The sequence below is a fragment of the Streptomyces catenulae genome (assembly GCF_000718015.1).
In the GTDB taxonomy this organism is placed as follows: Bacteria; Actinomycetota; Actinomycetes; order Streptomycetales; family Streptomycetaceae; genus Streptomyces; species Streptomyces catenulae.
This window is the reverse complement of the sequence record NZ_JODY01000016.1, coordinates 1-109,362: the sequence shown is the minus strand read 5'-3', so window position 1 is coordinate 109,362 and position 109,362 is coordinate 1. Positions and strand designations below refer to the sequence as shown.

At 72.5% G+C, this 109,362-nt stretch carries 96 protein-coding genes, 1 tRNA gene and 1 pseudogene; 45 read left to right on the top strand and 53 right to left on the bottom strand.

Translation table 11 applies throughout. The features are described 5' to 3' along the window. Positions 1 to 566, bottom strand: a pseudogene (locus tag IF23_RS34620) (hypothetical protein); the annotation flags it as partial. A gap of 1,394 nt (positions 567 to 1,960) precedes the next feature. On the opposite strand from IF23_RS34620, the gene IF23_RS0116300 reads away from it, so the two are divergent. After that, positions 1,961 to 3,178, top strand: coding sequence for an amino acid deaminase/aldolase (locus IF23_RS0116300; protein WP_030284242.1), 1,218 nt, complete (start codon positions 1,961 to 1,963; stop codon positions 3,176 to 3,178). 118 nt (positions 3,179 to 3,296) lie between these two features. On the opposite strand, the gene IF23_RS0116295 is transcribed toward IF23_RS0116300, so the two are convergent. From IF23_RS0116295 to IF23_RS0116280, 4 genes are all read right to left on the bottom strand, one after another. Next, a complete protein-coding gene (locus tag IF23_RS0116295; RefSeq protein WP_030284241.1) occupies positions 3,297 to 4,592 on the bottom strand; it encodes an HAD family hydrolase in 1,296 nt (431 codons plus the stop codon). A gap of 94 nt (positions 4,593 to 4,686) precedes the next feature. Continuing rightward, the gene (locus IF23_RS0116290) at positions 4,687 to 5,487 is read right to left on the bottom strand and encodes a 3-oxoacyl-ACP reductase (protein ID WP_030284240.1); all 801 of its coding nucleotides are present in this window, start codon (positions 5,485 to 5,487) and stop codon (positions 4,687 to 4,689) included. Next, entirely contained in the window at positions 5,484 to 6,854 is a 1,371-nt protein-coding gene (locus IF23_RS0116285) for an aldehyde dehydrogenase family protein (RefSeq protein WP_107126947.1), read from the bottom strand. The genes IF23_RS0116290 and IF23_RS0116285 overlap by 4 nt, the downstream gene beginning before the upstream one ends. A gap of 9 nt (positions 6,855 to 6,863) precedes the next feature. Next, complete coding sequence (locus IF23_RS0116280) at positions 6,864 to 8,231, bottom strand: glutamine synthetase family protein (RefSeq protein WP_030284236.1); 1,368 nt, start codon at positions 8,229 to 8,231, stop codon at positions 6,864 to 6,866. Positions 8,232 to 8,333: 102 nt separating this feature from the next. Here IF23_RS0116280 and IF23_RS0116275 point away from each other — a divergent pair, with 102 nt between their 5' ends. The 3 genes from IF23_RS0116275 (at position 8,334) to IF23_RS0116265 (ending at position 11,415) form a co-directional block, all read left to right on the top strand. After that, on the top strand, positions 8,334 to 9,065 hold the full coding sequence (locus IF23_RS0116275) for a FadR/GntR family transcriptional regulator (protein WP_030284235.1): 732 nt from the start codon (positions 8,334 to 8,336) through the stop codon (positions 9,063 to 9,065). 155 nt (positions 9,066 to 9,220) lie between these two features. Continuing rightward, entirely contained in the window at positions 9,221 to 10,690 is a 1,470-nt protein-coding gene (gene eat, locus IF23_RS0116270; protein ID WP_030284233.1) for an ethanolamine permease, read from the top strand. Between the two features lie 38 nt (positions 10,691 to 10,728). Further along, positions 10,729 to 11,415: a gamma-glutamyl-gamma-aminobutyrate hydrolase family protein gene (locus tag IF23_RS0116265; protein WP_030284232.1), complete on the top strand. Its 687-nt coding sequence runs from the start codon at positions 10,729 to 10,731 to the stop codon at positions 11,413 to 11,415. A 94-nt stretch (positions 11,416 to 11,509) separates the two neighbouring features. Here IF23_RS0116265 and IF23_RS0116260 read toward each other — a convergent pair whose 3' ends face one another. Further along, positions 11,510 to 14,119 carry an ABC transporter permease/substrate binding protein gene (locus IF23_RS0116260; RefSeq protein WP_030284230.1) on the bottom strand — a complete coding sequence of 870 codons (2,610 nt, stop codon included), beginning with the start codon at positions 14,117 to 14,119 and terminating at the stop codon, positions 11,510 to 11,512. Then, positions 14,112 to 15,323, bottom strand: a complete 1,212-nt coding sequence (locus IF23_RS0116255) for a quaternary amine ABC transporter ATP-binding protein (RefSeq protein ID WP_030284228.1) — start codon at positions 15,321 to 15,323, stop codon at positions 14,112 to 14,114. Before IF23_RS0116255 ends, IF23_RS0116260 begins: the two co-directional genes overlap by 8 nt. Before the next feature lie 249 nt (positions 15,324 to 15,572). Between IF23_RS0116255 and IF23_RS0116250 the strand changes: the two genes are divergently transcribed. Both IF23_RS0116250 and IF23_RS0116245 read left to right on the top strand, forming a co-directional pair. Beyond that, positions 15,573 to 16,487 (top strand): 5'-3' exonuclease, encoded by a 915-nt coding sequence (locus IF23_RS0116250; protein ID WP_030284226.1) that lies wholly within the window; start codon positions 15,573 to 15,575, stop codon positions 16,485 to 16,487. 51 nt (positions 16,488 to 16,538) lie between these two features. After that, positions 16,539 to 17,387: a siderophore-interacting protein gene (locus IF23_RS0116245; RefSeq protein WP_030284223.1), complete on the top strand. Its 849-nt coding sequence runs from the start codon at positions 16,539 to 16,541 to the stop codon at positions 17,385 to 17,387. A 97-nt stretch (positions 17,388 to 17,484) separates the two neighbouring features. On the opposite strand, the gene IF23_RS0116240 is transcribed toward IF23_RS0116245, so the two are convergent. The 11 genes from IF23_RS0116240 to IF23_RS0116190 all read right to left on the bottom strand — a co-directional run bounded on the left by IF23_RS0116240 (position 17,485) and on the right by IF23_RS0116190 (position 28,848). Beyond that, positions 17,485 to 20,301, bottom strand: coding sequence for a DEAD/DEAH box helicase (locus IF23_RS0116240; RefSeq protein WP_030284221.1), 2,817 nt, complete (start codon positions 20,299 to 20,301; stop codon positions 17,485 to 17,487). A gap of 167 nt (positions 20,302 to 20,468) precedes the next feature. Then, positions 20,469 to 21,383, bottom strand: coding sequence for a twin-arginine translocase subunit TatC (gene tatC / locus IF23_RS0116235; RefSeq protein ID WP_051739606.1), 915 nt, complete (start codon positions 21,381 to 21,383; stop codon positions 20,469 to 20,471). A 121-nt stretch (positions 21,384 to 21,504) separates the two neighbouring features. Beyond that, positions 21,505 to 21,786, bottom strand: coding sequence for a Sec-independent protein translocase subunit TatA (gene tatA, locus IF23_RS0116230; RefSeq protein WP_030284218.1), 282 nt, complete (start codon positions 21,784 to 21,786; stop codon positions 21,505 to 21,507). A 203-nt stretch (positions 21,787 to 21,989) separates the two neighbouring features. Continuing rightward, on the bottom strand, positions 21,990 to 22,220 hold the full coding sequence (locus tag IF23_RS33545; RefSeq protein ID WP_030284216.1) for a hypothetical protein: 231 nt from the start codon (positions 22,218 to 22,220) through the stop codon (positions 21,990 to 21,992). A 50-nt stretch (positions 22,221 to 22,270) separates the two neighbouring features. Further along, positions 22,271 to 22,528, bottom strand: coding sequence for a hypothetical protein (locus tag IF23_RS0116220; RefSeq protein WP_030284213.1), 258 nt, complete (start codon positions 22,526 to 22,528; stop codon positions 22,271 to 22,273). Between the two features lie 36 nt (positions 22,529 to 22,564). Continuing rightward, a complete protein-coding gene (locus IF23_RS0116215; RefSeq protein WP_030284212.1) occupies positions 22,565 to 23,515 on the bottom strand; it encodes a helix-turn-helix transcriptional regulator in 951 nt (316 codons plus the stop codon). A 13-nt stretch (positions 23,516 to 23,528) separates the two neighbouring features. Next, positions 23,529 to 24,512 carry a helix-turn-helix transcriptional regulator gene (locus tag IF23_RS0116210; RefSeq protein ID WP_030284211.1) on the bottom strand — a complete coding sequence of 328 codons (984 nt, stop codon included), beginning with the start codon at positions 24,510 to 24,512 and terminating at the stop codon, positions 23,529 to 23,531. 113 nt (positions 24,513 to 24,625) lie between these two features. Next, on the bottom strand, positions 24,626 to 25,000 hold the full coding sequence (locus IF23_RS0116205) for an FKBP-type peptidyl-prolyl cis-trans isomerase (RefSeq protein WP_030284210.1): 375 nt from the start codon (positions 24,998 to 25,000) through the stop codon (positions 24,626 to 24,628). Positions 25,001 to 25,057: 57 nt separating this feature from the next. Then, a complete protein-coding gene (locus tag IF23_RS0116200) occupies positions 25,058 to 26,083 on the bottom strand; it encodes an FKBP-type peptidyl-prolyl cis-trans isomerase (protein WP_030284209.1) in 1,026 nt (341 codons plus the stop codon). Between the two features lie 134 nt (positions 26,084 to 26,217). Continuing rightward, entirely contained in the window at positions 26,218 to 27,579 is a 1,362-nt protein-coding gene (pafA, locus tag IF23_RS0116195) for a Pup--protein ligase (protein WP_030284208.1), read from the bottom strand. A gap of 9 nt (positions 27,580 to 27,588) precedes the next feature. Further along, positions 27,589 to 28,848, bottom strand: a complete 1,260-nt coding sequence (locus tag IF23_RS0116190) for an MFS transporter (protein ID WP_030284207.1) — start codon at positions 28,846 to 28,848, stop codon at positions 27,589 to 27,591. A gap of 123 nt (positions 28,849 to 28,971) precedes the next feature. Here IF23_RS0116190 and IF23_RS0116185 point away from each other — a divergent pair, with 123 nt between their 5' ends. Continuing rightward, positions 28,972 to 30,027 carry a LacI family DNA-binding transcriptional regulator gene (locus IF23_RS0116185; RefSeq protein ID WP_051739603.1) on the top strand — a complete coding sequence of 352 codons (1,056 nt, stop codon included), beginning with the start codon at positions 28,972 to 28,974 and terminating at the stop codon, positions 30,025 to 30,027. Between the two features lie 154 nt (positions 30,028 to 30,181). Here IF23_RS0116185 and prcA read toward each other — a convergent pair whose 3' ends face one another. The 5 genes from prcA to arc form a co-directional block, all read right to left on the bottom strand. Then, positions 30,182 to 30,994, bottom strand: a complete 813-nt coding sequence (prcA, locus tag IF23_RS0116180) for a proteasome subunit alpha (protein WP_030284200.1) — start codon at positions 30,992 to 30,994, stop codon at positions 30,182 to 30,184. Between the two features lie 66 nt (positions 30,995 to 31,060). Beyond that, positions 31,061 to 31,906, bottom strand: coding sequence for a proteasome subunit beta (gene prcB, locus IF23_RS0116175; protein ID WP_037678325.1), 846 nt, complete (start codon positions 31,904 to 31,906; stop codon positions 31,061 to 31,063). A gap of 285 nt (positions 31,907 to 32,191) precedes the next feature. Beyond that, entirely contained in the window at positions 32,192 to 32,410 is a 219-nt protein-coding gene (locus IF23_RS0116170; RefSeq protein ID WP_030284198.1) for a ubiquitin-like protein Pup, read from the bottom strand. Positions 32,411 to 32,578: 168 nt separating this feature from the next. Continuing rightward, a complete protein-coding gene (dop, locus tag IF23_RS0116165; RefSeq protein WP_030284197.1) occupies positions 32,579 to 34,090 on the bottom strand; it encodes a depupylase/deamidase Dop in 1,512 nt (503 codons plus the stop codon). Positions 34,091 to 34,357: 267 nt separating this feature from the next. Next, positions 34,358 to 36,124, bottom strand: coding sequence for a proteasome ATPase (gene arc, locus IF23_RS0116160; protein WP_030284192.1), 1,767 nt, complete (start codon positions 36,122 to 36,124; stop codon positions 34,358 to 34,360). A 252-nt stretch (positions 36,125 to 36,376) separates the two neighbouring features. On the opposite strand from arc, the gene IF23_RS0116155 reads away from it, so the two are divergent. Beyond that, positions 36,377 to 36,673 carry a ferredoxin gene (locus IF23_RS0116155; RefSeq protein WP_030284190.1) on the top strand — a complete coding sequence of 99 codons (297 nt, stop codon included), beginning with the start codon at positions 36,377 to 36,379 and terminating at the stop codon, positions 36,671 to 36,673. Positions 36,674 to 36,786: 113 nt separating this feature from the next. Here IF23_RS0116155 and IF23_RS0116150 read toward each other — a convergent pair whose 3' ends face one another. The 3 genes from IF23_RS0116150 to IF23_RS0116140 form a co-directional block, all read right to left on the bottom strand. Beyond that, positions 36,787 to 37,365, bottom strand: coding sequence for a hypothetical protein (locus IF23_RS0116150; protein ID WP_030284189.1), 579 nt, complete (start codon positions 37,363 to 37,365; stop codon positions 36,787 to 36,789). A gap of 192 nt (positions 37,366 to 37,557) precedes the next feature. Then, positions 37,558 to 38,493 (bottom strand): tRNA (adenine-N1)-methyltransferase, encoded by a 936-nt coding sequence (locus tag IF23_RS0116145; protein WP_030284188.1) that lies wholly within the window; start codon positions 38,491 to 38,493, stop codon positions 37,558 to 37,560. A 99-nt stretch (positions 38,494 to 38,592) separates the two neighbouring features. Continuing rightward, complete coding sequence (locus IF23_RS0116140; RefSeq protein ID WP_030284181.1) at positions 38,593 to 39,891, bottom strand: site-2 protease family protein; 1,299 nt, start codon at positions 39,889 to 39,891, stop codon at positions 38,593 to 38,595. 202 nt (positions 39,892 to 40,093) lie between these two features. On the opposite strand from IF23_RS0116140, the gene IF23_RS0116135 reads away from it, so the two are divergent. Both IF23_RS0116135 and IF23_RS0116130 read left to right on the top strand, forming a co-directional pair. Further along, positions 40,094 to 41,125 carry a RecB family exonuclease gene (locus IF23_RS0116135; RefSeq protein ID WP_030284180.1) on the top strand — a complete coding sequence of 344 codons (1,032 nt, stop codon included), beginning with the start codon at positions 40,094 to 40,096 and terminating at the stop codon, positions 41,123 to 41,125. A 43-nt stretch (positions 41,126 to 41,168) separates the two neighbouring features. Beyond that, complete coding sequence (locus IF23_RS0116130) at positions 41,169 to 41,840, top strand: response regulator (protein WP_030284178.1); 672 nt, start codon at positions 41,169 to 41,171, stop codon at positions 41,838 to 41,840. Between the two features lie 93 nt (positions 41,841 to 41,933). On the opposite strand, the gene IF23_RS0116125 is transcribed toward IF23_RS0116130, so the two are convergent. The 3 genes from IF23_RS0116125 to metH form a co-directional block, all read right to left on the bottom strand. Further along, positions 41,934 to 43,541 carry an ABC transporter substrate-binding protein gene (locus IF23_RS0116125; protein WP_030284177.1) on the bottom strand — a complete coding sequence of 536 codons (1,608 nt, stop codon included), beginning with the start codon at positions 43,539 to 43,541 and terminating at the stop codon, positions 41,934 to 41,936. A 374-nt stretch (positions 43,542 to 43,915) separates the two neighbouring features. Continuing rightward, complete coding sequence (locus tag IF23_RS0116120; RefSeq protein ID WP_030284175.1) at positions 43,916 to 44,617, bottom strand: HAD family hydrolase; 702 nt, start codon at positions 44,615 to 44,617, stop codon at positions 43,916 to 43,918. A 173-nt stretch (positions 44,618 to 44,790) separates the two neighbouring features. Next, a complete protein-coding gene (gene metH / locus IF23_RS0116115; protein WP_030284174.1) occupies positions 44,791 to 48,303 on the bottom strand; it encodes a methionine synthase in 3,513 nt (1,170 codons plus the stop codon). A gap of 235 nt (positions 48,304 to 48,538) precedes the next feature. On the opposite strand from metH, the gene IF23_RS0116110 reads away from it, so the two are divergent. The 6 genes from IF23_RS0116110 to IF23_RS0116085 all read left to right on the top strand — a co-directional run bounded on the left by IF23_RS0116110 (position 48,539) and on the right by IF23_RS0116085 (position 55,520). Next, on the top strand, positions 48,539 to 49,303 hold the full coding sequence (locus tag IF23_RS0116110) for an IclR family transcriptional regulator (RefSeq protein ID WP_030284172.1): 765 nt from the start codon (positions 48,539 to 48,541) through the stop codon (positions 49,301 to 49,303). A gap of 227 nt (positions 49,304 to 49,530) precedes the next feature. Further along, a complete protein-coding gene (locus IF23_RS0116105) occupies positions 49,531 to 50,319 on the top strand; it encodes an MIP/aquaporin family protein (protein WP_030284171.1) in 789 nt (262 codons plus the stop codon). 49 nt (positions 50,320 to 50,368) lie between these two features. Next, entirely contained in the window at positions 50,369 to 51,919 is a 1,551-nt protein-coding gene (gene glpK / locus IF23_RS0116100; protein ID WP_030284169.1) for a glycerol kinase GlpK, read from the top strand. Between the two features lie 3 nt (positions 51,920 to 51,922). Beyond that, complete coding sequence (locus IF23_RS0116095; RefSeq protein ID WP_030284168.1) at positions 51,923 to 53,527, top strand: glycerol-3-phosphate dehydrogenase/oxidase; 1,605 nt, start codon at positions 51,923 to 51,925, stop codon at positions 53,525 to 53,527. A 176-nt stretch (positions 53,528 to 53,703) separates the two neighbouring features. Further along, entirely contained in the window at positions 53,704 to 54,369 is a 666-nt protein-coding gene (locus IF23_RS0116090; RefSeq protein WP_030284166.1) for a FadR/GntR family transcriptional regulator, read from the top strand. A gap of 191 nt (positions 54,370 to 54,560) precedes the next feature. Further along, positions 54,561 to 55,520 (top strand): PAC2 family protein, encoded by a 960-nt coding sequence (locus tag IF23_RS0116085; protein ID WP_051739602.1) that lies wholly within the window; start codon positions 54,561 to 54,563, stop codon positions 55,518 to 55,520. Between the two features lie 151 nt (positions 55,521 to 55,671). Here IF23_RS0116085 and mshC read toward each other — a convergent pair whose 3' ends face one another. From mshC to IF23_RS0116065, 4 genes are all read right to left on the bottom strand, one after another. Continuing rightward, positions 55,672 to 56,901 carry a cysteine--1-D-myo-inosityl 2-amino-2-deoxy-alpha-D-glucopyranoside ligase gene (mshC, locus tag IF23_RS0116080; RefSeq protein WP_030284163.1) on the bottom strand — a complete coding sequence of 410 codons (1,230 nt, stop codon included), beginning with the start codon at positions 56,899 to 56,901 and terminating at the stop codon, positions 55,672 to 55,674. Positions 56,902 to 57,062: 161 nt separating this feature from the next. After that, a complete protein-coding gene (locus IF23_RS0116075; protein WP_078654013.1) occupies positions 57,063 to 58,010 on the bottom strand; it encodes an SCO1664 family protein in 948 nt (315 codons plus the stop codon). Positions 58,011 to 58,015: 5 nt separating this feature from the next. Beyond that, positions 58,016 to 58,606, bottom strand: coding sequence for a DUF3090 domain-containing protein (locus IF23_RS0116070; protein WP_078654012.1), 591 nt, complete (start codon positions 58,604 to 58,606; stop codon positions 58,016 to 58,018). 138 nt (positions 58,607 to 58,744) lie between these two features. Continuing rightward, positions 58,745 to 59,443 carry a histidine phosphatase family protein gene (locus IF23_RS0116065; RefSeq protein WP_030284157.1) on the bottom strand — a complete coding sequence of 233 codons (699 nt, stop codon included), beginning with the start codon at positions 59,441 to 59,443 and terminating at the stop codon, positions 58,745 to 58,747. An 84-nt stretch (positions 59,444 to 59,527) separates the two neighbouring features. Here IF23_RS0116065 and IF23_RS0116060 point away from each other — a divergent pair, with 84 nt between their 5' ends. Next, a complete protein-coding gene (locus tag IF23_RS0116060; RefSeq protein ID WP_030284155.1) occupies positions 59,528 to 60,526 on the top strand; it encodes a magnesium and cobalt transport protein CorA in 999 nt (332 codons plus the stop codon). A gap of 24 nt (positions 60,527 to 60,550) precedes the next feature. Here the strand turns inward: IF23_RS0116060 and IF23_RS0116055 are convergent, their stop codons facing one another. Together IF23_RS0116055 and IF23_RS0116050 are read right to left on the bottom strand one after the other, a co-directional pair. Next, entirely contained in the window at positions 60,551 to 61,330 is a 780-nt protein-coding gene (locus IF23_RS0116055) for a hypothetical protein (protein WP_030284154.1), read from the bottom strand. A gap of 225 nt (positions 61,331 to 61,555) precedes the next feature. Further along, positions 61,556 to 62,605, bottom strand: a complete 1,050-nt coding sequence (locus IF23_RS0116050) for an LLM class F420-dependent oxidoreductase (RefSeq protein WP_030284152.1) — start codon at positions 62,603 to 62,605, stop codon at positions 61,556 to 61,558. A 125-nt stretch (positions 62,606 to 62,730) separates the two neighbouring features. Between IF23_RS0116050 and IF23_RS0116045 the strand changes: the two genes are divergently transcribed. After that, positions 62,731 to 63,714 (top strand): aldo/keto reductase, encoded by a 984-nt coding sequence (locus tag IF23_RS0116045; RefSeq protein ID WP_037678323.1) that lies wholly within the window; start codon positions 62,731 to 62,733, stop codon positions 63,712 to 63,714. Continuing rightward, entirely contained in the window at positions 63,711 to 66,152 is a 2,442-nt protein-coding gene (locus IF23_RS0116040) for a helix-hairpin-helix domain-containing protein (protein WP_051739601.1), read from the top strand. The genes IF23_RS0116045 and IF23_RS0116040 overlap by 4 nt, the downstream gene beginning before the upstream one ends. Before the next feature lie 240 nt (positions 66,153 to 66,392). On the opposite strand, the gene IF23_RS0116035 is transcribed toward IF23_RS0116040, so the two are convergent. Next, positions 66,393 to 67,070 (bottom strand): hypothetical protein, encoded by a 678-nt coding sequence (locus IF23_RS0116035; RefSeq protein WP_030284147.1) that lies wholly within the window; start codon positions 67,068 to 67,070, stop codon positions 66,393 to 66,395. Positions 67,071 to 67,117: 47 nt separating this feature from the next. On the opposite strand from IF23_RS0116035, the gene IF23_RS0116030 reads away from it, so the two are divergent. Further along, a complete protein-coding gene (locus IF23_RS0116030; protein ID WP_018537156.1) occupies positions 67,118 to 67,306 on the top strand; it encodes a DUF5703 family protein in 189 nt (62 codons plus the stop codon). 201 nt (positions 67,307 to 67,507) lie between these two features. Here the strand turns inward: IF23_RS0116030 and IF23_RS0116025 are convergent, their stop codons facing one another. The 3 genes from IF23_RS0116025 to IF23_RS0116015 all read right to left on the bottom strand — a co-directional run bounded on the left by IF23_RS0116025 (position 67,508) and on the right by IF23_RS0116015 (position 70,117). Beyond that, the gene (locus IF23_RS0116025) at positions 67,508 to 68,269 is read right to left on the bottom strand and encodes a chaplin (protein ID WP_030284146.1); all 762 of its coding nucleotides are present in this window, start codon (positions 68,267 to 68,269) and stop codon (positions 67,508 to 67,510) included. A gap of 136 nt (positions 68,270 to 68,405) precedes the next feature. Further along, positions 68,406 to 68,639, bottom strand: a complete 234-nt coding sequence (locus IF23_RS0116020) for a chaplin (protein WP_030284145.1) — start codon at positions 68,637 to 68,639, stop codon at positions 68,406 to 68,408. Positions 68,640 to 68,791: 152 nt separating this feature from the next. Then, a complete protein-coding gene (locus IF23_RS0116015) occupies positions 68,792 to 70,117 on the bottom strand; it encodes a M20/M25/M40 family metallo-hydrolase (protein ID WP_030284144.1) in 1,326 nt (441 codons plus the stop codon). Between the two features lie 228 nt (positions 70,118 to 70,345). Between IF23_RS0116015 and IF23_RS0116010 the strand changes: the two genes are divergently transcribed. From IF23_RS0116010 to IF23_RS0116000, 3 genes are all read left to right on the top strand, one after another. After that, positions 70,346 to 70,433: transfer RNA gene (locus tag IF23_RS0116010), tRNA-Leu, on the top strand. A 153-nt stretch (positions 70,434 to 70,586) separates the two neighbouring features. Next, the gene (locus IF23_RS0116005; protein WP_078654015.1) at positions 70,587 to 71,261 is read left to right on the top strand and encodes an HAD family hydrolase; all 675 of its coding nucleotides are present in this window, start codon (positions 70,587 to 70,589) and stop codon (positions 71,259 to 71,261) included. Between the two features lie 177 nt (positions 71,262 to 71,438). Further along, on the top strand, positions 71,439 to 71,840 hold the full coding sequence (locus tag IF23_RS0116000) for a hypothetical protein (protein ID WP_030284141.1): 402 nt from the start codon (positions 71,439 to 71,441) through the stop codon (positions 71,838 to 71,840). 319 nt (positions 71,841 to 72,159) lie between these two features. Here the strand turns inward: IF23_RS0116000 and IF23_RS0115995 are convergent, their stop codons facing one another. Continuing rightward, positions 72,160 to 73,815, bottom strand: coding sequence for an FAD-binding dehydrogenase (locus IF23_RS0115995; RefSeq protein WP_030284139.1), 1,656 nt, complete (start codon positions 73,813 to 73,815; stop codon positions 72,160 to 72,162). A 256-nt stretch (positions 73,816 to 74,071) separates the two neighbouring features. Here IF23_RS0115995 and IF23_RS0115990 point away from each other — a divergent pair, with 256 nt between their 5' ends. The 7 genes from IF23_RS0115990 (at position 74,072) to IF23_RS0115960 (ending at position 80,045) form a co-directional block, all read left to right on the top strand. Beyond that, entirely contained in the window at positions 74,072 to 74,962 is an 891-nt protein-coding gene (locus IF23_RS0115990) for a DMT family transporter (protein ID WP_037678342.1), read from the top strand. A 56-nt stretch (positions 74,963 to 75,018) separates the two neighbouring features. Further along, complete coding sequence (locus IF23_RS0115985) at positions 75,019 to 75,552, top strand: NUDIX domain-containing protein (protein ID WP_030284136.1); 534 nt, start codon at positions 75,019 to 75,021, stop codon at positions 75,550 to 75,552. Between the two features lie 28 nt (positions 75,553 to 75,580). Beyond that, complete coding sequence (locus IF23_RS0115980) at positions 75,581 to 75,985, top strand: YidH family protein (RefSeq protein ID WP_425423845.1); 405 nt, start codon at positions 75,581 to 75,583, stop codon at positions 75,983 to 75,985. Between the two features lie 2 nt (positions 75,986 to 75,987). Then, on the top strand, positions 75,988 to 76,326 hold the full coding sequence (locus tag IF23_RS0115975; RefSeq protein WP_030284132.1) for a DUF202 domain-containing protein: 339 nt from the start codon (positions 75,988 to 75,990) through the stop codon (positions 76,324 to 76,326). Between the two features lie 251 nt (positions 76,327 to 76,577). Next, complete coding sequence (locus IF23_RS0115970; RefSeq protein ID WP_051739599.1) at positions 76,578 to 77,519, top strand: MBL fold metallo-hydrolase; 942 nt, start codon at positions 76,578 to 76,580, stop codon at positions 77,517 to 77,519. Between the two features lie 243 nt (positions 77,520 to 77,762). Next, entirely contained in the window at positions 77,763 to 78,815 is a 1,053-nt protein-coding gene (locus IF23_RS0115965) for a phosphotransferase family protein (RefSeq protein WP_030284128.1), read from the top strand. A gap of 6 nt (positions 78,816 to 78,821) precedes the next feature. Further along, the gene (locus IF23_RS0115960) at positions 78,822 to 80,045 is read left to right on the top strand and encodes an acyl-CoA dehydrogenase family protein (protein WP_030284126.1); all 1,224 of its coding nucleotides are present in this window, start codon (positions 78,822 to 78,824) and stop codon (positions 80,043 to 80,045) included. 523 nt (positions 80,046 to 80,568) lie between these two features. On the opposite strand, the gene IF23_RS0115955 is transcribed toward IF23_RS0115960, so the two are convergent. The 3 genes from IF23_RS0115955 to IF23_RS0115945 form a co-directional block, all read right to left on the bottom strand. Then, positions 80,569 to 81,165, bottom strand: coding sequence for a TetR/AcrR family transcriptional regulator (locus IF23_RS0115955; RefSeq protein ID WP_030284124.1), 597 nt, complete (start codon positions 81,163 to 81,165; stop codon positions 80,569 to 80,571). A 54-nt stretch (positions 81,166 to 81,219) separates the two neighbouring features. After that, the gene (locus IF23_RS0115950; protein WP_030284122.1) at positions 81,220 to 82,893 is read right to left on the bottom strand and encodes a class I adenylate-forming enzyme family protein; all 1,674 of its coding nucleotides are present in this window, start codon (positions 82,891 to 82,893) and stop codon (positions 81,220 to 81,222) included. A gap of 187 nt (positions 82,894 to 83,080) precedes the next feature. Then, positions 83,081 to 83,848, bottom strand: coding sequence for an SDR family oxidoreductase (locus IF23_RS0115945; protein ID WP_030284120.1), 768 nt, complete (start codon positions 83,846 to 83,848; stop codon positions 83,081 to 83,083). 169 nt (positions 83,849 to 84,017) lie between these two features. Between IF23_RS0115945 and IF23_RS0115940 the strand changes: the two genes are divergently transcribed. After that, positions 84,018 to 85,301 carry an exo-beta-N-acetylmuramidase NamZ family protein gene (locus IF23_RS0115940; RefSeq protein ID WP_030284118.1) on the top strand — a complete coding sequence of 428 codons (1,284 nt, stop codon included), beginning with the start codon at positions 84,018 to 84,020 and terminating at the stop codon, positions 85,299 to 85,301. A gap of 96 nt (positions 85,302 to 85,397) precedes the next feature. Next, complete coding sequence (locus IF23_RS0115935; protein WP_425423844.1) at positions 85,398 to 86,732, top strand: MFS transporter; 1,335 nt, start codon at positions 85,398 to 85,400, stop codon at positions 86,730 to 86,732. Positions 86,733 to 86,800: 68 nt separating this feature from the next. Here IF23_RS0115935 and IF23_RS0115930 read toward each other — a convergent pair whose 3' ends face one another. Continuing rightward, a complete protein-coding gene (locus tag IF23_RS0115930; RefSeq protein WP_030284114.1) occupies positions 86,801 to 89,617 on the bottom strand; it encodes a penicillin acylase family protein in 2,817 nt (938 codons plus the stop codon). Between the two features lie 226 nt (positions 89,618 to 89,843). On the opposite strand from IF23_RS0115930, the gene IF23_RS0115925 reads away from it, so the two are divergent. The 3 genes from IF23_RS0115925 (at position 89,844) to IF23_RS0115915 (ending at position 92,972) form a co-directional block, all read left to right on the top strand. Further along, a complete protein-coding gene (locus IF23_RS0115925; RefSeq protein ID WP_030284112.1) occupies positions 89,844 to 90,506 on the top strand; it encodes a hypothetical protein in 663 nt (220 codons plus the stop codon). Positions 90,507 to 90,576: 70 nt separating this feature from the next. Beyond that, positions 90,577 to 91,407, top strand: coding sequence for a 3-keto-5-aminohexanoate cleavage protein (locus IF23_RS0115920; protein WP_078654010.1), 831 nt, complete (start codon positions 90,577 to 90,579; stop codon positions 91,405 to 91,407). Positions 91,408 to 91,532: 125 nt separating this feature from the next. Continuing rightward, the gene (locus IF23_RS0115915) at positions 91,533 to 92,972 is read left to right on the top strand and encodes an amidase (RefSeq protein WP_030284108.1); all 1,440 of its coding nucleotides are present in this window, start codon (positions 91,533 to 91,535) and stop codon (positions 92,970 to 92,972) included. Positions 92,973 to 93,053: 81 nt separating this feature from the next. Here the strand turns inward: IF23_RS0115915 and soxR are convergent, their stop codons facing one another. Continuing rightward, complete coding sequence (gene soxR / locus IF23_RS0115910) at positions 93,054 to 93,623, bottom strand: redox-sensitive transcriptional activator SoxR (protein ID WP_051739598.1); 570 nt, start codon at positions 93,621 to 93,623, stop codon at positions 93,054 to 93,056. Between the two features lie 248 nt (positions 93,624 to 93,871). Between soxR and IF23_RS0115905 the strand changes: the two genes are divergently transcribed. Further along, positions 93,872 to 94,333 (top strand): MaoC family dehydratase, encoded by a 462-nt coding sequence (locus tag IF23_RS0115905; protein ID WP_030284105.1) that lies wholly within the window; start codon positions 93,872 to 93,874, stop codon positions 94,331 to 94,333. Positions 94,334 to 94,381: 48 nt separating this feature from the next. Here IF23_RS0115905 and IF23_RS0115900 read toward each other — a convergent pair whose 3' ends face one another. After that, complete coding sequence (locus IF23_RS0115900; protein WP_030284103.1) at positions 94,382 to 95,011, bottom strand: TetR/AcrR family transcriptional regulator; 630 nt, start codon at positions 95,009 to 95,011, stop codon at positions 94,382 to 94,384. Between the two features lie 167 nt (positions 95,012 to 95,178). Here IF23_RS0115900 and IF23_RS0115895 point away from each other — a divergent pair, with 167 nt between their 5' ends. Then, positions 95,179 to 95,820, top strand: a complete 642-nt coding sequence (locus IF23_RS0115895) for a TetR/AcrR family transcriptional regulator (RefSeq protein WP_030284102.1) — start codon at positions 95,179 to 95,181, stop codon at positions 95,818 to 95,820. A gap of 105 nt (positions 95,821 to 95,925) precedes the next feature. After that, positions 95,926 to 96,969: an urea transporter gene (locus IF23_RS0115890; protein WP_078654009.1), complete on the top strand. Its 1,044-nt coding sequence runs from the start codon at positions 95,926 to 95,928 to the stop codon at positions 96,967 to 96,969. A 212-nt stretch (positions 96,970 to 97,181) separates the two neighbouring features. Here the strand turns inward: IF23_RS0115890 and IF23_RS0115885 are convergent, their stop codons facing one another. Continuing rightward, on the bottom strand, positions 97,182 to 98,612 hold the full coding sequence (locus IF23_RS0115885; protein ID WP_030284099.1) for a CitMHS family transporter: 1,431 nt from the start codon (positions 98,610 to 98,612) through the stop codon (positions 97,182 to 97,184). A 216-nt stretch (positions 98,613 to 98,828) separates the two neighbouring features. After that, positions 98,829 to 99,440: a TetR/AcrR family transcriptional regulator gene (locus IF23_RS0115880; protein WP_030284097.1), complete on the bottom strand. Its 612-nt coding sequence runs from the start codon at positions 99,438 to 99,440 to the stop codon at positions 98,829 to 98,831. Positions 99,441 to 99,640: 200 nt separating this feature from the next. Between IF23_RS0115880 and hmgA the strand changes: the two genes are divergently transcribed. Then, a complete protein-coding gene (gene hmgA / locus IF23_RS0115875; RefSeq protein WP_030284096.1) occupies positions 99,641 to 100,981 on the top strand; it encodes a homogentisate 1,2-dioxygenase in 1,341 nt (446 codons plus the stop codon). 16 nt (positions 100,982 to 100,997) lie between these two features. Next, on the top strand, positions 100,998 to 101,747 hold the full coding sequence (locus tag IF23_RS0115870; RefSeq protein WP_030284094.1) for a GntR family transcriptional regulator: 750 nt from the start codon (positions 100,998 to 101,000) through the stop codon (positions 101,745 to 101,747). 16 nt (positions 101,748 to 101,763) lie between these two features. Here IF23_RS0115870 and IF23_RS0115865 read toward each other — a convergent pair whose 3' ends face one another. After that, complete coding sequence (locus IF23_RS0115865) at positions 101,764 to 103,125, bottom strand: MFS transporter (RefSeq protein ID WP_030284093.1); 1,362 nt, start codon at positions 103,123 to 103,125, stop codon at positions 101,764 to 101,766. Between the two features lie 222 nt (positions 103,126 to 103,347). Here IF23_RS0115865 and IF23_RS0115860 point away from each other — a divergent pair, with 222 nt between their 5' ends. Next, complete coding sequence (locus IF23_RS0115860; RefSeq protein WP_030284091.1) at positions 103,348 to 104,586, top strand: type ISP restriction/modification enzyme; 1,239 nt, start codon at positions 103,348 to 103,350, stop codon at positions 104,584 to 104,586. A gap of 154 nt (positions 104,587 to 104,740) precedes the next feature. Here IF23_RS0115860 and IF23_RS32660 read toward each other — a convergent pair whose 3' ends face one another. From IF23_RS32660 to rpmB, 4 genes are all read right to left on the bottom strand, one after another. Further along, complete coding sequence (locus IF23_RS32660; protein ID WP_078654008.1) at positions 104,741 to 105,004, bottom strand: hypothetical protein; 264 nt, start codon at positions 105,002 to 105,004, stop codon at positions 104,741 to 104,743. 252 nt (positions 105,005 to 105,256) lie between these two features. Then, positions 105,257 to 106,066, bottom strand: coding sequence for an SGNH/GDSL hydrolase family protein (locus IF23_RS0115855; RefSeq protein ID WP_030284089.1), 810 nt, complete (start codon positions 106,064 to 106,066; stop codon positions 105,257 to 105,259). Positions 106,067 to 106,394: 328 nt separating this feature from the next. Then, a complete protein-coding gene (gene rpsN / locus IF23_RS0115850) occupies positions 106,395 to 106,700 on the bottom strand; it encodes a 30S ribosomal protein S14 (RefSeq protein ID WP_030284088.1) in 306 nt (101 codons plus the stop codon). Beyond that, positions 106,700 to 106,936, bottom strand: a complete 237-nt coding sequence (gene rpmB, locus IF23_RS0115845) for a 50S ribosomal protein L28 (protein ID WP_030284086.1) — start codon at positions 106,934 to 106,936, stop codon at positions 106,700 to 106,702. Before rpmB ends, rpsN begins: the two co-directional genes overlap by 1 nt. A gap of 64 nt (positions 106,937 to 107,000) precedes the next feature. Between rpmB and rpmG the strand changes: the two genes are divergently transcribed. From rpmG to rpsR, 4 genes are all read left to right on the top strand, one after another. After that, a complete protein-coding gene (gene rpmG / locus IF23_RS0115840; RefSeq protein WP_030284084.1) occupies positions 107,001 to 107,165 on the top strand; it encodes a 50S ribosomal protein L33 in 165 nt (54 codons plus the stop codon). A 144-nt stretch (positions 107,166 to 107,309) separates the two neighbouring features. Then, positions 107,310 to 107,585 carry a type B 50S ribosomal protein L31 gene (locus tag IF23_RS0115835; protein WP_030284083.1) on the top strand — a complete coding sequence of 92 codons (276 nt, stop codon included), beginning with the start codon at positions 107,310 to 107,312 and terminating at the stop codon, positions 107,583 to 107,585. Beyond that, positions 107,582 to 108,748, top strand: a complete 1,167-nt coding sequence (locus tag IF23_RS0115830; RefSeq protein ID WP_030284081.1) for a CobW family GTP-binding protein — start codon at positions 107,582 to 107,584, stop codon at positions 108,746 to 108,748. Before IF23_RS0115835 ends, IF23_RS0115830 begins: the two co-directional genes overlap by 4 nt. Positions 108,749 to 109,095: 347 nt before the next feature. Then, positions 109,096 to 109,332, top strand: a complete 237-nt coding sequence (gene rpsR / locus IF23_RS0115825) for a 30S ribosomal protein S18 (RefSeq protein ID WP_030284080.1) — start codon at positions 109,096 to 109,098, stop codon at positions 109,330 to 109,332. Positions 109,333 to 109,362 lie beyond the last annotated feature (30 nt).

Here is a 109,362-nt window from a genome sequence, read left to right as displayed (position 1 = left end):
GCCGTGGGGCGCGCCGGGGCGGCGGGCGCGCTTGCGGGGCGCGCGGCGGCGCCCGCACGCCCCGGGCGCGGGACGGTGTCCACCGGGGGCACGACGGGCGGCGCCACCGGGCGCGGCGGGGGCGGGAGGGCGCCGCCCGGTCCGCGGACGGGGATCGCGGGGTCCGGCGCCGGGGTCGCCGAGGCCGAGGTCCGTACGGGTGCGGCGGACGGTACCCGCGGCGGGGCAGGCGCCCGCTCCGGAGCCGGGGCCGCCTCCGGGGAGCCCGCGAAGGCCGAGGCGGAGGTGGTCCCCGGGGCACCCGCCCGCGGGGCGCCGTCCTCGGCCCCGACGGGCACCCGGCGCAGCACGGCCGTGGTCGCGTCCTCCTCGGGCGACGCGGGGCCGGTGCCCGGGGCGGACGGCCGGGACCGGGGCCGCGGCGGGACCGACGGGCCGGAGGCCGGGGAGGCGGTCGGCTCGGGGGGCTCGCCGGGGGCGGAGCCGGAGCCGGAGTCGGCCGAGGAGGAGCCGTCCGAGCCGGAGCCGCCCGCGCCCGAGTTGGAGTTGGGGTCGGGCTGCGTCACGGGATGCGCGTCGGGTGCGGGTGCGGTGGAGGACGGGGTCGAGCCGGAGGCGGTTGTTCGGGGGTCCGGCGCCGGGCCGGAGGCCACGGCGTCGGAACCGGCCACGTCGGAACCCACGGCGCCGGAGCCCGTAGCGCCGGAAGCCTCCGTATCGGAACCCTCCGCGCCGGAACCCGCCATGTCGGAACCCTCGGAACCCACGGCGTCGCCCCCCTCCGTACCGGAAGCGGCAGAACCGGCTGCCGAGACCGCCGCCCCCGAGCCATCCGCACCGGAACGGTCCGCACCGGGCGCAGCCGAACCGGGCGCAGTCGGACCAGCCGCACCCGAACCGGTCGCCGACGGACCAGCCGCAGCCGAACCAGCCGCACCCGAACCGGCCGCCGACGGACCAGCCACAGCCGAACCAGCCGCCCCCGCGCCTCCCGCTCCCGCCGAACCAGCCGCCCCCGTCGCCGCAGGGCGTACCGCGCTTCCCGGCCCCGGTGGCGTAGGACCGTCGTCGGGGCCGTCCCCGCTCGCGGGCCGTCCTGGCGTGGGCTCCCGCACCACGGGTACCTCCGGAAGGGATCGCGAGGATGCGGACGGCGCGGGGCCGTCCAGTTCGGCGGCGGGGCGGGACGGGGCGGGGGTGGCGCGTCCGGGGGCCGGTGGCGGGGCGGCGGAGGCCGGGCCGTCCAGCGCCGCGGCGGGCGGGACGGGGGCGCGGCCGACCGTGGCGGGGAGCGGCGAAGTGCCCGCCGGGACCCGGGAGACGCCTGCCAGACCGCCCTTCGCCGGGTCGCCCCCGGGGCGGCGCGGGCCCTCCGGGGACGACTCGCCGCCCCGGCCGCGCGGACCGGAGGTCCGGCCCGGGGACTCGGGGGCGGCCTCTCCCCCACGGCGGCGGGCGCCCGCCGAACGGCCCTTCAACAGCCGTCCCTTCGCCGCCCGGACCTTTCCGCCGCGCGCCTTCGGCTTCGGCGTCCGGCCCTTCGCGGGCGGTGCGGTACCGGCGTCCGCCACCGGGTCCGCCGACGGACGGGGCGGCACCGGCGGTGCGTCCGGCGCGGCGGTCGGCGGGGGCGGGGCGTCGAGGCGGATGACCGGGAGGCTCGCCGTGTCACGTTCCAGGTTGGCCGGGGGGTAGGACGGGGGCGGGGGTATCGGGGGGAGTTTCCGCTTTCCGGCAGAGTCCGCCTCGGTGCTCACCCGCGCCCCCCTCGCGCCCACACACCCGCCCCCGCACGGCAATCGGGGCAAGGTGGTCCATATCCCGTAAAAGCGCCGCTGACCTGCTGGTTACGGCGTCCGGACACTCTACGGTCTCCGGTGGTCCGGCCCGTACCCCCGTGGCCGCTCCGCCGGGTTCCCGGCCCCTACCCAGCGGTAGCGGGGTCTGGCAGGCTGCCGCCATGCCCCAGGACCCCGCCGTCGCGTATGGCGACAAAGCCCGTTACGACCGTGCGACCGCCGGACTCGACGCGCCGCTGGCCGTCGTCGACCTGGCCGCCTTCGACGCGAACGCCGACGACCTGGTGCGCCGCGCCCGGGGCAAGCCGATCCGGGTGGCGAGCAAGTCGGTGCGCTGCCGGGCGCTGCTGGAGCGGGTGCTGGCCCGGGACGGCTTCGCGGGGATCATGAGTTTCACGCTCGACGAGTCGCTGTGGCTGGCGCGTTCGGGCTTCGACGACGTGCTGCTGGCCTATCCGACCGCGGACCGCGCCGCCCTCACCGAGCTGGCGAAGGACGACCGGGCGGCCGCCGCGGTGACGGTGATGGTCGACGACCCGGCGCAGCTGGACCTGATCGACGCCTGCCGCCCCACCGGCGGCGGCGCGGAGATACGCCTCTGCCTGGAGCTGGACACCTCGTACCGGACCGGCGGCGGCGCGCTGCGGGTCGGCGCCCGCCGGTCGCCGCTGCGCCGCCCGTCCCAACTGGCCGCGCTCGCCCGGGAGGTGGTGCGCCGCCCCGGTTTCCGGCTGGTCGGGCTGATGGCGTACGAGGGGCATGTGGCGGGGGTGGGGGACGAGGTCGCGGGGCGGCCGGTGTTCTCGCGGACGGTGCGGATGATGCAGGCGGCGGCGCGCAAGGAGTTGGCGGCGCGGCGCTGGGAGGCGGTGCGGGCGGTGCGGGCGGTGGCGCCGCGGCTGGAGTTCGTCAACGGCGGCGGCACCGGCAGTGTGCAGCACACCGCGGCGGAGGCGGCGATCACCGAGATCGCGGCCGGTTCCGGGCTGTTCGTCCCGCGGCTGTTCGACAACTTCCGGTCGTTCCGGGGGCGTCCGGCGGCGCTCTTCGCCCAGCCGGTGGTGCGCCGCCCCGGGCCCGGTGTGGTGACGGTGCTGGGCGGCGGCTATCCGGCGTCGGGGGCGGCGGGCGCCGACCGGCTGCCGGAGCCGTACCTCCCGGCCGGACTGCGCTACGACCCGCAGGAGGGTCCGGGCGAGGTGCAGACGCCGCTGCTGGGGGCGGCCGCCGATCGGCTGGCGCTCGGCGACAAGGTGTGGTTCCGCCACGCCAAGGCCGGTGAGCTGTGCGAACGGTTCGACGCGCTGCGGCTGGTGGAGGGCGACCGGATCGTGGCGACGGTGCCGACGTACCGGGGCGAGGGCCGGACGTTCCTGTGAGGTGACGGAGGCGGGGAGCCCCGGGCGCCGTGACGGGCCCGGGGCTCCCCCGGTGCCGGACCCCGAGGGGCCCGGTGGCCGGACCGCGCGCACAACCCCGTGCGGTCCGGCCGGTGGTTCAGCCGTGGATCCGGTCCTTCTGGTCGGGCACGACGGAGGTGTCGGGGCGGCGCAGCGGGCCGAGGACACCGTCGGTGTTGATGTGGCCCTGGGTGGCACAGGGGTAGCTGCCGGACTTGCGGGGCAGCGGGTCGATGAACATCGGGTTGATCACCCAGCGGCCGTCGGCGTTGTCGTAACCGCGGCACATGACCTCGGTCTTGTTGCGGTTGATGACCAGGTGGGCGCCGGTGGCGTCGGCGACGAAGGTCGAGTCGGTGTCGGCGTCACCGCCGCCGAGGGCGATGCGGTGCGCGGGGTCCTGCTTGCGCCACGCCTCGGCGCCCTTGATGTGGAAGATCTCCTGGTTGATCCAGCAGCGCTTGCCGTCGATGTAGGGGATGGCGTCGCCCCGGGAGTCGGGCATGTCGCCGCAGCCCTGCATCCGGTACGTCAGCTTCCGCTCGTCGTCGAGGATGCTGCGGATGGCGACGGTGTGGGCGCGGTCGAAGCCGAGGGAGCGGGACCACACCTCGGTGACCGGCTTGGAGCCCGCCGAGACGATGTAGACGTCGAACCCGGCCTTGCGCAACGTACGGACCAGGTCCTTCTGCTGGTCGTAGTAGCGCACGTAGGCGGGGAGGGTGTGGGTGCCGACCTTGACGGTGGCGCCGACGGGGGCGGCGAGGGCGGCCTTGCGGCCGGCGGCGGCGTACGCGCGGACCTCGTCCTCGGTGTGACCGGCGAACAGCTGCGGCACCCAGGCGTACTCGGGGACGGTGCGGCGGTGGTTCCAGGTGCCGGAGAAAGCTTCCTGCCCGCTCATCGTCTTCGCCTCGGCGCGGATCTGGAGGATCTCGTCGGCGCAGTCGGCGTCGGTGGAGGTGGGCAGCGGGGAGCCGACCGGGACGGAGGTGCCGCAGGCGGCGGTCAGCGCGCGGTCGGCGGCGGGCGTCATCCACTTGCTGGTGTCGCGCCAGTGGGCGGGCCGCAGGATCTTGTCGTTCAGCAGGGACCAGTTGAGCGTCGCGTCGGTGACGTCGTTCTTGGTCATGGTGTTGTCCCAGTCGAACGCGGCGACGGGGGCGCGGCCGTGGCCGTGGGCGAGACCCGGGTTCTCGCAGGTGCCGCGCTCGTCGATGGTGCGCTGGAGCTTGGCGCGGTTGTGGCCGTACCAGGGCAGGTCGCGGGAGAGCTGCGGGCAGCGGGTGGCGTGCGACGGCTCGGTGCGGGCGGGGGCCGCGGCGGTCGCCGGGACGCTGCCGGCGAGGAGTGCGGCGGTGGCCAGGCCCAGGGCCAAGGCGGATCTGCGCATGGGGGACTCCGGTGTCCGGTGCGGATGGGAAACGTGCCGGGACCGGCACCTGATGGCACCGGTCCCTGCCGTGACGTGCGACTTTACCCAGTCTTCACACCGGGGTGACATAGGCCCCGGCGATACCGCCGTCGACCAGGAACTCGGCGGCGTTGACGAAGGAGGAGTCGTCGCTGGCGAGGAAGGCGACGGCGGCGGCGATCTCCTCCGGTTCGGCGAACCGGCCGACCGGCACATGGACCAGACGGCGGGCGGCCCGCTCGGGGTCCTTGGCGAACAGCTCCTTCAGCAGCGGGGTGTTGACCGGCCCGGGGCACAGGGCGTTGACGCGGATGCCCTCGCGGGCGAACTGCACGCCCAGTTCGCGGGACATCGCAAGGACGCCGCCCTTGGAGGCGGTGTAGCTGATCTGGGAGGTGGCGGCGCCGAGGACGGCGACGAAGGAGGCCGTGTTGACGATGGAGCCGCCGCGCCCGGTCCGCTCGAACTGGTCACGCATGTAGGGCAGGGCGTGTTTGCAGCAGAGGTAGACGGAGGTGAGGTTGACCTCCTGGACGCGCTTCCAGGCGTCGAGTCCGGTGGTGAGGATGGAGTCGTCCTCGGGCGGGGAGATCCCGGCGTTGTTGAAGGCGATGTCGACGGAGCCGTACGTCTCGAAGGCGGTGCGGTAGAGCGCCTCGACCTGATCGGAGTCGGTGACGTCGACCTGGACGAAGAGGCCGCCGGTCTCCGCGGCGGCGGCTTTCCCGGCCACCTCGTCGATGTCGGCGCAGACGACGCGGGCGCCCTCGGAGGCCAGGCGGCGGGCGGTGGCCAGGCCGATGCCGCTGCCCGCTCCGGTGACGACGGCGGTGCGGTCCACCAGGCGGCGGCAGACGGGGGTCTGGTCGGTCACGAGCTCTCCTCGGCGTTGATGAAGACGTTCTTGGTCTCGGTGAAGGCGGTGAGGGCCTCGGGGCCCAGTTCGCGGCCGATGCCGGACTGTTTGAAGCCGCCGAACGGGGTCTGGTAGCGCACGCTGGCGTGGGAGTTGACGGAGAGGTTCCCGGCGGCGACGGCGCGCGAGACACGCAGGGCGCGGCCGATGTCGCGGGTCCACAGGGAGCCGGAGAGGCCGTAGTCGGTGGCGTTGGCGAGGCGGACGGCGTCGGCCTCGTCGTCGAAGGGGAGGACGACGGCGACCGGGCCGAAGATCTCCTCGACGGCGGCGCGGTCGCCGGGGCGGCCCTCCAGGACGGTCGCCGGGTACCAGAAGCCCTTGCCCTCGGGGGCCTCGCCGCGGATGGCGACGGGCGCGCCCTCGGGGACGTAGGAGCGGACGCGGTCGCGCTGGGCGGCGGAGATCAGCGGGCCCATGCGGGTGTCCGGGTCGGCCGGGTCGCCCGCGGTGAACGCCTGGACGGCGGGCTCCAGCAGCTCCATGAAGCGGTCGTGGACGGAGCGTTGGACGAGGATGCGGCTGCGGGCGCAGCAGTCCTGGCCGGTGTTGTCGAGGAAGGAGCCGGGGGCCGCCGCGGCGGCGGCCTCCAGATCGGCGTCGGCGAAGACGATGTTGGGGCTCTTGCCGCCGAGTTCGAGGGTGAGGCGTTTGGTCTGTGCGGCGCAGCGGGCGGCGATGTGGCGGCCGGTGGCGGTGGAGCCGGTGAAGACGACCTTGGCGACGCCGGGGTGGTCGACGAGGGCGGCGCCGGTGACCTTGCCCTCGCCGGGCAGCACCTGGAAGAGCCCTTCGGGCAGTCCGGCGTCGAGGGCGTGGCGGGCGAGGCGGAGGGCGGTGAGCGGGGTGGTCTCGGCGGGTTTGAGGAGGACGGCGTTCCCGGCGGCGAGGGCGGGGGCGGCGCCCCACGCGGCGATCGGCATCGGGAAGTTCCAGGGGGCGATGACGGCGACGACGCCGAGCGGTTCGCGGAAGGTGACGTCGAGGCCCCCGGCGACCGGGATCTGGCTGCCGGTCAGGCGTTCCGCTCCCCCGGCGGCGTAGTGGAGCAGATCGCGGACGTTGCCCGCCTCCCAGGTGGCGTTGGCCAACGGGTGACCGGCCTCCAGGAGTTCGAGGTGGGCGAGGGAGTCGAGGTGGGCGTCGACGGTGTCGGCGAAGCGGCGCAGCAGACGGGCGCGGTCGGCGGGGGCGAGGGCGGCCCATTTCTCCTGGGCGGCGGCGGCCCGCCGGACCGCCGCGTCGACCTCCTCGGGGGAGGTGACGGGGACGGTCGCCACCGTCTCCTCGGTCGCCGGGTTGATGATGTCCAGCTCGTGCGGCACGGGCAGTCCTTACATGCGCTCGAAGGAGCGGAAGCGCTCCCAGTCCGTGACGGCCGCGTCGTAGGCGTCCTGTTCGACGCGGGCCATGTGGCGGTAGTGGTCGACGACGTCGTCGCCGAAGGAGGCGCGGGCGAGGGCGCTGTGCTCCCACCGGTCGGCGGCCTCGCGGAGGGTGGCGGGGACGTGGGCGGCGTCGCCGTCGTAGGCGTTGCCGGTGCAGGCGTCCGGCAGCTCCAGTTCGCGGTCGATGCCGTGGAGTCCGGCGGCGATCATCCCGGCGACGGCGAGGTAGGGGTTGACGTCGCCGCCGGGCAGCCGGTTCTCCAGGCGCAGGGCGGCGCCGTGGCCGACGACGCGCAGCGCGCAGGTGCGGTTGTCGGGGCCCCAGGCGACGGCGGTGGGGGCGAAGGAGCCGGGGCGGTAGCGCTTGTAGGAGTTGATGTTGGGGGCGTACAGGAGGGTGAAGTCGCGCAGGGCGGCGAGCTGTCCGGCGAGGAAGTGGCGCATCAGCGCGGACATGCCGTGCGGAGCGCCGGGGTCGGCGAGGACGGCGGCGCCGTCGTCGTCGCGGAGCGAGAGGTGGATGTGGCAGGAGTTGCCCTCGCGCTCGTCGTACTTGGCCATGAAGGTGAGCGCCATGCCCTCCTGGGCGGCGATCTCCTTGGCGCCGGTCTTGTAGACGGCGTGCTGGTCGCAGGTGGTGAGCGCGTCGTCGTAGACGAAGACGATCTCGTGCTGGCCGAGATTGCACTCGCCCTTGGCGGACTCGACGGTCATTCCGGCGGCGCCCATCTCGTTGCGGATGCGGCGCAGCACGGGCTCGACGCGGCCGGTGCCGAGGACGGAGTAGTCGCCGTTGTACTGGTTGGCCGGGGTCATCTCGCGGTAGCCGCGTGACCAGGCCGCCTCGTAGGTGTCCTTGAAGAGCTGGAACTCCAGCTCGGTCCCGGCGAAGGCGTGCAGTCCGCGCGCGGCGAGGCGGTCGAGCTGGCGGCGGAGTATCTGCCGGGGCGAGGCGGCGACGGGTGTGCCGTCGTGCCAGGCGAGGTCGGCGGTGATCAGGGCGGTGCCCGGGTTCCAGGGGGTGCGGCGCAGGGTGGCGCGGTCGCCGTGCATGGCGAAGTCGCCGTAGCCGCGCTCCCAGGAGGACATGGCGTAGCCGTCGACGGTGTTGAGGTCGACGTCCACGGCGAGGAGGTAGTTGCAGCCCTCGGTGCCGTGGTCGAGGACGGAGTCGAGGAAGTGGCGGGCGGCGAACCGCTTGCCCTGGAGCCGTCCCTGCATGTCGGTGAAGGCGAGAACGACGGTGTCGATCTCCCCTGCGGCGACGAGTGCGCTCAGCTCCTCGACGGAGAGCGGGGGCGTGCGGTGGGCCACGGTGTTGCCTCCTGTCGCTGCGGTCCGGAGCACTGTCCGGCGCTCCGGCGCTCCGGCCGGAATAAGGTATGCACACGAACCATTGGTTGGGAAGGGGTCGGGATGGACGGTGCGGCGGACGGTCTGGCACCCGTGCTGCGGCCGGTGCGGGCGGGCAACGGCTTCGAGGAGGCGCTGGAGCAGATACTCCAGATCGTCCGGCTGGGCCTGGTGGCACAGGGCGAACGGCTGCCCGCGGAGCGGGAGTTGGCCGACCGGCTGCACATCAGCCGGGTGACGCTCCGCGAGGTGCTGAAGGTCCTTCAGGACGAGGGGTTGGTGGAGAGCCGGCGCGGGCGGTACGGCGGCACGTTCGTCCGGGCGCGCGACGGGCATCCGGGCGAGGCGGAGCTGCGCCGCCGGACCGACCGGATCGATCTGGAGGACACCCTGCGCTTCCGCGAGGTGCTGGAGACCGGCGCCGCCGGACTCTGCGCGGCGCACGGGCTGCCGGACGCGGACGCCGCCCGGCTGCGCGCCTGTCTGACCGCGACCCACGACGCGCCGCTGGCCGACTACCGCCGCTGCGACACCCTGCTCCACCTCACCCTCGCGGAGCTGTCCGGCTCCCCTTCGCTCGCGGCGCAGTACGCGGCGGTGCGCGCCCGGGTGAACGACCTGCTGGACTGCATCCCGCTGCTGGTCCGCAACCTGGAGCACTCCCAGTCCCAGCACGACGCGCTGGTGGAGGCGGTCCTGGAGGGCGATGCGGACGGCGCCCGCGAGGTGGCGCGCGAACACTGCGGCGGTACGGCGGCGTTGCTGCGGGGGTTTCTCACCCGGCCCGCGGGGTGAGACCGCGAGGGCGCCTGGCACTCCCCCGGTCCGGCCCCCATTTCCCGCACGGGTCTTGCGCCCGCCCCGCCGACCGGGCAAAGGTATGCCGCTGAACCTTTATTCGGGCCGTCCGTCCCGGGCGCCCCGGACCACCGGCGAGGCAGGAGCGGCTGATGGCCGACCGTACGGAACCGCAGAGCGCACCGCCCCGGACCGGCACCGGGGAACCCTCCGCCGAGAACGCCTATCTGGAACGGCGGTCGCTGCGGCGCGGCAGCGCGGGCCCGCTGCTGCTGACCGGTCTCGGCGTCGCCTATGTCGTCTCCGGCGACTTCTCCGGCTGGAACAACGGCCTGGCGCACGGCGGGTTCGGCGGACTGGCCGTCGCCGCCGTGCTGATGGGCCTGATGTACACCTGCCTGGTCTTCGCGCTGGCGGAGCTGGCATCGGTGCTGCCCACCGCGGGCGGCGGCTACGGCTTCGCCCGGCGCGCGCTGGGCACCTGGGGCGGCTTCCTGACCGGCACCGCCATCCTCATCGAGTACGTCCTGGCGCCCGCCGCCATCTCGATCTTCATCGGGGACTACGTCGCCTCGCTCGGCCTGTTCGGCCTGCACTCCGGCTGGCCGGTCTACCTCGCCTGCTTCGCCGTCTTCATCGGCATCCATCTGTGGGGCGTCGGCGAGGCGCTCCGCTTCAGCCTGGTCGTCACCGCCGTCGCGGTGGCCGCGCTGCTGGTCTTCGCGGTCGCCGCGTTCAGCAACTTCCAGGTGGACGCGCTCGACGACATCCCGGTCCGCGCGCATGCGTTCGGCGCCTCGTCCTGGCTGCCGTTCGGGCTGCTCGGCATCTGGGCGGCGTTCCCGTTCGGGATGTGGTTCTTCCTCGGGGTGGAGGGTGTGCCGCTGGCGGCGGAGGAGACCCGGGACCCGGCGCGGGTGCTGCCGCGGGCGATGGCGTCCGCGATGGGTGTCCTGCTGCTGCTCGCGCTGGTCACCTTCACCGCCGCGACCGGCGCCCGGGGCAGCGCGGCGATCCAGTCGGTCGGCGATCCGCTGGTGCAGGCGCTCCAGCCGCACGGCACCCCGACGGTGGTGAGCCGGATCGTCAACTACGCGGGGCTCGCCGGTCTGGTGGCGTCGTTCTTCTCCCTGATCTTCGCCGGTTCCCGGCAGCTCTTCGCCCTCTCCCGGGCCGGCTACCTGCCGCGCTTCCTCTCCCTGACGAGCCGCCGCAAGGCCCCCTACCTGGGCCTGCTGGTGCCCGGCGCCCTCGGCTTCGCCCTCGCCGCGGCCACCGGCGACGGCGCCCGGATGCTGAACGTCGCGGTCTTCGGCGCCACCATCTCGTACGCCCTGATGGCCCTCTCGCACCTGGTGCTGCGGCGCCGCGAGCCGGGGCTGCACCGGCCGTACCGCACCCCGGGCGGGATGCTCACCTCCGCCGTCGCCTTCGTGCTGGCCTGTGCGGCGCTGGTGGCGACGTTCCTGGTGGACAAGGACGCGGCGCTGATCGCGCTCGGTGTGTACGGCGTGGCGCTGGTGTACTTCGCGTGCTGGTCCCGGCACCGGCTGGTGGCCGCGGCGCCCGAGGAGGAGTTCGCCGCGCTGGCCGCCGCCGAGGCCGAACTGGACCGCGGCTGACCCCGCACCGACCGACCCGACCCCGTACGGAGGACCCGATGCACCGCCCGCTCATCGGTATCAGCACCTATCTGGAGGACGCGGCGCGGTGGGGCGTGTGGACGCAGCCCGCCGCCGTGCTGCCCGCCGGGTACCACCGGCACGTCCAGCGGGCGGGCGGGATCGCCGCACTGCTGCCGCCGGACGCGCCCGGGACCGCCGCCGCCACCGTCGCCCGGCTGGACGGGCTGGTCATCGCGGGCGGCGCGGACGTCGCCCCGGAACGCTACGGCGCCGCACCGGACCCGCGGACCGGGCCGCCCGCGCCCGCCCGGGACGCCTGGGAACTCGCCCTGATCGACGCGGCGTCGGCCGCGGGCGTCCCGCTGCTCGGCATCTGCCGGGGGCTGCAACTGCTGAACGTCGCGCGCGGCGGCACGCTCGTCCAGCATCTCGACGGGCACAACGGCCCGCCCGGCACCTTCGCCCGGCACACCGTCACCCCGGTCGGCGGCACCGCGCTGGCGGCCGTCCTGCCCGCGGCGGTCTCCGTCCCGACCTACCACCACCAGGCCGTCGACCGCCTCGGCCACGGTCTGCGGGTCTCCGCGTACGCGGCGGACGGCACGGTGGAGGCGGTGGAGGACCCGGACGCGGCGGCGTTCACGCTGGCCGTGCAGTGGCACCCGGAGGCCGGGGACGACCCGCGGGTGGTGGCGGCGCTGGTGGCCGCGGCCGGGGGCTGAGCGGTACGGACCCGCGCGGGTACGGAAACGGGCCCCGCCCCCGGCGTACTGCCGGAGGCGGGGCCCGCACCGTGCGACGGGTGTGCCGTGCGTGTTACTTCACGGGAGCCATCTTGTCGACGATGCCCGGGTGGGCATCGATCCACTTCTGGACACCCTTGTCCTCGTTGCCCTTACCGGCGTCCTGAATGTCCTTCTCCAGGCTGTTCAGTTCGTCGGGGGTCATCTTCCAGTTCTTGAGCCAGCCGTGGAACTCGGGGAATTCCTTCGGGAAGCTCTTGTTGCCGATCGAGGTGATGTGGTTCTCGGCGCCCCAGGTGCCCTTGGGGTCCTTCAGCTTGGTCAGGTCGTACTTGCTGTACGCCCAGTGCGGCGACCACAGGACGACCGCGATCGGCTCCTTCTTGCCGTACGCCCGCTGCAGCTCGGCGAGCATCCCGCTGGTACCGGCGGAGGTGACCTGGAAGCCGTCGAGACCGTATGCCGGGGCGACGGTGCTCTTGAGCCGCTTCATCTCACCGGTGCCCGGCTCGATGCCGATGATCTTGCCGCCGAACTCGTCCTTGTGCTTGCGCAGGTCGTCGAGGGTCTTGACGTCCTTGACGTAGGACGGCACCGCGATCTCCAGCGACGTCTTGTCGTACCAGGGGCCGACGTCGACGAGATCCTTCTTGTACTTGTCCCAGTACTGCTTCTGCGCGACCGGGAGCCAGCCGTCGGTCTCCACGTCGATCTGACCGGTCGACAGGCCGGTCCACATCGGGCCGACGTCGAGGTTGTGCAGCTTCGGCTTGTAGCCGCGCTTCTCCAGGACGTTCTTCCACAGGTACGTGGTGGCGATGCCCTCGTCCCACGCGGGGAAGCCGATGTCGGGCGCCTTGCCGGCGTCCTTGCCCTTGGCGTAGTCGGCGTGGCTGGACGGCGCGATCTTGTCGACCAGACCCGGGTTCTTCTTCAGCCAGGCGCGGACACCCTCCTGCTCGTGTCCGATACCGGCGGTCTGGATCTCGTTCTCCAGGCTGGTCAGCTGGTCCTCGTCCAGGTGGAAGTTCTTCATCCACCCGGCGACCAGCGGCTCGTCCTTGGAGAAGCCCTTACGGCCCAGCATGTGCAGGCTGTCACCGGAACCGAAGGCGCCCTTGGGGTCCTTCAGCTTGGTGAGGTCGTACTTGTTGTACGCCCAGTGCGGCGACCACAGCGGCACGGCGATCGGCTTCTTCTTCGCGTACGCGCGCTGCAGCTCGGCCAGCATCGAGGCGGTCGTGGAGTCCTGGACCTTGTACTCGCCGGACAGGCCGTACTCCTTGAGGACCTTGTCCTTGAGGATCTTCATCTCACCGGCGCCCGGCTCGATGCCGATGATCTTGCCGCCGAAGGTGGAGCCCTTGCCCTTCAGGTCCTCCAGGGACTTGAAGTCCTTCATGTACGACGGGACCGCGATCTCCAGCGACGTCTTGTCGTACCAGGCGCCGAGGTCCTCCAGCTTGTCCTTGTACTGCTTCCAGTACGCCTCGTGCGTGGTCGGCAGCCAGGCGTTGGACTGGACGTCGATGTCGCCACGGGCCTGACCGGCGAAGAGCGGACCGGCCTCCAGCGCCTGGACCTTCGGCTTGAAGCCGCGCTGCTCCAGGATCTCCTTCCACAGGAAGGTGGTGGCGCGCCCCTCGTCCCAGTTGACGTAGCCGAGGCTGATCGAACGGCCGTGACCGTCGTTCCCGGCGGCGGCGCCACCGGAGTCCTTGCCGAAGTAACCCATACCGCCCGCGACCAGCGCGAGGACGACGACGCCGACGGTCGCCAGCGAGGTGGCCGGCTTCCAGCGCAGGAACTTCATCCCGCCGAGCGCGGCCTGCGCCTTGGCGAGGGCGCGGCGGCCCAGCGGCGAGACCCGCTGGTTCAGGGCGCCGGTCATCCGGTCGAGGTAGACGGCGAGGATGACGACGGAGAGACCCGCCTCGGCACCCAGCTTCACATCGACGGAGCTGAGCGACTGGTAGACCGAACCGCCCAGACCGCCGCCACCGGCGGTACCGGCGATGACGACCATGGAGAGCGCCAGCATGATGACCTGGTTGACACCGGCCATGATCGTCGGCAGCGCCAGCGGCAGCTGCACCCGGAAGAGGGTGCGCCGCGGGTGGGTGCCGAACGCCTCGGCCGCCTCGACCAGTTCCTCGTCGACCTGCCGGATGCCCAGCTCCGTCATGCGGACGGCGGGCGGCATGGAGAAGACGATGGTGGAGACGATGCCGGGGACGACACCGAGACCGAAGAAGAGGATGCCCGGGATCAGGTAGACCATCGCGGGCATCGTCTGCATCAGGTCGAGGACCGGGCGCAGCGCACCGCCGACGGCGCGGCTGCGGGCGGCCCAGATGCCGAGCGGCACGGCGACCACGATGGTGATGATGCAGGCGACCAGCACCAGCGAGAGCGACGAGATCGTCTCGTCCCACTGCTCGATGGAGTCGATCAGCGCGAAGCCGAGGAAGGTGAGGACCGCGGCGGGCAGGCCGCGCAGCCACCAGGCGATGATCGCGAAGATCCCGGCGAGGATCAGCGGCTCGGGACCGGCGAGGACCGCGTGGATGCCGGTGTAGAAGCCGTTGAGTACGTGGGTGACGAAGTCGAAGAGCCAGGCGGCGTTGTTGGTGAGCCAGTCGACGGCGTCGCTGGCCCAGCTGCCTATCTGAATCCTAGGCACCGGCGCTCACCTTGCCCTCGGGGTCGTTGTCCTCGGGCGCTTCCGCGTCCTTCTTCGCGTCCGCGGCGGCAGCCTTGGTGAGCCTGTCCGCCGGGGCCGGGTCGGTGGCCGGGCGGGGCGCGGGGGCCGCGGGCCCGCCGTCGTCCTCACCGAGCGCGGCGAGCAGCCGGTCGGCGCGGACGGCGCCGACGGCCTTGCCCGCCTTGTCGGCCACGGCGACCGGCACGGTGCTGACCGAGCAGGGCGTGAAGAGGTCGACGATCGGGGTGTCCTCGCCGACCACGGCGGGCGCGGCGGCGAGGAAGTCGTCGAGGGTGGCGATCTTCTTGCCGTCCGGGGCGGTGGTGCCCAGCACCTCGTCGGCGCAGGTCATGATCGCACCGGCGGTCAGCACCCGGGTGCGGTCGACGTCCTGGGTGAAGGAGGCGACGTAGTCGTTGGCCGGGCGGACGAGGATGTCCTCGGCGCTGCCGATCTGCACGATACGGCCGTCGCGCATGACGGCGATCTTGTCGCCGAGACGCATCGCCTCGTTGAGGTCGTGGGTGATGAAGACGATGGTCTTCTTCAGCGTCTTCTGGAGCTCCAGCAACTGATCCTGCATGTCGCGGCGGATCAGCGGGTCCAGCGCGCTGAAGGACTCGTCCATCAGCAGCAGGTCGGCGTCGGTGGCGAGCGCGCGGGCCAGACCGACGCGCTGCTGCATACCGCCGGACAGCTCATCCGGCCAGGACTTCTCCCAGCCCTTGAGGCCGGTCAGCTCCAGCGCCTCGTACGCGCGCTTCTCCCGCTCGGCGCGCGGGACGCCCTGGACCTCCAGGCCGTAGGCGGCGTTCTCCAGCACGCTGCGGTGCGGGAAGAGCGCGAAGTGCTGGAAGACCATGGAGATCTTCTCGGAGCGGACCTTGCGCAGGTCCTTGGCGCTGAGCGAGGTCAGGTCCTCGCCGTCGAACCGTACGGTTCCGGCGGTGGGCTCCAGCAGCCCGTTCAGAGTCCGCAGCAGCGTGGACTTACCGGACCCGGACAGACCCATGACGACGAAGATCTGGCCCTCGTCCACCTCGATCGACGCGTCGATCACCGCGGCGGTCGTGCCCTCGGCGCGCAGTTCGTCGCGGTCGGCTCCCTCCTGGAGCCTGCGCACCGCGTCCTTCGGTCGTCTGCCGAACACCATGTACAGGTGCTCGGCTTGAAGCCTGGACACATACACCTCTCTTGTCGCACGAGAAACGACCTGCCACCCCCGTAGACAGGTCGTGGAGAGGGACGGGATCCGCCCGCCTGCACCGATAAAAATGTTGAAACGCTTATCGGGTCCGCTCCGGCTGCGCGCCTGCCCCCCTTTATCTGGCTCAAACCATCCGGTGACCCACCTCACATCTGGGCCACGTTTGAGCCGTACTCCTGGGAGGTTTCCGCCGTACGGCATCATGCGGGGGTGACTCGACGCCTGATGCTCCTCGACACCGCCTCCCTCTACTTCCGCGCGTACTTCGGCGTCCCGGACTCGGTCCGGGCCCCGGACGGCACCCCGGTGAACGCGGTGCGCGGCCTGCTGGACTTCATCGCCCGGCTCGTCCAGGACCATCACCCCGATGACCTGGTGGCCTGCATGGACGCCGACTGGCGCCCCCAGTGGCGGGTCGACCTGATCCCCTCCTACAAGGCCCACCGGGTCGCCGCCGAGGCCCCCGCGGGCTCCGCCGACCCGGACGAGGAGGAGATCCCCGACACCCTCTCCCCGCAGGTCCCGGTGATCGAGGAGGTCCTGGACGCGCTGGGCATCGCCCGCGTCGGCGCGGCGGGGTACGAGGCGGACGACGTCATCGGCACCCTGACCGCCCGCGCGAGCGGCCCGGTCGACGTCGTCACCGGCGACCGCGACCTCTACCAGCTGGTCGACGACGCCCGCGGCATCCGCATCCTCTATCCGCTCAAGGGCGTCGGCACCCTCCAGCTCACCGACGAGGCGCTGCTGCGCGAGAAGTACGGGGTCGACGGGCGCGGCTACGCGGACCTGGCGCTGCTGCGGGGCGACCCGAGCGACGGCCTGCCGGGCGTGCCGGGCATCGGCGAGAAGACCGCGGCCAAGCTGCTCGACGCCTACGGTGACCTGGACGGAATCATCGCGGCGGCCGCCGATCCGGCCTCGAAGCTCACCCCGACCCAGCGCCGACGGCTGACCGACGCCGCACCGTATCTGGCGGTCGCCCCGAAGGTGGTGCGGGTGGCCACCGACGTACCGGTGCCGCAGAACGGCTTCGCGCTCCCCCGCAAGCCCGCCGACCCCGAACGGCTGGAATCGCTCGCCGCGCGGTGGGGTCTGGGCGGCTCCCTCCACCGCTTGCTCGACACACTCCGGGGATGAACTGCTAGGTTAGGTAAACCTAACCAATCATCGCGCCCAGGGGAGACCGCCGTGGCAGCAGAGCGACCCGCCCGTAAGAAGCAGACGCTGCACCGCGCCGAGGTCCGGCGCACCGAGCAGCTCACCCCGCACATGGTGCGGCTGGTCCTCGGCGGTGAGGGCCTCGCCGCCTTCGCCGTCGGCGCCTACAGCGACCACTACATCAAGCTGGTGTTCCCGCTGCCCGGCGTCGATTACCCCGAGCCGTTCGACATCGCGCAGATCCGCGCCGACCTGCCGCGCGACCGGTGGCCCCGGACGCGTACGTACACAGTGCGCGCCTGGGACCCGGAGCTGCGGGAGCTGACCGTCGACTTCGTGGTCCACGGTGACGCGGGCGTCGCGGGCCCGTGGGCGGCCGCCGCGAAGCCGGGCGACGAGGTCCTCTTCCTCGGCCCCGGCGGTGCGTACGCCCCCGAGATCACCGCAGACTGGCATCTGCTCGCCGGGGACGAGAGCGCCCTCCCGGCCATCGCGGCGTCGCTGGCCCGGATGCCGGAGGGCGTGCCGGTCCACGCCTTCATCGAGGTGGCCGGTCCCGAGGAGGAGCAGGCGCTGACCGCACCGGCGGGCGCCGAGATCACCTGGCTGCACCGCGGCGACGCACCGGTCGGCCGTCACCTCGTCGCCGCCGTCGACGCGCTGCCCTTCCCCACCGGGCGGATCCAGGCGTTCGTCCACGGCGAGGCGGGCTTCGTCAAGGAGCTGCGCCGTATCCTCCGCGTCGAGCGCGACGTACCGCGCGAGGCCCTGTCGATCTCGGGCTACTGGCGCAACGGCCACGACGAGGACGGCTGGCAGGCGTCCAAGCGCGACTGGAACCAGCAGGTCGAGGCGGAGCAGGAGCCCGCGGCCGCCTGAGCGGCACCGACGACGATGCGGCGCCCGCCCCCGGGAAGGGGACGGGCGCCGCATCGCGTGCGGACACCGCCCCGGACCGTCGGCCCGGGGCCCGTCCTCACCCCACCGACGAGTACGCCACCACTCCGCGCAGCACGCCGTCCACGGCCTTGCGGGCCGTACGGGCGACGGTGCCACCGGGCGGCGCCGCGACCGCGATCTGGCCGAGGACATCGATCAGCTGCTTGCACCAGCGGACGAAGTCACCGGCCGGCATCTCCGCCTCCGACAGCACCTCGTCGAGGCCGAAGCCGGACGCCCAGCGGTAGGCCGCCCAGGCGAAGCCGAGATCGGGCTCCCGCTGGCCGACCCCCTCCGCCTGATTGATCTTGTGGTCCTCCTCCAGGGCGTCCAGCCGACCCCAGATCCGCACCATCTCGGCGAGCGCGTCCCGCGCCTGCCCGGACGGCAGCTTCGGCGCCACCGCGTCGTCCGCCTGCCGCGCCTCGAAGACCAGCGCCGACGCACAGGCCGCCAGCTCCGCGGGGCCGAGCCCCTCCCAGACGCCCTCGCGCAGACACTCGCTGGCCAGCAGATCCAACTCGCCGTAGAGCCGGGCCAGTCGGCGGCCCTCGTCCGTGACGGTGTCGGCCTCCAGATAGTCCAGCTCGGTCAGGAGCGCGCAGATGCGGTCGAAGGTACGGGCGATGGTGTTCGTCCGCCCCTCGATCCGGCGCTCCAGCTGCCGGGTGTCCCGCAGCAGCCGGTGGTAGCGCTCCGCCCAGCGGGCGTGGTCCTCGCGCTCGTCGCAGCCGTGGCAGGGATGCGCCCGGATCTCCTTGCGCAGCCGGGCGATCTCCCGGTCGTCGGCCGCCTCCGCACGCGGCTTGCGGTGCCGGGAGGGGACCAGATGCCCCGCCTTCGTCCGCAGCGAGGAGGCCAGATCCCGGCGGGACTGCGGGCTGCGGGCGTTGAACGACTTCGGGATCCGCATCCGGTCGAGCGCCTCGACCGGCACCGGGAAGTCCATCGCCGCCAACCGCTTGACCTGCCGCTCGGCGGTCAGCACCAGCGGCCGCGGCCCGTCGTGCACCTCGTAGCCCCGCTGCCGGTCGGTGCGGCCCGAGGACATCCCCGGATCCAGCACCAGCGCGAGCCCCGCGTACTTCCCGGCCGGGACATGGATGATGTCGCCCGGCCGCAGCTTCTCCAGCGCCGCGGCGGCCGCCACCCGGCGGTGCGCCGCGCCCTGCTTGGCCAGCTCCGTCTCCCGGTCCTTCAGCTGCCGCCGCAGCCGGGAGTACTCCTCGAAATCGCCGAGATGGCAGGTCATGGAGGCGCGGTAGCCCTCCAGCCCCTCCTCGTTCTTGTGCACCTGCCGGGAGATCCCGACGACCGACCGGTCCGCCTGGAACTGCGCGAACGACATCTCCAGCAGCTCCCGCGACCGGTGCCGCCCGAACTGCGAGACGAGGTTGACCGCCATGTTGTACGACGGCTTGAACGACGAGCGCAGCGGATACGTCCGCGTCCCGGCGAGACCGGCCAGCGCGCCCGGGTTCATCCCGCGCTGCCACAGCACCACCGCATGGCCCTCGACGTCGATACCGCGGCGCCCGGCCCGCCCGGTGAGCTGTGTGAACTCGCCCGGGGTGATGTCGGCGTGCTGCTCGCCGTTCCACTTGACCAGCTTCTCCAGCACCACGGAGCGGGCCGGCATGTTGATGCCCAGCGCCAGCGTCTCGGTCGCGAAGACGGCCTTGACCAGGCCCTTCACGAACAGCTCCTCGACGACCTCCTTGAACGTCGGCAGCATCCCGGCGTGGTGGGCGGCGATACCGCGCTCCAGGCCCTCCAGCCACTCGAAGTACCCCAGCACATGGAGATCGTCGTCGGGGATGCCCGCGGTCCGCGCCTCGACTATCCGCCGGACCTTCTCCCGGCCCTCCTGGTCGTTGAGGCGCAGCCCCGCGTGAAGACACTGCTGGACGGCCGCCTCGCAGCCCGCGCGGCTGAAGATGAAGGTGATCGCGGGCAGCAGGCCCTCGTTGTCCAGCCGGTCGATCACCTCGGGGCGGCTCGGCGTCCAGATACGGCTGCGCTGGCGCCGCTCGCGCTCGCGGTCCGCCTCGCGCAGATTCCGGCCGCGGCGCTTGTCCCGGCCGAAGGTGGGGCGGCTGTTCTCCAGCCGGGCCAGCCGCTCCAGATCCGGGTTGACCTCCCGGCGGGCGCCGCCGCGGCCCTCCCGCTCCTCGAACAGGTCGTACATCCGGCGGCCCGCGAGGACGTGCTGCCACAGCGGCACCGGGCGGTGCTCGGAGACGATCACCTCGGTGTCACCGCGGACGGTGTCCAGCCAGTCGCCGAACTCCTCGGCGTTGGAGACCGTCGCGGAGAGCGAGACCAGCGTCACCGACTCGGGGAGATGGATGATCACCTCTTCCCAGACGGCGCCCCGGAAGCGGTCGGAGAGGTAGTGGACCTCATCCATCACCACATAGCTGAGCCCTATCAGCGCCTGGGAGCCCGCATAGAGCATGTTCCGCAGCACCTCGGTGGTCATCACGATCACCGGTGCTTCGGAATTGACGCTGTTGTCGCCGGTCAGCAGGCCGACCTTCTCGGGGCCGTACCGGCGCACCAGGTCCTGGTACTTCTGGTTGGACAGCGCCTTGATGGGGGTGGTGTAGAAGCATTTGCGGCCCTGGGTGAGGGCCAGATGGACGGCGAATTCGCCGACGATCGTCTTGCCGGAGCCCGTCGGAGCCGCGACCAGCACGCCCTTGCCCGCCTCCAGGGCATGGCAGGCGTCGAGCTGGAACGGATCCAGGGGGAAGTCGTACATCTCACGGAAAGGGGCGAGTGCGGTGGCCTGCTCGGCCGCACGGAGCTTGGCGGCGGCATAGCGCTCAGCAGGAGACATGTCCTCGGTCATCGTGCTCACGAGCCTACCGGCCGCCTCTGACACTCGACCCGGCTTTATCCGGCACCGCTCCCTCCGTTCCCGTCCGGACGGCGGGAACGACGAAGGCGGGGAGCCACCGGCCCCCCGCCTTCCCCCGGGCGCGCGCGGGATCACCTCCCGCGCCGCCCCGGTGGAGGTCAGGTCACATCGTCCAGGTCACCGCGGCGGCGCCGGTCTTCACCGGGTCCACCTGCCTGCTCGGGCAGCTCCGGCGGGGCGCCCACCGGCTCCATCTCGCCGATCGACTGCGGCGTCAGATCCAGGTCGGACGCCTCGTCGTCGGACGGCCCGGACTCGTCCCTGCGCCGCCGCCGGGCGTCCCGGGAGAGCGCGAGCAGGACGGCGCCGAAGTACAGCACACAGATCGGCGCGGCCAGCAGCAGCATGGTGACCGGGTCGGTGCTGGGCGTCGCGATGGCGGAGAAGACCGTGATGCCCATGATCATGCCGCGCCACCAGCCGAGCATCCGCTTGCCCGAGAGGATGCCGGCGAAGTTCAGCATCACCAGCAGCAGCGGCAGCTCGAAGGAGAGACCGAAGACGATCACCATGCGGGTGATCAGATCGAGCAGCTTGTCCAGCGTCAGCAGGTTCTCCACACCGGTCGGCGTGAAGTCGATCAGCACCCGCGCGGTGGTCGGCAGCACCTTGTACGCGAAGTAGGCACCGGCGACGAAGAGCGGGAAGCCCGCCGCGACGAAGCTCAGCGCGTACTTCTTCTCCTTGCGGTGCAGCCCGGGCGCGAGGAAGGCCCACAGCTGGTACAGCCAGACCGGCGAGGCGAGGATGACGCCCGAGACGAGCGAAACCTTCAGCGCGAGGGTGAAGGGACCGAGCAGGTCCATCATCACGATGTTGGCGCAGCGGCCCGTGCGCTGCTTGGCCAGATCGGTGAAGAGGGCGTCACAACCGATCGTCTGCAGGATCGGCTTGGTGAAGAAGTTGATGATCGACTCGTAGAAGAACGCAGCGACGATCATCATCACGACGATCGCCAGCACGCCCTTGGCAAGGCGGTTACGCAGCTCCCGCAGGTGCTCCACGAGCGGCATACGCCCCTCGGGATCCTTCTCCCGCTTCTGCTTCTTGGGGACGGACTCGCGCACCCCTCGTCCTCATCTCATCCGGTGGGGGCGGCCGGATCCGCCACCCGGTCAGGGCCCTCGGTCTGCGCTACGCGGTGCGGTCGGTCTCGGTGACCGGACGCGCGCTGCTCACATCACCGGGTGCGGCCTTGATCGTCCGGGGTGCGGCCTGGGAGTCGTCCTGCGGCGGGTCGGCGGGGGCGGCGTCCTTCTGGGCGCTCTCCGACTTCATCGCCTTCGCCTCGCTCTTGAGGATGCGGGCGGACTTACCGAGTGAGCGGGCCATGTCGGGAAGCTTCTTGGCGCCGAACAGCACGACCACGATGACCAGGAGCAGTACGAGCTCGGGCCAACCGATCTTTCCAAACATAAGCGAATACCTTCTCACCGAGGCGGCTGAGGATGGGACTACCTGACTTGGCCGGACATCCGTCCGTCCGCCGTGCTTGAGCGATCGTAACGCTCACCGGTGAACGCCGGGCAACCCCCGTGCGCACTCCCGGACACGCGCACACCACGCCCGTCGGACCCGCGCTCCAGCGTACCGTCCCCGGACACGGCGCCGACGTCCCGTCAACCCCTGCGCTCCCCTGATCCGGTCTCCCCGGCGGCGGACCGTCCGGCCCGGGCCGCCAGCGGTGTGGCCGCCCGCTCCAGGTCCTGCGCGGCCCGCTGGATCCGCTCCGACGCGACCCCCACCTGCCCGGCCAGCCGCCGCACCTCGATGAAGACGCGGAGGGCGAGCACCCCGAGCACGGCGATGCCGAGGAAGCCGAGGACGACAGCGATCATGGGCCAGAGCATGGGACGAGCCTAACGGTGGCGCGGAACCGCACCGCCCACGGGCGGCCCGGTCAGCCGGTGTGCAGCCGCAGGGTGCGCACCCCGCCGCCGGTGAGCAGCTCCACGATCCGCTCCCCGGCCGGGCGGCGCACCGCGCGCCCGCAGTCGGGGCAGGTGAAGGAGTAGAACGTGGTGCGGCGGCTGCCCCCTATGGCCAGCCGGAAGGCGTCCGACGCCAGCTCGAACCGGCCCCGGCAGTCGGGGCACGCCGCCTTGAAGAGCACCGGAGCGGGCGCTGCCGCCAGGGTGCCGGTCGCCGTCGTCGTCATCCTTCGCTGCCTCTCCTCACGGTGACAGGGGCACGCTCACTCGCCGTACGCGGCGAGCGCCTCGGTGGCGGCGCGCCGTGCGCTGTCGGCCAGCTCCCGCGGGGCGGTGATCCGCCCGTCGCGGCCGAGCCGCAGCGCCAGGCGGCGCAGTGACGCGGGGTCGGGGGTGCGCAGGGTGATCCGCAGCCCGCCGTCCGGCAGCTCCTCGGCGCTGTCGTGCGGGTAGTACTCGGCGACCCAGCGGCCGCCGGGCCCGACCTCGATACACACCTCGGGGTCCTCCGCCGCGGGCTGGACCAGCCCCTCGGAGAGGTCGCGCAGTTCGACGGGGGGCGGGTCGGCGGGCGCGTCCAGCAGCCTGATCTCCGCGACCCGGTCGAGGCGGAAGGTCCGCCGGGCCTCGGAGAGGCGGCACCACGCCTCCATATAGGTGTGGCCGACGGCGAAGAGGCGGATCGGGTCCACCTCACGTTCGGTCAGCTCGTCGCGGGCCGGGGAGTAGTAGCGCAGCCACAGGCGGCGGCGCTCGGCGATGGCCCGGTCCACGTCGGCGAAGACCCCGCCCTCGGACTCGAAGGTCACCGACACCCGGGAGCTGGCCCCGGCCGCCTCACCCGCCGCGGCCTCCAGCTTCGCGGTGGCCCGCAGCAGCGCCTGCCGGTCGCCCTCGCGCAGGCCCGGCAGGGTCGCCACGGCGCGCGCCGCGACCAGCAGCGCGGTGGCCTCGTCGGCGGCGAGCCGCAGCGGGGCGGCGACGTCGTCAGGGTTGTGCCACCAGATGCGGTCGCCGTCGGTGTCGATGTCGAGGAGGTCGCCGCCGCGGAAGCTCGTCCCGCACATGGGCAGGACATCGAGGTCGGCGATCAGCTCGTCCTGGGTGATGCCGAAGGCGCGGGCCACATCGCTGACCCGGGCGCCGGGGCGCTCGCGCAGATAGGTCACGAGGGACAGCATCCGGCGGGTCTGGTCGATCGCGTTGGTCGCCATGGTGTCGTCTCCCTCAGCCCTTGGCCACGGCGCGCAGCCGGTCGATGACGTCGGCGCGCAGCTCGGCCGGCTCCAGCACCACCACGTCGGGTCCGAACTCCACGAGCCAGGCGTCGAGCCCGCGTCCGTTCGGGATCTCCAACTCGTCCCAGCCGTCGCCCAGCTCACGGACGGTCAGCGCGCGGGCCCGCAGCGGGTAGCCGTGCCCGGCGCGCAGCCGGATCCGGGCGGTGCCGGTCGCGGTCTCGCCCGCCCAGACCTCGACGGTCTCGCGGACGGTGACGTGGTCGGGCACCGGCGCGGTGAAGGCGCCCTGCCGGGAGCGGACCTTGCCGGTGATCCGGGAGAGGCGGAAGACGCGTTCGGCGTGGCGGTCGCGGTCCCACCCGGCGAGGTACCAGTGGCCGCGCCAGCACTCCAGGATCCACGGCTCGACCTGGCGGCGCTCGGGGTGGGCGGCGTTGGACTTGCGGTAGTCGAAGGTGACCGGGCGGCGGTCGCGGCAGGCCAGCATCAGCGGTTCGAAGGCGGCCTCGTGGGCGGGGATGCGCGGCTCCAGCGCACTGTGCGGGGCGTCGACGGCGTCGTCGCCGGAGGCCAGCGGCATCCCGGCGGCGCGCAGCTTCTGCAGGGCGCCGCTGGCCGCACCGGCCAGCCTGGCCTGCTGCCAGATCTTGGCGGCGAGCCCCAGGGCCGCGGCCTCCTCGGCGTCCAGGGTGATCGGTGGGAGGCGGTTACTGTCGCGGCGGGCGAGATAGCCGATGTCGCCGTCCAGCCCCTCGACGGTCTCGATCACCAGGCCCAGCTCGCGCAGGTCGTCCTTGTCCCGCTCGAACATGCGGTTGAACGACTCGTCGTGACCGCCGTCGTCCCCCTTGCCGAACGACTCGACGTACGCCTCGATCGACGACCGCAGTTCGCGCTTGGTCAGCGGGCGACGGGTACCCAGCAGGCACAGCGCCAGGTTCATCAGCCGCTCGGCCTTGGCAATCGCCATCGGCGCCCTTTCTCGTGGAACTCCCGATCCGTGACCGTACCGCCACGGGCGCCCGGGGCAAAAGCCGAGGGCCCGTGCGCTACGGCACGGGCCCTGGCGGGTGCGGCGTGGTCTCAGACGGAGACCAGGTCGCAGACGAAGATCAGCGTCTCGCCGGGGGCGATGCGGCCGCCACCGGCGCCGCGGTCGCCGTACGCGAGGTGCGCGGGGATGGTGAGCCGACGGCGACCGCCGACCTTCATGCCCTGTACACCCTTGTCCCAACCGGCGATGACCTGACCGGCACCGAGCTGGAACTGCAGCGGGGTACCGCGGTTCCAGCTGGCGTCGAACTCCTCACCGGTGCTGAAGGAGACACCCACGTAGTGGACCTTGACGTTGTCCCCAGCCTTGGCGACCGGCCCGTCACCCTCCCACAGGTCCACGATCTCCAGATCGGTGGGAACCGGGCCCTCGGGGAAGTCGATCTCGGGCTTGTCGATGCTCACGGATGTGCTCCTACGTGTGTTTCCTTGCGATGGCCGCGTCAGTCTCGCAGACCTCGGTCAGAACGCGTCGACGATGTCGACGGAGAAGACCAGGGTGTTCTTGGCGAGCTCGGACTGCGGTTGGGCACCGTAACCCAGCTTCGGCGGAATCACGATTTCGACGCGGTCGCCCACGTGCTTGCCGACCAGCGCGTCGTCCCAGCCCTTGATGACCGAGCCGGTGCCGATCTGGAAGGTCGTGGCGCCGCCGTGGTCCCAGGAGGAGTCGAACTTCTTGCCGTCCTCCCACTTCACGCCGGTGTACTGGGCGACGAGCGCATCGCCCTTCTTGACCTCCTTGCCCTTGCCCTTGCCCTTCACCAGCACCTGCTGCTTCAGGTCGGCGGGGGCCTTCTCCCCCTTGGGCACGGTGATCGTGGCGGCCTTCTCGCCCTCGGCCTTCACCTCGGGCATACCGTCCTCGGGCTTGGCCTGCGCGCCCTCGACCTTGGCCTTCTTGTCGATCTTCTTGGCCCCGGCGATGTCGACGACGTACACCATGCCGTCGTCGGCCTTGAGCTGGGAGCCCGGGGGCACCTCGCCGATGAACGACTTGACGGTGCCCTCGATCTGGACGCGGCTGCCCGCCTTCTGGCCCTTGAGCGCCTCCAGCACCTTGACCGGGACCGGCAGCTGCCGCTGCATCTGCGGCAGCTGGTCGTTCATCTCGACGACGATCTGGTGCCGTGCGTCACCCTTGGCGACCTTGCCGCCCTTGGCGTCCTTGCCCGGGCCGGGCGGAATCTCCCAGCTGCTGCCGAGGCTCTGCCCCTTCACCATCTTGCCCTCGTAGTCGACGCGCACGGTGGTGCCGTCGCCGACCTTCTCGCCGTCGCCCTCGACCAGGGTCTTGGTGACGAGGTCGGGCGCGACCTTGGCGTCCTTGGCGACCTTGATCGAGGGCTCGTCGCCCACCTTGCCCTGCACATCGGCGACCGTCTTGCCCGCGTCCTTGTCGTCGGACCCGCAGGCGGCGGTGAACAGCAGAAGGGGCACGGTCAGCGCGGCGGCGGCAGCGCGACGGGTGTTTTTCGTGAGGTTCATCAGTCCCACTCGGGATCGGGGGGTGGTGGCCAGTGCCCGCCACTCTACGACCTGAGGTCCACCGCGGTTCCCGTTCGAACACGGCAAAGTGCCGGGAGCCACCCGGGCTCCCGGCACTCCGTCCCCGGACACGCTCACATTCCGGCGATCAGCTTCTCCACCCGGTCGTCCACCGAACGGAACGGGTCCTTGCACAGCACCGTCCGCTGTGCCTGGTCGTTCAGCTTGAGATGCACCCAGTCCACCGTGAAATCGCGGCGCTGTTCCTGGGCCCGGCGGATGAAATCGCCGCGCAACCGCGCGCGGGTGGTCTGCGGCGGCACCGATTTGCCTTCGAAGATCTTCAGATCGTCGCAGATACGCGCCGCCTGCCCCTTCCGCTCCAGGAGGTAGTAGAGCCCCCGGCGGCGGTGGATGTCGTGATACGCGAGGTCTATCTGCGCGACCCGGGGATGCGACATGGTGATGTTGTTCTTGGTGCGGTACCGCTCGATGAGCTGATGTTTCATCACCCAGTCGATCTCGGTGGCGACGCGGTCGAGTTCCTGCTCACGGATTGCGTCGAGGGTGCGGCCCCACAACTCCAGTACGCGTTCGACGGTGCCGGTACGGATTCCGCGGCGGTCGCAGAAATCCACCGCCTTTTCGTAATACTCCTGCTGAACCTCGAGCGCCGACGCCTCCCGCCCGCTGGCGAGGCGGACCTTGCGCTGACCGGTGATGTCGTGGCTGACCTCGCGGATCGCCCGGATGGGGTTCTCCAGCGTCAGGTCCCGCATGACGGTGCCCGCTTCGATCATCCGCAGCACGAGATCGGTGGCGCCGACCTTGAGCAGCATCGTCGTCTCGGACATGTTGGAGTCGCCGACGATGACGTGCAGACGACGGTAGCGCTCGGCGTCGGCGTGCGGTTCGTCGCGGGTGTTGATGATCGGGCGCGAGCGGGTCGTCGCGGACGAGACGCCCTCCCAGATGTGCTCCGCGCGCTGGCTGACGCAGTAGACGGCGCCGCGCGGGGTCTGCAGCACCTTTCCCGCGCCGCACAGCAACTGCCGGGTGACGAGGAAGGGAATGAGGATGTCCGCGAGCCGGGAGAACTCCCCGTGGCGGGCGACGAGATAGTTCTCGTGGCAGCCGTAGGAGTTTCCCGCCGAATCGGTGTTGTTCTTGAAGAGATAGACGTCGCCCGCGATTCCCTCCTCGTGCAGGCGGCGTTCGGCGTCGACGAGAAGACCTTCGAGAATGCGCTCGCCTGCTTTGTCGTGGGTGACGAGTTCCGTCACGTTGTCGCACTCGGGGGTTGCGTATTCCGGGTGCGATCCCACATCGAGGTACAGGCGGGCGCCGTTCCGCAGGAAGACATTGCTGCTGCGGCCCCATGACACGACACGGCGGAAGAGGTACCGCGCCACTTCGTCAGGCGACAGTCGGCGCTGTCCCCTGAACGTGCACGTGACGCCGTACTCGTTCTCCAGCCCGAAAATGCGGCGGTCCATGACTGAACATTACGCCTGATGGCGTGCTCTGAAACCGGGTTCGACGGCCCCGTTGCGATCAATTTCCGCCGGGAGTACGACCTCCTTCGGCCGTACGGGATCTCCCAGGAAGCGCTTCGTGACCACCAGGACCAGCAACGCGGCGACGCCTCCGGCCCCCGCGACGGCGAACCCGGCGGCCGCTCCCCCGCGCTCCACCGCGGGCCCCACCACCGAGGCGCCGACCGCCGAACCGACCCCGAAGGTCGTCACCAGCCACGAGAACGCCTCGGTGACCGTGCCCTTGGGCGCATGCCGGTCCACCACGACGAACGCGCAGGCCAGCGCGGGCGCCAGGAACACCCCGGCGACGCCCGTCAACGCCGTCATGCCGACCACGCCGGGGACGAGCACCAGCGGCAGATACCCCAGCGCCAGCAGCCCGACGAGCAACCGCAGCCGCCCCTCCGGCCGTCCGGGCCACTCGCGCGCACCGTAGACGACCCCGCCCGCCAGCGCCCCGACACCGAGCGCGGAGAGGAGGTAGCTGGAGACCATGCCGCCGCCGTGCTCGTCCGCGTAGGCGACCGCGGCGACCGCGATGGAGCCGAGCGCCAGCCCGACGAAGAAGAACGCGCCGATCAGCACCAGCATCCCGGGCGAGCGCAGCGCGCCCAGCCAGTGCGCCTCCCGCGGCTCGCTGCGCCACTGCCGCGACGGCGGCGACACCACGACGGAGAGCGCGCCGAGCACCCCGATGACGTTGATGACCAGCAGCGCGACCCGCTCCGACCAGGCGGCCACACACACCGTCACCAGCAGCGGCCCGACCGCGAACATCACCTCCTGCGCCACCGCGTCCAGCGCGTACGCGGCGTGCACCTTCTCGGGCCGCTTGAGCACCGTGGGCCACAGCGCCCGCAGCCCGCCCTCCAGCGGCGGCGTGAAGAGACCGGCGATCACCATCGCGGTGTAGGCGAGCGGCAGCGACCCGAGCCCGACGGCGGCCAGCAGCCCCATGCCCAGCGCGGAGACCACCGCGGCGGGCAGCATCACACGCGGCTGCCCGAAGAGGTCCACGGCGCGGCCCAGCAGCGGTTGGCCGATGGCGGTACAGACGCCGTAGACGGCGGAGAGCGCACCGGCCAGGGCGTAGCTGCCGCCCTCGGCGCGGATGAAGAGCACCACGGCCAGGGCGGCGGTGGCGTTCGGCAACCGTCCGACCAGGGTGCCGGTCAGCAGCCGGACCGCATGCCTGGTCCGCAGCAGCTCCGCATATCCCGCGGCCATGCCGCCCCTTTCCCGTCCGGCACCGAGAGCCGGACATGATACGTATAACTTCCGGCGTCATACGTACCATGTCGGCACCCGCGGGTCCAGGCCGCCCGCCCGACCGCCAGGAGGAAACCGCCGGTGAGCAGCGACGACGCGACACAATCGGCGACGGACGCCGAACGGGCCACCGGCGCCGCCCGTGTCACCAGCCGGGACGTGGCCCGGGCCGCCGGGGTCTCGCAGGCGGCCGTCTCGCTCGTGCTGGGCGACAAGTGGCGCGGCCGGGTCTCGGCCGCCAAGGCCGAATCGGTCCGCACCGCCGCCCGCGACCTCGGCTACCGCCCCAACCTCGCCGCCCGCAGCCTGCGCACCGGCCGCACCCGCACCGCACTGCTCGTCGTCCCCGCGCTCACCACCGAGTTCTTCGCACGGGTGCACACCGGCGCCACCCGCACCGCCGCGGACGCGGGCTTCGGCGTGGTGCTCTACCCCTCCCCCGAGGGCATCGGCCCGGCGCCCGACCCGTTCGGCTCGGCACGCACCAGCCTCGACGGCGTGATCGCCTCCTCCATGGCCGTGGACGCGCTCGCCGCCCTGCACGGCGCCGGGCTCCCGCTGGTCATGCTGGACAACGACCCGGCCGACGGCCGCGCCGCCGCCACCGTCAACCTCGACATCGCCGGGGGCACCCGTCAGATGGCCGCGCATCTCCTCGCCCTCGGCCACCGCCGCATCGGCCATCTCGCCGCCGACGTCGACTCCTGGACCTTCGCGGAACGCGGCCGCGCCCTGGCCGAGGCGTTCGCCGCGGCGCCGGGCACCACGGTGCGCCGGACCCCGACCGCCCTCTCCGTCGCCGCGGGCCTGACCGCCGCGCACGCCGCACTGACCGGCCCGGAGCCCCGCCCGACGGCGCTGATCTGCGACGACGACGTGGTGGCCGCCGGTGCCTGCAAGGCGGTACGGCGGCTGGGCCTGCGGGTGCCGGAGGACGTCTCGATCACCGGCTTCGACGATCTGGCGCTGGCGGTGGCCGTCGAACCGGAACTGACGACCGTACGGCTGCCCGCCGAGGAGTTCGGCGCCGCCGGGATGCGGGCCCTGCTGGACGCCCTCGACGGCCACCGTCCCGCCGCCCGCACCCTGCCGGTCGAACTCGTCCCCCGCGGCTCGACGGGACCGGCCCCGGCGTAGGTACGCAAGGGGCCGGGGCGGAACGGGCGGTCACGCGGCGGGACGGCCGCGGGCGTACCGGGCACCCGGCAACCCCACGAATGCGAGGCGCCCCGGCGGGATGTTCCCACCGGGGCGCCTCGACCGGGCCGGGCCCGGGTGCCGTACGGCGCGGCTAGGCGTCGCCCTTCGGCTTCTGCTCCTCGTCCCCGCCGTCGGACGCGTCCTTCTCCACGTCCGGCGCCGCGGAATCCGCCGGGCCGTCCGCGTCCCCGGAGGTGTCCGCCGCGGACTCGTCCAGCAACCGGGAGAGCTGGCTGCCGAGGATCCGCTTGAACTTGCGCTGCTGGGGGCGGGTGCGGTCGAGCGTGGCGACCTCCAGCTGCTCCGCGGTGAGGGTGCGCTCACCGCCGTTGTTGTCCCGCGACAGCGAGTCCACGGCCAGCTTCAGCGCCTCGCCCAGCGTCATGCCGTCGCGGTGGTGCTGATCGAGGTAGCTGCTGATCTGATCGGCGTTGCCGCCCACCGCGACCGAACCGTGCTCGTCGACGATCGAGCCGTCGTGCGGCAGCCGGTAGATCTGGTCGTCCTCGGGAGCCTCCCCGACCTCGGCGACGATCAGCTCGACCTCGTACGGCTTCTCGGCGGCGCTGGAGAAGATCGTGCCCAGCGTCTGGGCGTAGACGTTCGCGAGGCCGCGCGCGGTCACGTCCGCGCGGTCGTAGGTGTAGCCGCGCAGGTCGGCGTAGCGGACCCCGCCGATCCGCAGATTCTCGAACTCGTTGTACTTGCCGACCGCCGCGAAGGCGATGCGGTCATAGATCTCGCTGACCTTGTGCAGGGCCCGGGAGGGATTCTCGGCGACGAAGACCACGCCGTCGGTGTACTGCAGCACCACGACGCTGCGGCCGCGGGCGATGCCCTTGCGGGCGTACTCGGCGCGGTCGGCCATGGCCTGCTGGGGTGAGACATAAAACGGCGTCGACACCGGTTATCCGTCCCTTTCTGTCAATGGCTCTCTCACTGGCACGCGCATCCGCCGGCCGTCCTTCCCTCAGAGCAGCGCGGCACGGGGACCTTCGGGCTCCTCCAGCCGACGCTCGTAGACGGCGCGGGCGATCTCCGCGACCTCGGCGTCGGTGAACTTCTTGAAGCCCTCGTCGGTGATCACCGTGACGATGGGGTAGATCCGCCGACCCATGTCGGGCCCGCCGGTCGCCGAGTCGTCGTCCGCCGCGTCGTAGAGCGCCTGGACGACGGCGGTGGCGGCCTGATGCTCCGTGAAGTCGTCGCGGTACAGCTTCTTGAGGGCGCCGCGGGCGAAGACGGAGCCGGAGCCCGTGGACGCGTAGCCGTGCTCCTCGGAGCGGCCGCCGGTCACGTCGTAGGAGAAGATGCGGCCCTTGGCGCGGTCGACGTCCCATCCGGCGAAGAGCGGCACCACGGCGAGGCCCTGCATGGCCATGCCGAGATTGCCCCGGATCATCGTGGAGAGGCGGTTCGCCTTGCCCTCCAGGGAGAGCTGGGCGCCCTCCACCTTCTCGAAGTGCTCCAGCTCCAACTGGAACAGCTTGACCATCTCGACGGCCAGTCCGGCGGTACCGGCGATGCCGACCGCGGAGTACTCGTCGGCGGGGAAGACCTTCTCGATGTCGCGCTGGGCGATGACGTTGCCCATCGTCGCCCGCCGGTCACCGGCGAGCACCACTCCGCCCGGGAACGACGCGGCGACGATGGTCGTGCCGTGCGGCGCCTCGACGGCACCCTGGACCTGCGGCAGCGGGCGGCTGCCCGGCAGCAGGTCGGGGGCGTGGTCCCCGAGGAAGTCCATGAACGACGAGGATCCAGGCGTCAGGAAGGCAGCTGGTAGACGCCCGGTGTTACGGGTGTTGGCTTCCACACGTTTCCTTCCGGATACTCGGCCGGTCGCCCGGGGCGACGGGCCGCTGCTTTGACTGTCCCAGGCTGCGGTGCAGCTGAAGCACTGTACGACCGGGACCCTACCCGCCCCGCGGGCGTGATCCACATGGGTGGTGGAACCGGGCTCCCGGCGGCACGGCCCGCGCGCCCGCCGGAGGCTGACGGACCGCCACGGCGCCCCGCCTGCCGGGGCCGGGGTGTGCCGGACGTGGCCGGTGGTGCCGCGCGGGACACCACCGGCGCCGTGCCCGGACCCGCGCTGCGGCTACTCCCCGCCCTTCTGGACGAAGCTCCGCACGAAGTCCTCGGCGTTCTCCTCCAGGACGTCGTCGATCTCGTCCAGCACCGAATCGACGTCGTCCGACAGCTTCTCCTGGCGTTCCTTGAGGTCGTCGGAGGTCTCCGCGTTCTCCGTCTGCTCCTCGACCTCTTCGGTGGAACGCGTGGCCTTCTGCTGACCGCCGCCGCTGTCCTTGGTCGCCATTACCCTCACCCCGCTCGGTTCGGCCCCGCTCGATGTGACTTTCAAGATCCGACCCTACAAGGCCCCTCTGACATCGGCCCTGCTCTTGATGCAACGTCCGGGGGACACCCCGATCATTCCCGCCACGCGGACCTTTCAGCCGCGATTCGGTGGTGAATCCGTGGCGGTTCAGCGGCCGGAAAGCGCCCTCACCAGGTCCTCCGCCGTGCGGCAGCGGTCCAGCAGATCCTTGACGTGCTCCCGGGTGCCGCGCAGCGGCTCCAGCGTCGGCACCCGCTGCAGGGAGTCCCGCCCGGGCAGGTCGAAGATCACCGAGTCCCAGGAGGCGGCCGCGACGTCGTCGGCGTACTGCTCCAGGCAGCGTCCGCGGAAGTACGCCCGGGTGTCCTCGGGCGGTTCGAGACCGGCCCGGGCGACCTCCGCCTCGTCCAGCAGCCGGGTCATCCTGCCGCGGGCGGCGAGGCGGTTGTAGAGCCCCTTCTCGGGGCGGACGTCGGCGTACTGCAGGTCGACGAGATGGAGGCGGGCGGCGTCCCAGTCCAGGCCGTCGCGGCGGCGGTAGCCCTCCATCAGCTCGCGTTTGGCGACCCAGTCCAGCTCACCGGCGAGGCTCATCGGGTCGTTCTCCAGCCGCCCCAGGACGTCCTCCCAGCGTCCCAGCACATCCTTGGTCTGGTCGTCCGCGTCCGCGCCGTAGCGGTCCTCGACGTATTTGCGGGCCAGCTCGTAGTACTCCATCTGGAGCTGTACGGCGGTGAGCGTGCGGCCGCTGCGGAGCGTGACCAGGTGTTGCAGACCGGGGTCGTGCGAGACCTGGTGGAGAGCGCGGACCGGCTGGTCGACGGCGAGATCGACGGCGATGAAGCCGTCCTCGATCATGGACAGGACCAGCGCGGTGGTGCCCAGCTTGAGGTAGGTGGAGATCTCGGAGAGGTTGGCGTCGCCGATGATGACGTGCAGACGGCGGTATTTCTCCGCGTCCGAGTGGGGTTCGTCGCGGGTGTTGATGATCGGGCGCTTGAGGGTCGTCTCCAGACCGACCTCGACCTCGAAGTAGTCGGCGCGCTGACTGATCTGGAAGCCGTGGTCCCGGCCGTCCTGGCCGATGCCGACCCGGCCCGCGCCCGTGACGACCTGCCGCGAGACGAAGAACGGGGTCAGGTGCCGCACGATGTCCGAGAACGGCGTCTCCCGCTTCATCAGGTAGTTCTCGTGCGTGCCGTAGGAGGCGCCCTTGTTGTCGGTGTTGTTCTTGTAGAGATGGATCGGCTGGGCGCCGGGGACCTGCGCGGCCCGCTCCGCCGCCTCGGCCATGATCCGCTCACCGGCCTTGTCCCAGAGCACCGCGTCCCGCGGGTTGGTGACCTCGGGCGAGCTGTACTCGGGGTGCGCGTGGTCGACGTAGAGGCGCGCGCCGTTGGTGAGGATCACATTGGCGAGACCGATGTCCTCGTCGGTGAGCTGACTGGAATCGGCGGCCTCACGGGCGAGGTCGAAGCCGCGGGCGTCCCGCAGCGGATTCTCCTCCTCGAAATCCCAGCGGGCACGGCGTGCCCGGTGCATCGCCGCCGCATAGGCATTGACGACCTGGGACGAGGTGAGCATGGCATTGGCATTGGGGTGACCGGGGACGGAAATTCCGTACTCCGTCTCGATTCCCATTACTCGCCGTACGGTCATGCGGCCCTCCTTGCCCGGCGGCGCCCCCGGATGGGGTCGGCGCTCAAGTACCGCTGCGCTTCCGATCCGCGTGTGCTCCCCGCGTCCGTACCGTGTGACGCGGCGGTACCCCTGAGCCTAGAGCGCCATTGCGGTACTGGGGAGATCATGACAGTCATTGCTCCATTCGGTTTCCCGCCGCACGGCATTCCGGGGGCCCTTTTCGGCCCCCGGAAAAGCGACCGGCTGCGGACGCCCCGTGCAGGACATCCGCAGCCGGAGCGCGGTTTACAGGTATTGGCCGGTATTGGCGACCGTGTCGATGGAGCGGCCGGTGTCCGCGCCCTGCTTTCCGGTGACCAGCGTGCGGATGTAGACGATCCGCTCGCCCTTCTTTCCGGAGATACGGGCCCAGTCGTCCGGGTTGGTGGTGTTGGGCAGGTCCTCGTTCTCCTTGAACTCGTCCACGCACGCCTGGAGGAGATGGGAGACCCGAAGGCCCTTCTGGTCGTGTTCGAGGAAAGCCTTGATGGCCATCTTCTTCGCACGGCCGACGATGTTCTCGATCATCGCACCGGAGTTGAAATCCTTGAAGTAGAGGACTTCCTTGTCACCATTGGCGTAGGTGACCTCCAGGAAGCGGTTCTCCTCGGATTCCGCGTACATCTGCTCGACGACCGACTGGATCATGCCGCTGACCGCTGCCTTCCGGGAGCCGCCGTGCTCGGCGAGATCGTCGGTGTGCAGCGGCAGGCGCTCGGTGAGGTACTTGGAGAAGATGTCCTTGGCCGCCTCGGCGTCCGGGCGCTCGATCTTGATCTTCACATCGAGCCGTCCCGGGCGGAGGATCGCCGGGTCGATCATGTCCTCGCGGTTCGAGGCGCCGATGACGATGACGTTCTCCAGGCCCTCCACGCCGTCGATCTCGGAGAGCAGCTGCGGGACGATGGTGTTCTCCACGTCCGAGCTGACGCCGGAGCCACGGGTGCGGAAGAGGGAGTCCATCTCGTCGAAGAAGACGATGACGGGAGTGCCCTCACCGGCCTTCTCGCGGGCCCGCTGGAAGACCAGCCGGATGTGCCGCTCCGTCTCGCCGACGTACTTGTTGAGCAGCTCGGGGCCCTTGATGTTGAGGAAGAAGCTCTTCCCCGCGGGCTGCCCGGTCACCTCGGCGACCTTCTTGGCGAGGGAGTTGGCGACCGCCTTGGCGATGAGCGTCTTGCCGCAGCCGGGCGGACCGTAGAGCAAGACGCCCTTGGGCGGGCGGAGTTCGTGCTCCTTGAAGAGGTCGGGGTAGAGGTAGGGCAGCTCGACCGCGTCCCGGATCAGCTCGATCTGGCCGCCCAGACCGCCGATCTTGTTGTAGTCGATGTCCGGGACCTCTTCGAGGACCAGCTCCTCGACCTCGCTCTTGGGAATGACTTCGTAGACGTAGCCGGAGCGCGGTTCGAGGAGGAGGGCGTCGCCGGGGCGGATGGTCGTGTCCAGCAGCGGCTCGGCGAGCCGGACCACCCGCTCCTCGTCGGTGTGCCCGACCACCAGGGCGCGCTCGCCGTCCTCCAGGATCTCCTTGAGGGTGACGATGTCCCCGGCACTCTCGAACTCCATGGCCTCGACCACGTTGAGCGCCTCGTTGAGCATGACCTCCTGGCCACGCCGGAGACCGTCCGTCTCCACACTGGGGCTGACATTCACCCGGAGCTTGCGGCCGCCGGTGAAAATATCGACCGTGTCGTCCTCATTGGCCTGCAGGAAGACACCGAAACCGGCCGGCGGCTGGGCGAGCCGGTCGACCTCCTCCTTGAGGGCGACGATCTGGTCGCGCGCCTCGCGCAGCGTATTCGCGAGGCGTTCGTTCTGCGCGGAAACGCCGGCCAGATTGGTCTGCAGCTCGACGATCCGCTCTTCGAGAATCCTCGTATGCCGCGGAGAGTCGGCGAGCTTACGTCGCAGGACGGCGATCTCCTGCTCAAGATAGGCAACCTGACCGGCGGGATCCTCGGACCCCCGCCCCGGCCGGATGCCGCGGTTGATGTCGTCGTCGTGGGCTGCCACGGTCCTCACCTCCTCCAAGGGGAGCTGGACGCTTCCTGACCCTACCTGGGCGGGTGCGGGTTGAAACCCCTAGATCGAAAAGACGGTCGGGGCGTGTCCGATCTTCACCCTTGCGCACGTCCGCTCACCAAGGGAATACCCACCGAACAACATCGGAAAGCGACCGGTTGTATCGTCGGGACGGTCAACACCCGTCAGGGCTGGCGCCACTTAGACAAAAATGCTTCACGTACGCAGGAAACGGCAGGCGAGATGACCGCGCAGGAAGAAGCCCGTCCAGAGCTTGAAGTCTGGATCGACCAGGACCTGTGCACGGGGGACGGGATCTGTGCGCAGTACGCGCCGGAGGTCTTCGAGCTGGACATCGACGGGCTCGCGTACGTCAAGAGCGCGGACGACGAGCTGCTGCAGGACAAGGGCGCCACCACGCCCGTCCCGCTGCCGCTCCTCGACGACGTACGGGACTCCGCGAAGGAGTGCCCCGGGGACTGCATCCATGTGCGGCGGGTCACCGATCAGGTGGAGGTCTACGGTCCCGACGCGGAGTAGCCGGGGGCGGACCGGGAGTGGCGGCGGCGCGTGGTGCGACCGCCGCCTTCCGCTGTCCGGACGGCGTTCCGCCCCCGGCCCGGCACCGGGGCGCCGGGCCGGGCGGTGACGGGTCAGACGGGGGCCGTGCCCAGCGCCGCCTGGTCGTCGGTGCGCAGGAACTTGCCGCCCCGCCAGCGCCACTTGGTGTCGGTGCGGACGTCGGGGCAGCAGCGCGGGACGTCGGTCGTGGAGTAGCCCAGGAGTGTCGCGGAGACCGTGCCGTCGTGCAGGGCGAGGCCCTGGACGCTCAGCTTCCGGGACGGGTCCAGGAGCGTCGCCACGATGCGGGGCGTGGCCTTGGCGTCGGAGGTGCGGGCGAGGACGTAGACGCCGCCGGGCGGGGTGCCGGTGTCGCTGTGGCAGCGGACGGTGGCGACGGTTTCCACGGTGCCGTCGCCGTCAAGGTCGCCGGAGACCTGTTTCACCACATCGAGGCGGTTGGGTCCGCAGTCGAGGGGGAAGGTCACGGCGCGTGCGTCGGGAGCGGGTGCGGAGCGGCCGGGCTTCGCGGACGCGGTGTTGGCGGTCGCATCGGGAGGCTGGACGAAGGACGCGGCGGCGACGACCGCGGCGACGGCGGTGGCCGTGGCGAGCCAGTGCATGGGGCGGGGCTGGGTGTGCGAAAGGTCCTGGCCTGCCAAGGGCTGCACGCGGGGTAACTCCTGTGAAGTGCTGTGGCGGTGGGAGTGCCCAGCATCGTTCCACAACGCGGGGTGCCGAGGAACCAGCGGGACCCGAGTTTCACGCCGGGAACACCCCGGAAACGAAAGAGCGCCGCCGACGGTTCCCCCGCGGGGAACTCATCGGCGGCGCCCGGTTGTTCGGTGGCCGGAAGCCTGCGGTCAGCCGCGCTCGGTGGCGGAGCCGGAGGTGTCCTTGGCGGCGCCGCCCGAGGCGGAGCCGGGGCCGGTGTAGTCGTCGCCGTACGCGCCCTTGGCGGGGCGGCGGCGGCGCAGCGGGGGCTCGACGCCGTCGGCGAGGCGACGGGCGGTGAGCAGGAAGCCGGTGTGGCCGATCATGCGGTGGTCCGGGCGGACGGCCAGACCCTCGACGTGCCAGGTGCGGACCATGGTCTCCCACGCCGACGGCTCGTTGAAGGTGCCGTGCTCGCGGATCGCCTCGACGGTGCGGGCCAGCTGCGTGGTCGTGGCGACGTACGCGCAGAGGATGCCGCCGGGGACGAGCGCCTTGGAGACGGCCTCCAGGCACTCCCAGGGGGCGAGCATGTCCAGGATGACGCGGTCGACGTCGGTGTCGGAGAGGTTGTCCTGGAGGTCGCCGACGGTGAGCGTCCACGCGGGGTGCGGACCGCCGAAGTAGCGCTCGACGTTCTGCGTGGCGATGTCGGCGAAGTCGGCGCGGCGCTCGTAGGAGTGCAGCATTCCCTGGTCACCGATGGCGCGGAGCAGGAAGCTGCTCAGCGAGCCGGATCCCACCCCCGCCTCGACGACGCGGGCGCCGGGGAAGATGTCGGCCATCGCCAGGATCTGCCCCGCGTCCTTGGGGTAGACCACGGCGGCGCCGCGGGGCATGGACAGGACGTAGTCGGGGAGCAGCGGGCGCAGCGCGAGGTAGGCGACGTTCCCGGTGGTACGGACAACACTGCCCTCGGGAGCACCGATCAGCTCGTCGTGGGGGAAGGCTCCCTTGTGGGTGTGGAAGCTCTTGCCCTCTTCGAGCGTGAAGGTGTAGTGGCGTCCCTTGGGATCGGTGAGCTGGACCTGGTCCCCGACCTTGAAGGGCCCGCGACGGCGGGCGGCACCGGTCGGTTCGGACATGTGACCAGCCTACCGGCCCCGGGACGTGCCCCGGACCAGCGGGCGCCCGGCGGCGGCGCCGGGGGCGCCGGGCGGGCCCTCGCGCCCGGCGCGCGGCGGTCAGGAGTGGCGGGCCATCGCGGTGACGAAGGCGCGCTCGACGTCGGCGGCGGAAAGTACGCCGTAGATCTCCCCGGTCTCCTCGACGACGAGGTACTCGCTGGCCGGGGTGGTGCGGAGGTGTTCCAGCAGCTCCTCGCCGGAGAGGTCGGCCGGGACGCGCATGCCCTCCTTGAGGTCCTGGGCGAGCGTGCCGACGGTCACCCAGGGGCGGCGGTGCTCCGGTACGCCCACGATGGCCGCCTCGCGGACGATGCCGGTGGGCCCGCCCTCGGGGTCGACGACGACGAGGGCGCGGGCCCCGGCGTCGTTGGCGCGGCGCAGCGCCTCGGCGAGCGAGGTGTCGGGCGAGGTGGGCGCGGCGCGGCGGGTGAGGGCCCGGGCGCCGAGGTCGGGGAGGCGTTCGCGCAGGCGGGCCATGCGCAGGCTGTTGCCCGCGCCGGTCCAGATGATGGCGGCGAGGACCGCGGCGAGCAGGGCGTCGGTGAGGGAGTCCGTACCGGTGATGTCGGCGGGCGGGGTGCCGAGCGCGCCGGAGTGGGTCAGCAGCGGCAGGCCGATGAGGACCGTGACGGCGAGGGCGCGGCCCACCCAGGCGGCGGCGACGGTGCCGCTCATGGGGCGGCCGGTGATCTTCCAGACGACGGCGCGGAGCATCCGGCCGCCGTCCAGGGGCAGGCCGGGCAGGAGGTTGAAGACCGCCACGATGAGGTTGGAGATCATCAGTCCGGCCATCAGGACGCCAGGGACGGTGCGCGGCTCGACCAGCATCATGCCGCCGTAGAAGACACCGGCGAGGACGAGGGAGAGCAGCGGGCCCACGAAGGCGAGGACGAACTCCCGGCCGGGCGTCTCGGTCTCCTTCTCGATCTCCGAGACGCCGCCGAAGAACTGCAGCTGGATGCGGCGCACCGGCAGTTTGAAGCGGAGGGCGGCGACGGTGTGCGCCAGTTCGTGGACGAGGACCGAGGCGTAGAAGGCGACCGCGAAGAAGAGCGAGACGAGGTAGCGGGCGGCGCCCAGCTCCGGCAGGACCTGTTCGAGCTGGCCGCCGAAGACCCAGGTGATCAGGGCGGCGACGAGGAACCAGCTGGGGGCGACGTAGACGGGCACGCCGAAGGGGCGGCCCATCAGGATGCCGCCGCCGGTGCCCTTGCGGCGGACGGGCTTCGGAGTCTTGCCGCCCGGGCCGCGCGGACCGGCCTCGGGGTCCCGGCGCGGCTCGGCCGGCCGGTTCGGCCGAGGCTCCTCGGGGCCCTGCGGCTCCTTGGGGTCCTGCGGCTTCCCGCTGTCGTCCACGGCGTCCCCTCGTCGGAATTACGGCCTTCGCGCCTGCTCGGTCCGATCGTTCCGGTCGGGTCGATCGTGCAGGGCAAAGGGGTTCTGCCGTCGATGGTATGCCGAGCCGCCGTCACGGATCCGTTGCGGGGCCGTCGCCGGTGCCGTGGCGGCGGGCCGCGGCGGGAGGCGTTGTCGGTGGCGGGCCGTAGGGTCGGGTGTCATGGGAACGAGCACCGAGAACGCCGGGCCGGACGCACCGCACGGACCGCGCGCGCAGGAGGCGGCGGACGGAGCGGCGGCACCGCCCGCGGACGGGAGGGCCGCGGACGGCCACGGCGCGGCGGCGATCGGGCCGCAGCCGGGGCCCGCCGAGGCGCCGGACGCGGCCGCCGGTGCGCCGGTGGAGACGCCCGCCACGCGGTCCCGGCAGCCCGGGCCGCCGGTGGCGCTGTCGCCGTCGCGGGCCGGTGATTTCCTGCAGTGTCCGCTGCTCTACCGCTTCCGGGTGATCGACAAGCTGCCGGAGAAGCCCAGCCCGGCGGCGACGCGGGGCACGGTGGTCCATGCGGTGCTGGAGCGGCTGTTCGACGCGCCCGCGGCGGAGCGTACGGCGGGCGGCGCGCGGGCGATGGTCGCCGGTGAGTGGGAGAAGCTGCTGGCCAAGCGGCCGGAGCTGGCGGAGCTGTTCGCCGACGACCCGGCGGGCGAGCGGCTGGCCGGGTGGCTGGCGGACGCCGAGGCCCTGGTGGAGCGGTGGTTCACGCTGGAGGACCCGACGCGCCTGGAGCCCGCCGAGCGGGAGCTGTACGTCGAGACGGTGCTGGAGTCGGGGCTGCAGCTGCGCGGCTTCATCGACCGGGTGGACGTCGCGCCGACCGGCGAGGTCCGGATCGTCGACTACAAGACCGGCAAGGCGCCGCGCCCGCAGTTCGCCGAGGGCGCACTGTTCCAGATGAAGTTCTACGCGCTGGTGGTGTGGCGGCTGCGCGGGGTGGTGCCGCGGCGGCTCCAGCTCGTCTACCTGGGCAGCGGCGACATCATCACCTACGACCCGGGCGAGAGCGAGCTGCTCGCCGTGGAGCGGAAGCTGCTGGCGCTGTGGGACGCGATCAAGGCGGCCACGGCGACGGGCGACTGGCGGCCGCGGCGGACGAAGCTGTGCGGCTGGTGCGACCACCAGGCGCACTGTCCGGAGTTCGGCGGCACTCCCCCGGTGTATCCGCTGGAGATCCGACCGGCGGACGGCACATAGCCCGAGCAGGGCAGAATGGAGCCGGTCCAACAAAGGAGAAGTGGTGGCAATCCGCGTCCTGCTGGTAGATGACCAGCCGCTGCTGCGTACGGGCTTCCGGATGATCCTGGAGGCCGAGCAGGATCTGGCGGTCGTCGGCGAGGCCGGTGACGGTCTCCAGGCGCTGGAGCAGGTCCGGGCGCTCCAGCCCGATGTGGTGCTGATGGACATCCGCATGCCGCGGATGGACGGCGTGGAGGCGACGCGCCAGATCACCGGCCCGGCGAAGGACGGCCCGGCCAAGGTGCTGGTGCTGACCACCTTCGATCTGGACGAGTACGTCGTCGAGGCGCTGCGCGCGGGCGCCAGCGGCTTTCTGCTCAAGGACGCCCCGGCCCATGAGCTGGTGCAGGCGATCCGGGTGGTGGCCGCGGGCGAGGCGATGCTGGCGCCGAGCATCACCCGGCGGCTGCTCGACAAGTACGCCGGGCATCTGCCGTCCGGCGAGGAGCCGGTGCCGGACACCCTGGACACCCTCACCGACCGCGAGGTGGAGGTGCTGAAGCTGGTCGCGCGCGGCCTGTCGAACGCCGAGATCGCCGCGGACCTCTTCGTGAGCGAGACGACGGTCAAGACCCATGTGGGCCATGTGCTGACCAAGCTGGGCCTGCGTGACCGCGTACAGGCCGCCGTGTACGCGTACGAGAGCGGGCTGGTGCGCCCCGGCGCCCAGTAGCGGCGCAGGCCGCGCCGCGGGGCGGCGGGGAACGGCCGAGGGGCCGGTCCGGGAGACTCTCCCGGACCGGCCCCTCCTGCTGTGTGCCGTGCGTCAGTCGGAGACGCCGCGGCCCAGCTCCCAGATCTGCAGCGCCGAGGAGGAGTTGAGCGCCCACTCCACGCCGGTGATGTCGTCCCGGGCGGCGACGTACTGCTTGCCCTGCCACAGCGGGAGGATCGGCACGTCGTCGGCGAGGATGTTCTGGATCTCCTTGAAACCGTCGCCCGCGGCGTTGCGGTCGGTCTCCTGGCGGGTGGCGGGGATCAGCTGCGTCTCGATCTTCGCGTTGCGGTACGGCGAGTTGAGGAAGTTGCCCTTGCCGAGGAACGGGCCGATGTAGTTGTCGGCGTCCGGGATGTCGGGGAACCAGCCCATGCCGTAGACGGCGTACTTGCCGTTCGAGGAGTCGGTGCGGAACTGCTGCCAGTTGTTGACGGCCTTGATGTCGACATCGAACAGCTTGCTGTCGTTGAGCTGCTTCTTGAGCGCCGCGAACTCCTTGGCGGTGCTGGCGCCGTAGTGGTTCTCGGTGTACGTCAGCGTCACCTTCACCGGGGTGTGGATGTTCGCCTGCTCCAGGATCTGGCGGGCGGCCGGGACGCTGGGGTTCCCGTACTTGGTGAAGAAGGAGTTGATGTGGCCGGTGAGACCGGTCGGCACCAGGGAGTACAGCGGGTCGCCGACGTAGGAGTAGACGTCGCGCAGGATCTGCGAGCGGTTGACGAGCTGCGCCATCGCCTGGCGGACGGCCGGGTTGGAGACCGACGGGTCCTTGGTGTTGAAGGCGAGGTAGCGGATCTCCTGGCCGGGCATCTCCTGGAGGGTGATGTGCTCGTCCCGGGAGTTCTGCAGGCCCTTGACCTGAGCGGGCGACAGACCACGGTTCATCAGGTCGATCTGGCCCTTGCGCAGCGCCTTCTCCATCGCGGACGAGCTGGGGAAGAACCGCATCTCGACCTTGTCGTTCAGCGGCTTCACCGCGCCCTTGTAGCCCGGGTTCCGGGTGAAGACGATCTTGGTGATGCGCTCGCCGCTGTGGTCGGCCTTGAGGGTGTACGGACCGGAGCCGACGAGCTCGAAGCCGCTGTAGAGGCGGTCGGCGGGGTACACCTGGTGGTCGACGATGCCCGCCGCCGGGGTGGTGAGCTTCTGCGGGAAGGTCGCGTCCGGCTTCTTGAGGTGGAAGACCACCTCGGTGTCGCTGGGCGTCTCGACCTTGTCGATGTCGTTGACCAGCGTGCCGGGGCCGTTGGCGTAGTTGATCCGCTGGACGCGGTCGATGGAGAACTTCACGTCCTGCGCGGTGAGCGCGTGGCCGTTGGAGAACTTCAGGTCGCTGCGCAGGGTGCACCGGTACTGCTCGTTCCGCGTGTCGCGGAAGCCGCAGGTCTTGGCCGCCTCGGGCACCGGCGTGGTGCCGGTTCTGGGCAGCCGCAGCAGCGTCTGGAGGGTGCCGCGCAGCACGTTCATCGCGTCGACGTCGTACGCCTGCGCCGGGTCGAACGGAGCGGGGGCATCCTTGGTGGCCTCCATCTGCGTGGCGACCCCGACGACGATGGGATTGCCACTCCCGCCCGCGCCGTCCGGGCCGCCACAGGCCGCGAGTACGGGGGCGAGCAGACCGGCCAGAGCCGGCAGCACCAAGGTCTTGCGATTCATCGTCGGCAGGTTCCTTATCAGCGCAGAGGTGTTGCTCGCGTCGACATTAGTAGGAACAGCCATCGCGTCCGGGCCGCAACGGAGTTGCCGTTATAGGGACACCGGATAACAGCACATCGATCTCCGATTACCGGACGCCGGAACGAACTACACGTCACCCCATGAATCCGGACACTTACCCCCGCACTTCCGGCCTCCGCACCCCTCTGGAACGTCCGTGAGGACCTCTGTCGACACCGGGGCGCGTGAGAAACGTCACGCGCCCCGGTGGCAGCGACAATGCGGGAATTCGGCCAGGGTATACGTCACGGAAAATGAGCGGGCCACTGCCCTGAGTTCCCTCTGCTTTCTCGGAGGAACGCTCAGTGCACGCGTCAATTGCTTTCCGTGATGAGCGCCCGGAGAAAAGAAAGATCAACTTCTTCGAGGGAGCGGACGACGGTCCGCCCCGCGGCGGGCGGCACCGGCACCACCGACGGCACGGCGACGACCCGGCACCCGGCCGCCTCCCCCGCACGCACCCCCGTGAGGGTGTCCTCCACCACCGCGCACCGCGCCGGGTCGACGCCCAGCCGGGCGGCGGCGGTGAGATACGGGTCCGGGTGCGGCTTGGTGCGTTCCAGTTCGTCACCGGCGAGCGTCAGATGGAAGTTGGCCGGGCCCAGGGAGTGCAGCATGCGGTCGATGATGGTGCGGTGCGAGGCGGAGACCAGCGCCGTGGGGATGCCGTGGGCGGCCAGCTCGGCCAGCAGGCGGCGGGCGCCGGGCATCAGCGGCACCCCGCGGCCGATCCGGGCGGCGAAGCGGGCGTTGAGCAGTCCGCTCAGCTCCGGCAGGCCGATCTGCGCACCGGTGGCCTGAATCAGATATCCGGCGCTGCGGGTCATGGGGCCGCCGACGACGACCTCGCGGTGGGTGTCGTCGAGGATGTGGCCCAGTTCGGCGAAGACCTCGGACTCCGCCTCCCACCAGAATCCCTCGGTGTCGACGAGGGTGCCGTCCAGGTCGAGGAAGACTGCCTGGAGGGCGGTGCCCTTCGCCGCCCGGGAGTCGGCCGCGGGGATGCTGCTGGTCATCCGTCCACCTCCGTGAGGACGTCCCCTGGGGGACAAAAGGGCCGGCCACCGCCCCGGAGTGGGGTGCTGACCGGCCGCTACCGGACCGACCAGTCTACGACTGTGTGTGCCGGTCCGCGGGGGTGACGCGGAAGCGGGCCGTCCGCCGTTCGGGCGACGGACGGCCCGGGACCTCACCGGGCGTTGAAGTACTTCGCCTCGGGGTGGTGGATCACGATCGCGTCGGTGGACTGCTCGGGGTGGAGCTGGAACTCCTCGGAGAGCTGGACGCCGATGCGCTCCGGCTGGAGGAGATCGGCGATCTTCGCGCGGTCCTCCAGATCGGGGCAGGCGCCGTAGCCCAGGGAGAAGCGGGCGCCGCGGTACTTCAGGGCGAACATGTCCTCGACGTCGGACGGGTCCTCGCCGCCGAAGCCCAGCTCGGCGCGGACCCGGGCGTGCCAGTACTCGGCCAGCGCCTCCGCGAGCTGGACGGAGAGCCCGTGCAGTTCGAGGTAGTCGCGGTAGGAGTTGGCGGCGAAGAGCTTGGCGGTCTCCTCGCCGATGCGGGAGCCGACGGTGACGACCTGGAGACCGACGACGTCGGTCTCGCCGGACTCCTCCGGGCGGAAGAAGTCCGCCAGGCAGAGCCGACGGCCACGGCGCTGGCGCGGGAAGGTGAAGCGGGTGCGCTCGGTGCCGTCCTCGTGGAGCAGGATGAGGTCGTCGCCCTTGGAGACGCAGGGGAAGTAGCCGTGGACGACGGCGGCTTCCAGCAGGTTCTCGGTCTGGAGCCGGTCGAGCCAGCCGCGCAGCCGCGGCCGTCCCTCGGTCTCCACCAGCTCCTCGTAGCTGGGGCCGTCACCGGCGCGGTTCTGCTTGAGGCCCCACTGGCCCTTGAAGAGAGCGCCCTCGTCCAGCCAGGAGGCGTAGTCGGCGAGCTGGATGCCCTTGACGACGCGGGTGCCCCAGAACGGCGGGGCGGGGACCGGGTTGTCGATCGCGACGTCGGAGCGGACCGAGCCCTCGGGCTCCTCGGCCTCCGCCGCGGGCGTCTCGCGCTTGGGGACGCGGCGCTGCTTCAGCTCGGGCAGGGTGGCGCCCGGGACGCCGCGCTTGACGGCGATCAGCGCGTCCATCAGGCGCAGCCCCTCGAAGGCGTCGCGGGCGTAGCGGACCTCGCCGTCGTAGATCTCGTGGAGGTCCTGTTCGACGTAGGCGCGGGTGAGGGCGGCGCCGCCGAGGATGACCGGGTAGTCGGCGGCCATCTTGCGCTGGTTCAGCTCCTCCAGGTTCTCCTTCATGATCACCGTGGACTTGACCAGCAGTCCGGACATGCCGATGACGTCGGCGCGGTGCTCCTCGGCGGCGTCCAGGATCGCGGCGACCGGCTGCTTGATGCCGAGGTTGACGACGTTGTAGCCGTTGTTGGAGAGGATGATGTCGACGAGGTTCTTGCCGATGTCGTGGACGTCGCCGCGGACCGTCGCCAGGACGATGGTGCCCTTGCCGTCGCCGTCGTCGATCTTCTCCATGTGCGGTTCGAGGTGGGCGACCGCGGTCTTCATGACCTCGGCGGACTGCAGGACGAACGGCAGCTGCATCTGGCCGGAGCCGAAGAGCTCACCGACGACCTTCATGCCCTCCAGGAGGGTGTTGTTGACGATGTCGAGGGCGGGGGTGTCGCGCAGCGCCTCGTCGAGGTCGGCCTCCAGGCCGTTCTTCTCGCCGTCGATGATGCGGCGGGCCAGCCGCTCCTCCAGCGGCAGTGCGGCCAGTTCCTCGGCCTTGCCCGCCTTGAGGGACTTGGTGTCGACGCCCTCGAAGAGCGCCATGAGCTTCTGCAGCGGGTCGTAGCCCTCGGCGCGGCGGTCGTAGATGAGGTCGAGGGCGCAGCCGACCTGCTCGTCGTCGAAGCGGGCGATCGGCAGGATCTTGCTGGCGTGCACGATCGCCGAGTCCAGTCCGGCCTTGACGCACTCGTCGAGGAAGACGGAGTTGAGCAGGATGCGGGCGGCCGGGTTGAGGCCGAAGGAGATGTTGGACAGGCCCAGGGTGGTCTGCACGTCGGGGTGACGGCGCTTCAGCTCCCGGATGGCGTCGATGGTGGCGATGCCGTCCTTGCGGGACTCCTCCTGGCCGGTGCAGATGGTGAAGGTGAGGGTGTCGATGAGGATGTCGGACTCGCGCACGCCCCAGTTGCCGGTCAGATCGGCGATGAGGCGCTCGGCGATGGCGACCTTGTGCTCGGCGGTGCGGGCCTGGCCCTCCTCGTCGATGGTGAGCGCGATGAGCGCCGCGCCGTGCTCGGCGGCGAGGCCGGTGACCTTGGCGAAGCGGGACTCGGGACCGTCGCCGTCCTCGTAGTTGACGGAGTTGATGACGGCGCGGCCGCCCAGCTTCTCCAGTCCGGCGCGGAGGACCGGCAGTTCGGTGGAGTCCAGGACGATGGGGAGGGTGGAGGCGGTGGCGAAGCGTCCGGCCAGCTCCTCCATGTCGGCGACGCCGTCGCGTCCGACGTAGTCGACGCAGAGGTCGAGCATGTGGGCGCCCTCGCGGATCTGGTCGCGGGCCATCTCCACGCAGTCGTCCCAGCGGCCTTCGAGCATCGCCTCGCGGAACTTCTTCGAACCGTTGGCGTTGGTCCGCTCGCCGATCGCGAGGTACGAGGTGTCCTGCCGGAAGGGGACGGTCTGGTAGAGCGAAGCGGCGCCGGGCTCGGGGCGCGGCGCGCGGGGCGACGGGGCCAGTCCGCGGACCCGCTCGACGACCTGCCGCAGATGCTCGGGGGTGGTGCCGCAGCAGCCGCCGACGAGGGAGAGGCCGTACTCGCCGACGAACGTCTCCTGCGCGTCGGCCAGTTCACCGGCGGTCAGCGGGTAGTGGGCGCCGTCCTTGCCCAGGACCGGCAGACCGGCGTTGGGCATGCAGGCGAGGGGGACGCGAGAGTGGCGGGCGAGATAGCGCAGGTGCTCGCTCATCTCGGCGGGGCCGGTGGCGCAGTTGAGGCCGATCATGTCGATGCCGAGCGGCTCCAGCGCGGTGAGCGCGGCGCCGATCTCGGAGCCGAGCAGCATGGTGCCGGTGGTCTCGACGGTGACGGAGCAGATGATCGGGAGCGTCGTGCCGGTGGCGGCCAGGGCGCGGCGGGCGCCGAGGATGGCGGCCTTCGTCTGGAGCAGGTCCTGGGTGGTCTCGACCAGGAGCGCGTCGGCGCCGCCCGCGATCATGCCCTCGGCGTTGCGCCGGTAGGCGTCGCGGAGGGTGACGTACGGGGCGTGGCCGAGGGTGGGCAGCTTGGTGCCGGGGCCCATCGAGCCGAGGACCCAGCGCTGCTGCCCGGTCGAGGCGGTGAACTCGTCGGCGACCTCGCGGGCGATGCGGGCGCCCGCCTCGGAGAGTTCGAAGACCCGCTCGGGGATGTCGTACTCGGCCAGTGCGGCGAAGTTGGCGCCGAAGGTGTTGGTCTCCACGCAGTCGACACCGACCGCGAAGTACTCCTCGTGCACCGAGCGGACGATGTCCGGACGGGTGACGTTGAGGATCTCGTTGCAGCCCTCCAGCTGCTGGAAGTCCTCCATCGACGGATCCTGCGCCTGCAGCATCGTGCCCATCGCCCCGTCGGCGACCACCACCCGTGAGGCCAGCGCCTCGCGGAAGGAGTCGACGCGGGAGGCGCTGTCGGACGTGGACGTGTACGAGGCCATGGAGGTGCTCCCCTGGTTGCGACGGCTGTCGGCTTTGCGCCTCCCGGTAGGCGGCGCACGTCGCCAGCCTAACCGGCGGTCCGGTACAGGTGTCCTCCTGTTCCAGCGCCTGGACTCCTGAGGTACCGGACCGGCGTACACCGGCCATGATCACAAGTGGACTCCGACCCTCCCGTGGTTCGGCATCGACCGATATCGTTCAGCATTGTCGAACCCGCATCTTGGAGGTTGTCCGATGGCACGCACCATCCAGTCGCTGGAGCGAGCCGCCGCGGTGCTGCGGCTGCTGGCCGGCGGGGAACGGCGGCTGGGACTGTCCGACATCTCCTCCGCGATCGGCCTGGCCAAGGGCACCACCCACGGCATCCTGCGCACCCTCCAGCAGGAGGGGTTCGTCGAGCAGGACCCGGCGTCCGGCCGCTACCAGCTCGGCGCGGAGCTGCTGCGCCTGGGCAACAGCTATCTCGACGTCCACGAGCTGCGCGCCCGCGCCCTCGTCTGGACCGATGACCTGGCGCGCTCCAGCGGCGAGAGCGTCTACCTCGGCGTCCTGCACCAACAGGGCGTCCTGATCGTGCACCACGTCTTCCGGCCGGACGACAGCCGTCAGGTCCTGGAGGTGGGCGCGATGCACCCGCTGTACAGCACCGCACTGGGCAAGGTGCTGTGCGCGTACGACCCGGTGGCGCACAGCGAGGTCGCGGAGGTGGAGCGGGAGCCGCTCACCCCGCACACGGTGACCGGGGCGGACGCCTTCGAGACGGCGCTGGAGCTGACCCGGGCGCGGGGGTGGGCCGCGGACGTCGAGGAGACCTGGGAGGGCGTGGCGTCGGTGGCCGCGCCGGTGCACGACCGGCGGCGGATGCCGGTGGGTTCGGTGGGCATCACCGGGGCCGTCGAGCGGGTGTGCCAGGACGGTGTGGTGCGGCCGGAAATCGTCGCTGCTGTCAGGGATTGCGCACGGGCTGTATCCAGGGACCTGGGCGCGGGCCGGTTCTGATCCGTATTGCCACTGCTTGTCCAGGTTAATTTTTCGCCACAGAACCCTTGACGCCGTTCAACAGGTGGACAAAACTGCCGTTCGTCGGTCGGCATTGTCGAACACCACACGACAATATTCGTTATGGTGGGCAATGCCGCGGGGCCGACCACAGCCCTCTCGGAGGGCGCGGACCACCGGAGACCCGGGGTTCGCCTTCCCCTGGACGAAGGACAAAGGAGTCGCGGGTGTCCAGCTCCGACATCTTCCTCAGCGAGACCATAGGTACCGCTGTTCTGATACTGCTCGGCGGTGGCGTCTGCGCCGCCGTCACCTTCAAGCGCTCCAAGGCGCATGCGGCCGGCTGGGTCGCCATCGCCTTCGGTTGGGGCTTCGCCGTACTCACGGGCGCGTACATCGCCGCCAAGTCCGGTGCCCACCTCAACCCCGCGGTGACCCTCGCCCTCGCGATCAAGGGCGGCACCGAGTGGAGCCAGGTGCCGGTGTACTTCGCCGGTCAGCTGCTCGGCGCCATGATCGGCGCGGTACTGGTCTGGCTGGCCTACTACGGGCAGTTCAAGGCGCACATGTCGGACCCGGAGGTGCTGGCCGCGCACAACGGCCAGGAAGGCATGGTGGACAAGGCCACCGCTCCCAAGGCGGGCCCCGTCCTCGGCATCTTCTCCACCGGTCCGGAGATCCGGAACGCAGTTCAGAACCTCGTGACCGAGATCATCGCCACCATCGTGCTCGTGCTGGCGATCCTCAATCTGGGTCTGAGCGACAACGGCAAGGGCGTCGGCCCGATCGGCTCGCTGCTGGTGGCGTTCGTCGTCGTCGGCATCGGTCTGTCGCTCGGCGGCCCGACCGGGTACGCGATCAACCCCGTCCGCGACCTGGGCCCGCGTATCGTGCACGCGCTGCTGCCGCTGCCGAACAAGGGCGGCTCCGACTGGGGCTACGCATGGATCCCGGTCGTCGGCCCGCTGATTGGCGGAGCCATCGCCGGTGGCATCTATCAGGTGGCCTTCGCCTGAGCCGCGTCCCCGTCCCGACTCCGCCCGCACAGAATCACTGGAGCACACCATGAGCGACACCCCCTCCACCTCCTCCCACGGTCACGGCCCGTTCATCGCGGCCATCGACCAGGGCACGACTTCCAGCCGCTGCATCGTGTTCGACAAGGACGGCCGCATCGTGTCGGTCGACCAGAAGGAGCACGAACAGATCTTCCCCAAGCCCGGCTGGGTCGAACACGATGCCGCCGAGATCTGGGCCAACGTCCAGCAGGTCGTGGCCGGCGCCGTCGCGAAGGCCGGCGTCACCGCCGACGACGTCAAGGCGATCGGCATCACCAACCAGCGCGAGACCACGCTGCTGTGGGACAAGCACACCGGTGAGCCGGTCCACAACGCCATCGTCTGGCAGGACACCCGCACCGACGCGCTCTGCAAGGAGCTGGGCCGCAACGTCGGCCAGGACCGCTTCCGCCGCGAGACCGGCCTCCCGCTGGCCTCGTACTTCGCGGGCCCGAAGATCCGCTGGCTGCTGGACAACGTCGAGGGGCTGCGCGAGCGCGCCGAGCGCGGCGACATCCTCTTCGGCACCATGGACTCCTGGGTCATCTGGAACCTCACCGGTGGCGTGAACGGCGGTGTGCACGTCACGGACGTCACCAACGCCTCGCGCACCCTCCTGATGAACCTCCACACGCTGGAGTGGGACGACAAGATCCTCCAGTCGATCGGCATCCCCGCCGAGGTCCTCCCGGAGATCAAGTCCTCCGCCGAGGTCTACGGCCTGGCCGCCGGTGGCACCCTCGCCGGTGTCCCGGTCGCCTCCGCCCTCGGTGACCAGCAGGCCGCGCTCTTCGGCCAGACCTGCTTCTCGCAGGGTGAGGCCAAGTCCACGTACGGCACCGGCACCTTCATGCTGATGAACACCGGCAACCAGCCGGTGAACTCGTACAACGGGCTGCTGACCACCGTCGGCTACCGCATCGGCGACCAGGACGCGGTCTACGCGCTGGAAGGCTCCATCGCCGTCACCGGTTCGCTGGTGCAGTGGATGCGCGACCAGATGGGCCTGATCAACTCCGCCGCGGAGATCGAGACGCTGGCCTCCACCGTCGAGGACAACGGCGGCGCCTACTTCGTCCCGGCCTTCTCCGGCCTGTTCGCCCCCTACTGGCGCTCCGACGCGCGCGGTGTCATCGCGGGTCTGACCCGTTACGTCACCAAGGCGCACATCGCCCGCGCCGTACTCGAGGCCACCGCCTGGCAGACCCGCGAGATCACCGACGCCATGACGAAGGACTCCGGCGTCGAGCTGACCGCACTCAAGGTCGACGGCGGTATGACCTCCAACAACCTGCTGATGCAGACCATCTCGGACTTCCTGGACGCGCCGGTGGTGCGCCCGATGGTCGCCGAGACGACCTGCCTCGGCGCTGCCTACGCGGCCGGTCTGGCCGTCGGCTTCTGGTCCAGCACCGACGAGCTGCGCGCCAACTGGCGCCGGGCCGCCGAATGGACCCCCCGGATGGATGCGGCCACCCGTGACCGCGAGTACAAGAGCTGGCTCAAGGCAGTGGAACGCTCCATGGGCTGGCTCGACGACGACACTGTCGAGGAGTAATTGATGAGCACCCTGCAGAGCGTCCCGGCACTCGGGACGCACCCGGCCGACGGTTCGACCCCGAGCCGCGCCGAAACCCGGGAACAGCTGTCCAAGGCGACGTACGACCTCCTGGTGATCGGTGGCGGCATCCTGGGCATCTCCACTGCCTGGCACGCCGCGCAGGCCGGACTGCGGGTGGCCCTGGTGGACGCCGGCGACTTCGCCGGCGCCACCTCCTCCGCCTCCTCCAAGCTGCTCCACGGCGGTCTGCGCTACCTGCAGACCGGTGCGGTGAAGCTGGTGGCGGAGAACCACTTCGAGCGGCGTGCGGTCTCCCGTGAGGTGGCGCCGCACCTCGCCAACCCCCTCACCTTCTACCTGCCCGTCTACAAGGGCGGCCCGCACGGCGCGGCGAAGCTCGGCGCCGGTGTCTTCGCCTACTCCGCGCTCTCCGCGTTCGGTGACGGCGTCGGCCACGTCATATCCCCGGCCAAGGCCCAGCGCGACGTGCCGGAGCTGCGGACCGACAACCTCAAGGCCGTCGCGGTCTACGGCGACGACCAGATGAACGACGCCCGGATGGCGCTGATGACCGTCCGCGCCGCCGTCGCGGCGGGCGCCACGGTCCTCAACCACGCCGAGGTCACCGGCCTGCGCTTCACCCAGGGCCGGGTCACCGGTGCCGAGCTGAAGGACCGCACGGACGGCGAGGAGTTCGGCGTCAGCGCCCGCCTGGTCCTCAACGCGACCGGCCCGTGGGTGGACCACCTGCGCAAGATGGAGGACCCGAACGCGGCCCCCTCCATCCGCCTCTCCAAGGGCGCGCACCTGGTCCTCAAGCGCACCTCCCCCTGGAAGGCGGCGCTGGCCACCCCGATCGACAAGTACCGCATCACCTTCGCCCTCCCCTGGGAGGACATGCTGCTGCTCGGTACCACCGACGAGGAGTACGAGGGCGACCCGGCGGACGTCGCGGTCACCGAGAAGGACACCGCCCAGATCCTGGACGAGGCCGCCTTCTCCGTCCGTGACCAGCAGCTGACGCGCGACCTGATCACCTACTCGTTCGCCGGTCTGCGGGTGCTGCCCGGCGGCCCCGGCGACACCTCCAAGGCCAAGCGCGAGACCGTCGTGACCGAGGGCAGCGGCGGCATGCTCTCCGTCGCGGGCGGCAAGTGGACGACCTTCCGCCACATCGGCCGTACGGTCATGAACAAGCTCGCCGCGCTCCCCGGCCACCCGCTGGCCGGTGACATGGAGCCGATCGCGCGCCTGCCGAAGAAGCTCCCGCTGCCCGGTATCGCCAACCCGAACGCGGTCGCCCACCGCCTGCTGGTCGACGGCACCGCCGACGGCCCGCAGATGACCCCGGAGACCGCGCGCCACCTCGCCACGCACTACGGTTCGCTGTCGTTCGACATCGCGCGCCTGGCGAACGAGAACCCGGAGCTTGCCGAGCGCATCCACCCGGACGCGCCGGAGATCTGGGCGCAGGTCGCCTACGCCCGTGACCACGAGTGGGCCGAGACCGTGGACGACGTGCTGCGCCGCCGGACCACGCTGACCATCCGCGGCCTGGACACCGAGGACGTCCGCGCCAAGGTGAAGGGCATGCTCGAAGGCTGAGCCCGGGGCGTACGCCGGGTGCGTACGGCCGGACGGAGGGGCGGTTCCCGTACGGGGCCGCCCCTCCGGCATGTGCGGGCACGGGGTGCGAAGGCCCCCGGAGGCCGGGCCATAATGTCCCAGACATCGGATGTCTGGAGGCGGATGTCCGGCGGTTCCGAACGGGGAGGTCGGCCGTGGGGGTCACTGACGAGGCCATCGAGAAGATCAAGGGGATGATCGTCACGGGGGCGCTGCGGCCGGGCGACCGGCTGCCCAGGGAGAGCGAACTCGCCGCTGAGCTGGGCCTTTCCCGCAACTCGCTGCGCGAGGCGGTGCGGGCGCTGTCGCTGATCCGCATCCTCGACGTACGGCAGGGCGACGGCACCTACGTCACCAGTCTCGCCCCGCGGCTGCTGCTGGAGGCGCTGAGTTTCGTGGTCGACCTCCACCGCGACGACACGGCGCTGGAGTTCCTCGCGGTCCGCCGGATCCTGGAGCCCGCCGCCACCGCGATGGCCGCCGGACGGATCGCCGCGGCCGAACTCGACGCGCTGGAGGCCGGGTTGGACGCGCTGGGCCCCGCGCCGTCGGAGGTCGAGCTGGTCGCCGGTGACCTGGAGTTCCACCGGCGGATCGCGGCGGCGTCCGGCAACTCCGTGCTCTGCGCGCTGCTCCAGGGCCTGTCGGGTCCGGCCACCCGGGCCCGGGGCGGGCCGGCGCAGCGGGACGCGGTGGCCCGGACGCTCGCCGAACACCGCGCGATCCTCACCGCGCTGCGCGAGGGCGACACGGAGGGGGCGCGGGCGTGGGCCACGGTCCACCTCGTGGGGGTGGAGCGGTGGGTGCGGACGGCGGGGTGACGGCGGGCGGTACCGGGCGCGGCGGCCGGGCGCTCGAAGGTCCTTCCGAACACCTCGGATGAATGAGCACTCATTCGTGCACAGGGGCTGCGGCCGGACGCCGTGGACCCCGTAGGCTGGGGAGCGCACGCAAGGAAACGGGGTGCCGGTGGCCGCTCAGCGGCGGAACACCGGCCGGAAGGAGGCGCTGGGTGATCGAGCTGGAGGGTGTTCCCGAGCTGATCGACCCGGTGATGGTGGCCGCGTTCGAAGGCTGGAACGACGCCGGCGACGCCGCCTCCGCCGCGGTCGCTCATCTGCACCGTGAATGGCAGGGCAAGGTCTTCGCCGCGCTCGACGCCGAGGACTACTACGACTTCCAGGTCAACCGCCCGACCGTCTTCCTGGAGGACGGCGTCCGCAAGGTCACCTGGCCCACCACCCGGCTGTCGGTCGTCCGGATCGAGGACTCCGACGGCAAGGGCCGCCGCCGCGATCTGGTGCTGGTCCGCGGCATCGAGCCGAGCATGCGCTGGCGCTCGTTCTGCAACGAGATCCTCGGCTTCGCCCATGAGCTGGGCGTGGAGATGCTGGTGGTGCTCGGCGCGCTGCTCGGCGACACCCCGCACACCCGGCCGGTGCCGGTCAGCGGCGTCACCTCAGACACCGATCTGGCGACCCGGATGGATCTGGAGGAGTCCCGCTACGAGGGCCCCACCGGCATCGTCGGCATCCTCCAGGAGGCGTGCACCCACGCCGGGGTCCCGGCCGTCAGCCTCTGGGCCGCGGTGCCGCACTACGTCTCCCAGCCGCCCAACCCGAAGGCCAGCCTGGCGCTGCTCAACCGCCTGGAGGACCTGCTCGGCATCCGGGTCCCGCAGGGCGAGCTGACCGAGGACGCCCGCGCCTGGCAGCTGGGCGTGGACCAGCTGGCGGCCGAGGACAGCGAGGTCGCCGAGTACGTCCAGACGCTGGAGGAGGCGCGGGACACCGCGGATCTGCCGGAGGCGTCCGGTGACGCCATCGCCCGGGAGTTCGAGCGCTATCTCCGCCGCCGGGACCCGCAGACCGACACCGGCCGCACCTGGCCCCGGCTCCCCAAGGAGTCCCGGGACCCGAAGGACGCCGGAGCCGATCCGTCGGACGGGCCGGAGGCCGACGGCGGGCGGTAGGCCGGGCGCGCGAACCACGGACGGGCGGGGCGGGACCGGAGCGGTCCGGCCCCGCCCGTCCGCTTCCCCCGGGTCTCCCCCACCGGCGCCCGGTACGCGGAAAAGGGGCGCCCCCGCGGATGCGGAGACGCCCCCTGGGGCCGGTGAGGGGTTACAGCGCGACGCCCAGCAGCGCGTCCACCGTGCGCGAGACCAGACCGGGCGCGCCCTCGTCGCTGCCGCCGCCGGACTCCTGCGCGGCGGCCCAGCGGTCGACCGCCGCCAGCGCCGCGGGCGAGTCCAGGTCGTCGGCGAGCGCCGTACGGACCTCCGCCAGCAGCGCCTCGGCGGACGGGCCGTCGGGGCGGGAGACGGCGGCGCGCCAGCGCGCCAGCCGGTCCACGGCCTCGGCCAGCACCGCGTCGGTCCACTCCCAGTCGCTGCGGTAGTGGTGGGAGAGGAGCGCCAGACGGATGGCCGCCGGGTCGACGCCGTCGCGGCGTACCGCCGAGACGAAGACCAGGTTGCCCTTGGACTTCGACATCTTCTCGCCGTCCAGCGCCACCATCCCGGCGTGGACGTACGCCTTGGCGAAGGGGTGCTCGCCGGTCAGCGCCTGGGCGTGCGAGGCGCCCATCTCGTGGTGCGGGAACGCCAGGTCGGAGCCGCCGCCCTGGACGTCGAAGCCCATGCCGAGGTGGTCCAGGGCGATGGCGACGCACTCGATGTGCCAGCCGGGCCGACCGCGGCCCAGCGAGCCGCCGTCCCAGCTCGGCTCGCCGTCGCGGGCGGCCATCCACAGCATCGGGTCGAGGGGGTTCTTCTTGCCCTCCCGCTCCGGGTCGCCGCCGCGTTCGGCGGAGAGCAGCCGCATCGCCTCGGCGTCGAGTCCGGAGACCTCGCCGAAGTGCGGGTCGGAGGAGACGGAGAAGTAGATGTCGCCGTCGAGTTCGTAGGCGGCGCCGTTGTCCCGGAGCCGTTCGACGAGCGGGACGATCCCGGGTATCGCCTCGACGGCTCCGATGTAGTGGCGGGGCGGGAGCATCCGCAGGGCCGTCATGTCCTCGCGGAACAGCGCGGTCTCGCGTTCGGCGAGCGCCGTCCAGTCGTCCCCGGTGGCGACGGCCCGCTCCAGCAGCGGATCGTCGACATCCGTGACGTTCTGCACGTAGTGAACCTGGCGCTTCGTGTCGAGCCACACGCGCTGAACCAGGTCGAACGCGTTGTAGGTCGCCGCGTGCCCCATGTGGGTGGCGTCGTACGGCGTGATGCCGCAGACGTAGATACGGGCGACGGGACCGGGGTCGAGGGTCACCCGTCCGCCGGTCGCGGTGTCGTGGATCCTCAGGTCGCGGCCCTGACCGGGCAGGGCGGGGACCTCAGAAGCGGGCCATGCATGCATGCCTTGAGACTAACCGGATGCTGGTTCCGCATACGAACCGGAGGGCCGGTAACGACCGGATAGGCGTTCTTGCGTTCGATGCCGGAACGTGCATCAGGCGCCGGTCCGCGCCCCCCGTCCGCCGCCCTTCGGCGCCCCGCGCGCCGGGGTCCGGCGGGGTGTCAGACCGGTGGCCAGGGGATCGGCGGCCAGTCGCCGCCGGGCTCGGGATGACGGCCGGAAGCCAGCAGCGCGGCGACCCGGGCGCGCAGTGCGGCGGTCTCGGCGGTGGTGAGGAGTTCGGCCAGTCGGGCGGCGAGCGGAAGGCCCTCCGCCAGCTCGGTGCGGAGCCGCTCCAGCACCGTGACCGCCTCCTCGGGCAGCGGCTCCCCGGCCCATCCCCACAGCAGGGTGCGGAGCTTGTCGTCGGTGTGGAAGGTCACGCCGTGGTCGATGGCGAAGAGCCGCCCGCCGGGCCCCGGCAGCAGATGGCCGCCCTTGCGGTCCCCGTTGTTGAGGACCGCGTCGAGCACCGCCAGCCGCCGCAGCCGGACGTCGTCGGCGTGGACCAGCAGCGCCGGGCGCCCCTGCCCGGTCTCCGCGAACCCGACCGCCTTCCAGCCCGGCCCCGGCTCGTCCCCCTCGACCAGCGCCAGCAGCGGCGGGATCTCCTCGCCGTCCGCCTCGGGCACCTCGATCCACCGCTGCACCATGCCCGGGCCGTACGGCCCCTCGCGCAGCACGGTGGCCGGGATCAGCCCCCAGCCGGTGGCCCGGGAGATCTCGTACGCGGCGACCTCCCGCTGGGCGAGGTTACCGTCGGGGAAGTCCCAGAGCGGCCGTTCGCCCGCGACCGGCTTGTAGACGCAGTCGACGGTGCGGCCCTCGTGGGTCACGGTGCAGAAGAGGACCGCGTTGGACGCCTCCTCGATACGGCCGCGGACGGTCAGCTCACCCGCGTTCAGGAAGGCTGCCTGAAGGTTCTCGTCGTTCAGGAAGGCTTCCTGAAGATCGGCATCGTCCGGGGAGGCCGCCCGGGCGTCCCGGGGGCCGTCGGCCGAGGGCTCGGCCGACGGCCGGTCCGGCGGTGTCGCGGGACCCGGGAGCGCCGGTTCTGCGGTGGGTTCCATGGCGGTCAGGCGTCCCGCCGGTAGCCGTTCTGGCGCGGGCAGACATGGCCCTCGGGGTCGAGCGGCAGGCTGCACAGCGGACACGGCGGGCGTCCGGCGTTCACCACCTCCAGGGCGCGCTTGGCGAAGGCGCGCGCCATGGTGCCGGTCATCCGCACCCGCAGCATCGGCGGGCCGTTCTCGTCGTCCTGGAGCAGCCGCTCCTCGGCCTCGGCGAGGTCCTCCTCGCTGTCGGCGTCCAGCTCGACCAGCGCCTGCGCCTCGATGATCATGCGTTCGTCCTCGCCGTCCCAGGCGAGCGCCATGGTGCCGACGCGGAACTCCTCCTCCACCGGCGTCTCCAACGGCGCGGTGTCCGCCAGCTCGGCGGGGGCGACGGCGGGCACCGGGGCGTTGCCGCCGCTGCGCCGCACCACCTCGTCCAGCAGCTCGTCGATCCGCTCGGCGAGCGCGGCGACCTGCGTCTTCTCCAGGGCGACGCTGGTGGTCCGGCCGGCCGCGGTGGCCTGGAGGAAAAAGCTCCGGCGGCCAGGCAGCCCGACCGTACCGGCCACGAAGCGGTCCGGCGCGTCGTAGAAGAACACCTGACGGGACAACGTCCTGCTCCGATTGCTCGACTGCGGGGGCTGAGCGGTCGCTGCGGCCCCTGTGTTCAGTGCGGTCAGTGCGCTCACGGCACGGTTCGCAGAGATGTCACGGGCAGCGCCGTCGCACCACCCTACTGCGCCCGCTGATCACGGTGCTCCCGCACCACCGCCCACGGCCGCCTCACCGCCGTCCCCGGAGCCCGTCGCGTCCGGCGCGGGCACCAGCCCGCCGAAGTCACCGGTGTCCCCGAGCCGTACGAGGAAGGGCCGCAGCCGGGTCCAGCGGATCGCGGTGACCGAGCAGGGCTCGACGGAGATCCGCTGGAAGAGGTCGAGGTGGAGGCCGAGCGCCTCGGCGACCAGCGCCTTGATGATGTCGCCGTGCGAGCACATCAGATACGCGGCGTCCGGGCCGTGCGCCGCCTCGATGCGGGCGTTCCAGTCGTGGACCGCGTCGACCGCGCGCGCCTGCATGGCGCGCATCGACTCGCCCCCGGGGAAGGCGGCGGCCGACGGATGGCGCTGGACGACCTCCATCAGCGGCTCGCCGCTCAACTCGGCGAGCTTACGGCCCGACCAGTCGCCGTAGTCGCACTCGTTGATGCGGTCGTCGAGGTGCAGCGGCAGCTCGGGGCGGGCGTCGAGCAGCGGGCGGAGCGTCTGGCGGCAGCGCTGCAGCGGGCTGGTGACGGCGGCGGCCAGCGGCAGCCGTGCCAGCCGCGCGGGCAGCGCCGCGGCCTGCGCGGTGCCGCGCTCGTCGAGGGCGATTCCGGGGGTCCGGCCCGCGAGGACGCCGGAGGTGTTGGCGGTGGAGCGGCCGTGCCGCACCAGGATCAGCGTGGGCATGGCGGCCACCCTACGTTCCCCGGGCCGCTCCCCGGCAGGCGTCGGCGGACCGTTCCCTGGCAGGAGTCCGGGGCCGGGGTGAGAATGCCTGGTGTGATCGTGGACTGCGCCATCTACCGGGACGGGCGCCGCACGGAGCGGCCCGAGGACTTCCCGAGCGCGCTCCGGGAGGCACGCCGCCGGCGCGGCCACGCCTTCCTGTGGCTGGGCGTCCACGAGCCGACCCCGGAGGAGTTCGAGCGGATCAGCGGCGAGTTCGGGCTGCACCCGCTGGCCGTCGAGGACGCGCTCAAGGCACACCAGCGGCCGAAGCTGGAGGTCTACGACGACTCGCTGTTCATGGTGCTCAAGCCGGTCGCGTACGACGACGCCACCGCAACGGTGACGGCGACGGAGCTGATGGTCTTCGTCGGCGACGCGTTCGTCGTCACCGTCCGGCACGGCGAGACCGGCCCGCTGGCGGCCGTCCGGCGGCGCCTGGAGCACCGGCCGGAGACGCTCCGGCACGGCCCGACGTCGGTGCTCTACGCGGTCAGCGACGCGGTGGTCGACCACTACATCGAGGTGGCCGGGGAGCTGCAGGCGGATCTGGAGGACCTGGAGGCCGAGGTCTTCTCCCCGGACCGCTCCGAGAGCCGGAACACCGCCGCCGAGATCTACGCGTTCAAACGCCAGGTGATGGAGTTCCGGCGGGCCACGGGACCGCTGACCGAGCCGATGACGCGGTTGCAGGAGAACACCGGCGTGCCGTTCGTGCACGACGGCTCGCGGCCCTTCTTCCGCGACGTCGGCGACCATCTGGCGCGCGCCAACGACTCGGTGGACGGTCTGGACCGGCTGCTGTCCGACATCCTCTCCGCGCATCTGGCGCAGATGGGCGTGCGGCAGAACGACGACATGCGCAAGATCTCCGCCTGGGCGGCGCTGGCCGCCGTGCCGACGCTGATCGCCGGGATCTACGGCATGAACTTCCACCACATGCCGGAGCTGGGCCTGCGCTTCGGGTACGTCGGGGTGCTGCTGGCGATGGCGGTCATCGAGTTCTCGCTCTACCGGCTGTTCAAGCGGCGCGGCTGGCTGTGAGCGGGCCCTCGGCGGGCGCCCGGCTCAGGCGTACTCGGTGACCGGCCCGCCCAGGGCGTCGCGCCGCTCGGGCATCCGGAGGCTGACCATCCGGCGCCAGCCGACGAGGCGTTCGTAGCCGTAGTGGAGACGGATGCCGACGGCGAGGAGGGCCGCCTTGGGGGCGGGCCAGCCGAGGATGCGGCCCATGTGGTCCATGACGGCGAGGCTGACGTCCCGGTGGACGGCGATCTCGGCGAGCGCGCAGTCGCGCAGGATCCGCTGGATGGTGCGGCCGCGGCCGTCGCGGGCGAGGCGGAGCAGTTCCTCGTGGCAGTAGGCGAGGTGGTTGTCCTCGTCCTGGGAGATCATCCGGACCGCGCGGCCCAGTTCGGGGTGGTCGCCGAAGTGCTTGCGCAACAGCCGCATCTGCTCGGACGCGCGCTGTTCGGTGACCCTGCTGTGCGCGAGGTAGGTGATGACGTCCTCCTCGGTCAGCGGCGTGGCGGCGCGCAGCCGGTCGTGGGCGAGGCCGATGCCGCGGCGCTCCAGGAGCATCGTGTAGTCGGCGGCGGCGGGGACGGTGGCCGCCTCCAGGCCGCGTCTGCGGAGCAGGGCGCGGAAGATCCGGCCGTGCTTGTCCTCGTCGGCGCCGTGCCGGGCGGCCTTGGGTGCCAGGTCGCGCCGCCCCTCGGGGATGAGGGCGGCGATCCGCCCGTTCTCCCAGCCGCCCTGGGCCTCGCCGCCCGCGGCGATGGAGCAGAAGAGTCGGTACGCCTCGTCGTGGTCGACGATTTCCTGGAACAGGCTCCGGGCCGAGAGCATCAGCGCCACCTCCGAAGGACACTCCTGGAGGCACAGTCAAGAGCGGGCCGCCGGACCCGGCAACCGGAGGCGGAGGATCGTTCCTCCGTGCGAACGAGCGGCGGCGTAACCGGGTGGTGGGCGGGGCGTTGTCCCCGGTGACGGCCGTGGCGGGGAGGACCCCGAGCCCCCACCACGGCCGCGGTCCGCAAGCCGCCCGGTGCCCGTGCACCGGGCGGCTTCCGGTCAGGCCAGCCCGGCCTTCTCCAGCGCCTCGGTGCCCGCGCGCAGGGCGGCGATCCGCTCGTCCAGGGTGAATCCGGCGGGCGCCAGCGTCAGCGTGGTGACGCCCGCGGCGGCGTACGCCTGCATCCGCTCCGCGATCCGCTCGACGGGGCCGAGCAGCGCGGTCTGGTCGATCAGCCGCCGCGGTACGGCGGCGGCCGCGCCGTCCTTGTCGCCGGAGAGGTACCGGTCCTGGATGTCGGCCGCCTCCGCGCCGTATCCCATGCGGGTGGCAAGCTTGTTGTAGAAGTTCTGCTTCCGGCTGCCCATGCCGCCGACGTACAGGGCGGTGTACGGGCGGAACATGTCGGCGAGCGCGTCGACGTCGTCGCCGACGGCGAGCGGCAGCGTCGGGCAGACGTCGAAGCCCTCCATCGTCAGCCCCGCCTTGGCGCGGCCCGCGCGCAGCGGGGCCAGGGCGGTCTCCTCCAGGTGCTCGGCCGAGGGGAAGATCAGCAGCGCGCCGTCGGCGATCTCGCCGGTCTGCTCCAGGTTCTTGGGGCCGATCGCCGCGATGTAGAGCGGGATGCGCTCGCGGGTGGGGTGGACGGTGAGCTTGAGGGGCTTGCCCGGGCCGTCGGGCAGCGGCAGCGTCCAGTGCGCGCCCTCGTACGACAGCCGCTCGCGGGAGAGCGCCTTGCGGACGATGTCGACGTACTCGCGGGTGCGGGCGAGCGGCTTGTCGAACTTCACGCCGTACCAGCCCTCGGAGACCTGCGGGCCGGAGACGCCGAGGCCGAGGCGGAAACGGCCGCCGGAGAGGGAGTCGAGGGTGGCCGCGGTCATCGCGGTCATGGCGGGGGTACGGGCCGGGATCTGGAAGATCGCCGAGCCGACGTCGATCCGCTCGGTGCGGGCGGCGACCCAGGACAGGACCGTGGGGGCGTCGGATCCGTACGCCTCGGCGGCCCAGCAGACCGCGTAGCCGAGCCGGTCGGCCTCCTGTGCCACGGCGAGATTGTCGCCGTCCATCCCGGCGCCCCAGTAACCGAGGTTGATGCCAAGCCTCATGCCGCTCCCCTTACCGATCAGTAACGTCACGTTGCGGGGACTCTAGCGCGCACCGGCGCCCGGCGTCATCGGCGGTTGTCCACAGGTCTCCTGCGCACGGCTGACGGCCACTAACCTCGGGCCGCATGGAGCAACGGCATCTCGGCCGTACGGGTCTGCGCGTGTCCCGTATCGGGCTCGGCACACTCACCTGGGCGCGCGACACCGACGAACGGGGTGCGGCCGAGCAGCTCAAGACGTTCTGGGAGGCGGGCGGCAGCCTCGTCGACACCGCGGACATATACGCCGACGGCGGCGCCGAGCGGCTGCTCGGCCGACTGCTGGAGGGCCTGGTGCCCCGCGCCGACCTGGTGATCGCCACGAAGGCGGGCAGCGTTCTGGAGCCGGACCGCCGGGTGGACGGCTCACGCCGCCATCTGCTCGCCGCGCTGGACGCCTCGCTGCGCCGCCTGGGCACGGACCACGTCGACCTCTGGCAGCTGCACGCCTACGACCCGCACACCCCGCTGGAGGAGACGCTGCAGGCGCTGGACACCGCCGTCAGCAGCGGCCGGGCGCGGTACGCCGGGCTCGCCGACTTCTCCGGCTGGCAGCTGGCCAAGGCCGCCACCTGGCAGCTGGCCGAGCCCGCGGTGCGCACCCGGCTGGCGAGCGCCCAGCTGGAGTACTCGCTGCTCCAGCGCAGGGTGGAGCGGGAGGTGCTGCCCGCCGCCCACGACCTGGGCCTCGGCCTGCTGCCCGCCTCACCGCTGGGCCGCGGCGTGCTCACCGGCAAGTACCGGCGGGCGACCCCGATCGATTCGCGGGGCGCCTCGGACCGGCTGGCCGGGTTCGTCGCGCCGTATCTGGACAAGCGGTGCGACGGCATCGTCGACGCGGTCACCACGGCGGCCGACGGGCTCGCCGTCACCCCGCTGCATGTCGCGCTCGCATGGGTGCGCGACCGCCCCGGGGTCGCCGCCCCGCTCGTCGGCGCCCGGACATCCGCGCAGCTCGCGGCGGCATTGTCAGTGGAGGCGCTTACGCTTCCTGACGAGATCACCCGGGCGCTGGACGACGTGTCGGCCCCGGACCACCACTATCCCGATCACCACTGGAGCACGCTGTGAGCACCGACCGCCCCTCCGGCGAGACCGCGCCCGAGCAGGAGGCCGCGCCGGGCGGCCCGCCCGCCGCCGCGGAGGAGAGCGCTTCGGAGCGGCCGACGGCTTCGGAGGGCCCGCAGCCGACCTCCCCGGCGGACGGGGCGGCCGCTCCTTCGGGTGACGAGACGGCGGGCCGGGCCCAGCAGGGTGCGGCCGGTGCGGCGCCCGCCGCCGCTCCGGGCGGGAAGGCCACGGCGGCGGCGCTGGCGGCCGCGGTGCGGGCGGTGGAGAGCGGCGAACGCTCCGCCGCGTCCTTCTTCAACGAAGCGCCGCGCCCCCCGGCCGCCCGGCCCGCCACGACGCCTCCCGCGGGAGGTCCGGCGGGCGGCGGGCGGCCTCCGCAGGGTGCCCCGGGGGCTCCCGGTGGCGCTCCGGAGCGGGCCACGGCCCCGTCCGCCGAGGCCCGGCAGGCGGCACCGGCCGCGCCGCCGCGCCCGCTGCCGCCCACCGCCGAGGGCATCGACGGCGTACGCCAGGTGCTGGCGGCGGGCGGTGCCCCGGAGGCGCTGGCGGGCAAGGCGGCCGAGGTGCTCGGCGAGCGGGCCGGGGAGGCGCTGCGCGAGGACCCCTGGCAGCTGCTGGCGGTGCCCGGCGTCCGGCCCGAGCAGGCCGACACCTTCGCGCGGGCGCTGCTGGGCGCCGCCTGCGGCCCCGGTGACGAGCGGCGTGCCGTGGCGCTCGTCGGCTGGCTGCTGGAGCAGGCCGCGCTGGCCGGGCACTCCGCCCTGGAGGCGTCGGCGCTGCGGGCGGCGCTCGCCCAGCGGGCGGTGCCGGAGCCGGACGAGGCCCTTCAGCTCGCCCTGGCCGAGGGCGCCGCCCTCGTCTTCCAGGACGCCCTCGACACCCCGGGCACGGCCCGCCCCGCCCCGGAGGACGAGGAGGAGACCCCGGTCCGGGTGCTGCTGGGCCTGGACCGCTACGCGATGGCCGAGGAGAGCGTCGCCGACGGACTGGCCCGACTGCTCAACACGTTCGAGGCGGCGGGGGGCGGACAGCCGGATACGTCCGGCGGGGAGGCCGGGCCCGAGGCCGGGGAGGCCGGGGAGGTGCCGGAGCCGGAGGCCGGTGAGGCGGCCGGGGGCACGGAGCCGGAACCGGAAGCCGAGGAGGAGGCCGGGGACGGGCCAGCCGCCCAGGGCGGGGATGCTCCGGCCGGGGAGCGGGTGCGGCCCTCCGCCGCGCAGTGGGAGGCCGTGGCCGCGGCGGCTCCCTCGCCGTCCGCGGCCGAGCTGATCCGGGCCGTGGCCCACAGCGGTCTGGTGACGCACACCGGCGCCGAGGCGGCCCGCGCCGAGCCCGCCGCGCTGGTCACCGCCGCCCGTGCGCTGGGCCTGCGCGCCTACGCCGCCGCCCACACCGGCAACGGCCGCGCCCGGCTCGCCGCCCAGCTCACCGCCGCGGACTCCCCGGAAGCGGCGGACGCCGGTGCCGTCACCGTCGCCGGTCTGCTGTCCGGCCAGGAGGGTCCGGGCCGGGACGCGGACGGGGCGCTCGCCCTCGACCTGCTGGTCGTCCTCGACGCCCCGCAGCTGGATCTGGAGACCGCGGCGGTGCTCATCGAGTCGCTGGCCGACGGGGTCCGGCTGGTGCTCAGCGGCGACCCGGGGGTCCTCGGCTCGGCGGGCCCCGGCCGGCTCTTCGCCGATCTGCTGGCCGCCCGCTGCTGCCCGCAGATCGCCTCGCGCACCCCGGACTTCGGCCCGATCGGGGAGCTGGTCTCCGGCATCGGCATCGGGGAGCTGAGCCCGGTGGAGGCGCCCGGCAAGGAGGTGGTGATCGTCCCCGTACGCGACGCACGGGAGGCGGTGCACCGCACGGTCCAGCTGGTCGCCGACTCGGTGCCGCGGGCGCTGGGGGTGCCGCCGCAGGAGACGCAGGTCATCACCGTCGGCCACGGCGGCTCGGCCGGGACCCGCGCGCTCAACGCCGCGCTCAAGGAAAGGCTCAATCCGGGCCCCGGCCGGTTCGGCGGCTTCGACCCCGGGGACCGCGTCGCCTACTCCCCCGCCCCGGGCCGTACCGTGCCCGCCACGGTCACCGGCGCGGACGCCGACGGCCTGCGGCTGGAGTGCGAGGGCGCCCCCCTCGTGGTCGGACGGGCCCGTGTCGAGGCGGGCGCGCTCCGGCACGGCTGGGCGCTCACCGCCCATCAGGCGGCCGGGACGCGCTGGCCCGCGGCCGTCGTGGTGCTGCCCGGCGACGCCGCCCAGGGGCTGAACCGCGCCTGGGTCTACACCGCGTTCAGCCGCGGCGAACGCCATCTGTCGGTGGTCCAGGGTGTGGACCAGGCCCTCCCCCACGCCGTCGCCGACGTCCCGGCCAAGGAGCGCACCACCCGCCTGCGCACCCTGCTCCAGCAGCAGAACGCCCAGGCCACGGCGGAGACCGCACAGGCGGAGTGAGACGGAAGAGCGGCGGCAGCGGCGGGAGGGCCGAAGGCCCGTAACCGCCGCTGCCGCCGGACGGCCGGGCGGCGGCGCCCCGAAGCGGGCTCGCCGCCGCACCGACCGGGACGGGCCCCGGCAGCCCACTGCCCCGGGGAGAGCCGGGCACGCACCCGCGCCCCGTCTCCCCGGGGCAGTTCCGAACCCTCGGACCGGTCGGGCCGGTCGGACCGGCCACCGACCGGGAGAAGCGCCTCCTCAGCGCCCCCGGTCCGGCCCGCCGGTGTCCTGCTCCTCGTCCAGCTCCTCGTCGAAGACCGAGCTGACGTCGAACCGGCAGACCACCTGCTGCGGATCGATGTCCTCGAACGGCTCCGACAGCCACTCCCCCGGCTCCGGCAGGTCGTCGGTGGCCGCGACCCAGAGCGTGGAGTCGCCCTCCTCCAGGCCGAACTCCTTGTGCCGGGAGGCGATTTCGTCCGGCTCGAACTCGCCGAAGAGCACGCCGAGCGCCGCGTACACGCTGGAGCCCACCACCGCGGCGCCGCTCTCGCCCGGGGCGCGGGCCACGTCGTCCGCGGTGTCCGGGTCGAGATCGGCGACGCGCTGTGCCTGATGGAGCAGTCGCTGCGGATCGGCGACCGCGTAGTCCCGGCGGATCAGCACGCTCAGCGCACTGGGTTCCTCCGGCCCCTGGTAGGCGGGGAGATGGTCACTTCCGGGAATCTCGAAGGGGGTGACTTCGTCGTAGGTGTCGTAGAGCAGCTCGTCGTAGACCTCTGCCGCGGCGGCGAGTTCGTCGAACGCGGCGTAGACGTCGGGATCGTCCTGCCCCGAGCGGCGTTCCACCGCGTCGAGGTGACGGTCCAGTGCGGCTTTGACCGCCTCGGCGGCGGCACGTACCTCGGCAGCGGAAGGCTGCGCAGCATCAGACATGGTGCAGACGCTATCCGTACCGGGGCCGGTCCCGCACAATAGATGCGATGCCGGAATACGAATTCTGCGATGTGTACGTGCCGCGGGGGGTCTCCCGCAAGGCCGCCACACGCCTGCTGACCGACCATGCCGAGTACGGGCACTGGGAGTTGGACCGTCTGCGCCTCAACCCCGACGGCAGCCGTCGGGTGCGGCTGCGCCGCCGGATCATCCGCCAGCTCCGCGCCACGTGGTGACGGTCCCCGCCACCCGCTGACGGCGGGCGCGCGCGGCACGCCGTACCCGGCGGGGCGCGCTGCACCGCCGCCGAAGGCATGCACCCGGCGCCGCGGGGCGGCTACCCGGCGCCACCGCGGGCGGTCCTTCACGGCAACGCAAAGCGGGCCCCGCCGGTGTGCGGGGCCCGCTCCGTGCTGCGATGCCGTGTCGGCGCTACCTCACCTGCGTGCGGCGCGGGCCCGACGGTAGAGCAGTGCGCCGCCGAGAATCAGACCGGCGCTGGCCGAGGCCGCGTACCCGATCGACTCGGAGCCGGTGTGCGCCAGCTCACGCGTCGGCTCCGGAGTGTCGGCGATCTTGACGTGCGACGCCGTCTGCGGCCGCGGTCCCGGCGTGGAGGGGTGCTCCTTCACCGGCACGGTGGGGTGGTGCGGCTGCTCCGGGTTCCCGGGCTTCGCCGGGTGGCCCGGCTCGACCGGGCGGGTCGGGACCGCGTCGTTGCCGCATTCGTTGCCGAATGTGGGGTTGAGCAGTCCGACGACGTCGACGCTGTTGCCACAGGCGTTGACCGGGACGTCGACCGGCACCTGGACGTTGTTGCCGGACGCGACGCCCGGCGAACCGGTGGCGCCGCCCTCGGCGGTCGAGCCGCCGTGCCCGCTCTGCGCCCCGCCCTGACCTGCGGGCTTGCCGCCCTCCTCGTGGTGCCCGTCACCCGGCGAAGTCCGGTGCTCACCGGAACCGTTGGCGCAGCCGTTGCCCATCGCGGGGTTGAGCAGCCCGACGACGTTGACGGTGTTGCCGCAGGTGTTGACCGGTACATGCACCGGGACCTGCACATTGTTGCCGGATGCGACGCCGGGTGAGTTCGCTGCGCCACCCTGGGCGCCCGCGTCGGCGTGTGCGTAGCCGACCGTGGCGGCGAGGATGCCGCCTGCAGCCGCCACGGTGATCAGGCCCTTGCGTGCGACCTGTCTCATAGGTTGTTCCCCTGCCTCGTGCCTTGCGAATGCGGACGGACGCGGAAGATGCCGCCCGCGGGAATCCTCAGCGGCTCCGGAACGCGAGGCGTCCCGGAGCCGACCGGATCGGACCCTTACGGGTGCAGATGCGACGTCAGTCGTTGATGCAGATGTTGCCGAAGGCGGGGTTCAGCAGCCCGATCACGGAGACCGTGTTACCGCAGAAGTTCACCGGGACGTGCACCGGAACCTGGATCACATTGCCGGAGACCACGCCCGGGGAGCCGACAGAGGCTCCCTCGGCTCCCGAGTCGGCAACGGCCAGGCCCGCGCCGGCGAGCACAAAACCACCGGTGAGCGCCGCGGCAGCGACGACCTTCTTGATCATTAAATCCTCCTACGTTGGCAGTGCGATCCCAGCCGCGGACCGCACAGCCTGCAACGATGCGGAGGACTTTCAGGCTACGAGGATGACTCGGCATTCACTCTTTCCAGCGAAAAACCCCTCAGTATTGGGCAGTTCGCCCCTTGTCGGGGTGATCAGCTCGCGTCGATGAAACGGTCCAGCACACGGACGCCAAACTTCAGCCCATCCACCGGCACTCGCTCGTCCACGCCGTGGAACATGCCCGCGAAGTCCAGCTCCGGCGGCAGCTTCAGCGGCGCGAACCCGAAGCCGCGGATGCCCAGCCGGTCGAACGACTTGGCATCGGTACCGGCCGACAGCATGTACGGCACGGCCCGCGCGATCGGGTCCTCGGCCAGCAGCGACGACTGCATCGCGTCGACCAGGGCACCGTCGAAACTGGTCTCCAGCGCCTTGTCGGCGTGGATGTCCTCCCGCTTGACCCGCGGGCCGAGGAGACGGTCGAGGTCGGCCAGGAACTCCTCCTCGTAGCCGGGCAGGAAACGGCCGTCGACATGGGCGGTGGCCTGGCCGGGAATGACGTTGACCTTGTAACCGGAGCCGAGCTGGGTGGGGTTGGCGGTGTTCTTGAGGGAGGCGCCGATCAGCTTGGCGATGCCGCCGAGCTTCGCGAGCGTGTCCTCCATGTTCTCCGGGTCGAGTTCGGTGCCCAGGGCGTCGCCCAGTTCGTCCAGGAAGTGGCGGAGCGTCTTGGTGACGCGCACCGGGAACTCGTGACGGCCCAGTCGGCCGACGGCCTCGGAGAGTTCGGTGATGGCGTTGTCGCGGTGGATCATCGACCCGTGTCCGGCGGTGCCGTCCACGGTGAGCTTCATCCAGTGCATGCCCTTCTGCGCCGTCTCGACGAGGTAGAGCCGCAGGTTCTCGTTGACCGTGAACGAGAAGCCGCCGACCTCACTGATCGCCTCGGTGACGCCCTCGAAGAGACCGGGGTGGTGGTCGACGAGGTGGCGGGCGCCGTAGGTGCCACCGGCCTCCTCGTCGGCGAGGAAGGCCAGGACGATGTCGCGGGGCGGCTTACGGCCGGAGCGCATCCGGTCGCGGACGACCGCCAGCGTCATCGCGTCCATGTCCTTCATGTCCACGGCGCCACGGCCCCAGACACACCCGTCGGCGATCTCGCCGGAGAAGGGGTGGTGGGTCCAGTCGTCGGCGTTGGCCGGGACGACGTCGGTGTGGCCGTGGATGAGCAGGGCCGGACGGGACCTGTCCTCGCCCTCGATACGGGCGACCGTCGAGGCCCGGCCCGGGTGGGATTCGAAGATCTGCGGCTCCAGCCCGACCTCCGCGAGCTTCTCCGCCACGTACTCCGCCGCGGCACGCTCGCCGGGCCCGGAGTGGTCGCCGTAATTACTGGTGTCGATCCGGATCAGGTCCCGGCACAGGTCGACGACCTCGTCCTCACCGGTGACCGTACGGGCCGGCTGTGACTCGCTCACTCTGCCTCCTTGTGGTTCACGGCCGCGGCACGCCCACCCAGGGACCGGCCGCGGCGGGGTCCACCGCCATCCTCCCTCCGCGGCGGGCTCCACCCAAGGCCGTAATACGGCCGACATGCCCTGGTCACAGCCGCAGACCGGCTCCGACGTGCGGGTGATCGAGCACCCCGAAAGGTTTGCTATTGTTTTCTCTGTCGGAACGGCCCAGGCCGGAACGGCAGACACCTTGTCCGGGTGGCGGAATGGCAGACGCGCTAGCTTGAGGTGCTAGTGCCCTTTATCGGGCGTGGGGGTTCAAGTCCCCCCTCGGACACCAGCGAAAGACCCCAGTGATCTGGGGTCTTTTTCGTTTTGGGCTGCGCCTCCCGGGCCCGACCGTTTCGGCACACCTCGCGTAATTGTGGTGCGGGTGGGCTCGGGGCCGTAGCCTGCGCGCCGTTGGGTGGTGTGGGGCGGGAAGGGTGTGCGGGTGCTGATCTTTGATGCGGATGACACGTTGTGGGAGAACAACGTGATCTTCGAGCGGGTCATCGAGGAGTTCACGGACTGGATGGCGCGTCCCGGGCTCGGGCGGGACGAGGTGCGGGCGGTGCTCGACGGGATCGAGGCGGCGAACGCGGTGACGCACGGGTACGGCAGCAAGGTGTTTCTGCTCAGTCTCGGGGAGTGTCTGGCGCGGTTGCGGGGGCGTCCGGCGAGCGCGCGGGAGGCGGCGCGGATCGAGGGGTGGGCGGCGGCGTTCGACGGCGGGACGGTAGAGCTGATCGACGGGGTGCCGCAGACGCTGGCGGAGCTGGCGGCCCGTCATGAGCTGCTGATGCTCACCAAGGGCGAGGCGGAGGAGCAGCGGCGCAAGGTGGCCGCGTCCGGGCTGGGCAAGCACTTTCGGGGCGTGCACATCGTGCCGGAGAAGGACGTCACCACGTACGAGGGGTTGGTGCGGGAGTACGGCGTGGCGCCCGCGGAGGCATGGATGATCGGCAACTCGCCGCGGTCGGACATCCTGCCCGCCCGGTCGGCGGGGCTGAACGCCGTCTTCATCCCGCACGACCGGACGTGGGTGCTGGAGCACGCGGAGCTGGATCCGGCGGACGGGAAGGTGCTGCGGCTCGGGGCGTTCGGCGAGTTGGTGCGGCACTTCTAGCGGCACTTCCGGAGCGCTGCGTGGGGTGGTGGGCGTCGGTTCGAGGGTGTGGTCCGGCTCGTTTGCGTCCGGGGCGTGCGGGTGGGCGGCGGCGCGGTGTGGTGCTTCCGAAGGTGCAGGTCGGGCCGGGGGACGGCGGGGCGGAGGGGGCGTGGGGGCGCACGTAGCATGGGCCGGATGAGTGCCAAGCGTTCCGGGCGGGTCGCCGCCGAAGCTCCGTGCCGGGTCACCGTCTGCCGTGGTTGCTGCTGTGGTGACGGAGCGAAGGTTCCCGGCGTCGATCATGCCGGGCAGATCCCGCGGCTGCGGGCGGCGTTGGGCGATGCCGCGCCGGTGCGTGCCTCGGAGTGCCTGGACGTCTGCGATCAGGCGAATGTCGTCGTGGTCCAGCCGTCGGCCGCCGGGCGGGTCGCGGGTGGGCGTCCGGTGTGGCTGGGGCTGGTCAACGACGACGATGCGCTGGCGGACATCGCGGAGTGGATACGGGCGGGCGGGCCGGGGCTCGCGGAGCCGCCCGGGGTGCTGGATCTCTACACGTTCACCGTCTCGCGCCGGGTGCGGGAGGCGTTGGAGGGGTGAGCCGGGCCCGGCCACGCCTTGAGGGGGCGCGGGCCGGGCATCGTCGGGGAAGCCGGATGTGGGTGCCGGAGGGTTCCCCACCTCGCCCCAGCCCGTCCGGCGTCACCCGGCGCGGGCCGCGCACCGTCGGGGAAGCCGGATGTGGAGGTGCCGGACGGCTCCCCACCTCGCCCCCAGCCCGTCCGGCGTCGCCGTTCCGTAGCGCCCGTCCGGTCCGTAAGCGGCCCGCGCGCCCGCGCCCTCCCCGGAGCGTGCCGTCTCTCGGCGAACGCCGTCTCCCGCCGTGTGCCGTCTCCCGGCGGACGCCGTCTCCCGGGGGTCAGGCGACCGCTCGGGCCGCTGCTCTTCCTGCGGTGCGGCCCGAGAAGAGGCAGCCGCCGAGGAAGGTGCCTTCCAGGGAGCGGTAGCCGTGGACGCCGCCGCCGCCGAAACCGGCGGCCTCGCCCGCCGCGTAGACGCCGGGGAGGGGGGTGCCGTCGGCGGTCAGGACGCGGGAGGAGAGGTCGGTCTCCAGGCCGCCGAGGGTTTTGCGGGTGAGGATGTGGAGGCGTACCGCGATGAGGGGGCCCGCCTTCGGGTCGAGGAGGCGGTGTGGGGCGGCGGTGCGGATGAGGCGGTCGCCGAGGTATTTGCGGGCGCCGTGCAGGGCCGTGACCTGGAGGTCCTTGGTGAAGGGGTGGGCGATCTCGCGGTCGCGGGCGGCGACTTCGCGGTGCAGCGCGGCCTCGTCGATCAGCGGTTCGCCGGTCAGGTCGTTCATCTGGCGGACCAGTGCGGGCAGGGTGCGGGCGGTGAGGAAGTCGGCGCCGTGGTCGAGGAACGCCTGGACGGGGCCGGGGGCGCCGCCGCGGGCGCGGCCCAGGACGTCGCGGACGGACTTGCCGGTCAGGTCCGGGTTCTGTTCGGAGCCGGAGAGGGTGAACTCCTTCTCGATGATCTTGCGGGTGAGCACGAACCAGGTGTGGTCGTGGCCGGTGCGCATGATGTGGTCGAGGGTGCCGAGGGTGTCGAAGCCGGGGAAGAGCGGCACCGGCAGCCGCTTGCCGGTGGCGTCCAGCCAGAGCGGGGACGGGCCGGAGAGGATCCGGATGCCGTGCTGCGGCCAGATCGGGTTCCAGTTGTCGATGCCTTCGGTGTAGTGCCACATCCGGTCGCGGTTGATGAGGCGGGCACCGGCCTTCTCGGCGACGCCGAGCATCGCGCCGTCGACGTGTGCGGGGACGCCGGAGAGCATGTGGCGCGGCGGGGTGCCGAGCCGCTCCGGCCAGTTGGCGCGGACCAGGTCGTGGTTGCCGCCGATGCCGCCGGAGGTGACGATCACGGCCTGGGCGCGGAGGGTGAAGGCGCCGGACGTCTCGCGGCTGCTGGGGGTGCCGCGTTCGGCGTCGGAGGGGACGAGGATGTCGCCGCTGACGGTGTCGACGGCGCCCGCGGTGCCGGTCAGGCCGGTGACGCGGTGGCGGAAGCGGAGGTCCACCAGGCCGCGGGCGGCACCGGCGCGCACCCGGCGGGCGAAGGGGGCGACGAGGCCGGGGCCGGTGCCCCAGGTGATGTGGAAGCGGGGGACGGAGTTGCCGTGGCCGGTCGCGTCGTAGCCGCCGCGTTCGGCCCAGCCGACGACGGGGAAGAAGCGGACGCCCTGGCGGTGCAGCCAGGGGCGCTTCTCACCGGCGGCGAAGTCGACGTACGCCTCGGCCCATTTGCGGGGCCAGTGGTCCTCGGGGCGGTCGAATGCGGCGGTGCCGAGCCAGTCCTGCCAGGCCAGGTCGTGGCTGTCGCGGATGCGCAGGCGGCGCTGCTCGGGTGAGTCGACGAGGAAGAGGCCGCCGAAGGACCAGTGGGCCTGGCCGCCGAGAGACTGTTCGGGTTCCTGGTCGAGGAGGATCACCTTCCGTCCCGCGTCGGCCAGTTCCGCGGTGGCCGCGAGGCCGGCCAGGCCCGCTCCGATCACGATCACATCAGCGTCGTACGCCATCGTCAGCTCTCCTCACCGGGGCGTGCCGGAGGTCCCGGATGCCGTGGTGATCCGATCCTCCGCGCAGGCCGGTACGGGCGTCAACAGGTCGTACCAACCGGTCGGCATGGGGCGTGGGAGGCGGTGCGCCCGGTGTCCGGCGGGGGTGGTGCGGCGCGGCAGGCCGACGTGACGGCGGCCACCGCGGCGGGCGGGCCGGGTGGCTATCCTCGGCCTCACCTCCACTCCGCCCGATACGAGGTGTATGTCGGTGTCCGTGACCGTGATTCTGCTGGCCCTCGGTGCGGCCTGTTGCCTGGGCCTGGGGTTCGTCCTCCAGCAGGCGGCCGCGCAGCACGCGCCGATGAAGGACTTCCTCTCGCTGCGGCTGCTGCTCGATCTGGCGCGGATGCCGCGCTGGCTCGCCGGTATCGGGCTGATGGTGTGCGGCATGGCGCTGGGCGCGTTCGCGCTGGGGATGGGCGACATCACACTGGTCGAACCGTTGCTGGCGACCAATCTGCTGTTCGCGATGGCGCTGTCGCGGTGGCTGACCCGGCAGCGGCTGGGGCGCAGCGGCTGGGCCGGGCTGTGGCTGTTGGCGGGCGGGGTGACGGCGTTCATCGTGGCGGGGCAGCCGCACGGCGGGCGGGCGACCCCGGATGTGCTGCGGCAGTGGGTGATCATCGGCGTGGTCCTGGGCACGGCGCTGCTGCTGACGGCGGTCGCGAAGCGGATGTGGATGGCGCTGGAGGCGGCGCTGCTGGGCACCGCGGCGGGGTTGCTGTACGGGTTGCAGGACGCGCTGACGCGGATGAGCGGGGACCGGTTCAACGCCGGTGGCTGGACGGCGGTGGCGACGAGCTGGCAGCCGTACGCGGTGGTGGCGCTCGGGGTGACGGCGCTGGTGTTGGTGCAGAGCGCGTTCGAGACGGCGCCGCTGCGGCTGTCGCTCCCGGCGCTGACGGCGGCGCAGCCGCTGGCCGGGATCGCGTGCGGGGTCGGGTTCCTCGGCGATCAGCTGCGGGTGACGCCGGGCGCGCTGGCGTGGCAGGCGGCCGGGATCGTGGCGATCGTGGTGGGCATCGTGCTGATCGGCCGGCATCCGGCGATGCCGCCCGGCGCGGGGCCGCCGCACCCGCGGGCGCAGGCGCTGGCGCCGCACTGAGGCGGGCGGCGGGGCCCGGCGTTCCGGTGGCGGGGCGCCGGTGGTTGCATGGCGGCATGACCGATCAGCAACCGCTCGACGCGGACGAAGTGCTCGACATCGTCGATGAGCAGGACCGGGTGGTGGGCCAGGCGCCGCGCGGCGAGGCGTACGCCCGGGGCCTTCGGCACCGCTGCACGTTCATCCTGGTCAGGGATGGCGAGGACCGGATCTTCATCCACCGCAGAACGGACCGGAAGCTGGTCTTCCCCGGGCATCACGACATGTTCGTCGGCGGGGTGGTCGGCGCCGGGGAGGGCTACGACGACGCGGCGCTGCGGGAGGCCGAGGAGGAGTTGGGGGTCCGGGGGCTCGACCGGCCCGAGCACCGCTTCTCGTTCCTCTACGAGGGGGACGGGGGTTCGTGGTGGTCGGCGGTGTACGAGGTGCGGTGCACGCTGCCGGTGGCGCCGCAGGAGTCGGAGGTGGCCTGGCACGCCTTCGTCACCGAGGAGGAGCTGGAGCGGCGGCTGGCGGAGTGGCCGTGGACGCCGGACGGGGTGGCCGCGTACCGGCGGTTGCAGGAGTGGCGCGTCGGCGGGGCCCGCTGATGGCGGTGTGGCGGACCGGGGTGCGGCCGTGAGCGTCGATCTGCGGTCGGTGCGGGAGACGGTGCGGCTGTGGTGGTCGCCCGCCCGGATCGGCGAGGAGGGGCGGACGCCCGACTACCGCTTCTCGCTGGCGAACGAGCGGACGCTGCTGGCGTGGCTGCGGACCGGGCTCGCGCTGGTCGGCGGGGGTTTCGCGGTGGATCAGTTCCTGCCTCGGCTGCATCCGGGGCTGCGGACGGTCTTCACGGTGGCGCTGCTGGTGGCCGGGGCGCTGTGCGCGGTGCGGGCGGTGAACCACTGGGTGCGGTGCGAGCGGGCGATGCGGCGCGGTGAGGATCTGCCGGTGTCGCGGTTCCCGTCGGTGCTGGCGGTGGTCGTGGGGGTGCTGGCCGCCGCGATGGTGGCGCTCGTCGCGATCGGCTGGACGCGCTGAGCGTGGGGACGGCACCGGACGGGTCCGGGGCGCGCGACCCCGGGTTGCAGCCGGAGCGCACCCGGCTGGCCTGGCGGCGGACCACGCTCTCCTGCACGGTCGTGGTGGCGCTGGCCGTGCGGCGGCTGACGCAGTCCGTGGCGCCGGGCGTGGTGACGGCGGGGGCGGTGGCGCTGACGGGGGTGGCGTGGCTGGTGTTCGGGCTGGTGGCACACGGCCGGATGCGGGCGATGGCGGCGGGCCGCCCGCCGGTGCTGGGGACCCGCGGGGCGGGGCTCGTGGCGCTGTGCACGGTGGTGCTGGCGGTGTCGGTCGCGGTGGTGCTGGTGGGCGGCGGGTGAGGGGCCGGGGCCCGGTCCGGTCCGCGCCGGGCCCCGGCGCCGTCCGGGAGCGCCTCCGCCCCGGGCGCCGGAGCCGCAGGTGAGGCGTCCGGTGTGCCGTCCGTAGCCGGACGCGTCGGCGTCACGGCACCGCACCGCGCACCGGCGATACGGTGGCGCCGCCGCGCCGGGAGCTGCGGTGGCCCGCCCCGCGAGGTGCCGGGCCCGCCCCGGGCGGCGACGTACCACCGCCACCCCCGAGGAGCCTCCCCATGCCCCGACCCTCCGGACCCGTCTCCCCCAGCACCCCCGACGAGCCGGGGCTGACCGAACTGAGCCCCGGCGTCTCGGCGTTCGTCCAGCCCGACGGCGGCTGGTGTCTGAACAACGCCGGGGTGGTGACCGACGGCGGGGCGACGCTGCTGGTGGACACCGCGGCGACCGAGCGGCGCTCGCGGCTGCTGGCGCGGCGGATCGCGGAGAGCGGGGCGCCCGCGCCGCGGATCGTCGTCAACACCCACCACCACGGCGACCACACCTACGGCAACTCCCTCTTCACCCCGGCGGCCACGATCGTCGGACACGCCGTCTGCCGCAGCGAACTCCTCGCCGCGGGGCACCAGTTGGAGGCGATGTGGCCGGAGAACGACTTCGGTGACATCACGCTGACGCCGCCGTCGCTGACGTACACGGACGCGCTGACGCTGTACGTCGGCGACATCGAGGCGCGGCTGCTGCACCCGGGCGTCGCGCACACCCGGGGCGACACCCTCGTCTGGCTGCCGGGTCGGCGCACCGTCTTCACCGGGGACCTGGTCTTCCACGGCGGTACGCCGTTCCTGCTCATGGGCTCGCTGGCCGGGTCGCTGCGCGCGCTGGAGCTGCTGCGGTCGCTGGACGCGACGACGGTGGTGCCGGGCCACGGACCGGTGACCGGTCCCGAGGTCTACGACACCGTCGAGGCGTATCTGCGCTACGTCGACGAGCTGGCGCGGCGCAGCCATGCGGCCGGGCTGAGCCCGCTGGAGGCGGCCACCGGCGCCGACCTCGGGCCGTTCGCGGAGCTGGCCGAGAGTGAGCGGCTGGTGGCCAATCTGCACCGCGCCTACGCGGAGTTGGAGGGCGCCGAGCCCGGGGCGCCGCTGGACGTACGGACCGTGTTCGCCGACATGACCGCGATGAACGGCGGGGTCCCGGTGGCCTGTCACGCCTGAGCGGACGCGGCGCCGGGGGCGCGGGGCGACCTCCCGCACTCCCAGCGCGCGCCGGTGCCCCGCGCGCCCCGCAGGCGACCGCCCCGGGGCCGCGTGACCCATCCCCCACGCCGGGGCACTGGACTCCATACCGACTAGTCGGCATGATCGTACGCGGGTGCCCCGGGACGACCCCCGGGCGCCTGCCGTGCCGCCGTCCCCGTACGGCACCGTCCGACCGTCCACTCCGTATGGAGGACCACGATGAGCAAGGGCACCCCTCCCCCACCGGGCACGGACCCGCAGGCGCCGCCCGGACTCGACCCGGAGGCGCTCCGCCGCCATCTGGAGCGCGAACGGCCGGGCCTGACGGCGGGCCCGCTGCGCGCCCGGCTGATCGAGGGCGGGCGGTCCAACCTCACCTACCGCGTCACCGACGGCACCTCCTCCTGGGTGGTGCGCCGCCCGCCGCTCGGCCACGTCCTGGCCACCGCGCACGACATGGGCCGCGAACACCGCGTGATCAGCGCCCTGCACCCCACCCCGGTACCGGTGCCCGAGACGCTGCTGCTGTGCGAGGACGAGTCCGTCATCGGGGCGCCGTTCTACGTGATGGAGCTGGTCGAGGGCGTGCCGTACCGGACCGCCGAGCAGCTGCGGCCGCTGGGCGCCGAGCGGACCCGGGCGGTGGTGCGCTCGCTCGTCGACACCCTCGTCGATCTGCACGCGGTCGACCCGGAGGCCGTCGGACTGACCGGATTCGGGCGCCCGGACGGGTTCCTGGAACGGCAACTACGGCGCTGGGGCAAGCAGCTGGCCGCCTCCCGGGGCCGCGACCTGCCGGGCATCGAGGCGCTCCACGAGGGACTCGGCCGGGCGCTGCCCGCCTCGCCCGCGCCGTCCGTCGTCCACGGCGACTACCGCCTCGACAACGTCCTGATCGGCGCGGACGACGCCCCGACGGCCGTCCTCGACTGGGAGATGTCCACCCTCGGCGACCCGCTGACCGACCTCGGGCTGCTGGCGATGTACAGCTCCGACCTGGGGCTCGCCGAGTCGCCGGTCTCCACCACGAGCGGCGCGCCCGGCCACCCGACGCCGGACGAACTGATCGCCCGCTACGCGGAGCGCTCCGGGCGGGACACCTCGGCGATCGCCTGGTACACCGCGTTCGCGTGGTTCAAACTCGCGGTGATCCTGGAGGGCATCCACTACCGGTACACGCTCGGGCAGACCGTCGGCGCCGGGTTCGACCGGATCGGCGAACTCGTGCCCGTCTTCATCCACCACGGACTCACCACCCTCAAGGAAGGCTGAGGCACCATGGACTTCGCATTCGACGCCCGTACCGAGGAGCTGCGCGCGCGGCTGCTGGCCTTCATGGACGAGCACGTACTGCCCGCGGAGGCGACGGCGGACGAGCAGCGCGCCGCGCTGGACTCGCCGTGGCGGACGCCGCCGGTGGTGGAGGAGCTGAAGGCCGAGGCGCGGCGGCAGGGGCTGTGGAACCTCTTCCTGCCCGACGCGGAGCTGGGCGCCGGGCTGACCAACCTCCAGTACGCCCCGCTCGCCGAGATCACCGGCCGTAGCCCGCAGCTGGCGCCGACCGCGCTGAACTGCGCGGCGCCGGACACCGGCAACATGGAGGTGCTGGCGCAGTTCGGCAGCGCGGCGCAGCGCAAGGAGTGGCTGGAGCCGCTGCTCGCCGGGGAGATCCGTTCGGCGTTCGCGATGACCGAGCCGGACGTGGCGTCGTCGGACGCGACCAACATCGAGACCCGCATCGAGAAGGTCACCGACGGTTCCGGCGACTACCTCATCAACGGCCGCAAGTGGTACATCTCCGGCGCGATGCACCCCGACTGCCGGATCTTCATCGTGATGGGCAAGACCGACCCGGACGGCGCGGACATCCGCCGCCAGCAGTCGATGATCCTCGTCCCCCGCGACACCCCGGGCCTGACCGTCAAGCGGGCCATGCAGGTCTACGGCTACGAGGACCACTACCACGGCGGCCACGCCGAGGTGGTCTTCGAGAACGTCCGGGTACCGGCGACCCACCTCATCGGCGAGGAGGGCGGCGGCTTCGCCATCGCCCAGGCGCGGCTGGGTCCCGGCCGGATCCACCACTGCATGCGGCTGATCGGGATGGCGGAGCGCGCCATCGAGCTGATGTGCCGCCGCGCGGTGTCCCGGGAGGCGTTCGGCAAGCCGCTCGCCCAACAGGGTGTGGTGCAGGAGTGGATCGCGGACGCGCGGGTCGCGGTGGAACAGCTGCGGCTGCTGGTGCTGAAGACCGCCTGGCTGATGGACACCGTCGGCAACAAGGGCGCCCACACCGAGATCCAGGCCATCAAGATCGCCACCCCGCGGACCGTCGTCGACATCCTCGACAAGGCGGTCCAACTGCACGGCGCCGGCGGCGTCAGCCAGGACTTCCCGCTGGCCGAACTGTGGGCGGCGGCCCGGACCCTGCGGCTGGCCGACGGCCCGGACGAGGTCCACCAGCGGTCGCTGGCACGCCGGGAGCTGAAGCAGTACCGGTAACGGCCACCCGCGCGGGAACGCCGCTCGTACCGCCGCAGGGGCGGGGCGGGCGGCGGGGCTGCGGGTGGGGGCGGACCCGTAGGGACGTGGGCGGGTGATCCGTAGGGTCGCCAGTCGGCGACCCGTAAGGCGGGGTCGAACGCCTCCCGTAGGGGTCGGGTGGGCCCCCTGCGGGGCCACAACGCGGGGCGGCGAGCCGATATTTCCGGGAGCGGGGACACGGACCGGAACTGGAGGCCGAGGGATGACGGAGGCTACGGCCGGGGGACGGCGGGAACTGCGGCTGAGAGGCCGGGGGCGGCGGGCGCTGCCGCTGAGACGCCGAGGCACAGCGGGAGCTGCGGCTGAGACGCCGAGGCACGGCGGGCGCTGCCGCTGAGACGCCGAGGCACAGCGGGAGCTACGACTGAGAGGCCGACGGGAGCTGCCACCGAGAGGCCGAGGCACGGCGGGCGCTGCCGCCGAAACGCCACCAGGGCCAACGGGAGCCACAGCCGAGAGCCCCCCGGACCGCCGCCCGGGCCTACGGTCGCAGCGCCCGCAGCAGCAGGTCGGCCAGGTGGTCGGCCACCTCCTGCGGGGTGAGGGGGCCGTCCTCGCGGTACCAGGTGCCGAGGTGGTGGACGGAGCCGAAGTGGTAGTCCACGACGAGGTCGGCGGGGACGTCGGCGGCGAAGACGCCGCTGCGCTGGCCCTCCTCGATCAGGGCGCGGAACCGTTCGTGGTAGCGGCGGCGTTCGGCCCGTACCTGCTTGTCCTTCTCCGGGCCGAGGTGGTGCATCGACCGGAAGAAGATCTTGGTGTCGTCGAGGTTCTCGATGGTGGTGACGACGACGTCCGCGGCGGCGTCACGGAGCCGCCGCTCCACCGGCGCGTCGGCGTCCGCGAAGTGGTCCAGGCGCTCCTGCTGGAGGCGGAGCACCCGGCCGTAGACCTCGTGGAGCAGGTCCTCCTTGGAGCCGAAGTAGTGGTAGAGGGCGCCCTTGGTGACGCCCGCCGCGTCGACGATCTCCTGGACGGAGGTGCGGTCGTAGCCGCGCTCCGCGAAGAGGTGGGTGGCGGTGGCCAGCAGCCGCTGCGCCACCGGCTTCGTGCCGTCGCCGTCCTTCGTTGCGGCCATCGCCGTCACCTGTTCCTTCGTCGTCGCGCGGGTCGTTCGCGGGGGCCCGGCCGGTCAGCGGCCGTCGGGGCGGGTGCGGTCCCGCAGCTCCCGCCGGAGGATCTTCCCACTCGTGGTCTTCGGCAGCTCGGGCAGGATCTCGACCTCCCGGGGACATTTGTACGCCGCGAGCCGCTCCCGGCAGTGTCCGGACAGCTCGGCCGGGTCCGGGGCGGTGCCGGGCCGCAGGCTGACGTACGCCTTGACGGACTCGCCGCGGTAGGCGTCCGGGATGCCGACGACGGCCGCCTCGCGCACCGCCGGGTGGGTGTAGAGGACGTCCTCGACCTCCCGTGGCCAGACCTTGAAGCCGGAGGCGTTGATCATGTCCTTCTTGCGGTCGACGACGTAGAGCCAGCCGTCGGCGTCCATGAAGCCGATGTCGCCGGTGCGCAGTTCGCCGCCGGGTATCGCCTGCGCGGTCGCGTCGGGGCGGCGCCAGTAGCCGGGGACGACCTGCGGACCGCGGGCCACGATCTCGCCATGGGTGCCGAACGGCACGTCGGCGCCGCTCTCGTCGACGATCCGGACGACGGCGTCGGGGCCGGGCACGCCGACGGCGAGGGTGCCGGACTCCGGGTCGACGGGTGCCTCGCGGCCGGGCGGGACGGTGGCGAGGGTGGCGGTGGTCTCGGTCAGGCCGTAGCCGTTGTGGAGGTAGCAGCCGGATCCGGCGCGGAACGCCGCCACCAGGGCGGGCGGTACGGGCGCGCCGCCGGAGGCGATCATCGCGAAGGAGGCGAAGTGGTCGCGGGTGACGCCGGGGTGGGCCAGCAGCGCCATGAACGCGGTCGAGGGGCCGACGGTGAAGGCCGGGCGGTACTCCAGGAAGGCGTCCAGGACGACGCCCGCGTCGAAGCGGTAGGTGAGCGCGCAGACGCCGCGGTTGGCGAAGGCTCCGGCCAGTTCGCAGACGAGGCCGGTGATGTGGAAGAGCGGGGCGAGGGCGTAGTAGGTCGATCCGGCGGGGAGTGCCAGTCCGGTGCGCTGCCGCTCGACGTTGTAGGAGAGGTTGCCGTGGGTGTTGGTGGCGCCCTTGGGGGTGCCGCTGGTGCCGGAGGTGTAGCTGATCAGCGCGGTGTCGGTGGCGGTCGGTGCGGGGACGGCGGGGACCGGCGCGGCGGCGGCGTTGCGGGCGGCGGTCAGCAGGTCGTCGGCGCCGTCCCGGGGGCCGAGGCGTTCGGGGCGGAGCACCCGGGTGTCGTCGCGGGTCTGGAGTCCGGCCTCGCAGGCGGTCAGGGCGATGCGGACGGATGGTTGCCGGGCGGCGGTGTCGCGGAGGAAGGCGTCCCAGGTGCGGTCGGCGCAGACGACGGCGGTGACCTCGGCGTCGGAGAGTACGTGGGCCATCTCGCCGGACTTGTACATGGGGTTGACGGGGACGACGACGCCGCCCGCCTTCCAGACGCCGAGGAGGGCGAGGACGAAGTGCGGGGTGTTCTGCAGCATCACCACGGCGCGGTCGCCGGGGCGGAAGCCGTGGGCGGCGAGGTGGGCGGCGACGCCGTCGGAGAGCGCGTCGGTCTCGGCGTAGGTGAGGCGGGCGTCGAAGTAGGCGAGGGCGGTGTGGTCGGGGACGTGGTGGACCGCGTCGCGGAAGGTGTGGAGCAGGGAGGCGGGCGGGTCGACGGGGGCGCGCTGCGCCTCGGTGAGCTGCGCCAGCCACGGCTTGTCCTGGTAGGAGGTCATCGGGTGCGGCCCTTTCGTCCTGGGTGCCGGGCCCGCCGCGCGCGGCCCGGGGCCGGTCGCGTACGGGACCGGCGGGTGCCGGTTGCCGTGCGGGGAGGGCGGGGTGGCGGTCGGTCACCCCGGCGGGCCGCGGGGGGGCGGCCCGGTCGGCGGGAGGCGCGCGGCCGAGGCCCGTGCGCCGGGGGCGTTACCTGCCGTCCGTCCGTTCCAGTTTCTGCTGGAGGCGGTTCATGCTGCCGAGCCAGCGGTCCGGTTCGGCGGCGCGTGCGGTGTAGTAGGCGGCGACCTCCGGGTGCGGCAGGACCAGGAAGCGGTCCTCGGCCATCGCGTCGAGGAGGGCGTCGGCGACGGTCTCGGGTTCGACGGCGGTGGGGGTGAGGACCAGTTCCCCGGCGGCGCCGGTCGCGGCGAGCATGTCGGTGCGGACGCCCTGCGGGCAGATGGCGTGGACGGCGACGCCGCGGTGACGGTAGGTCAGCGACAGCCATTCGGCGAAGGCGTAGGCACCGTGCTTGGTGACGCTGTAGGGGGCCGCCTCGATCATGGTGAGCAGTCCGGCGGCGGAGACGGTGGAGACGAAGCGGCCGTCGCCGCGGGCCAGCCAGCCGGGCAGCAGTTCGCGGGCGGCGCGGACGTGTGCCATGACGTTGACGTCCCAGGCCAGCGCCCAGTCGTCCTCGGGTGCGTCGGGGCCGCCGCCGGTGCCGACCCCGGCGTTGGCGCAGAAGATGTCGATGTCGCCGCCGAGCGCCTCGCGGGCGGCGGGGACGACGGTGGAGGCGTCCCCGGGGACGGCGAGCGCGCCGAGTTCCGCGGCGGTCTTCTCCGCCTTGGCCGCGTCGAGGTCGTTGACGACCACCCGGGCGCCCTCGGTGGCGAAGCGGCGGGCGAGTGCGGCGCCGATGCCTCCGCCCGCTCCGGTCACGACGACGGCCTTGTCCCGTACGGCTTCCACGCTGGCTCCCCAGGTCGTTCGGCACTTTCCCAGGGGCAGACTAACCAGTCGGTATGTGGCAGCGGAAGAGCTGGACGCGCCATGTCCGGCGCGTTCCGCGGGGCGCGTGGCCGGGTTACGGTGCGCTCGGCACGGCCCCTGTCCGCTCACCGCTCCCGGAGGGCTGCACATGACCCTGTCCCGACGTCTGCTGCTCGGCCGGCTCGCCGCGACCGGCGCCGCCGGTGCGGCGCTCGCCGCCGCACCCGCCACCGCCTCCGCCGCCTCCGCCCCGCCGGGCTCCCCGGTCCGCCGCCCGGTGCGCACCGGCTTCGACCGGCTCGCCGCCGACGGCTACCGCCTCCTCGACGGCCGCACCGTCGGCGTCGTCACCAACCCCACCGGCGTCACCCCGGAGCTGCGCCACATCGTCGATGTGCTGCACGCCGACGCACGGGTGCGGCTGCGGGCGGTGTTCGGCCCCGAGCACGGATTCCGCGGCACCGCGCAGGCGGGGGGTTCGCAGGGGCGGTACGACGATCCGGCGACCGGGCTGCCGGTGTACGACACGTACGGCAGGAGCGGTCAGGAGTTGGCGGACGTCTTCACCGCGTCCGGGGTGGACACCGTCGTCTTCGACATCCAGGACGTCGGCGCGCGGTTCTACACGTACATCTGGACGCTCTACGACTGCATGGTGGCCGCGGCGCTGGCGGGCAAGGGGTTCGTGGTGCTGGACCGGCCGAATCCGGTGACCGGACGGGACGCGGCGGGGCCGGTGCTGGATCCGGCGTACGCCTCGTTCGTGGGCCGCAAGCCGATCGCGCAGGCGCACGGGATGACGGCGGCGGAGCTGGCGCGGCTCTTCAACGAGGAGTTCGTGGCGGCGGACGCGGGGCGGCGGGTGCGGCTGGAGACGGTCGCGATGTCCGGGTGGCGGCGCGGTGACTTCTTCGACGCGACCGGGCTGCCGTGGGTGCCGCCGAGCCCGAACATGCCGACCCCGGACACCGCGCTGGTGTACGCCGGGACCTGCCTGTTCGAGGGGACCAACCTCTCCGAAGGACGCGGCACCACCCACCCGTTCGAGCTGCTGGGCGCGGAGGGCATCGACCGGCGCTGGGCCGCGGCAGCCGGGGAACTCGGTCTGCCCGGCGTGCGCTTCCGGGAGGCGTACTTCGCGCCCGCCTTCTCGAAGTTCGAGGGGCGGACGGTCGGCGGGGTGCAGCTGCATGTGAGCGACCGGGCGGCGTTCGACCCGGTGCGTACCGGTATCGGGCTGCTGGTGACGGCGAAACGGGTGTGGGACGGCTTCGCGTGGCGGCCGGATCTCGGCATCGACCGGCTGACCGGTTCGGCGACCGTCCGCACGATGATCGACAAGGGTGCGGGGACGGATGACGTCGTCGGCGCCTGGCAGCGGGAGCTGGCCCGCTTCCGGGCGGTGCGCCGCCGCTACCTGCGCTATCCGTAGCGGTCCGGCCCGGCCATCCTCCGGCGCATCCCACACTTCGAGACGGGCCATTCCATCTATTGACTACACGTCACACCGGCCAAGAGCATGCGGCTCGTGCGAAGCGATACGAGACCAGCGAAGAACGGGCCGGAGACGGCGGACGCCACGGCCACCGCGGAGGGCGGCGGGGAGAGCCTGCGCCGGGTGGCGGTGGCGTCCTTCATCGGCACGGCCATCGAGTTCTACGACTTCTACATCTACGGCACCGCCGCCGCCCTCGTCCTCAACGACGCGTTCTTCCCGGGGCTCGACCCGGTCAACGCCACCCTCGCGTCGTTCTCCACCTACGCGGTGGCGTTCGCCGCCCGGCCACTGGGCTCGCTGATCTTCGGGCACTTCGGCGACCGGGTCGGCCGCAAGTCCGTCCTGGTGGCGTCGCTGCTGATGATGGGCCTGTCGACGGCGTTCGTCGGTCTGCTGCCCGGCTACGCGACGCTCGGCGTCTGGGCGCCGCTGCTGCTGGTGCTGCTCCGCTTCGTGCAGGGCATCGGGCTGGGCGGCGAGTGGGGCGGCGCGGCGCTGCTCGCCGTCGAGCACGCGCCGAAGCGGCGCCGCGGGCTGTACGCGGCGTTCCCGCAACTGGGCCCGTCCGTCGGGTTCTTCGCGGCCACCGGCGTGTTCTGGCTGCTGTCGGCGGCACTGGACGACGCGGCGTTCCGCTCCTGGGGCTGGCGGGTGCCGTTCCTGCTGTCGTTCCTGCTGGTCGGCGTCGGGCTGTTCGTCCGGCTGAAGATCAGTGAGACGCCGGTCTTCGCGAAGGTGCGGGCGGCGCAGGAGGCCGGGCGGGTCCCGGCGCTCGACGTCTTCCGGCGCCACCCCAAGGAGCTGCTGCTGGGCGCGGGCGGCATGATCATCGCGTACGGCCTCTTCTACACGGCGACGACCTACTGTCTCGCCTACACCACCGGCACCCTCGGCATCTCGCGGAACACGATGCTGGGGCTGTCGCTGGTCGCCTGTCTCTTCCTCGCCGCGGGGACGTGGCTGGCCGCGACCCGCTCGGACGGCGCCGGACGCCGCAAGCTGGTCCTCGCCGGGACCGGCCTCGCCGTGGTGTGGGGCCTGGTGCTCTTCCCGCTGCTGGACACCGGGCAGCCGGTGCTGATCGCCCTCGGCATCGGCGGCGCGCTGTTCTGCATGGGCGTGGTCTACGGGCCGATGGGCGCGTATCTGCCCGAGCTGTTCGGCACCACCGTGCGGTACTCGGGCGCCTCGCTCGCCTACAACCTGGGCGGTGTGCTCGGCGGCGCGGTCTCCCCGCTGATCGCCACCCGCCTCCAACCGGCGTTCGGCTCCGCGTCGGTGGGCTGGTACGTCAGCGCGATGGCGGTGGTCTCGCTGCTGTGTGTGCTGGCGCTGCCGGAGACCCGCAGCCGCGAACTGGGCTGAGCGGCAAACGGCGGACGCCGGTCCGGGGCGCGTGCCCCGGACCGGCGTCCGTCTGTGCGCGCCCGCGGTCAGCGGTGCGCGGGGAACTCCACCACCTGCTGGTAGGTGGGGCGGTTCTGCCAGCTGATCGCGGTGTGGGTCAGTCCGCCGACGGCGCGGTGGATGATCGCGTCGGAGCACCACTGGTCACCCGCCTTGCAGCTGTCGTCGCCCGGGTAGACCTGTTCGGCCGTCTTCCCGGACGCCTCGCGCAGCGTGTCGAGGAGGGTGTCCCGGCAGGCCGAGAGGTCGCCGTTGCCGCAGAACGGCCGGGCCAGCGGCGCCTGCACCTTGTCACCGAGGACCGAGCGCAGATCCTTGTCGACATAGCTCCACCAGCCGTACTGGAACGCCGATCCGGCGTGCGCCCCGGTCGGGCCGTGGCCCGCCGACGGCGACTCGTCGATCGCCAGGTTGGCGTTGAGCGCCTGGTAGAGGTCGCCGCCCAGCTCCGGGGCGAACGCGCCCTTGACCAGCAGCGGCCACCAGGCGTCCAGCAGCCGGACCGCATCGGGGTGGGTGTAGGTGTGCGATCCGGCGGCGGTCTCCCGGCGCTGGGAGCCGTCCCGGCGCCACGAGTCGAGCTGCTGTACGGCCTTCTTGAGCTGCGGATCGGTGACCGGCTTGCTCTGCAGCACCCGCAGCAGCGCGGGCAGCACGTCCTCACCGCGCAGATCGGTGACGGCCGCCTCGGACATCGCGCGGGTCAGCGCGGCGCGGGTGACGCCGCCCTCGGCGGTGAGGGCCTTGACCCGGTCGTCGAGGAGGTCGGCGCGGTGCACCGGGCCGTTGCCGAAGCCCGCCGAGTCGTAGTCGGCGGCCTGCTTGTTGTTCCAGGAGACGTAGTAGTCCTGGTTGACCGACTGCGGGTGCTCGGCGGGCGGGGTGTAGTCGGTGAGGTTGTTCTCCGGCCGGTAGCCGCGCCACTCGTACTGCGGCTCCGCCTTGATCGGCAGCGCCGGGTCGGTCTTCGGGTTGCGGACGGGGTTGAGGCCGCTGTTGTAGTACGCGATGTCACGGGAGTCGGCGTAGAACCAGTTGAAGGCGTAGCCGATGTGCTGCGCCGCCTGCTGGAACGACCGCGCGTCGTGCACGTACGAGGGGTCGTTGAGCATCTGGAAGCCGATGATGGAGTCGGCCTCGTGGCGGTAGGTGGAGCGCAGCGCCGTGTAGGCGACGGGCTTGCCGCCGATGGTGGCGCGGTGGGTGACGGTGCCGTACTTGGTGCGGAAGACCTGCATCCGGTACGAGCCGGCGGCCGTCGGGTCGGCGATGGTCGGCTTCCAGGAGTTGGTCCGCTCCAGCTTCTCCATCGGGGTGCAGGTGCCGTGGTAGCGGTAGGCGACCGAGTCCTTGGTGGCCGGGGAGCCGTCGGTGTTGCAGAGGTCGACGGCGTAGGTGTCGGTGATGTCCTGCCCGGCGGAGGTGGCGCTCCAGGCGTAGTCCTGGCCGCGGCCCAGCTGGACGTACATGCCGACACCGGCGAAGGAGGCGCCGCGGGCGCTGATGCCCGGCCCCTGGATCTCCTGGAGCATCAGCAGCTGCGGGGCGAAGTAGCCGGTCTGCGGGCCGAAGACGGCGACGGGGTGGCCGCTGGCGGTGCGCTTGCCGGAGACCAGCAGCGCGTTGGACATACCGCGGTGCTGGGTCGGGTCGAAGGAGCCCTTGGGCAGCACGCCGTCCTTGAACAGCCCTTCCAGCTTGCGGTACTTGGCGGGCGCCTTGACCGGCTTCTGCGCGGGCTTCTTGTCGCCCGCCGCGCCGGTGCGGTCGTGGACGAGCGGTTCGGGGGTGACCGAGCCGCGGTCGGGCAGCGCCACGCCCTCGGCCTTGGCGGGCTTGACCGCGTACGGGAAGCTCTGGCCGTCGTGGAGGGTCTTGGTGGCCTCGGGGTCGTTGCGCTCGCGGAAGGACTCCCAGAGCGCGGTGCCCTTCTCGACGCCGTACTTCTGCTGCGCGGAGAGCAGTGCGAGGGCGGACGGCACCTCGCCGCCACCGCCGTTGCCGAAGAGCCCGCCGACGACGGAGGCGAGGGCTATCAGGTCGGTGAGCTTGAAGGGCTGGATCTCCCCGGCGTTGGTGATCGCGTCGACATGGCCGGTGAGCACGTACTCACCCGGGAAGTAGCGGCCGTTCTTCGACTGTTCGCGGTAGGCGTTGATGCCGTCGACGTACGCCTGGGCGTCGTCCATGGCCTGCTTGCCGCGGGCGCCGTTGGTGTCGCGGATCCGGTCGACCTGCGCCTGGAGATCGGCCTCGGTGTACGGCGCCTGGGGCCAGAACTCCTGCTCCAGGCCCTGATTGGCGAGGGCGCCACCGGCGAACGAGGTCAGCTCACCGCGTCCGATGTGGCGGAAGAGATCCATCAGCCACAGCCGGTCCTGGCCTGCGGCGTAGCCCGCGCCGAACTCGGTGCCGTAGCGGGTGGTGCCCTTGATGTGCGGGACGCCGGTCTTCTTGTCCCGGGTGATGGTGACGTCGTCGCGCGGCGCGGTGACCTTGTCGACCTGGTCCTTGGGTACGCCGAAGGAGGAGTCGTTGAAGAAGTCGGTCAGCTTGTCGTCGGTGAGCGACCGGTATCCGCTCGCCAGGGCGCCGTACGGGGCGAGTTGGTCGTCGGAGTGCTCGGGATGGGTGCCGAAGACCTTGCTCGCCAGGATGTCGGCGAGGGTGGCGTTGCCCGTCGCGCCCGGCGGCAGGATGTCGGCGCACTGGCCCTGGCAGTAGTCGGAGTCCTCGGGACCGTCGGCGGCGGTCGCGATGGGGGGCGGTGCCAAGAGCGTGGCACCCAAGGCGAACAGGGCTGCCGCGGCGGCGGTCCTGAGCCTTCCGGTACGTCGTCGCATTCCTGCTCCTCGGGAGGCGGGTGGGGCCGGACGTTACCGCTGGTTACCTCCCCGCGGGAAGATGAACAACAGTCACCTTTTCGTATCCCTCACCGCACACCCCCGACGACCACCACCCCTTCCGCCCCACACCGGGGAACCGCAAGAAAATTCGAGGGATCCGGGCGGCCGTCTGCTGCGTCCCTTCCGTGTCCAGTCGGGTCCTCCCCACGGAGGTGGGATGAATATGGCCGGTTTCAGAGCTTTCGCCGCACAGGTCCGCGATCCGCGGCTCCTCGCCACACGGCGCCGCACCGCCCTGCGCAAATGCCTGGAGCGCTTCGCCCCCTACGGGCACCGCGCCACCTGGCACCACCTGTGCACCCGGGCCGGTATCGCCCCGCAGGACCGCGACCCCGACCCGGCCCGCCTGCTCGCCGCCCTCGCCGAACTGGAGGAGGCACGCACCCTCTGGCTGGCGTACGAGGCGGAGTGCGTCGCCCGGCGCCGCCGGGAGAAGCGGGACGGCATCCGGCAGCCCGGCGCGCTCGACGCCTGGCACCGGCGCACCTGGGGCGGCTGCGAGATCGTGCCGTGCGCGGCCCCGCACCGGCACCCGGCGGCCCCCCTCGCGGCGGTGCTGCGGACCGTCATCGCGGCGATGGAGTCCGGACGGCCGCGGAACGACTGCCCGGTGTGCGGCTCCCCCCGCTTCCGCCCGCTCACCGACACCGACCGCCGCGCCGCCGGACCGGTCTGCGCGGACTGCGGCGTGATCACCCCGGCCGCCCTGCTGACCCGCGACACCCTGGCGGCGGCCCGGCGCGAGGCGCCCGGCGCCGGAACGGTGGCACCGGCGGGGGCCACCGCCGGTCCCGGCGCCCGCTTCGGCGCGTCGATGGCGGCCTGAACAGCCGTAGCCCGGGGCCGGGTTCGTACCCTCGGCGGGCGTTGTCAGACCCCTGTGCCAGCATCGGGGTATGACTCAGGTCGCTCTCAACGGAGCCCGCACCGCGGCGGATTCGGCCGCGGTGCCGCTGTCGCCGACCGCGCTGGCCGAGGCCGCGCGGCGGGCGGTGGCGGCCGGGGCCACCTCCGTCCACGTCCACCCCAAGACCCCCTGCGGACAGGACTCCCTCTCGCCCCGGGTGGTCGCCCCGGTCCTGGAGGCGGTGCGGGCGGCCGTGTCCGTCCCGGTCGGGGTGACGACGGGGGCGTGGGCCGAGCCCGATCCGGCACGGCGGGTGGCGCGGATACGGTCCTGGTCGCTGCTGCCCGACCACGCCTCGGTCAACTGGCACGAGCCCGGCGCCGAGCAGGTGGCCGCCGCGCTGCTCGCCCGGGGCGTGGCGGTGGAGGCCGGGATCTGGTCCGGCACCTCCGGCGCCGCGCGCTTCGCCCGTTCGCCGCTGCGCCCGCGGGTGCTGCGGGTGCTGGCCGAGGTCACCGACACCGACGCGGCGACGGCCCCGACCACGGCCCGGCGGCTGCTGGCCGCCCTCGGCTCCGCCCGGCACGGCCGCCCGGTGCTGCTGCACGGCGAGGAGGGCGGCAGCTGGCCGGTGCTGCGGCTGGCCCTCCGCCTGGGCCTGGCCACCCGGATCGGCATCGAGGACACCCTGCTGCTCCCGGACGGCTCCCCGGCCCGGGACAACGCCGCACTCGTACGCGCCGCACTGGAGTTGGCGGCCACCGGGACACCCGCGGGCGCCTCGCGGACGGCCGGGGCCGCCGGTCCGGCCGCCGCCCGGGAGGCGATATCCGACGGCGGCGCGCCCGGCGGTGCCCCGGGCGCCGCCCCCGGCGGCTGAGGCGCGGCGGAAGCCGCCTCCCGTACCGGCCGCACACCGGCCGGACCACCCACCGACGGCCGCACCGCCGTCCACCCCTGCCGTACGCCATCCGGGCCCGCGGCACAGCCGAGAAGGGGAACACCATGGCCGAGCTGCACGATCTCACCGCCCTCGAACAGGCCCGCGCCATCAGGGCGGGCGACCTCTCCCCCGTCGAGTTGACCGAGCACTACCTCGACCGCGTCGAACGGCTCGACGAGACCGTCGGCGCGTTCCTCACCCGCACCCCGGAGATCGCCCGCGAGCAGGCGGCGGAGGCGGAGCGGACCGCCACCGCCGCCCGCCGCGAGGACCGCCCGCTGCCGCCGCTGCACGGCGTCCCGGTGCCGGTGAAGGACCTCAGCCAGGTCGCCGGGGTGCGCTGCACCATGGGCTCCCTCGCCCTGGACGACCACACGGCCCCCGTCGACGACCACGTCGTCACCCTGCTCCGCGCCGCCGGTACCGTCCTGCTCGGCAAGACCAACACCCCCGAGTTCGGCCTCCCCTGCTACACCGAGAACCGGCTCGGGCCGCCCGCCCGCACCCCGTGGGACCTCGACCGGTCGGCGGGCGGCTCCAGCGGCGGGGCGGGCGCCGCCGTCGCCGCCGGTCTGGCGCCGCTCGCCCACGCCTCGGACGGCGGCGGCTCGATCCGGATCCCGGCCGCGGCGTGCGGTCTGGTCGGCCTCAAGCCCAGCCGCGGGCGGGTCAGTTCCGGCCCGGTGCTCCGCGATGTCACGGGCCTGAGCACCTCCGGCCCGCTGGCCCGTACGGTCGCCGACGCCGCGGCGCTCCTCGACGTCCTGGCCGGGCCGATGCCGGGCGACGCGTCCACCGCGCCCGCGCTGCCGCCGGGCGAGACGTTCACCGCGTATGTGGGGCGCGATCCCGGGCGGCTGCGGATCGGCGTGCTGACCGGGTCGCCGGTGCCGGGCGTCGAGGTGCACGAGGAGTGCCGACGGGCGGTCGGCGACACCGCGGCGCTGCTCAGCGGTGTCGGCCACGAGGTCGAGGAGGTGCCGCTGCCCGCCGACGGCTCCCTCCTGGAGCACTTCGTCCGCGTCTGGTCGGTGGGCGCCGCGAACCGCCCCGTGCCGCCCGGCCGCGAGGAGCTGCTGATGCCGCTCACCCGCCATCTGCGCCGCCTCGGCGCCGCGGTCTCCGGCCCGGAGTTCGCCACGTCCCTGTACACCCTGCAACAGGTCGGCCAGACCGTCGCCGACGTACTGATGCCGCCCGGCGGCTACGACGTGCTGCTCTCCCCCACGACCGCGACACCCCCGCCGAAGGTCGGTGAACTGCGCGACGACGCCGACCCGGAGGCGGAGTTCGCCGCGATCGGCAGGTACTCCCCCTTCACCGCCCTCTCCAACACCACCGGCCAACCGGCGGTCAGCCTCCCGCTGCACGAGACGCCCGAGGGCCTGCCCGTCGGCGTGATGCTGGCGGGACGGTACGGCGAGGAGGCCCGGCTGATAGCGGTGTCGAGCCAGTTGGAGGAGGCGCGGCCCTGGGCGGGGCGGAAGCCGAACCTCTGGTGAGCCCGTCCCGCCCGCGCGGACCGCGTCCGGTGACACGGGCGTGGCCCGCGCGGCGCCGGGGCGCCCGGCCGGAGCGGCGCCCTACTCCGCGGTGTCCTGCTCCGCCGTGCCCTTCTCCGGCCCGCGCCGCCCCGGCGTGCCGTCCGCGCAGCCGCCCGTGGCCCCGCCGGACGGGGTTCCCGGCGCGGGCGGTCTCCGGTCCACCCGCAGCCGCTGGGCGCCCGGGCCCTGTTGGCCGAGGTTGTCGTACGGGTTGGAGAGGGCGCAGCGCTCCAGCGAGAGGCAGCCGCAGCCGATGCAGTCGGTCAGATGGTCGCGGAGGTCGACGAGTTGGCCGATGCGTTCGTCGAGTTCGGCGCGCCATGCCTCGGAGAGGCGGGCCCAGTCGTCGCGGGTGGGGGTGCGTTCGTCGGGGAGTTCGGCGAGCGCGTCGCGGATCACCGCGAGGGGGATGCCGACCCGCTGGGCGGCGCGGACGAAGGCGACGCGGCGCAGTGTGTCGCGGGTGTAGCGGCGCTGGTTACCGGCCGTGCGGGTGCTGGTGATCAGGCCCTTGGTCTCGTAGAAGTGGAGTGCGGAGACGGCGGCGCCGCTGCGCGCGGAGAGCTGGCCGACGGTGAGTTCATGGACCTTGAAGGGAAGCTGGGGCACGGGCCCAGCCTAGGTCCCGCGCCCCGGGCACCGGGCAGCCCTTCGCGGGGCCGGTCGCCTGCCGGGCCGGACGCCTGCCGGGGCGGCCCCCGCCCCCGCCCCCGGCCCCGCGGTCCGTTGACAGCGGCACGCGCACTCCGCATGCTGAGCAAGCGCTTAGCGCATGGATCGGTCAGTGCACGGAAAGCGGCGACGGGCGTCCGGCAGGGCGCGACCGGCGGCGCGGGAAACTTCAGGAGGCGGACGGGATGGCTGAGCCCCGGGTGTTCGGATCGCTCGACGAGCTGCGGGCCGCGGTCGGCGAGGAGCTGGGCCCCAGCGACTGGCTGGAGATCGACCAGCGGCGGATCGACGGGTTCGCCGAGGCCACCGGCGATCACCAGTGGATCCATGTCGACGCGGAGAAGGCGGCGGCCGGTCCGTTCGGCACGACCATCGCGCACGGCTATCTGACGTTGTCGCTGCTGCCCGCCCTCGTCCCGCAGCTGATGCGGGTCGACAACGTCACGATGGGCATCAACTACGGCACCAACAAGGTCCGGTTCCCCGCGCCCGTGCCGGTCGGCTCGCGGGTGCGGGCCACCGCGCGGATCGCGGAGGTCACGGAGGTGCCCGGCGGGGTGCAGCTGACGACGGCGGTGACGGTCGAGCGTGAGGGCGGCGGCAAGCCGGTGTGCGTGGCGGAGTCGGTCAGCCGGTTCACCTTCTGAGCCACGGCCGGGCCGGGGCGGCGCGCACGGCGCCCCGGCCCGGGGCCGTCACGCCACCTCCGCGCCCACCATCCGCAGCACCAGCCCCGCGTAGAGGACGCCGACCTCGTCGGGGGTGCGGCGGCCGTCGGCGGTGAACCAACGGGCGACGTCCACGCAGAGCGACAGCACGGCGAGGGTGGTGCCGGGGACGTCGTCGGCGCGGAACTCGCCGGAGTCCGCGCCGTCCTGGATGATCTGGCGCAGCAGCCGGTCGGTGCGGCGGCGCAGCGCGGTGATCTCGGCGTAGTGCTCGGGGCCGAGCGCCTGGAGTTCGTACTGGATGACCCGGGCGGTGGTGTGGTGTTCGGCGTGCCAGCGGACGAAGGTGCGGACGGCTCCGGCGAGCCGTTCGGCGGCGCTGCCGTCGGCCGCGGCGGCCTCGCCCATGATGGCGAGCGCCTTCTCGTGGCCGATGCCGCTGATGCGGTAGAGCAGTTCCTCCTTCGTCCGGTAGTGGATGTAGAGCGCGGCGGGGCTCATTCCGGCGCGGCCCGCGATGTCGCGGGTGGTGGTCGCGTGGTAGCCGCGTTCGGCGAACGCCTCGACGGCGGCGCGGACCAGGCGCCGTGCGGCGTCCGGGGTCACATCGGCCCACTCGTCACCGGCGTCCGCCGCCTCCCGTGCCTCCGCGTCCATCGCACACCCCGCCTTCGCTCCGCCACGGACCCTCCACGGACGGACCGCACACCTTACCGCGCGGGTGAGCGGACGCTTAGCACATGTCCGCGGGGCGTCGCCGGGCGGGCCGCGCTCCCGGTCCGCGCCGCTGATCAGCGGTGGGACGGCCTCGTACCATGGGGCGCATGGCCCGCCCCCGCAAGCCTCTGCTGAGCCGCGCCCGGATCGTCGCCGCGGCGCTGGCGCTCATCGACGCGGAAGGGCTGACGGCGCTCTCCACCCGGCGGCTCGCCGCCGAGCTGGGGGTGAGCGGCCCGTCCCTCTACAACCACTTCCCGACCAAGGACGCGCTGCTCGACGCGGTCGCCGACACGGTCATCGCGCAGGTCGACGTCACCGCGTTCGCGGACGGCGACTGGCGGACCGGGCTGCTGGGCTGGGCCCGTTCCTACCGCGCCGCGCTCGCCGCGCATCCGCACATCGTGCCGTTCCTGGCACAGGGGCCCGGCCGCCGTCCGGCGGGGTTGCGGATGGCGGACGCGGCGTTCGGCGGGCTGGTCGACGCGGGGTGGCCACCGGCCCAGGCGACCCGGGTCTGTGCGATGGTCCGCTACTTCGTGGCCGGTTCCGCGCTCGGCTCGTTCGCCCGCGGCTTCGTCGACGACCCCGGCGCGTACGACCCGGACACCTATCCGCACCTCGGCCAGGCCCATCTGCTGGCGGAGCACCGGCGCCGGGTGGACGAGGGCGCGTTCGAGGCCGGGTTGCTGGCGCTGGTGGACGGGTTGGCGCTGCACCATCCGCAGGTCAGGCCGGGCGGCCGGTAGCCGCTCCGTACCGGACGCGCCCCCTCGGGCCGGTCCTCACAGCCCTTAGATGTAGAGTGCACCAGCCTCTGACCGGCAGGGGCATTTCGGGCATATGGAGGCATCGTGGGCCAGCGGGACACGAAGGAGGGGGCCGCACCGCAACCGGAGGCGGCGCCCCTCGGCAAGCTCTGGAACTTCGTGCTGGCGGTGCTGCGCGGCCAGGCGCAGGTCGACTTCCTGCCCAACGCCCTCACCGGCGCGATCTTCGCCGTCGCACTCTTCGCCTCCGGCTGGCAGTACGGCGTCTACGGGCTGCTCGGCACGGCCGTCGGCACCGCGACCGCGCGGCTGCTGGGCGTCACCCGGGACCGGATCACCGCCGGTCTGGAGGGCTTCAACGCCTGTCTGGTCGCGGTCGGCTTCGCCGTCTTCCTCGGCGCCGAGCACCTGTCCACCGCACTCCTCGCGCTCGCCGGGAGCGCGGTGGTCACCGTCGTCACCGGCGCCGCCTCCCGGGTCCTGGCGACCTGGGACCTGCCGACGTTCACGCTGCCGTACTGCCTGATGGCCAGCTCCATGACGATCGCGGCGCCCGGCTTCGAGCGGATCTGGCACAACGGTGAGGGGCTCGCCGCACTGACCCACCCGGCGGGCGGCCCGACCACGCTCAGCTGGACCGATCTGTGGCACGCCTTCTTCGCCGACTTCGCGCAGATCTTCTTCATGCCGCAGTGGTACGTGGGTCTGATCTTCCTCATCGGCATCTTCGTGGCCAGCCGCCGGGCCGGGCTGATGGCCTGCGTCGGCAGCGTGGTGGGCATCGTCACCGCTTGGGCGCTGGGCGCACCGGCCACCGACGTCGCCGAGGGCACCATGGGGTACAACGCGGTGCTGGTGACGATGGCGCTGTGCGGCGTGTTCCTCGTCGCCGACGCCTGGAGCCTGGGGTACGCGGTGGTCGCGGCGGCCACCGCGACCTGCCTCAGCTCGGCGATGGCGGCGCTCTTCGCACCGTCCGGCGGCCACACCTTCACCTGGCCGTTCGTCCTCGTCTCGCTGCTCTTCCTGGTCGCCGCCCCGACCTTCCCGCGGCTGCGCCGTCCGGAGGCGGCGGCGCCCGCCGACACCGCGGAGCCCGCGGAGACCCCGGTCGCCGCGGCGGCCTGACGGACGGCGGGCGCGGCGACCTGGCCGAGCCGGTTGCCGGTCAGCCGCAGCGCCGACGCCGTGGAGCGGGCCCGGTCCGGCGCCGCCCGGACCAGCAGGGGAGGCCCCCACCCGCCGGGCCTCGCGGATTCCGTCACGGCCGTTTCCGTTCGTGGGCGGGGCGTGGGGGTGCGGGCGGGTCCGGTACGCAGGTGCCGGACCCGGGGCGCGCCCTAGATGATGCCGATCAGCAGTCCCGCGCACAGCACCACGAGGGAGGTCAGCGCGGCCCACTTCATGGTGAAGCGGGTGTGGTCGCCGAACTCGACGCGGGCCATGCCGATGAGGACGAACACCGCGGGGACCAGCGGGCTGGACATGTGCAGCGGCTGTCCGACGAGGGAGGCGCGGGCGATCTCGACCGGGTCGATGCCGTGGGCGGCGCCCGCCTCGGCGAGGATCGGGACGATGCCGAAGTAGAAGCCGTCGTTGGACATCAGATACGTCAGCGGGATGCTCAACACGCCGGTGACCAGGCCCATGTGGGGGCCCATCGCGTCCGGGACGTTGCCGACCAGCCAGCGGGCCATGTGCTCGACCATGCCGGTGCCGGTCAGCACACCGGTGAAGACGGCGGCGGCGAAGACCATTCCGGAGACGTTCAGGACGTTCTCGGCGTGTGCCGCGATGCGCTCCTTCTGCAGGTGCATCTGCGGGAAGTTGACGGTGAGGGCGAGCGCCGCGCCGATCAGGAAGAGCACCGGGATCGGCAGCGTCTGGAGGATCAGCAGGGTGAGCAGCGCGACGGTGAGCGCGGCGTTGAACCAGTAGAGCTTGGGCCGCAGGGTGGCACGGTGCGGGTCCAGACCCTGGAAACCGTCGTCCGCGGCGTCGGCGGAGGCATCGGCGGGGGCGTCCGTCCCGCCGATGGCCGGTGCCGTACGCGCCGCCGCGGCGCCGCCGGTCGCACCGCCCGCACCGGCCGCGACCTGCGCGGTCTCCTCGGCGTCCGCGGTCGCGGCCGACCGGTCCGCGGTGTCGAAGGAGAGCGCGCCGAGGCGGTTGCGCTCGCGGCGTCCGAGGACGTACGCGAGGACGAGGACGGCGGCGAGGCCACAGGCGAGGGCCGGGATCATGGGGACGAAGATGTCGCCGGCGTCGAGCTTGAGGGCGGTGGCGGCGCGGGCCGTCGGGCCGCCCCAGGGCAGGGTGTTCATCACGCCGTTGGCGGTGGCGGCGACGCCGGTCAGGACGACCATGCTCATTCTGAGCCGCCGGTAGAGCGGGTACATCGCGGAGACCGTGATCATGAAGGTGGTGGAGCCGTCGCCGTCCAGCGAGACGATCGAGGCGAGCACCGCCGTACCGACGACGATGCGCAGCGGATCGGCCTTGCAGAACCGCAGGATGCCCCGGACGACCGGGTCGAAGAGCCCGACGTCGATCATCACGCCGAAGAAGATGATGGCGAACATCAGCATCGCCGCCGTGGGGGCCAGATCGCCGATGCCCTTGATCACGTAATCGCCCAGGTGCGCGCCCTTCCCGGCGAGGACGCAGAACAGTGCGGGGATGAGTACGAGCGCCGCCATCGGCGACACCTTCTTCATCATGATCAGCACCAGGAAGGTCGCGATCATGACAAATCCGAGGATTGTCAGCACGGGGATACCTCACGTTCGCCCTTGAACACCCGCCGGACGGCGGTCGAGGTGACGTTAGGTGGCCGAAACTCGCGTTAACAAGGTCTTGACCTGCGAGCAATACGAGCAAAACACCAGGTCACGAGGGTGAAACGGATATATGGGCCGGAGCGGGGCCGCCACGGGCGCCCCCGGCCCGTCCCGGACCCGTCCCCGCGGCACCGGACCGGCCCCGGCTCACCCGTCGAGATACCGGGCCAGATAGTTGCGCAGCAGCTCCTTCGTCTCGGTGACGATGCCCGGATCGCCCTCGGGCGCGACCCGGAAGGCGAGTTGGAGGAGGGAGTCGGCCGCCTCCACGCCGACGAGGAAGGCGGTGCGCAGCCGCTCGTCGGCGGCGTCCAGCGCGAGGGGCGCGGCGAGCAGCCCGAGGAGGCGGTCGGCGACCGCGTGGTTGGCCTGTCGGGAGTCGCGCGGCGCCGGGACGGTGAACTCGATCAGCGCGAAGCCCGGCACCGTCCGCTTCATGGCGAGGTACTCGTCGACGACCACATCCATCGCACCGCGCCAGCCGACGGGGGCGTCCGGGGCGGTCAGCCGGGCCGTGATGCGGTCGGCGTAGGCGTCGAGGTTGCGTCCGGCGAGCGCCTCGGCCATGGCGCGTTTGTGGGGGAAGAAGCGGTAGACGGAGCCGATCGGCACCCCGGCGCGCCCGGCGACGGCGCGGGTGCTCAGGCCCTCGTAACCGCCCTCCTCCAGCTCCTCGGCGCAGGCGTCGAGGATGCGGGCGAGGCGCTGGGCACTGCGGCGCTGGACGGGGACGCGGCGGAGCGGGGTGGGCTGCTGCACCCCTCCATCCTGCCCGGCGGGCCGCGAGGTGACCGGAAGTCACCCGGATGGCCGCACGAGGTGGCCGGGCGGCGGACCGCCGGAGGTGCGGGAAGACCGGATCCGGCCAACCCGGCCGGGAGTCTCCGTTGACGCCCCTCCCCGCCAATCCTAGGGTTCCCCATAGGATTCCAGGATTCCCTGAGCGGCGGGAGCGTGCGATGACAGGTACGGGCACGGAGCGGGCGGGCGCGGCAGCCGGGGAGCCGGACCTCGCGTACCTCACCGGATTCGGGAACGAACACCACTCCGAGGCGGTGCCCGGCGCACTGCCCGAGGGCCGCAACTCCCCCCAGCGCGCCCCCCACGGCCTCTACGCCGAGCAGCTCAGCGGCTCCGCGTTCACCGAACCGCGCGCCCACAACCACCGGTCGTGGCTCTACCGCATCCGCCCCTCGGCCGCCCATCCCCCGTACACCCGCATCGCCCGCCGCGGGATGCGCTCCGCGCCGTTCACCGACTGTGTGCCGGACCCCAACCGGCTGCGCTGGGACCCGCTGCCCGCGCCGCAGGAGCCGACCGACTTCGTGGACGGCCTGTGGACCCTCGGCGGCAACGGCGACGCGGCGCAGCGCACCGGTATGGCGGTGCATCTGTATCACGCCAACTCCTCCATGACGGACCGGGTGTTCGGCGACGCCGACGGTGAACTGCTGATCGTGCCGGAGGACGGCGCGCTGCTGCTGCACACGGAGTTCGGCGTGCTGCGCGCCGCGCCGGGCGAGGTCGCGCTGATCCCGCGCGGCGTCCGCTTCCGCGCCGTGCTGACCGGCCCGCACGCCCGCGGCTACGTCTGCGAGAACTACGGCCGCCCCTTCCAGCTCCCCGACCTCGGCCCGATCGGCGCCAACGGACTGGCGAACGCCCGGGACTTCCGCGCCCCGGTCGCCGCGTACGAGGACGTCGAGCGGCCCGTCGAGGTGCTCCACAAGTTCTGCGGCAACCTCTGGAGCGCCACCTACGACCACTCCCCGCTCGATGTCGTCGCCTGGCACGGCAACCACGTCCCGTACGTCTACGACCTGCGCCGTTTCAATGTCATCGGGTCGATCAGCTACGACCACCCGGACCCGTCGATCTTCACCGTCCTCACCTCGCCGTCCGACACCCCGGGGCTGGCCGGGGTGGACTTCGTGGTCTTCGCGCCGCGCTGGCTGGTCGGCGAGGACACCTTCCGGCCGCCGTACTTCCACCGCAATGTGATGACCGAGTACATGGGCCTGATCGAGGGCGCCTACGACGCCAAGACCGGCGGGCGGGGCGGGTTCGTGCCCGGCGGCGGCTCGCTGCACAACATGATGTCGGCGCACGGCCCGGACCGGGACACGTTCGAGCGGGCGAGCGCCGCGGAGTTGGCGCCGCAGAAGATCGACGACGGTCTTGCCTTCATGTTCGAGACCCGCTGGCCGCTGACGCTCACCGATCAGGCCAAGGAGGCCGACCACCTGCAGCGCGGCTACGACGACGTATGGCAGGGTCTGACGCGCCACTTCCGCCCGTGACACCGGGGAACGCCCTGTGACGACCTTCGCGCCCGACTCCCTCGCGCTGAACCGCAAACTGCCCCTGTGGTACCAGGTTTCGCAGTCGCTGCGCGCCTCCATACTGGGCCGCTCCCCCGAGGCGCCGCTGCGGCTGCCGACCGAGGACACGCTCGCCGCGCACTACGGCGTCAGCGTGCTGACCATGCGCCAGGCGCTGAAGGAGCTGGAGACGGAGGGGCTGATCAGCCGGCACCGGCGGCGCGGCACGTTCATCGAGCCGAGCGCCCGGCGCGGCGCCCCGGTGCGGCTGCTCGGTTCGGTGGACGCGATCGTGGCCCAGCAGTCCGGGATGACCTCCCGGCTGCTGGAGCACGGGCCGGTCCCGGTGCCGCCGGAACTGGCGGAGTTCTTCCCCGGGTTGCGGGAGGTCGCCGGGTATGTCCGGCTGCGCAGCGACGAGAAGAGCGGCGAGCCGACCAACCACGCCCGCAACTACGTCCACCCCGAGGTCGCCGCCCGGATCGACCCGGCCGAACTGGCGCACCGGCCGATGACGAAGGTGCTGCGGGACACCATCGGCGTACGCATCAGCCGGATCACCGACACCGTCGAGGCGCGGCTCGCCGACCCGGAGACCGCCCGGCTGCTCCGGGTGCCGCTGCTCAGCCCGATCCTGCACTACACCGGCATCACCTACGACGAGTCGGGCCGGGCGGTCGACGTCACACACATCCACTACCGCGGCGACCGGTTCTCCTTCACCGTCACCCTGGACGCCGACTGAACCGGGTGCCCCGGCGTCAGATGCGTTCCAGGCTGCGGCCGGTGGTCCGCGGGCCGAGCAGCGCCACGTCCAGACAGAGCAGCACCATCAGCGCCGCCGAGCCGGTGAAGACACCCACCGGACCCAGCGCGGCGAGGACGCCCAGCGCGACGAACGGCAGCACCACCGACGTCAGCCGGGAGAGCGAGTACGCGATCCCGATGGCGCTGGAGCGCAGCCCGGTCGGGAAGATCTCCGTCTGGTAGACGTGGAAGGCGTTGGAGAAGACGTTGCTGCACACCGTCAGCAGCACGCCGAAGGCGACGATCGCCCAGGGCGCGGAGGCGAAGCCGAAGGCCATCCCGCATCCGGCGATGCCCAGCGCGGAGACGATGATCAGGGTGCGGCGCTCGATCCGGTCGATCAGCGGGACGGAGAGGGCGGAGCCCAGCGGGTAGCCGCAGTAGCTGAGCGCCGCGTAGAGCAGTGAGTCGGTGACGGTGTGGCCCTTGGCGGTCAGCACGACCGGCGCCAGCGAGCCGAAGCCGTAGTAGCCGACGGTCTGCAGCACCTGGAAGATCCACCACATGACGGTCCGCCGCCGGTAGGTGCCGCGGAACATCTCCCCCAGCGGCACCCGCCGCTCCGGTACGTCCACCGTTTCCGGCACCGACGGCAGCGTCCCGCCGCTCTCGGCCGCCGCCTCGTCCTCCAACCGCCGCACGATCACCTCCGCCTCCGCCTCCCGGCCCCGGACGGCGAGCCAGCGCGGCGACTCGGGCAGAGTGCGCCGCATCACCTGGAGGAAGGCGGCGCCCAGCGCCCCCGCGATCAGCAGCCACCGCCAGCCGTCGAGGCCCAGCAGCCGCTCGCCCGCGACCAGCCGGGCGCCGAGCAGCGCCGCCACCGGGACGCCCAGGAAGCCGACGGTGTACGCGTACGCGAGGTAGCGGCCGCGGACCGCGCGGGGCAGGAACTCCGCGAGGTAGGTGTCGACCAGCACCAGTTCGGCGCCGAGGCCGAGCCCCGCGAGGAACCGCAGCGCGAGCAGCGTCCCGAGGTCCGGCGCGAAGGCGGACAGCAGCGAGAAGAGGGCGTACGCACCGAGGTTGACGAGGAACATCCGGCGCCGCCCGAGCCGGTCGGCGAGGACCGACAGCACATTGGCACCGGCGAACATCCCGAGGAACCCGGCGGCGATCACCCAGGACTTGGCGGTGGGCCCCAGGCCCCAGCTGTCGGCGAGGACGGCGGCGAGCACCCCGCCGAGGAAGATCTCGTACAGGTCGAAGAAGGCGCCGACGCCGACGAGCAGCGTCATTCTGCGGTGGCGGCGCGTCGGCGGCAGCCGGTCGAGCCGGGCGGCGGTCCGCACACCGGCGACGGCGGTGTCCGTCATGGGCGTTCCTCCTCCGGGCCCCGGCCGGGCACGGCACTCCCGCGCGGCCGCCGGGACGCACGGCGAGGACCGTACCCGCCGCGATCACCCGGCGGAACCCCGCGTTCAGCGCCCGGAACCCGCCCCGTACACCCGGCCGTCGGGGCCCGGGGGCGGCGGCGGGAGCCCGCTGCCACGTCCTACGATGCCGGGGTCGGCCGAACGGTCCGGAGGGGGCTTGGTGTGACGGCGAAGCAGGACGCGCCACTGCTGTCCGATCTGCTGCCCTGGTCGGTGCCGCCGCTGCGGCCCGGCCGCGCCTGGGTCACCGACCCCGACCCGGCGGCGCTGCGCCGCCGCTGGGACGCGCTGGTCGCCACCGACGACCCGGCCGAACGCGCCCGGCTGCTCCGCCCCTCACGCGCCCGGACGCTGCACACCGCCGTCGGGCAGCTGCCCGGTCAGGCCACCGCGACCGGTGCGCTGGCGGACGCCGCGGGCCGCTGCCCCGAGCCGGTGCGGTACGCCCACGGCGGCCACGACCTGCGGTGGCTGCTCCCCGACCACCGGCTGCTCGACGCGGCCCGGCCGGAGCTGTGGCGGGTCGCCGACGACCGGCAGCTCTTCGTCGTGGAGTGGGCCGCACCGCCGCGCGGCAGCGATCCGCCGCTGCTGTGCACCGCGGCGTTGCCCGACGGACGCGCACCGTCCGGCCGCGGCGGGCGGATCCGCCCGCTCCACCGACGGCCCGGCGGCCACGAACCGAACCTCGCGCCCGGCCTGACCGCGCTGCTCACGGAGCGGTTGGGCCGCCCGGTGGCGGCGGCCGACGTCCTGGCCTGGGCGATGGCGGCGGCGCGGCCCGCCGCCGGTGGCTGCGCGGTGCCGCTGCCCGCGGACGCCGGGCTGTGGGAGCGCGGGGTGGCGCTCGGCGAGCGGCTGGTGTGGCTCCAGACCCGCGGCGCCCACGACCGCGGCGGCCCGGCAGGCGCCCGCCCCCGGATGCCGGGCGGCCGCCGCCCGTACGTCCGCGCCCCGCTGCCCATCCGCGGGCTGCCCGCGGACTGCGCGTACGACGCGGACGAGGAGGCGCTGCTGCTCGGCGCCGGACGGATCGCCCCGGTACCGGCGGGCGCCTGGGCGTACCACGCGGACGGGGTGCGGGTGTTGGAGGCGTGGTGCGCGGCGCGGTCGGCGACGGCCGGGGCGGACGGGGCGGAGCCGCTGGCGGCGCTCGGGACGGACGGCTGGCCCCCGGAGTGGACGACGGAGCTGCTGGAGCTGGTCACCGTGCTGGCGCTGCTGGCCGAGGCGGAGCCGGAGCGCGCCGCGCTGCGCGAGGAGGCGGCGGGGGCGCCGGGGATCGGGGTGGCGGAGCTGCGGGCGGCCGGGGTGCTGCCGGTTCCGGCGCGGGCCCGGCGCCCGGCGTCGGTCCTCGACCATCAGGAGGAAGGGCCCGGCGGGCAGTTCGCGCTGCTCTGAGCCGGGCGGGACATCTGGGTGCGGATACGCAAAAACCACCCGTCACGGGCAACGGGTGGTGGGTGGCGGGGCGCCGTCCCGGGCCGGACGGGCGGGGGGCCGCCGCGCCGCACCGGGACGGCGTGGCCGCCGGGGTGCCGAGGTCAGCTGCGGGTCAGCCGTGGCCGCCGAACAGCGAACGCCGCAGCCTGCGCAGCGGCGCGAACAACGACACCCGTGCGCCGCGGCTGCGCCGCGTACGCATGTGATCACGAGCCGTCAGTTCCTGCATCAGTGACGTCGCACCCTGCGCCTCACGCTGCGGGATGGCAGGGCCGCCCAGCACCGCGAGGTGACGGTCGAGGCGCGCACTGGACGCGCCGCTTTTGCAGGTGATGGCAGGGACTCGCGCCCTGCTGCGCACTGTTATCTGTTCCATGACTCTCCCCACCCGTACGAGGGCACCCGGCCCCGGGCAGGGTAACCCTATCTCTCCCCGAGGACACACGTGCAGACCGGCCATCGGTTTCACCTGCCTCGCCGTGGTGTTGTCCGCCACCCTACGGAAGATCACGTACGGGGGTGCGCGGACGGCGAGTTGAACCCCCGTCGGGACGGGGCCGGGCGGGCGACGCGGCGCGGGAGGGCCCCCGATCGGGGAACCCTCCCGTACATCCGAGTGGGCCCCGGGTCAGGCGGCGGAGCGGAAGACCGGCAGGTAGCCGCTCGACTGGCCGGTGGCCGTGGGGTGGTACGACTCGTCGACCGGCACGGTGACACTGTGCAGCCAGGCGCTGCCGGAGCAGAGCTCGTGGCCGCTGAAGGTCGTGTTGACGTCGGCGAAGGAGAAGCCGTGGTCGGCGGCGCGCTTCGCGGTGACGCTGTTGATCTCGTCGGCGGCGCCGTTGATGGCGGCGCGGGACTTGTCGGAGAGCCCCGCGACGCAGCTGCCGCCGATCTTGTAGAAGTGCGGGTAGCCGAGTACCACCACATGGGCGGACGGCGCCTTCTGGGATATCGCGCCGTAGACGCTGTCGAGCTGCCCGGGGAGCGTGTTGTCCACGTAGGAGACCGCCTTCGAGACGGCCGTCAGGCAGGCGCTCTCGCCCTGGAGGGCACAGGTGGTCATGGTGTCGGCGAAGCCGGCGTCGTTGCCGCCGATGCTGATGCTGACCAGGCCGGTCGATGAGCTCAGCGGGGCGAGCTGCCCGTTCAGCACATCGCCCGTCTTGGCGCCGGAGCAGGCGGTGAAGTCGAAGGACGAGGGCGAGTTGGCGGCCGCCCACAGCGCGGGATAGGACTTCGTGCTGCGTTTGCAGGAGCCGCTGGCGCTGTCGTAACTGCCGGCACCGACACCGGCGGAGTAGGAGTCACCGAGAGCCACGTAACCGGTGGCCGCCAGGGGCCGTTCGGCGGCGGTGGCGGCGCTCGCGCCGGTGAGCACGAGCGCCATGGTGGCGAAGAGGGCGGACGTCGCCTTGGCGACGCGGGACAGTCTCATGGAACCTCCCTGAGGCAGGATCTCTGCCGACTTGTTAGTAGCAGGACTCACGGGTAACAGGAAGTGCTCATGTCAAAACTCGTAGAGAGTTCACGGCAAGTGCCCCGATTTGTTGGGCGCGTTGTTCACCCGGAGACATGACCCACGCCACGCCAACCCCATGCGTCCCGTACGCATCGACACCCGGAGACTGTCCGTAAAGTCCCGTCGTGCGCCCCGGGTCCGCGACCGCTCCCGTACGCCGCGGAGCGGCGCCGGACGCACCGCGGTGCCGCACCCGAGGGGTACGGCACCGCGTCCGCCGGGCACGCGGCCCGGCGACGGAGAGTCACCAGGAGGACTTGGTGACCCCGGGAAGGAATCCGGCGTGCGCCTGCTGCCGCATCCGTACGCGGGACATCCCGAACTTCCGGAGATGGCCGCGGGGGCGCCCGTCGACGCTGTCGCGGTTGCGCACCCGGGTGGCGCTGGCGTCGCGCGGCTGGCGGCGCAACTCGGCGAGGGCGGCGGCGCGTTCGGCGTCGGAGGTGGACGGCCGCCGGATGATCTCCTTCAGCTCGGCGCGCCGGGCCGCGTAGCGGGCGACGAGCACCTTGCGCCGCTCATTCTTCGCGATCTTGCTCTGCTTGGCCATCAGACCTTCCCTCCCCGTGCGCGGATCCGCGCCACCGCCGCCTCGATGCCGATGACGTCCACCGTCTTGATCGCCCGGGCGCTGAGCGTGAGGCGGACATGACGCCCCTCGCTCGGCAGCCAGTAGCGCTTGCGCTGGATGTTCGGGTCGAAGCGGCGGGAGGTGCGGCGGTGCGAATGAGAGATCGCGTTACCGAAGCCGGGCCGGGCTCCGGTCAGTTGGCAGTGGGCGGACATGAGAGGCATCACCTTTCCCGGGAGGGGTTGTCGATAATGAAAACCATTCCCATATAGTAGCGGCATGGCTCGCAACGAACTCCGCCCGGTCGTCAAGCTCCGCTCCACCGCCGGTACCGGCTACACCTACGTCACCCGCAAGAACCGCCGGAACGACCCCGACCGCCTCGTCCTGCGCAAGTACGACCCGGTCGCCGGTCGCCATGTCGACTTCCGCGAGGAGCGCTGAGCGGGCCGCGCGCCCGGAGACCGACGCCGTGCCGCCCGCCCCGGATCACCGCCCCCACCGAAGAACCCGCACCGGCAGAAACATCTGCAGACGCACCGACAGACGCGTCGACAGACACATCGACAGAACAGGCAGGACCCCTTCATGAAGCCAGGCATCCACCCCGCCTACGGGCCCGTCGTCTTCCGCGACAAGGCCGCCGGATTCGCCTTCCTCACCCGCTCCACCGCCACCTCCGACACCACCGTCGAGTGGGAGGACGGCCACACCTACCCCGTCATCGACGTCGAGATCTCCTCGCGCAGCCACCCCTTCTACACCGGCCAGACGCGCGTCCTCGACACCGCCGGACGCGTCGAACGCTTCGAGCGCCGCTACGGCCGACAGGGCGGGCGGGACGACCGGCGGGACGACCGATGAGCGGCACCGGCCACCCGCTCCCCGTCGTCCTGGTCGGCGGGCTGCACGCCGAGGCCCGGCAGGAGGTCGTCCAGCGGCTGCTGACCGCGGTGCCGGACGCCGTCGCCCTCCACCACGACCTCGGCGCCGCGGCCGACGGAACCGTGCTGCGCACCCTCCGCGATGCCAGCGGCGCGCTGTCCCGCGACACCGCGCCGCTGGTCAACGACTGTGCCTGCTGTGCGCTGCGGGAGGATCTGGTCCCCGAACTCCGGCGGCTGGCCGACAGCGGGCTGCACCGGCTCGCCGTCGTCGAACTGTGGGACTCCGTGGAGCCGCGCGCGATGGCCGAGGTCGTCGCGGCCCACGGCGGGGACGGGCTGCGCCTGACCACCGTCGTCACCGCCGTCGATCCCTCGCTCGTGCTGCCCGTCCTGTCCAACGGCGACGACCTCGCCGAGGCCGGACTCGCCGCTGCCGCCACCGATCAGCGCACCGTCGGCGACACCTGGGCGCGCCAGTTGGAGTACCCGCCGGTCCTCGCCCTCGTGGACAGCCCGGACGCCGACGACGCGGACCACACCCTGCTGGCCCAGCTGCACCCGACGGCCCGGCGCCTCCCGGCGACGTCCGGGCTGCTGGTCCGGGCGGCACTCGGCGAGGACGGCGGGTTCGATGTGGACGCCGCGGCGGCGGCCCAGCATCCGGCGTGCGCCCTGCTGCCGCAGGAGGCCGACGAGTCCGGTGTGACGACCCTGGTCTGGCGCCGTCACCGGCCCTTCCACCCGGAGCGGCTCTACGCCGCACTGGAGGACCTGACCTGCGCCGCGGCCCGCAGCCGGGGCCGCTTCTGGCTCGCCGACCGCCCCGACGCACTGCTCGCCTGGGACGCCGCCGGAGGTGCCCTCTGCGTGGAGAGCGCCGGACCGTGGCTCGCCTCGCTGCCGGACGCCGCCTGGGAACTGGTGCCACCGGTCCGTCGCGCGGCCGCTGCCCTGGACTGGCACCCCGAACACGGCGACCGCTGCCAACACCTGGTCTTCACCGCCCCCGGCCTGGACCGCGACGGCCTCACCCACCTGCTCGACTCCTGCCTGCTGACGGACGCGGAGTGCGCCGGGGGCCACGCGGCGTGGAAGAAGCTCCCGGGAGCGTTCGACGAACTGCTGGAGCGTGCTTCCTGATGGTGTGGGGGGGGAGAGCGGGTGTGTGGCGGTGGGTGTGCCGGGGCTTGGGCTTCCGCCGGCAGTCGGTGCGTTCGGCGTCGGCCGGTGCCCTCGCCCGAGACCGGGGCACAGGCTTCCGCCAGTCGGTCGGTGCCTTCGGCTGTGGCCGGGGCCGGTGCCTTCAGCGTCGTCGTTGACGATGCCGCGGCCCTCTCCTCCAGGGCGTCTGCCCGCCCTGAGCTTCGGCTCCTCCCCCACCGCCGCCGTTCTCTACCGAACTTGATCTCCCTCTCCCCCTCCTTCCTCCTTCCTCCTTCCTCCTTCCTCCTTCCTCCTTCCTCCTTCCTCCTTCGAAAGGTTCTGCCATGACTCGTCGTCCCGATCCCCGCAAGGGGTCCCGGCCCCGTCCCAACCCCCTTGACCGGGCGGGCATCACCACCGTCGACTACAAGGACACCGCCCTGCTCCGGACCTTCCTCTCCGACCGGGGCAAGATCCGCAGCCGCCGGATCACCCGTGTCACCGCACAGCAGCAGCGGCAGCTGGCCCGCGCCATCAAGAACGCCCGGGAGATGGCACTACTGCCGTACGCATCGCGGTGAAGGTGGGGCGGGGGCTGGGGCGTTGTGGGG

Excerpts from the sequence above, each read along its gene's own strand:
- IF23_RS0116300 (WP_030284242.1), top strand. The coding sequence starts at position 1,961 with ATGCCCCAGGACCCCGCCGTCGCGTATGGCGACAAAGCCCGTTACGAC.
- IF23_RS0116295 (WP_030284241.1), bottom strand. The coding sequence starts at position 4,592 with ATGCGCAGATCCGCCTTGGCCCTGGGCCTGGCCACCGCCGCACTCCTC.
- IF23_RS0116275 (WP_030284235.1), top strand. The coding sequence starts at position 8,334 with ATGGACGGTGCGGCGGACGGTCTGGCACCCGTGCTGCGGCCGGTGCGG.
- eat (WP_030284233.1), top strand. The coding sequence starts at position 9,221 with ATGGCCGACCGTACGGAACCGCAGAGCGCACCGCCCCGGACCGGCACC.
- IF23_RS0116265 (WP_030284232.1), top strand. The coding sequence starts at position 10,729 with ATGCACCGCCCGCTCATCGGTATCAGCACCTATCTGGAGGACGCGGCG.
- IF23_RS0116250 (WP_030284226.1), top strand. The coding sequence starts at position 15,573 with ATGCTCCTCGACACCGCCTCCCTCTACTTCCGCGCGTACTTCGGCGTC.
- IF23_RS0116240 (WP_030284221.1), bottom strand. The coding sequence starts at position 20,301 with ATGACCGAGGACATGTCTCCTGCTGAGCGCTATGCCGCCGCCAAGCTC.
- tatC (WP_051739606.1), bottom strand. The coding sequence starts at position 21,383 with ATGCCGCTCGTGGAGCACCTGCGGGAGCTGCGTAACCGCCTTGCCAAG.
- tatA (WP_030284218.1), bottom strand. The coding sequence starts at position 21,786 with ATGTTTGGAAAGATCGGTTGGCCCGAGCTCGTACTGCTCCTGGTCATC.
- IF23_RS33545 (WP_030284216.1), bottom strand. The coding sequence starts at position 22,220 with ATGCTCTGGCCCATGATCGCTGTCGTCCTCGGCTTCCTCGGCATCGCC.
- IF23_RS0116220 (WP_030284213.1), bottom strand. The coding sequence starts at position 22,528 with ATGACGACGACGGCGACCGGCACCCTGGCGGCAGCGCCCGCTCCGGTG.
- IF23_RS0116215 (WP_030284212.1), bottom strand. The coding sequence starts at position 23,515 with ATGGCGACCAACGCGATCGACCAGACCCGCCGGATGCTGTCCCTCGTG.
- IF23_RS0116210 (WP_030284211.1), bottom strand. The coding sequence starts at position 24,512 with ATGGCGATTGCCAAGGCCGAGCGGCTGATGAACCTGGCGCTGTGCCTG.
- IF23_RS0116200 (WP_030284209.1), bottom strand. The coding sequence starts at position 26,083 with ATGAACCTCACGAAAAACACCCGTCGCGCTGCCGCCGCCGCGCTGACC.
- pafA (WP_030284208.1), bottom strand. The coding sequence starts at position 27,579 with ATGGACCGCCGCATTTTCGGGCTGGAGAACGAGTACGGCGTCACGTGC.
- IF23_RS0116190 (WP_030284207.1), bottom strand. The coding sequence starts at position 28,848 with ATGGCCGCGGGATATGCGGAGCTGCTGCGGACCAGGCATGCGGTCCGG.
- IF23_RS0116170 (WP_030284198.1), bottom strand. The coding sequence starts at position 32,410 with ATGGCGACCAAGGACAGCGGCGGCGGTCAGCAGAAGGCCACGCGTTCC.
- dop (WP_030284197.1), bottom strand. The coding sequence starts at position 34,090 with ATGACCGTACGGCGAGTAATGGGAATCGAGACGGAGTACGGAATTTCC.
- IF23_RS0116155 (WP_030284190.1), top strand. The coding sequence starts at position 36,377 with ATGACCGCGCAGGAAGAAGCCCGTCCAGAGCTTGAAGTCTGGATCGAC.
- IF23_RS0116145 (WP_030284188.1), bottom strand. The coding sequence starts at position 38,493 with ATGTCCGAACCGACCGGTGCCGCCCGCCGTCGCGGGCCCTTCAAGGTC.
- IF23_RS0116135 (WP_030284180.1), top strand. The coding sequence starts at position 40,094 with ATGGGAACGAGCACCGAGAACGCCGGGCCGGACGCACCGCACGGACCG.
- IF23_RS0116125 (WP_030284177.1), bottom strand. The coding sequence starts at position 43,541 with ATGAATCGCAAGACCTTGGTGCTGCCGGCTCTGGCCGGTCTGCTCGCC.
- IF23_RS0116120 (WP_030284175.1), bottom strand. The coding sequence starts at position 44,617 with ATGACCAGCAGCATCCCCGCGGCCGACTCCCGGGCGGCGAAGGGCACC.
- metH (WP_030284174.1), bottom strand. The coding sequence starts at position 48,303 with ATGGCCTCGTACACGTCCACGTCCGACAGCGCCTCCCGCGTCGACTCC.
- IF23_RS0116110 (WP_030284172.1), top strand. The coding sequence starts at position 48,539 with ATGGCACGCACCATCCAGTCGCTGGAGCGAGCCGCCGCGGTGCTGCGG.
- glpK (WP_030284169.1), top strand. The coding sequence starts at position 50,369 with ATGAGCGACACCCCCTCCACCTCCTCCCACGGTCACGGCCCGTTCATC.
- IF23_RS0116095 (WP_030284168.1), top strand. The coding sequence starts at position 51,923 with ATGAGCACCCTGCAGAGCGTCCCGGCACTCGGGACGCACCCGGCCGAC.
- mshC (WP_030284163.1), bottom strand. The coding sequence starts at position 56,901 with ATGCATGCATGGCCCGCTTCTGAGGTCCCCGCCCTGCCCGGTCAGGGC.
- IF23_RS0116075 (WP_078654013.1), bottom strand. The coding sequence starts at position 58,010 with ATGGAACCCACCGCAGAACCGGCGCTCCCGGGTCCCGCGACACCGCCG.
- IF23_RS0116065 (WP_030284157.1), bottom strand. The coding sequence starts at position 59,443 with ATGCCCACGCTGATCCTGGTGCGGCACGGCCGCTCCACCGCCAACACC.
- IF23_RS0116060 (WP_030284155.1), top strand. The coding sequence starts at position 59,528 with ATGCCTGGTGTGATCGTGGACTGCGCCATCTACCGGGACGGGCGCCGC.
- IF23_RS0116055 (WP_030284154.1), bottom strand. The coding sequence starts at position 61,330 with ATGCTCTCGGCCCGGAGCCTGTTCCAGGAAATCGTCGACCACGACGAG.
- IF23_RS0116050 (WP_030284152.1), bottom strand. The coding sequence starts at position 62,605 with ATGAGGCTTGGCATCAACCTCGGTTACTGGGGCGCCGGGATGGACGGC.
- IF23_RS0116045 (WP_037678323.1), top strand. The coding sequence starts at position 62,731 with ATGGAGCAACGGCATCTCGGCCGTACGGGTCTGCGCGTGTCCCGTATC.
- IF23_RS0116035 (WP_030284147.1), bottom strand. The coding sequence starts at position 67,070 with ATGTCTGATGCTGCGCAGCCTTCCGCTGCCGAGGTACGTGCCGCCGCC.
- IF23_RS0116030 (WP_018537156.1), top strand. The coding sequence starts at position 67,118 with ATGCCGGAATACGAATTCTGCGATGTGTACGTGCCGCGGGGGGTCTCC.
- IF23_RS0116025 (WP_030284146.1), bottom strand. The coding sequence starts at position 68,269 with ATGAGACAGGTCGCACGCAAGGGCCTGATCACCGTGGCGGCTGCAGGC.
- IF23_RS0116020 (WP_030284145.1), bottom strand. The coding sequence starts at position 68,639 with ATGATCAAGAAGGTCGTCGCTGCCGCGGCGCTCACCGGTGGTTTTGTG.
- IF23_RS0116000 (WP_030284141.1), top strand. The coding sequence starts at position 71,439 with ATGAGTGCCAAGCGTTCCGGGCGGGTCGCCGCCGAAGCTCCGTGCCGG.
- IF23_RS0115995 (WP_030284139.1), bottom strand. The coding sequence starts at position 73,815 with ATGGCGTACGACGCTGATGTGATCGTGATCGGAGCGGGCCTGGCCGGC.
- IF23_RS0115985 (WP_030284136.1), top strand. The coding sequence starts at position 75,019 with ATGACCGATCAGCAACCGCTCGACGCGGACGAAGTGCTCGACATCGTC.
- IF23_RS0115970 (WP_051739599.1), top strand. The coding sequence starts at position 76,578 with ATGCCCCGACCCTCCGGACCCGTCTCCCCCAGCACCCCCGACGAGCCG.
- IF23_RS0115965 (WP_030284128.1), top strand. The coding sequence starts at position 77,763 with ATGAGCAAGGGCACCCCTCCCCCACCGGGCACGGACCCGCAGGCGCCG.
- IF23_RS0115960 (WP_030284126.1), top strand. The coding sequence starts at position 78,822 with ATGGACTTCGCATTCGACGCCCGTACCGAGGAGCTGCGCGCGCGGCTG.
- IF23_RS0115955 (WP_030284124.1), bottom strand. The coding sequence starts at position 81,165 with ATGGCCGCAACGAAGGACGGCGACGGCACGAAGCCGGTGGCGCAGCGG.
- IF23_RS0115950 (WP_030284122.1), bottom strand. The coding sequence starts at position 82,893 with ATGACCTCCTACCAGGACAAGCCGTGGCTGGCGCAGCTCACCGAGGCG.
- IF23_RS0115940 (WP_030284118.1), top strand. The coding sequence starts at position 84,018 with ATGACCCTGTCCCGACGTCTGCTGCTCGGCCGGCTCGCCGCGACCGGC.
- IF23_RS0115930 (WP_030284114.1), bottom strand. The coding sequence starts at position 89,617 with ATGCGACGACGTACCGGAAGGCTCAGGACCGCCGCCGCGGCAGCCCTG.
- IF23_RS0115925 (WP_030284112.1), top strand. The coding sequence starts at position 89,844 with ATGGCCGGTTTCAGAGCTTTCGCCGCACAGGTCCGCGATCCGCGGCTC.
- IF23_RS0115920 (WP_078654010.1), top strand. The coding sequence starts at position 90,577 with ATGACTCAGGTCGCTCTCAACGGAGCCCGCACCGCGGCGGATTCGGCC.
- IF23_RS0115915 (WP_030284108.1), top strand. The coding sequence starts at position 91,533 with ATGGCCGAGCTGCACGATCTCACCGCCCTCGAACAGGCCCGCGCCATC.
- IF23_RS0115905 (WP_030284105.1), top strand. The coding sequence starts at position 93,872 with ATGGCTGAGCCCCGGGTGTTCGGATCGCTCGACGAGCTGCGGGCCGCG.
- IF23_RS0115900 (WP_030284103.1), bottom strand. The coding sequence starts at position 95,011 with ATGGACGCGGAGGCACGGGAGGCGGCGGACGCCGGTGACGAGTGGGCC.
- IF23_RS0115895 (WP_030284102.1), top strand. The coding sequence starts at position 95,179 with ATGGCCCGCCCCCGCAAGCCTCTGCTGAGCCGCGCCCGGATCGTCGCC.
- hmgA (WP_030284096.1), top strand. The coding sequence starts at position 99,641 with ATGACAGGTACGGGCACGGAGCGGGCGGGCGCGGCAGCCGGGGAGCCG.
- IF23_RS0115865 (WP_030284093.1), bottom strand. The coding sequence starts at position 103,125 with ATGACGGACACCGCCGTCGCCGGTGTGCGGACCGCCGCCCGGCTCGAC.
- IF23_RS32660 (WP_078654008.1), bottom strand. The coding sequence starts at position 105,004 with ATGGAACAGATAACAGTGCGCAGCAGGGCGCGAGTCCCTGCCATCACC.
- IF23_RS0115855 (WP_030284089.1), bottom strand. The coding sequence starts at position 106,066 with ATGAGACTGTCCCGCGTCGCCAAGGCGACGTCCGCCCTCTTCGCCACC.
- rpsN (WP_030284088.1), bottom strand. The coding sequence starts at position 106,700 with ATGGCCAAGCAGAGCAAGATCGCGAAGAATGAGCGGCGCAAGGTGCTC.
- rpmB (WP_030284086.1), bottom strand. The coding sequence starts at position 106,936 with ATGTCCGCCCACTGCCAACTGACCGGAGCCCGGCCCGGCTTCGGTAAC.
- rpmG (WP_030284084.1), top strand. The coding sequence starts at position 107,001 with ATGGCTCGCAACGAACTCCGCCCGGTCGTCAAGCTCCGCTCCACCGCC.
- IF23_RS0115835 (WP_030284083.1), top strand. The coding sequence starts at position 107,310 with ATGAAGCCAGGCATCCACCCCGCCTACGGGCCCGTCGTCTTCCGCGAC.
- IF23_RS0115830 (WP_030284081.1), top strand. The coding sequence starts at position 107,582 with ATGAGCGGCACCGGCCACCCGCTCCCCGTCGTCCTGGTCGGCGGGCTG.
- rpsR (WP_030284080.1), top strand. The coding sequence starts at position 109,096 with ATGACTCGTCGTCCCGATCCCCGCAAGGGGTCCCGGCCCCGTCCCAAC.